This window comes from Streptomyces sp. NRRL S-244 (assembly GCF_000717915.1).
Lineage (GTDB): Bacteria > Actinomycetota > Actinomycetes > Streptomycetales > Streptomycetaceae > Streptomyces.
Genome location: NZ_JOCX01000010.1, coordinates 1 through 112,708 on the forward strand (window position 1 = coordinate 1; position 112,708 = coordinate 112,708).

General features: G+C 73.0%; 98 protein-coding genes and 2 pseudogenes (1 of these 100 cut by a window edge). 43 read left to right on the top strand and 57 right to left on the bottom strand.

Annotation, left to right across the window (positions count from 1 at the left end):
- Positions 1-292: 292 nt before the first annotated feature.
- From IF02_RS0113875 to IF02_RS0113910, 8 genes are all read right to left on the bottom strand, one after another.
- A complete protein-coding gene (locus tag IF02_RS0113875; protein ID WP_030156733.1) occupies positions 293-1,087 on the bottom strand; it encodes a DUF4239 domain-containing protein in 795 nt (264 codons plus the stop codon).
- A gap of 64 nt (positions 1,088-1,151) precedes the next feature.
- Positions 1,152-1,445, bottom strand: a complete 294-nt coding sequence (locus IF02_RS0113880; protein WP_030156735.1) for a hypothetical protein — start codon at positions 1,443-1,445, stop codon at positions 1,152-1,154.
- Between the two features lie 135 nt (positions 1,446-1,580).
- On the bottom strand, positions 1,581-3,164 hold the full coding sequence (locus tag IF02_RS0113885) for an APC family permease (RefSeq protein WP_030156737.1): 1,584 nt from the start codon (positions 3,162-3,164) through the stop codon (positions 1,581-1,583).
- Positions 3,165-3,397: 233 nt separating this feature from the next.
- Positions 3,398-4,870, bottom strand: a complete 1,473-nt coding sequence (locus IF02_RS0113890; protein ID WP_030156738.1) for an aldehyde dehydrogenase family protein — start codon at positions 4,868-4,870, stop codon at positions 3,398-3,400.
- Entirely contained in the window at positions 4,867-6,606 is a 1,740-nt protein-coding gene (locus IF02_RS0113895) for an N-acyl-D-amino-acid deacylase family protein (protein WP_030156740.1), read from the bottom strand. The genes IF02_RS0113890 and IF02_RS0113895 overlap by 4 nt, the downstream gene beginning before the upstream one ends.
- A gap of 170 nt (positions 6,607-6,776) precedes the next feature.
- Complete coding sequence (locus tag IF02_RS0113900; protein WP_030156742.1) at positions 6,777-7,898, bottom strand: LLM class flavin-dependent oxidoreductase; 1,122 nt, start codon at positions 7,896-7,898, stop codon at positions 6,777-6,779.
- A gap of 105 nt (positions 7,899-8,003) precedes the next feature.
- The gene (locus IF02_RS0113905; protein ID WP_030156743.1) at positions 8,004-8,801 is read right to left on the bottom strand and encodes an SDR family NAD(P)-dependent oxidoreductase; all 798 of its coding nucleotides are present in this window, start codon (positions 8,799-8,801) and stop codon (positions 8,004-8,006) included.
- Positions 8,802-8,811: 10 nt separating this feature from the next.
- Positions 8,812-9,759: an LLM class F420-dependent oxidoreductase gene (locus IF02_RS0113910; protein ID WP_030156745.1), complete on the bottom strand. Its 948-nt coding sequence runs from the start codon at positions 9,757-9,759 to the stop codon at positions 8,812-8,814.
- A 188-nt stretch (positions 9,760-9,947) separates the two neighbouring features.
- On the opposite strand from IF02_RS0113910, the gene IF02_RS0113915 reads away from it, so the two are divergent.
- A complete protein-coding gene (locus IF02_RS0113915; RefSeq protein ID WP_030156746.1) occupies positions 9,948-10,598 on the top strand; it encodes a hypothetical protein in 651 nt (216 codons plus the stop codon).
- Positions 10,599-10,617: 19 nt separating this feature from the next.
- On the opposite strand, the gene IF02_RS0113920 is transcribed toward IF02_RS0113915, so the two are convergent.
- The 3 genes from IF02_RS0113920 to IF02_RS0113930 are packed head-to-tail and all read right to left on the bottom strand — an operon-like array spanning position 10,618 to position 13,656.
- Positions 10,618-11,607: a L,D-transpeptidase family protein gene (locus IF02_RS0113920; protein ID WP_078622087.1), complete on the bottom strand. Its 990-nt coding sequence runs from the start codon at positions 11,605-11,607 to the stop codon at positions 10,618-10,620.
- A 25-nt stretch (positions 11,608-11,632) separates the two neighbouring features.
- Positions 11,633-12,922: a sensor histidine kinase gene (locus IF02_RS0113925; RefSeq protein ID WP_030156750.1), complete on the bottom strand. Its 1,290-nt coding sequence runs from the start codon at positions 12,920-12,922 to the stop codon at positions 11,633-11,635.
- Positions 12,919-13,656 (bottom strand): response regulator transcription factor, encoded by a 738-nt coding sequence (locus IF02_RS0113930; protein ID WP_030156751.1) that lies wholly within the window; start codon positions 13,654-13,656, stop codon positions 12,919-12,921. The genes IF02_RS0113925 and IF02_RS0113930 overlap by 4 nt, the downstream gene beginning before the upstream one ends.
- Before the next feature lie 102 nt (positions 13,657-13,758).
- Between IF02_RS0113930 and IF02_RS0113935 the strand changes: the two genes are divergently transcribed.
- From IF02_RS0113935 to IF02_RS0113960, 6 genes are all read left to right on the top strand, one after another.
- Complete coding sequence (locus tag IF02_RS0113935; protein ID WP_051696214.1) at positions 13,759-14,268, top strand: hypothetical protein; 510 nt, start codon at positions 13,759-13,761, stop codon at positions 14,266-14,268.
- Positions 14,265-15,383: a peptidoglycan-binding protein gene (locus IF02_RS0113940; RefSeq protein WP_030156755.1), complete on the top strand. Its 1,119-nt coding sequence runs from the start codon at positions 14,265-14,267 to the stop codon at positions 15,381-15,383. The genes IF02_RS0113935 and IF02_RS0113940 overlap by 4 nt, the downstream gene beginning before the upstream one ends.
- A complete protein-coding gene (locus IF02_RS0113945) occupies positions 15,380-16,117 on the top strand; it encodes an ABC transporter ATP-binding protein (protein ID WP_030156756.1) in 738 nt (245 codons plus the stop codon). Before IF02_RS0113940 ends, IF02_RS0113945 begins: the two co-directional genes overlap by 4 nt.
- Positions 16,118-16,125: 8 nt before the next feature.
- Positions 16,126-17,328 (top strand): ABC transporter permease, encoded by a 1,203-nt coding sequence (locus IF02_RS0113950; RefSeq protein ID WP_030156758.1) that lies wholly within the window; start codon positions 16,126-16,128, stop codon positions 17,326-17,328.
- A 35-nt stretch (positions 17,329-17,363) separates the two neighbouring features.
- Entirely contained in the window at positions 17,364-17,921 is a 558-nt protein-coding gene (locus IF02_RS0113955) for a 2'-5' RNA ligase family protein (RefSeq protein ID WP_030156759.1), read from the top strand.
- A 225-nt stretch (positions 17,922-18,146) separates the two neighbouring features.
- Complete coding sequence (locus IF02_RS0113960; RefSeq protein ID WP_030156761.1) at positions 18,147-18,590, top strand: NUDIX hydrolase; 444 nt, start codon at positions 18,147-18,149, stop codon at positions 18,588-18,590.
- Between the two features lie 15 nt (positions 18,591-18,605).
- Here the strand turns inward: IF02_RS0113960 and IF02_RS33125 are convergent, their stop codons facing one another.
- The 6 genes from IF02_RS33125 to IF02_RS0113990 all read right to left on the bottom strand — a co-directional run bounded on the left by IF02_RS33125 (position 18,606) and on the right by IF02_RS0113990 (position 25,298).
- Positions 18,606-18,986, bottom strand: coding sequence for a hypothetical protein (locus IF02_RS33125; RefSeq protein ID WP_051696215.1), 381 nt, complete (start codon positions 18,984-18,986; stop codon positions 18,606-18,608).
- 112 nt (positions 18,987-19,098) lie between these two features.
- On the bottom strand, positions 19,099-19,359 hold the full coding sequence (locus tag IF02_RS0113970; RefSeq protein WP_030156765.1) for a hypothetical protein: 261 nt from the start codon (positions 19,357-19,359) through the stop codon (positions 19,099-19,101).
- Between the two features lie 439 nt (positions 19,360-19,798).
- Entirely contained in the window at positions 19,799-20,437 is a 639-nt protein-coding gene (locus IF02_RS0113975) for a hypothetical protein (protein WP_234318199.1), read from the bottom strand.
- A 1,252-nt stretch (positions 20,438-21,689) separates the two neighbouring features.
- On the bottom strand, positions 21,690-22,550 hold the full coding sequence (locus IF02_RS0113980; RefSeq protein WP_030156768.1) for a helix-turn-helix domain-containing protein: 861 nt from the start codon (positions 22,548-22,550) through the stop codon (positions 21,690-21,692).
- 608 nt (positions 22,551-23,158) lie between these two features.
- Positions 23,159-23,986: a trypsin-like serine peptidase gene (locus IF02_RS32390; protein WP_234318200.1), complete on the bottom strand. Its 828-nt coding sequence runs from the start codon at positions 23,984-23,986 to the stop codon at positions 23,159-23,161.
- Positions 23,987-24,077: 91 nt separating this feature from the next.
- Complete coding sequence (locus tag IF02_RS0113990) at positions 24,078-25,298, bottom strand: amidohydrolase family protein (protein ID WP_030156771.1); 1,221 nt, start codon at positions 25,296-25,298, stop codon at positions 24,078-24,080.
- A 132-nt stretch (positions 25,299-25,430) separates the two neighbouring features.
- Between IF02_RS0113990 and IF02_RS0113995 the strand changes: the two genes are divergently transcribed.
- From IF02_RS0113995 to IF02_RS0114005, 3 genes are all read left to right on the top strand, one after another.
- A complete protein-coding gene (locus IF02_RS0113995) occupies positions 25,431-28,718 on the top strand; it encodes an AfsR/SARP family transcriptional regulator (protein WP_234318201.1) in 3,288 nt (1,095 codons plus the stop codon).
- 206 nt (positions 28,719-28,924) lie between these two features.
- Complete coding sequence (locus IF02_RS0114000; RefSeq protein WP_078622088.1) at positions 28,925-29,155, top strand: hypothetical protein; 231 nt, start codon at positions 28,925-28,927, stop codon at positions 29,153-29,155.
- A gap of 269 nt (positions 29,156-29,424) precedes the next feature.
- A complete protein-coding gene (locus tag IF02_RS0114005) occupies positions 29,425-30,153 on the top strand; it encodes a class I SAM-dependent methyltransferase (RefSeq protein WP_030156776.1) in 729 nt (242 codons plus the stop codon).
- A gap of 168 nt (positions 30,154-30,321) precedes the next feature.
- On the opposite strand, the gene IF02_RS0114010 is transcribed toward IF02_RS0114005, so the two are convergent.
- On the bottom strand, positions 30,322-31,944 hold the full coding sequence (locus IF02_RS0114010) for a FadD3 family acyl-CoA ligase (protein ID WP_030156777.1): 1,623 nt from the start codon (positions 31,942-31,944) through the stop codon (positions 30,322-30,324).
- 86 nt (positions 31,945-32,030) lie between these two features.
- Here IF02_RS0114010 and IF02_RS0114015 point away from each other — a divergent pair, with 86 nt between their 5' ends.
- From IF02_RS0114015 to IF02_RS0114025, 3 genes are read left to right on the top strand one after another with little or no spacing between them, the layout of a single operon-like run.
- On the top strand, positions 32,031-33,182 hold the full coding sequence (locus IF02_RS0114015) for a lipid-transfer protein (protein ID WP_030156779.1): 1,152 nt from the start codon (positions 32,031-32,033) through the stop codon (positions 33,180-33,182).
- Between the two features lie 13 nt (positions 33,183-33,195).
- On the top strand, positions 33,196-33,693 hold the full coding sequence (locus IF02_RS0114020; RefSeq protein WP_234318202.1) for a Zn-ribbon domain-containing OB-fold protein: 498 nt from the start codon (positions 33,196-33,198) through the stop codon (positions 33,691-33,693).
- A complete protein-coding gene (locus IF02_RS0114025) occupies positions 33,690-34,469 on the top strand; it encodes an enoyl-CoA hydratase/isomerase family protein (protein ID WP_030156781.1) in 780 nt (259 codons plus the stop codon). Before IF02_RS0114020 ends, IF02_RS0114025 begins: the two co-directional genes overlap by 4 nt.
- 13 nt (positions 34,470-34,482) lie before the next feature.
- Here the strand turns inward: IF02_RS0114025 and IF02_RS33130 are convergent, their stop codons facing one another.
- Positions 34,483-34,974, bottom strand: a complete 492-nt coding sequence (locus IF02_RS33130; RefSeq protein WP_158708497.1) for a hypothetical protein — start codon at positions 34,972-34,974, stop codon at positions 34,483-34,485.
- 188 nt (positions 34,975-35,162) lie between these two features.
- Here IF02_RS33130 and IF02_RS0114035 point away from each other — a divergent pair, with 188 nt between their 5' ends.
- The 3 genes from IF02_RS0114035 to IF02_RS0114045 are packed head-to-tail and all read left to right on the top strand — an operon-like array spanning position 35,163 to position 37,575.
- A complete protein-coding gene (locus IF02_RS0114035; protein WP_030156783.1) occupies positions 35,163-36,482 on the top strand; it encodes a hypothetical protein in 1,320 nt (439 codons plus the stop codon).
- A gap of 50 nt (positions 36,483-36,532) precedes the next feature.
- Entirely contained in the window at positions 36,533-37,060 is a 528-nt protein-coding gene (locus tag IF02_RS0114040; RefSeq protein ID WP_037836266.1) for a hypothetical protein, read from the top strand.
- 2 nt (positions 37,061-37,062) lie between these two features.
- Positions 37,063-37,575, top strand: coding sequence for a hypothetical protein (locus IF02_RS0114045; protein WP_030156785.1), 513 nt, complete (start codon positions 37,063-37,065; stop codon positions 37,573-37,575).
- Positions 37,576-37,716: 141 nt separating this feature from the next.
- Here IF02_RS0114045 and IF02_RS0114050 read toward each other — a convergent pair whose 3' ends face one another.
- The 3 genes from IF02_RS0114050 to IF02_RS0114060 form a co-directional block, all read right to left on the bottom strand.
- The gene (locus IF02_RS0114050; protein ID WP_030156787.1) at positions 37,717-38,211 is read right to left on the bottom strand and encodes a peptidylprolyl isomerase; all 495 of its coding nucleotides are present in this window, start codon (positions 38,209-38,211) and stop codon (positions 37,717-37,719) included.
- Positions 38,212-38,267: 56 nt separating this feature from the next.
- Positions 38,268-40,694, bottom strand: coding sequence for a PQQ-binding-like beta-propeller repeat protein (locus tag IF02_RS0114055; protein ID WP_030156788.1), 2,427 nt, complete (start codon positions 40,692-40,694; stop codon positions 38,268-38,270).
- A gap of 202 nt (positions 40,695-40,896) precedes the next feature.
- The gene (locus IF02_RS0114060) at positions 40,897-41,700 is read right to left on the bottom strand and encodes a VOC family protein (protein WP_030156790.1); all 804 of its coding nucleotides are present in this window, start codon (positions 41,698-41,700) and stop codon (positions 40,897-40,899) included.
- Between the two features lie 362 nt (positions 41,701-42,062).
- On the opposite strand from IF02_RS0114060, the gene IF02_RS0114065 reads away from it, so the two are divergent.
- The gene (locus IF02_RS0114065; RefSeq protein ID WP_030156792.1) at positions 42,063-42,710 is read left to right on the top strand and encodes a TetR family transcriptional regulator; all 648 of its coding nucleotides are present in this window, start codon (positions 42,063-42,065) and stop codon (positions 42,708-42,710) included.
- A gap of 146 nt (positions 42,711-42,856) precedes the next feature.
- On the opposite strand, the gene IF02_RS0114070 is transcribed toward IF02_RS0114065, so the two are convergent.
- Both IF02_RS0114070 and IF02_RS0114075 read right to left on the bottom strand, forming a co-directional pair.
- The gene (locus tag IF02_RS0114070) at positions 42,857-43,354 is read right to left on the bottom strand and encodes a nitroreductase family deazaflavin-dependent oxidoreductase (RefSeq protein ID WP_199809221.1); all 498 of its coding nucleotides are present in this window, start codon (positions 43,352-43,354) and stop codon (positions 42,857-42,859) included.
- The gene (locus IF02_RS0114075) at positions 43,354-44,553 is read right to left on the bottom strand and encodes an acyl-CoA dehydrogenase family protein (RefSeq protein WP_030156795.1); all 1,200 of its coding nucleotides are present in this window, start codon (positions 44,551-44,553) and stop codon (positions 43,354-43,356) included. Before IF02_RS0114075 ends, IF02_RS0114070 begins: the two co-directional genes overlap by 1 nt.
- Positions 44,554-44,696: 143 nt before the next feature.
- On the opposite strand from IF02_RS0114075, the gene IF02_RS0114080 reads away from it, so the two are divergent.
- From IF02_RS0114080 to IF02_RS0114090, 3 genes are all read left to right on the top strand, one after another.
- Complete coding sequence (locus tag IF02_RS0114080; RefSeq protein ID WP_030156796.1) at positions 44,697-45,935, top strand: thiolase C-terminal domain-containing protein; 1,239 nt, start codon at positions 44,697-44,699, stop codon at positions 45,933-45,935.
- 297 nt (positions 45,936-46,232) lie between these two features.
- On the top strand, positions 46,233-46,814 hold the full coding sequence (locus tag IF02_RS0114085; protein WP_158708498.1) for a hypothetical protein: 582 nt from the start codon (positions 46,233-46,235) through the stop codon (positions 46,812-46,814).
- Positions 46,815-46,916: 102 nt separating this feature from the next.
- Positions 46,917-47,600: a pyridoxine/pyridoxamine 5'-phosphate oxidase gene (locus IF02_RS0114090; RefSeq protein WP_030156798.1), complete on the top strand. Its 684-nt coding sequence runs from the start codon at positions 46,917-46,919 to the stop codon at positions 47,598-47,600.
- A gap of 12 nt (positions 47,601-47,612) precedes the next feature.
- Here the strand turns inward: IF02_RS0114090 and IF02_RS0114095 are convergent, their stop codons facing one another.
- The gene (locus IF02_RS0114095; RefSeq protein WP_420708148.1) at positions 47,613-48,029 is read right to left on the bottom strand and encodes a Zn-ribbon domain-containing OB-fold protein; all 417 of its coding nucleotides are present in this window, start codon (positions 48,027-48,029) and stop codon (positions 47,613-47,615) included.
- A 14-nt stretch (positions 48,030-48,043) separates the two neighbouring features.
- Complete coding sequence (locus IF02_RS0114100) at positions 48,044-48,496, bottom strand: DoxX family membrane protein (protein ID WP_030156800.1); 453 nt, start codon at positions 48,494-48,496, stop codon at positions 48,044-48,046.
- A 152-nt stretch (positions 48,497-48,648) separates the two neighbouring features.
- On the opposite strand from IF02_RS0114100, the gene IF02_RS0114105 reads away from it, so the two are divergent.
- The 4 genes from IF02_RS0114105 to IF02_RS0114120 all read left to right on the top strand — a co-directional run bounded on the left by IF02_RS0114105 (position 48,649) and on the right by IF02_RS0114120 (position 53,997).
- Positions 48,649-49,182 (top strand): hypothetical protein, encoded by a 534-nt coding sequence (locus tag IF02_RS0114105; RefSeq protein ID WP_030156801.1) that lies wholly within the window; start codon positions 48,649-48,651, stop codon positions 49,180-49,182.
- A 179-nt stretch (positions 49,183-49,361) separates the two neighbouring features.
- Positions 49,362-50,600 (top strand): flavin-containing monooxygenase, encoded by a 1,239-nt coding sequence (locus IF02_RS0114110; RefSeq protein ID WP_051696217.1) that lies wholly within the window; start codon positions 49,362-49,364, stop codon positions 50,598-50,600.
- Positions 50,601-50,869: 269 nt separating this feature from the next.
- Positions 50,870-53,110 (top strand): acetate--CoA ligase family protein, encoded by a 2,241-nt coding sequence (locus IF02_RS0114115; RefSeq protein WP_030156804.1) that lies wholly within the window; start codon positions 50,870-50,872, stop codon positions 53,108-53,110.
- An 83-nt stretch (positions 53,111-53,193) separates the two neighbouring features.
- Positions 53,194-53,997, top strand: coding sequence for an enoyl-CoA hydratase/isomerase family protein (locus tag IF02_RS0114120; protein ID WP_030156805.1), 804 nt, complete (start codon positions 53,194-53,196; stop codon positions 53,995-53,997).
- A gap of 15 nt (positions 53,998-54,012) precedes the next feature.
- Here IF02_RS0114120 and IF02_RS0114125 read toward each other — a convergent pair whose 3' ends face one another.
- Together IF02_RS0114125 and IF02_RS0114130 are read right to left on the bottom strand one after the other, a co-directional pair.
- On the bottom strand, positions 54,013-54,807 hold the full coding sequence (locus IF02_RS0114125; protein WP_030156806.1) for a VOC family protein: 795 nt from the start codon (positions 54,805-54,807) through the stop codon (positions 54,013-54,015).
- A gap of 139 nt (positions 54,808-54,946) precedes the next feature.
- Entirely contained in the window at positions 54,947-55,849 is a 903-nt protein-coding gene (locus tag IF02_RS0114130) for a hypothetical protein (protein WP_158708499.1), read from the bottom strand.
- Between the two features lie 139 nt (positions 55,850-55,988).
- Between IF02_RS0114130 and IF02_RS0114135 the strand changes: the two genes are divergently transcribed.
- Positions 55,989-56,639 carry a flavin reductase family protein gene (locus IF02_RS0114135; RefSeq protein WP_030156809.1) on the top strand — a complete coding sequence of 217 codons (651 nt, stop codon included), beginning with the start codon at positions 55,989-55,991 and terminating at the stop codon, positions 56,637-56,639.
- Between the two features lie 58 nt (positions 56,640-56,697).
- Here the strand turns inward: IF02_RS0114135 and IF02_RS0114140 are convergent, their stop codons facing one another.
- Genes IF02_RS0114140 through IF02_RS0114150 form a run of 3 tightly spaced genes read right to left on the bottom strand, consistent with a single transcriptional unit; the run spans position 56,698 to position 59,923 of the window.
- Positions 56,698-57,765 carry a Zn-dependent alcohol dehydrogenase gene (locus IF02_RS0114140; RefSeq protein ID WP_030156812.1) on the bottom strand — a complete coding sequence of 356 codons (1,068 nt, stop codon included), beginning with the start codon at positions 57,763-57,765 and terminating at the stop codon, positions 56,698-56,700.
- The gene (locus IF02_RS0114145) at positions 57,762-58,988 is read right to left on the bottom strand and encodes an acyl-CoA dehydrogenase family protein (RefSeq protein ID WP_030156814.1); all 1,227 of its coding nucleotides are present in this window, start codon (positions 58,986-58,988) and stop codon (positions 57,762-57,764) included. The genes IF02_RS0114140 and IF02_RS0114145 overlap by 4 nt, the downstream gene beginning before the upstream one ends.
- A gap of 14 nt (positions 58,989-59,002) precedes the next feature.
- The gene (locus IF02_RS0114150; RefSeq protein WP_030156815.1) at positions 59,003-59,923 is read right to left on the bottom strand and encodes an SDR family oxidoreductase; all 921 of its coding nucleotides are present in this window, start codon (positions 59,921-59,923) and stop codon (positions 59,003-59,005) included.
- Positions 59,924-60,042: 119 nt separating this feature from the next.
- On the opposite strand from IF02_RS0114150, the gene IF02_RS0114155 reads away from it, so the two are divergent.
- Both IF02_RS0114155 and IF02_RS0114160 read left to right on the top strand, forming a co-directional pair.
- On the top strand, positions 60,043-60,969 hold the full coding sequence (locus IF02_RS0114155) for a cyclase family protein (RefSeq protein WP_030156817.1): 927 nt from the start codon (positions 60,043-60,045) through the stop codon (positions 60,967-60,969).
- A 98-nt stretch (positions 60,970-61,067) separates the two neighbouring features.
- A complete protein-coding gene (locus IF02_RS0114160; RefSeq protein ID WP_030156819.1) occupies positions 61,068-61,865 on the top strand; it encodes a VOC family protein in 798 nt (265 codons plus the stop codon).
- 37 nt (positions 61,866-61,902) lie between these two features.
- Here IF02_RS0114160 and IF02_RS0114165 read toward each other — a convergent pair whose 3' ends face one another.
- Positions 61,903-62,493: a hypothetical protein gene (locus IF02_RS0114165; protein ID WP_030156820.1), complete on the bottom strand. Its 591-nt coding sequence runs from the start codon at positions 62,491-62,493 to the stop codon at positions 61,903-61,905.
- A gap of 149 nt (positions 62,494-62,642) precedes the next feature.
- Here IF02_RS0114165 and IF02_RS0114170 point away from each other — a divergent pair, with 149 nt between their 5' ends.
- Positions 62,643-63,836 (top strand): histidine kinase, encoded by a 1,194-nt coding sequence (locus IF02_RS0114170; RefSeq protein WP_078622089.1) that lies wholly within the window; start codon positions 62,643-62,645, stop codon positions 63,834-63,836.
- Positions 63,833-64,489, top strand: a complete 657-nt coding sequence (locus IF02_RS0114175; protein ID WP_030156824.1) for a response regulator — start codon at positions 63,833-63,835, stop codon at positions 64,487-64,489. Before IF02_RS0114170 ends, IF02_RS0114175 begins: the two co-directional genes overlap by 4 nt.
- A gap of 178 nt (positions 64,490-64,667) precedes the next feature.
- Here IF02_RS0114175 and IF02_RS0114180 read toward each other — a convergent pair whose 3' ends face one another.
- The 4 genes from IF02_RS0114180 to IF02_RS0114195 all read right to left on the bottom strand — a co-directional run bounded on the left by IF02_RS0114180 (position 64,668) and on the right by IF02_RS0114195 (position 68,739).
- Complete coding sequence (locus IF02_RS0114180) at positions 64,668-65,102, bottom strand: ATP-binding protein (protein WP_030156826.1); 435 nt, start codon at positions 65,100-65,102, stop codon at positions 64,668-64,670.
- A gap of 333 nt (positions 65,103-65,435) precedes the next feature.
- Positions 65,436-66,383, bottom strand: a complete 948-nt coding sequence (locus IF02_RS0114185) for an acyl-CoA dehydrogenase family protein (RefSeq protein WP_030156827.1) — start codon at positions 66,381-66,383, stop codon at positions 65,436-65,438.
- A 5-nt stretch (positions 66,384-66,388) separates the two neighbouring features.
- Positions 66,389-67,552 (bottom strand): acyl-CoA dehydrogenase family protein, encoded by a 1,164-nt coding sequence (locus tag IF02_RS0114190; protein WP_030156829.1) that lies wholly within the window; start codon positions 67,550-67,552, stop codon positions 66,389-66,391.
- Complete coding sequence (locus tag IF02_RS0114195; protein WP_030156830.1) at positions 67,552-68,739, bottom strand: amidohydrolase family protein; 1,188 nt, start codon at positions 68,737-68,739, stop codon at positions 67,552-67,554. The genes IF02_RS0114190 and IF02_RS0114195 overlap by 1 nt, the downstream gene beginning before the upstream one ends.
- 184 nt (positions 68,740-68,923) lie before the next feature.
- Here IF02_RS0114195 and IF02_RS0114200 point away from each other — a divergent pair, with 184 nt between their 5' ends.
- Positions 68,924-70,483 (top strand): class I adenylate-forming enzyme family protein, encoded by a 1,560-nt coding sequence (locus tag IF02_RS0114200; protein ID WP_030156832.1) that lies wholly within the window; start codon positions 68,924-68,926, stop codon positions 70,481-70,483.
- A 104-nt stretch (positions 70,484-70,587) separates the two neighbouring features.
- On the opposite strand, the gene IF02_RS0114205 is transcribed toward IF02_RS0114200, so the two are convergent.
- Positions 70,588-71,106 carry an EF-hand domain-containing protein gene (locus tag IF02_RS0114205; RefSeq protein WP_030156834.1) on the bottom strand — a complete coding sequence of 173 codons (519 nt, stop codon included), beginning with the start codon at positions 71,104-71,106 and terminating at the stop codon, positions 70,588-70,590.
- A gap of 302 nt (positions 71,107-71,408) precedes the next feature.
- Between IF02_RS0114205 and IF02_RS32400 the strand changes: the two are divergent.
- Positions 71,409-71,987 (top strand): annotated as a pseudogene (locus IF02_RS32400) (sigma-70 family RNA polymerase sigma factor).
- Entirely contained in the window at positions 71,984-73,243 is a 1,260-nt protein-coding gene (locus tag IF02_RS0114215) for a maleylpyruvate isomerase N-terminal domain-containing protein (protein ID WP_030156835.1), read from the top strand. The pseudogene IF02_RS32400 and the gene IF02_RS0114215 overlap by 4 nt, the downstream one beginning before the upstream one ends.
- Positions 73,244-73,331: 88 nt before the next feature.
- On the opposite strand, the gene purU is transcribed toward IF02_RS0114215, so the two are convergent.
- Positions 73,332-74,207 carry a formyltetrahydrofolate deformylase gene (gene purU, locus IF02_RS0114220; protein WP_030156837.1) on the bottom strand — a complete coding sequence of 292 codons (876 nt, stop codon included), beginning with the start codon at positions 74,205-74,207 and terminating at the stop codon, positions 73,332-73,334.
- A 28-nt stretch (positions 74,208-74,235) separates the two neighbouring features.
- Positions 74,236-74,682, bottom strand: a complete 447-nt coding sequence (locus IF02_RS0114225; protein ID WP_030156839.1) for an SCO4402 family protein — start codon at positions 74,680-74,682, stop codon at positions 74,236-74,238.
- A gap of 196 nt (positions 74,683-74,878) precedes the next feature.
- On the opposite strand from IF02_RS0114225, the gene IF02_RS0114230 reads away from it, so the two are divergent.
- Positions 74,879-76,156, top strand: coding sequence for an ABC transporter substrate-binding protein (locus tag IF02_RS0114230; RefSeq protein ID WP_030156840.1), 1,278 nt, complete (start codon positions 74,879-74,881; stop codon positions 76,154-76,156).
- A 40-nt stretch (positions 76,157-76,196) separates the two neighbouring features.
- On the opposite strand, the gene IF02_RS0114235 is transcribed toward IF02_RS0114230, so the two are convergent.
- Entirely contained in the window at positions 76,197-77,660 is a 1,464-nt protein-coding gene (locus IF02_RS0114235) for a hypothetical protein (protein ID WP_234318203.1), read from the bottom strand.
- 94 nt (positions 77,661-77,754) lie between these two features.
- A complete protein-coding gene (locus tag IF02_RS0114240; protein ID WP_030156844.1) occupies positions 77,755-79,134 on the bottom strand; it encodes a hypothetical protein in 1,380 nt (459 codons plus the stop codon).
- A gap of 220 nt (positions 79,135-79,354) precedes the next feature.
- Between IF02_RS0114240 and IF02_RS0114245 the strand changes: the two genes are divergently transcribed.
- The 3 genes from IF02_RS0114245 (at position 79,355) to IF02_RS0114255 (ending at position 82,686) form a co-directional block, all read left to right on the top strand.
- Complete coding sequence (locus tag IF02_RS0114245; RefSeq protein WP_030156845.1) at positions 79,355-80,035, top strand: bifunctional DNA primase/polymerase; 681 nt, start codon at positions 79,355-79,357, stop codon at positions 80,033-80,035.
- A 141-nt stretch (positions 80,036-80,176) separates the two neighbouring features.
- Positions 80,177-81,019 (top strand): ABC transporter ATP-binding protein, encoded by an 843-nt coding sequence (locus IF02_RS0114250; RefSeq protein ID WP_030156847.1) that lies wholly within the window; start codon positions 80,177-80,179, stop codon positions 81,017-81,019.
- A complete protein-coding gene (locus tag IF02_RS0114255; RefSeq protein ID WP_234318204.1) occupies positions 81,016-82,686 on the top strand; it encodes a transporter in 1,671 nt (556 codons plus the stop codon). Before IF02_RS0114250 ends, IF02_RS0114255 begins: the two co-directional genes overlap by 4 nt.
- 109 nt (positions 82,687-82,795) lie before the next feature.
- Here the strand turns inward: IF02_RS0114255 and IF02_RS0114260 are convergent, their stop codons facing one another.
- Both IF02_RS0114260 and IF02_RS0114265 read right to left on the bottom strand, forming a co-directional pair.
- A complete protein-coding gene (locus IF02_RS0114260) occupies positions 82,796-83,680 on the bottom strand; it encodes an alpha/beta fold hydrolase (RefSeq protein WP_030156850.1) in 885 nt (294 codons plus the stop codon).
- A 323-nt stretch (positions 83,681-84,003) separates the two neighbouring features.
- Positions 84,004-84,696 carry a metal-dependent transcriptional regulator gene (locus IF02_RS0114265; protein ID WP_030156851.1) on the bottom strand — a complete coding sequence of 231 codons (693 nt, stop codon included), beginning with the start codon at positions 84,694-84,696 and terminating at the stop codon, positions 84,004-84,006.
- A gap of 209 nt (positions 84,697-84,905) precedes the next feature.
- Here IF02_RS0114265 and IF02_RS0114270 point away from each other — a divergent pair, with 209 nt between their 5' ends.
- The gene (locus IF02_RS0114270) at positions 84,906-85,661 is read left to right on the top strand and encodes an SIS domain-containing protein (protein ID WP_030156852.1); all 756 of its coding nucleotides are present in this window, start codon (positions 84,906-84,908) and stop codon (positions 85,659-85,661) included.
- A gap of 10 nt (positions 85,662-85,671) precedes the next feature.
- Here IF02_RS0114270 and IF02_RS0114275 read toward each other — a convergent pair whose 3' ends face one another.
- Both IF02_RS0114275 and pdxH read right to left on the bottom strand, forming a co-directional pair.
- Positions 85,672-87,003: a PAS domain-containing protein gene (locus IF02_RS0114275; RefSeq protein WP_037836269.1), complete on the bottom strand. Its 1,332-nt coding sequence runs from the start codon at positions 87,001-87,003 to the stop codon at positions 85,672-85,674.
- A gap of 393 nt (positions 87,004-87,396) precedes the next feature.
- Positions 87,397-88,059, bottom strand: a complete 663-nt coding sequence (pdxH, locus tag IF02_RS0114280; RefSeq protein ID WP_234318205.1) for a pyridoxamine 5'-phosphate oxidase — start codon at positions 88,057-88,059, stop codon at positions 87,397-87,399.
- 200 nt (positions 88,060-88,259) lie between these two features.
- On the opposite strand from pdxH, the gene IF02_RS0114285 reads away from it, so the two are divergent.
- Positions 88,260-89,366, top strand: coding sequence for a citrate synthase 2 (locus tag IF02_RS0114285; RefSeq protein ID WP_030156855.1), 1,107 nt, complete (start codon positions 88,260-88,262; stop codon positions 89,364-89,366).
- Between the two features lie 116 nt (positions 89,367-89,482).
- On the opposite strand, the gene IF02_RS0114290 is transcribed toward IF02_RS0114285, so the two are convergent.
- The 7 genes from IF02_RS0114290 to IF02_RS0114320 form a co-directional block, all read right to left on the bottom strand.
- A complete protein-coding gene (locus IF02_RS0114290; RefSeq protein ID WP_234318206.1) occupies positions 89,483-90,118 on the bottom strand; it encodes a TetR/AcrR family transcriptional regulator in 636 nt (211 codons plus the stop codon).
- On the bottom strand, positions 90,106-90,843 hold the full coding sequence (locus IF02_RS0114295; RefSeq protein ID WP_030156858.1) for an enoyl-CoA hydratase family protein: 738 nt from the start codon (positions 90,841-90,843) through the stop codon (positions 90,106-90,108). The genes IF02_RS0114290 and IF02_RS0114295 overlap by 13 nt, the downstream gene beginning before the upstream one ends.
- Positions 90,844-91,106: 263 nt before the next feature.
- The gene (locus IF02_RS0114300; RefSeq protein WP_030156860.1) at positions 91,107-92,279 is read right to left on the bottom strand and encodes an acyl-CoA dehydrogenase family protein; all 1,173 of its coding nucleotides are present in this window, start codon (positions 92,277-92,279) and stop codon (positions 91,107-91,109) included.
- The gene (locus IF02_RS0114305) at positions 92,276-94,231 is read right to left on the bottom strand and encodes a biotin carboxylase N-terminal domain-containing protein (protein ID WP_030156862.1); all 1,956 of its coding nucleotides are present in this window, start codon (positions 94,229-94,231) and stop codon (positions 92,276-92,278) included. Before IF02_RS0114305 ends, IF02_RS0114300 begins: the two co-directional genes overlap by 4 nt.
- A gap of 8 nt (positions 94,232-94,239) precedes the next feature.
- Positions 94,240-95,838, bottom strand: coding sequence for an acyl-CoA carboxylase subunit beta (locus tag IF02_RS0114310; protein ID WP_030156863.1), 1,599 nt, complete (start codon positions 95,836-95,838; stop codon positions 94,240-94,242).
- A complete protein-coding gene (locus IF02_RS0114315; RefSeq protein ID WP_078622090.1) occupies positions 95,835-97,685 on the bottom strand; it encodes an acyclic terpene utilization AtuA family protein in 1,851 nt (616 codons plus the stop codon). Before IF02_RS0114315 ends, IF02_RS0114310 begins: the two co-directional genes overlap by 4 nt.
- Positions 97,682-98,482, bottom strand: a complete 801-nt coding sequence (locus tag IF02_RS0114320; protein ID WP_030156866.1) for a TIGR03084 family metal-binding protein — start codon at positions 98,480-98,482, stop codon at positions 97,682-97,684. Before IF02_RS0114320 ends, IF02_RS0114315 begins: the two co-directional genes overlap by 4 nt.
- A 367-nt stretch (positions 98,483-98,849) precedes the next feature.
- On the opposite strand from IF02_RS0114320, the gene IF02_RS0114325 reads away from it, so the two are divergent.
- Positions 98,850-100,463, top strand: a complete 1,614-nt coding sequence (locus tag IF02_RS0114325; protein ID WP_030156868.1) for a CocE/NonD family hydrolase — start codon at positions 98,850-98,852, stop codon at positions 100,461-100,463.
- A 65-nt stretch (positions 100,464-100,528) separates the two neighbouring features.
- On the opposite strand, the gene IF02_RS0114330 is transcribed toward IF02_RS0114325, so the two are convergent.
- Genes IF02_RS0114330 through IF02_RS0114340 form a run of 3 tightly spaced genes read right to left on the bottom strand, consistent with a single transcriptional unit; the run spans position 100,529 to position 104,711 of the window.
- Complete coding sequence (locus IF02_RS0114330; RefSeq protein WP_030156870.1) at positions 100,529-100,900, bottom strand: DUF1801 domain-containing protein; 372 nt, start codon at positions 100,898-100,900, stop codon at positions 100,529-100,531.
- Positions 100,900-101,859 carry an EamA family transporter gene (locus IF02_RS0114335; protein WP_030156872.1) on the bottom strand — a complete coding sequence of 320 codons (960 nt, stop codon included), beginning with the start codon at positions 101,857-101,859 and terminating at the stop codon, positions 100,900-100,902. Before IF02_RS0114335 ends, IF02_RS0114330 begins: the two co-directional genes overlap by 1 nt.
- Positions 101,860-101,906: 47 nt before the next feature.
- Entirely contained in the window at positions 101,907-104,711 is a 2,805-nt protein-coding gene (locus tag IF02_RS0114340) for an FAD-binding and (Fe-S)-binding domain-containing protein (protein ID WP_030156873.1), read from the bottom strand.
- A gap of 84 nt (positions 104,712-104,795) precedes the next feature.
- Between IF02_RS0114340 and serC the strand changes: the two genes are divergently transcribed.
- The 4 genes and pseudogenes from serC to IF02_RS32405 all read left to right on the top strand — a co-directional run bounded on the left by serC (position 104,796) and on the right by IF02_RS32405 (position 110,881).
- The gene (serC, locus tag IF02_RS0114345) at positions 104,796-105,914 is read left to right on the top strand and encodes a phosphoserine transaminase (RefSeq protein ID WP_030156875.1); all 1,119 of its coding nucleotides are present in this window, start codon (positions 104,796-104,798) and stop codon (positions 105,912-105,914) included.
- Between the two features lie 288 nt (positions 105,915-106,202).
- Positions 106,203-107,009 carry a hypothetical protein gene (locus IF02_RS0114350; RefSeq protein WP_030156876.1) on the top strand — a complete coding sequence of 269 codons (807 nt, stop codon included), beginning with the start codon at positions 106,203-106,205 and terminating at the stop codon, positions 107,007-107,009.
- Positions 107,002-107,640, top strand: a complete 639-nt coding sequence (locus IF02_RS0114355) for a class F sortase (protein ID WP_030156878.1) — start codon at positions 107,002-107,004, stop codon at positions 107,638-107,640. Before IF02_RS0114350 ends, IF02_RS0114355 begins: the two co-directional genes overlap by 8 nt.
- 87 nt (positions 107,641-107,727) lie before the next feature.
- Positions 107,728-110,881: pseudogene (locus IF02_RS32405) on the top strand (sacsin N-terminal ATP-binding-like domain-containing protein).
- Between the two features lie 15 nt (positions 110,882-110,896).
- Here the strand turns inward: IF02_RS32405 and IF02_RS0114365 are convergent.
- Together IF02_RS0114365 and IF02_RS0114370 are read right to left on the bottom strand one after the other, a co-directional pair.
- Complete coding sequence (locus tag IF02_RS0114365) at positions 110,897-112,540, bottom strand: VCBS repeat-containing protein (RefSeq protein ID WP_030156880.1); 1,644 nt, start codon at positions 112,538-112,540, stop codon at positions 110,897-110,899.
- A gap of 142 nt (positions 112,541-112,682) precedes the next feature.
- Positions 112,683-112,708, bottom strand: the 3' end of a protein-coding gene (locus tag IF02_RS0114370; protein WP_030156881.1) for a cation-translocating P-type ATPase. Its footprint extends 2,443 nt past the window's final position; only the last 26 of its 2,469 coding nucleotides appear in the window; its start codon lies beyond the right edge, outside the window; it ends in the stop codon at positions 112,683-112,685.

The following is a 112,708-nucleotide window of genomic DNA, read 5'->3' on the forward strand; positions in this document are numbered from 1 at the left end:
ATCGCGAAGCGACGCGACCGCAGGGAGCGCCCTTGACGGACCGGCCCGACACGGAAGGACAGTGGACTGACGGGACGCCCCCGGACCCTTCACCGACCCTGAATCAGGGGGTCCCGACCCCGGCACCCCGGCCGACCTCACCCGACCCCGAGCACACGGACACCCACCCCCGGATCCCGACCTACCTCACCCGACCCCGAGCCGACGGGTCACGCCCCCGGAGTCCCGGCCGACATCCCCGACCCCGCGCCGACGGGTCACGCCCCCGGCACCCCGACCAGCTCGCCCGCCCCTACCCCGCCGGCCAGAACTGGGACAGTGCCGCCTCCTTGTAGGGGGCCGGGGTCACGCTCAGGTCGCCCGCGAACGGGCGGTCCAGGGCCATCACCAGCAGCAGGCTGAAGCCGATCAGCCCCGCCACCGCCGAGACGAACAGCAGCTGCATCTTCAGGCTGCGCAGGCCGAACAGGAAGGTGAGCGGGAGGATCACCAGCGCACCCCCGTACACCAGCACCTGGAGCAGCACCGGCAGGGACGTTTCAGCCATCGTGATGCGGGCCCGGCGCTGCGCCGCGACGTCGTTGAGGCGGCCTGCGGCCTCCTCGTAGAAGGTCTGGCTGCGGGCGCCGGTGGGCTCGTACGCCTGGAGCGCCTGGTACAGCCCGTGCGTCTGCTCGGCGGTCGCTTCGTAGCTGGGCCGGCCGGCCCGCATCATCGGCCACTGGACGTCGACGACGGCGTGTACGTAGTCGCCCACCGCCCGCTCCACGCGGGCGCGTTCGGCCGGTGGGAAGGCCTCGGCGCTGCGGACGACGAGGGCGAGGTCGGTGGCCTCGGTGGCGACGACGGTCTGGGTGTTCTCCAGCTGGGTCCAGAGCGTGACGACGACGAAGGCGAGGATGATGCCGTAGATCGCGCCGAACATGCCGAGGGCGACGCCGACCATCTCGTTGTGCTCACCGCCCGCCAGGTGCGGGAAGCGGCGGCGGGCGGCGAGGCTGCCGGCCACGGCGAGGGCGACGAAGCCGCCGACGAGGAGGACGCCGAGGGTGAACGTGCTGAAGGTGTTGAGCAGCCACAGGATCATGGCCTGCTCAACGACCAACTCCCCCTGAGGGCCCGCCCGCCGACGCGCCGCGCCGTCGGCCGGGTCAGCGCACCGACGGGGCCTTCGGGAGCCCGTCGAGGGCGTTGCCCGCGCCCGCGAGGGAGGTGTCGGTGGCGTGGGTGGCGGAGCCGGCGGCGGAGGTGGTCACGGCCAGGGCCGTCTTCGTGTCGTCCACCGCCTGGCCGGGGTGGTTGGCGATGTCGGTGATGCGCTTGGTGACGGGCTGTCCCTCGATGGTGGGGCCCGTCGTTTCGGCGTGGGCGGCGAGGGGGGTCAGGGCGAGGGCGGCGCCACTGGTGAGGACCAGGGCGGCGAGGCGGCGCTTCATGACGTTCATGCCGTGCAGAACGACCCGCCGCCACCCCGGGTCACCGCCGGGCCCCTCTTTGGGGTGACGCCCGGTGTTGGGTCCGCGGCCCGGATCGGGGGGATCGGTCCGGGCCGCGGGGGACGACCCCAGTGTGGGGCGGGGTCAGTCCTCGACCACCAGGGCCGGAGTGGACTTTGTCAGGATCTCCCCGCGGAAGAAGGCCGGGCTGCGGCGTTCCGTGATCAGCATGATCACCAGGCCGAGGGCCAGGAGGCCGACGCCGATGACGAAGACGCTGCCGACTCCGAGGACGGTGGAGCCGGAGCCGTACGACGGGTTCCACATGTCGATCAGGGTCTTGAGGAAGACGGCGGCGAGGAGGAGGCCGCCGAGGACCGGGAAGACGCCCTTGAAGAACAGGTCCCGGGCGGAGCGGCGCAGCTCGCCGCGGAAGTACCAGGCGCAGGCGAAGGCCGTCAGCGAGTAGTAGAAGCAGATCATCAGGCCGAGCGCGAAGATCGTGTCGGTGAGGACGTTCTCGCTGACCAGGGTCATCACGGTGTAGAACGCGCCGGTCGCGACGCCCGCCATGACGGTGGCGCGGCCCGGGGTCTTGAAGCGCGGGTGGACCTTGGCGTAGGAGGCCGGGAGGGCCTCGTACGTGGACATGGCCAGGACCGTGCGGGCGACCGGGATGAACGTGGTCTGGAGCGAGGCGGTCGCCGAGGCGAGGACGGCGACGAAGAGCAGGATGCCGAGCATCGGGCCCATGACCGGGCCGGCGAGGGCGGCGAAGACGTTGCCGGAGGTCTCCGGGTTGCCGAGGCCGAGGCCGGCGGTGCCGGAGCCGACGGCCATCTGGGCTGCGATTCCGGTGGCCAGGTACGAGCCGACCAGGACGACCATCGCGATGAGCGAGGCGCGGCCCGGGGTCTTGGCGGAGCCGGTGGTCTCCTCGTTGGTGGCCAGGCAGGCGTCCCAGCCCCAGTACATGAAGATCGAGAGGGAGAGTCCGGCGGTGAAGGCGCCCATGGACTCGACCGCGAAGGGGTTCATCCACTGCCAGGAGAAGTCGAGGCCGGTGTCGAAGCTGCCGGCCGAGGCCTTCTGGAAGGCCATCGCGACGAAGATGGCGAGGACCGCGAGCTGGAGTGCGACCAGGGTGTACTGGACGCCCTTGGTGGCGGTCATGCCGCGGTAGCTGATGGCGGTCGCGGCGGCGATCAGGGTGAGGCAGGTGGCGATGTGGACGAGTTTGCTGTCGTCCAGGGCTGCGATCGACGGGTTGTTCGTGATCTCGCCCGCGAGCAGCCAGAAGTAGGACGTGGCGACGCCGGCCAGGTTGGAGAGCACGATGATCGTGGCGATCACGAGGCCCCAGCCGCACATCCAGCCGATCCGCGGGCCGAAGGCCTTGACGGTCCAGGTGAAGGAGGTGCCGCAGTCCGGTACGGCCTTGTTGAGCTCGCGGTACGCGAAGGCGACGAGCAGCATCGGCAGGAAGCCGGCCAGGAAGACCGCCGGCATCTGGACGCCGACCTCACCGGCGGTGGAGCCGAGGGTCGAGGTCAGGCAGTAGACGGGGGCGACGGTGGAGATGCCGATGACGGCGCTGCCCACCAGGCCCACGGAGCCCTTGCCGAGGCCCTTGCCGCGTACGTCGCCCTCGCCGCCCTCGCCGCCCCCGCTGCCGGCGACGCCGTTCACCGTGTCTCCGACCCGAGGCCGAACGTCCAGCTGTGTCATGGGTCAGGACGTTAGAGGCTGCGTTTTCCATATCCGGAGGGATTGAGTCCGACCTGCTAACGGCGGGAACACCTTCGATTGATGAGGTCGCCTCCGTTAATCGGCATGCAATGAAAGGTTCACGCGCGCGCCCGCCCCCCGTACAGCAGGGGGCGGACACCGCGTTCCGGAATGCGGAAACCGCAGCAGTATCCCTTTTGTGCCGCTTTGAACTTTCCCGTGTGACCTGGGTCTCAGGTCGTCCAGACGATCGACTGCATCTCGCTGTACGCGTGCAGCGCGTACGAGCCCACGTCCCTGCCGACCCCCGAACGCTTGAAGCCGCCGAACGGCGCCTCCATGTTCCGGCCGATCGTGTTCACGCCGACCCCGCCCGCCCGCAGCCGCCGCGCCACCCGGAAGGCGCGCGCCGCGTCCCCGGACCACACGTAGCTCAGCAGCCCGAAATCGCTGTCGTTGGCCAGCCGGACCGCCTCATCCTCGTCGCCGTCGAAGGGGACGACCACGACCACCGGGCCGAAGATCTCCTCCCGGACCACCCGCATGTCGTTCGTGCAGTCCACCAGCAGCGTCGGCGCCACGTAGAAACCGCGGCCGTCCCCGACCACCGGCCGTTCGCCGCCGTACGCGATCCGCGCGCCCTCCTTGCGGCCGAGCTCGACGTACGACTCCACCCGGTCCCGGTGCGCCGCCGAGATCACCGGGCCCACCACCGTGCCCACCACCGCCGGGTCGCCGACCTTCATGAAGGCCAGGTAGCCGGTTAGCTTCTCCACCAGCCGCTCGTACACCGACCGGTGCACGATCACCCGGGTCGGAGCCGTGCAGATCTGGCCGGAGTAGAAGGAGAAGGTGGTGCCGATCCCCATCACCGCCGCGTCCAGGTCGGCGTCCTCGAAGACGATCGCCGCGCCCTTGCCGCCGAGCTCCATCAGCTGCCGCTTCATCGAACGGCCGCAGACCTCCGCGATGCGCTGCCCGACGCCCGTGGAGCCGGTGAAGGACACCATGTCCACGTACGGGGAGTCCACCGCGGCCTCGCCGACCTCGACCGAGGCACCGCAGACCACGTTCACCACGCCGGCCGGGGCGCCCGCCTCGTGCAGGGCCTCGGCCATCTTGAACACCGAGAGCGGATCCTGCGGGGCCGGCTTGACCACCACCGTGTTGCCCATGGCCAGCGCCGGGGCCACCTTGCCCGCCGGGTTCGCCCACGGGTTGTTGTACGAGGTGATGCAGGTGACCACGCCGACCGGCTGGCGCACCTCCAGCGCCCCCAGGATGCTCGCCTTCCCCATCGGCCCGGCCTCGGTGACCTGCGGCGCCAGCCCGCGCTCCACCGGCTCGAGGGCGCCCTTCGCGTACCGCCTGAAGCGCGCGACCCCGACCCCGACCTGCATCCCGCGCGCGATCCCGGTCGGCGCGCCCGTCTCGGCCCGGGCGAGGGCCGACCACGGCTCGTACTCGCGCTGCATGATGTCCGCGGCCCGGTCCAGGATGGCCGCCCGCGCCTCGGGGGCCGTACGGGACCAGGTCCCGAAGGCCTCCGCCGCCGCGCGCGCCGCCTCCTCGACCTGGGCGCGCGAGGCCTCGGGCGCGAGCCCGACCACCGTTTCGTCCGCCGGGTTGACCACGTCGTAGTGGCCGCCGGCGGGCTCGACCCACTCCCCGCCGATGTACAGCTTCTGCTGCGCGGGCTCGCTCAACGGGTGCTCACCGTCCTCGTGTCGCGGCCCGAGCGGAGCACGATCCCGGGGATCGCCCCCGTGACCTCGTCGTCGCGGATGGTCTCCACGCCGTTGACGCGTACGGACACGATCCCGATCGCGCGGGCGTCCAGCCGCGGGCTGTCGCCGGGCAGGTCGTGCACGAGCGTCGCCGGCCCGGCCTCGATCCGCTCGGGGTCGAAGAGCACCAGGTCCGCGTGGAACCCCTCGGCGATCCGGCCGCGTTCGCGCAGCCCGAACAGCTGCGCCGGGTCGTCGGTGAGCATCTTCACCGCCTGCTCCAGCGGCACCAGCTTGCGCCCGCGCAGGCAGTCCCCGAGGAAGCGGGTCGTGTACGGGGCCCCGCACATGCGGTCCAGGTGCGCGCCGGCGTCGGAGCCGCCGAGCATGACGTCCTCGTGCTGCCAGGTCTCCGCGCGCAGGGCCCAGCTCGCCGGGTCGTTGTCGGTGGGCATCGGCCAGAGCACCGTACGCAGTTCGTCGTTGGCGCAGATCTCGACCAGGCACTGGAAGGGGTCCTGGCCGCGCTCGGCGGCGATGTCGTTCACGACCCGGCCGGAGAGGCCCTCGTTCTCCTTGCTGTACGTGTCCCCGATGACGTAGCGGCCGAAGTTGGCCAGGCGCCGGAAGACCCCGGCCTCCTTGCTGTCGGCGCGGCGGAGCATTTCCGCCCGTACGCCGGCGTCGCGCAGCTTCGCGATCCGTTCGGGTACGGGCAGGCCGAGGATCTCGCCCCAGCCCGGGATCAGGTTCAGCGCGCAGAAGGTGCCGAGCGACATGTTCATGGGGGTCAGGATCGGCATGGTCAGCGCGACGATGCGGCCGCCGGCCTTGCGGGCGCGCTCGCTCGGTATGAGCTGGCGCGGGACCCGTTCGGGGACGGCGGCGTCGATGGTGAGGACGTTCCAGTTCAGGGGGCGGCCGGCGGCGGCGCTCATCTCGACGAAGAGGTCGATCTCCTCGTCGGCGAACTGGTCGAGGCAGCCCGCGACGATCGCTTCGAGCTGGGTGCCCTCGTGTTCGGCGACGGCCTTCGACAGCGCGAGGAGCTCGGCGGGCTTGGCGTGGCGGGAGGCGACGGGGGCGCCGTCCCCGTCGGAGTGGGTGGCGGACTGGGTGGTGGACAGGCCCCAGGCGCCGGCGTTCATGGCGTCGTGGAAGAGGTCGAGCATCTGCTGCATCTGCTCGGGGGTGGGCTGTCCGCCGACGGCGTCGGCGCCCATGACGTGCCGGCGCAGGGCGCAGTGGCCGACCATGAAGCCGGCGTTGACGGCGATCCGGCCCTCCAGGGCGTCGAGGTACTCGCCGAAGCCGGACCAGGTCCAGTCGACGCCTTCCTCCAGGGCCTTGAGGGCCATGCCCTCGACCTTGCTCATCATGCGGCGGGTGTAGTCGGCGTCCTCGGGGCGGTCGGGGTGCAGCGGGGCGAGGGTGAACCCGCAGTTGCCGCCGGCGACGGTGGTGACGCCGTGGTTCATGGAGGGGGTCGCGTACGGGTCCCAGAAGAGCTGGGCGTCGTAGTGCGTGTGGGGGTCGACGAATCCGGGGCACAGGACGAGCCCGGTGGCTTCCTCGGTGGTCCGGGCCTCCTCCGTGAGCGTGCCCGGCCCGGCGATGACGGCGATCCGCCCGTCGCGCAGGCCGACGTCCGCCACGCGGGCGGGGGCGCCGGTGCCGTCCACGACGGTGGCGCCCTTGATCAGGTGGTCGAGCATGACGTCCCTTCACGCTGTCGGCCCCGCCGGCGGCGGTGCCGCCTGCGGGGCCGGATCTGGTGCCCCGGCCGGGGGCCGCCGGGTCGGCCGCGGCCCGGTTGCCTCCGGCCGGGGCCGGCGTGGGACGGCGGTCCGGGAAGACGCCGTCCCCGTTCGGGTGCCGCCGGAGGTCAGGCGGCTTCGCGGAAGCGCGTCGTGCGGTGGACCGGGTCCGTGTCGATCTTCGGGATCACGTGCTCGCCGATGAGCTTGACGGTGGTCATCGTGTCCTCGTACGAGACCCCGGTCGGCAGGCCGAACGACAGCTGGTCGGCCCCCGCCTGCTCCCACCGCTTGCACTGCGCGAGCACCTCGGAGGGGTCCCCGCAGATCAGCAGCTCCTCGGCGATCAGCAGCTCGATGATCTCCGCGTTGTACTCGGGCAGCGTCTCGGGCCACTGCGGGATCGCCTCGGGCCGCGGGAAGGTGTCGTGGTAGCGGAAGACCAGCGACTGGAAGCGGTTCATGTTCGCGTTGACCGCGATCTCCACCGCCTTGTCGTGCGTCTCGGCGCATATCGCGGTGGAGGTGACCATCACGTTGTCGTTGACGAACGCGCCGATGGCCTTGGCCTCCTGGATGGCCGTCTTGTACTGCTCCAGCACCCACTCCATGTCGGAGACCTTCTGCACGCTGAACCCGAGGACACCGAGGCCCTTCTTCGCGGCCATCGCGTACGAGGAGGGCGAGCCGGCGGCGTACCACATGGCCGGGTGGGCCTTGCCGTACGGCTTGGGGAAGATCTTGCGCGGCGGCAGCGACCAGTGCTTGCCCTGGAACCCCTCGTACTCCTCCTGGAGGAACATCTTGGGGAACTCCGCGATGGTCTCTTCCCAGATCTCCTTGGTGGCGTTCATGTCCGTGATGCCGGGCAGGAACCCGAGGATCTCGTGGCTGCCCGCGCCGCGGCCGGTGCCGAACTCGAAGCGGCCCTTGGAGAGGTGGTCGAGCATCGCGACCTTCTCGGCCACCTTGACGGGGTGGTTGACCTGGGCGAGCGGGTTGAAGATGCCGGAGCCGAGGTGGATGCGCTCGGTGGCGTGGGCGAGGTAGGCGAGGAACACCTCGTTCGCCGACAGGTGCGAGTACTCCTCCAGGAAGTGGTGCTCGGAGGCCCAGGCGTACTTGAAGCCGGACTTGTCGGCCTGGATGACGTACTCGGTCTCCTCGATCAGCGCCTTGTGCTCTGCCTCGGGGTCGACCTTGGACCGCGCCTCAGGCACGTATCCCTGCACGAAGAGCCCGAATTCCAAGGGGGTTCACCGTCCTTTGATTTCTGACGTGTCGTCAGATTTGATGAGTCGACTGTTCCACCGTGGAAGCGGGAGCGTCAATACCTGACGCTTCATCAGATACCGCTAGAGGATGCTGACGCCCGCCATCCAGCCGCCGTCGATGACGAACGGCTGGCCGGTGATGTACGAGGACTCCTCGCTGCTCAGGAACAGGGCCAGCCTGGCGATCTCGTCGGGCCGGCCCACCCGCCCCATCGGCACGACCCGCCCGTAGAGCTCCGCCATCGCGTCCCGCGCCTCGTCGCTCATGTTCGCCGGGTCCAGCAGGCCGGGATTGGCCATCGGGGTGTCCACCGCGCCCGGGCACATCGCGTTGACCCGGATGCCCTTGGCGGCCAGCTCCAGCGCGGCCACCCGGGTCAGGCCGACGATCGCCGCCTTGGTCGCCGCGTACGCGCCCACGTACGCCATGCCCGTCAGTCCGGTGTACGAGGAGGTGTTGACGATGGTGCCGCCGCCGGCCGCCTCGATCTCGGGGGCGAAGGCCTTGATGCCCAGGAAGGTGCCGACCTGGTTGACCTGGATCAGCTGCTGGAACTCCTCCAGCGGGGTCGAGACTAGCTCGTTGAAGCGCAGGATCCCGGCGTTGTTGACCAGGCCGTCCACCGGACCGAAGGCCTCCTTCGCGGTAGCGACGGCGGCGGCCCAGTCCTCCTCCCGGCTCACGTCCAGCCGTGCGTACCGGGCGCGGTCCTCGCCCGCCTCCTCGGCTATCTCCTTGGCGACGGCGGCGCCCTGCTCGTCCAGCACGTCGCAGAGGAGCACCTTGGCGCCCTCGGCGGCGAAGAGCCGGGCCTCCTGCTCGCCCTGGCCGCGCGCCGCGCCCGTGATGACGACGACGCGCCCGTCCAGCTTGCCCATGCCCGTACTCCTAGTCGTTGAGAAGCGGGCCCACGTCGGCCCCGAAAGCGGTGATCTGGTCGGTCAGTTCGGCGCCGTCGCGGCTGCGGAAGCGGACCTGGATCTGGTCCACGCCGAGGGCCTTGTACGCGCGGAGGGACTCGGCGAGCGCCTCCGCCTTGCCGGTGAGGGTGCGGCGGCCTGTGTCCCAGCCGGGCTCGCCGACGTACAGCGCCTCGGTGATCGCGCCGAACTCGATGGGCCCGGCGACCCCGGCCGCCGCGCGGAGCTCCTTGATCCGGGCGATCTGCGCGGGGAGCCTGTCGCGCGGGTCGCCCTGCGGGAGCCAGCCGTCGCCGCGCACGGCGGCCCGGCGGACGGCGGCGGGCGAGGAGCCGCCGACCCAGACGGGGATGCGGGCCTGGGCGGGGCGGGGCAGCTGGCCGAGGTCCTTGAAGGAGAACAGCTCGCCCTCGAACTCCGGGTACTCCTCGGGCCCGAGGGCGGCGCGCAGCGCGTCCAGGGTCTCGTCGAGGACGGCCCCGCGGCCGGCGAAGTCGACGCCGAGGGCCTCGAACTCCTCCTGCACGTGGCCCGCGCCGACGCCGAGGATGAGCCGGCCGCCGCTGAGGTGGTCGACGGTGGCGTACTGCTTGGCGCTGAGGAGGGGGTGGCGCAGGCCGAGGATCGCGACGTGGCTGAGCAGCCGTACGTGCTCGGTGATCCCGGCGAGGAAGGCCAGGGTGGCCACGGGGTCGTACCAGACGGTGCTCATGGGGCCGGCGAGGCGGCGCGGGATGGCCACGTGGTCGCAGGTGGCCAGGTACCCGAAGCCGGCCCGGTCGGCGGCCCGCGCCACCTCGGCGAGGTCGGCGGCGGTCGCCGAGGCCTCCCAGGGCTCGGCGTAGATGGTGCTCTGCGACTGGATCGGGAGCTGCATCCCGTAGACCAGCCGGCCTTCCGCAAACACGCGCGCCATGCCGCCTCCGCTTCGTCTTCCGCCCTCGCCCGCCCACCGGGCCGCGGCCGCCGGCCGTCTCCCGCCGGCGCCGGGGGCCATCGTCGTAGCTGACGGACCGTCAGGCAAGGGGTTCGACCCGCCCGGCGGGCAGCTCGTGCGCACCGGAGGGGATGTGCGGGCGCGGCGGGTTGGCTAGGGTGCCGCGGGTGGATCTCTTTCTGACGCTGGTCAGCGGAGTGGCGTGGACCGTCGTGTACGTCGAGGCGATCCGGGTCGGGCTGCGGGACCGGACGTACGCCATGCCGGTGGCCGCGCTCGCGCTGAACTTCGCGTGGGAGGCGACCTATGCCGTGGGGGAATTCCGCGCCGGGGTCTCGCCCCAGGGCGTGGTCAACGTGGTGTGGGCCCTCGCCGACGTCGTCATCATCTGGACCTATCTGCGCTTCGGGCGCGCCGAGCTGCCCGATTTCGTGACGCGGCCGGTCTTCGCGGCGTGGAGCCTGCTCGTGTTCGGCAGCGGCTTCGCCGTGCAGTGGCTGTTCCTGGCGCAGTTCGGTACGCACGACGCGACCCGGTACGCGGCGTTCCTGCAGAACCTGCTGATGTCCGGGCTGTTCATCGCCCTCTACGCCGACCGGCGCGGGCCGCGCGGGCAGTCCCTCGTCATCGCCGTCGCGAAATGGCTCGGGACGCTCGCCCCGACCCTGCTCTTCGGGGTCGTCGAGGACTCGCCGTTCGTCCTCGGGCTCGGGATCATGTGCAGCGTCTTCGACCTGGCGTACATCGGGCTGCTGGTGTGGGGGCGGCGGGTGGCCGCCGCCCCGGACCGTTCGGAACCGGCCGGCGTGTCCGTCTGACCACCGGCCGGCCTTGCGGTCAGAAGCCCGCCGGGCCCATCACGACGACCGGCTTCGCCGCCGGGTCCAGGGTGGTCAGCAGCTTCTTCATGGCCTCCTTGGAGATGCCGATGCAGCCCTGCGAGGGGCCGTTGTGGTCGACGTGGAGCCAGATGCCGCCGCCCTTGTCCTCGCCCTCCGGCTTGACCAGGTCCAGCGGGGAGTGCCCCTTGCGGCGGTTGTAGTCGACCGCGATGACGTACTCGAAGGCCCCCGCGAGGGACTCCCCGTTCACGCCCCGGCCGGTGGGGACGAAGAGCCGGTTCTGGTCGTACGGGAACTTCGTGCCCGGCGGCTTCGGCAGCAGACCGCCGGCGTCGGACAGCGTGAACACGCCGACGGGGGTGGTGAGGTCCCCGTCCTCGCGCGTGCCGGAGTTCCAGCCGCTGGCGCCGTTGTGCGCGGGCCAGCTCTCGGAGCTGCGGACCCAGTCGGCGCCGGCCGCCGGCCGGCTGTAGAAGGTCGCCGTGGACTCCGCGGAGTCCCTCGTCCGGCCGGAGACGAGGAGGAGCTGGCGGGCGTCGGCCGGGATCAGGGCCCGGGTGTCGTCGCTGAGCTCGGAGAGGCCGTCGTCGGGATCGGCGGTGGCGGGGGCCGCGGGGGCGCCGGGTGCCCCTGGAGCTCCGGGTGCCCCTGGGGCTCCGCGTGCTCCCGAGGGCGCGGGGGCGCCCGGCGCCCCGCGGGCGCCGCGGGTGGCGTGACCGGCCGCGCCGGCGGGGGCCGAGTCGGAGGTGGCGGCATCGGCGGTGCCGCGCGGGGAGGGCGTACGGGCCGCGCCCCCCGGGCGGTCCCCGGTCCGGGCCTGGGCGGTGACGCCGGGGTCGTCGTCCTGGACCGTGTACACCCACCCGGCACCGAAGGCCAGCAGGCCCACGGCGGCGGCGAGCGCCACACGCCGCGGCGAACGGAGGCCGCGGAGCGTACGGAACGAGAGGGGACTGCGGGAGCCGGCGCGGGGATGCTTGCTCATGTGACCGACGTTACACATCCGATCATCAGGATTGCTGAGGCGACGCCGCCCGGTGCGGCGCAGGTGTGCCCGGAAAGCGCACTCGGACCGTCAGACCGCCGCCCGGCCCCCGATTGGCCCGCACCACGAGTCTCGCTCCGTGCGCCCGCGCGATCGAGGCGACGATCGAGAGCCCGAGCCCGGCGCCCTCCCCCGCGGTGTGCTGCCGCTCGGCGCGGCGCCGGAACGGCTCCAGCAGCCGCGGCACGTCGGCGGGCTCGATCACCGGCCCGGTGTTGGACACGGTCAGCGCCCCGTCGGCGGAGGTCTTCACGCTGATCCGCCCGCCCGGCCGGTTGTGCCGTACGGCATTGGCCAGCAGGTTCCGCACCAGATGGCCCAACAGGGCCCGATCGCCGACCACGCCGACCGGCTCGAGGCTCCGTACGACGGTCAGCCCGGCGCCCTCCGCCGGCCCGGACCCCGCCGGCCCGGACCCCGCCGGCCCGGACCCCGCCGCTTCCGTCTCCGCCAGCTCCGCCTCCACGAGGGCCGCGAGGTCCACCGGAGCGGTGGTCTCCAGGCCCTCCTCCGATACCGCGAGCAGCAGCAGCGACTCGACGAGGTGCTCGCTGGACTCGGCGACGCCGATCAGTTTCGACCGGATCCGGGCCACCTTCTCCGGCGGCGGGTCCCCGGCCAGTCCGATCTCGGCGGCCGCCCGCTGCACGGCCAGCGGGGTGCGCAGTTCGTGGGCGGCATTGGCGGCGAACCGGCGCTGCGCGCCCACCAGGCTCTCCATCCGGTCGAGCATGCCGTCGAAGGTGTCGGCCAGCCGCTTGAGTTCGCCGGGCGGGGCCTTGAGGCCGATCCGCTCGTGCAGGTTCTCCCCCGAAAGGCGGCGGGCCGTCTCGGTGATGACGCCGACGGGCCGCAGTACGCGGCCCGCCATCCACCAGGCCAGCCAGATCGACGGTACGGCGAACACGGCGAGGGCGATGAGCGAGACGACCAGCAGCTCGTGGAGGGTGGCGGCCTCGACGGCGGTGGAGAGGTTGCGGGTGGCGGCCCACGTCCGGAGCTGCTCCTGGGTGGGCGTGGCGGCGCCGGGCGGGAGCCGCTGGGCGGGGACCGCCTTGAGGGGCTGGCCTTCGACGGCGGCGCGCTCGAAGGCGGTGCCGGGGACGGCGGTGGTGACGGCTCCGCTGATGCGGGTGTAGAGCCCGCCCCGCAGCAGGACGTTGATCAGGGCGATCAGGCCGCCGCCTGCGAGGACGAGCAGGGAGCCGTAGAGCGCGGTGAGACGGGCGCGCTCGGAATGGAGCACCGCTCTCATCGCGGATCGGTGCTCGGAGCCGTGGTCGGACCGGCAGCCGGACCCGCGGTCCCACCGGCGGCCGGACCGGCACCCGGACCCGCGATCCGGTAGCCGGCCCCCGGCACCGTCTCGATCAGCTGCGGCTCGCCCAGCTTGGCCCGCAGCTTGCTGAGCGTCACCCGTACGGCATTGGTGCTGTACGAGGTGTCCTCCTCCCACACCTGCTCGATCAGGTCGTCGTTGCCGAGCACGGCCCCCTCCGCCCGCAGCAGCGCCTCCAGCACCGCGAACTCCTTGCGCGACAGCGCGAGCCGGTGCCCGTCGCGGCTCGCGCTCCGGCGGGCGGTGTCCACGGCGATCCCGCACCGCTCCAGCACCGGCGGCAGCGCGGGCCGGGTGCGCCGGCCCAGCGCCAGGACGCGGGCGAGGAGCTCGTCGTACGCGAAGGGCTTGGTGAGGTAGTCGTCGGCGCCGAGGCCGAGCCCCTCGACCCGGTCCCGTACGGTCCCGGAGGCGGTCAGCATCAGGACGCGGGTCAGCAGCCGCTCGCGCACCACCTGGCGGCAGACCTCGTCCCCGTGCAGGCCGGGCAGGTCGCGGTCGAGGACGAGGACGTCGTACTCGCCGAGGCGCAGGCGCCGCAGGGCCTCCAGGCCGTCGCCCGCCTCGTCGACGGCCAGCGCGTCGCGGCGCAGCCCGTCGGCGATCATCTCCCTGAGGAATTCCTCGTCCTCCACCACCAGAACTCGCATGCCGCCCTCTCTACCGGAATCTCGTATTTCCTCGTCATAAGCAAGATCGGAGAGAGAAGCGAAACCCGCCCCGGGTGGAGGGTCTGGCGCATGAATCGATCCATGACCATGACCACGGCCGCGGCGCTCACCGGCCTGACCCTCTTCGTCACCGCGTGCACGGGCGGTGCCGGCTCGGACGCCAAGGACGGCAAGGACGGGAAGAAGGACGGGACGTCTTCGAACGCATCGAGCGGCAGCGGTGGCGGGCAGGCCAGCGGCGCCGACGCCGACAAGGCGCTCAAGACGCGCAAGTGCCTGCGCGAGCACGGCATAGACGCGCCCGACCCCGAGCCCGGCCAGGACCCGCGCGGGATGACGCTGGGCTCGGGCAGCGAGGACCCGGAGGCGCTGAAGAAGGCCTTCGAGGCGTGCGGGATGCAGGCCCCCGGGACGGGCCAGCTCTCGCAGGAGGCCAAGGACAAGGCCCTGAAGTGGGCCAAGTGCATGCGGGACAACGGCGTGAACATCCCCGACCCGGAGTTCAACGGGAGCGCGATGAGCGCGACCAAGATCCCCGAGGGCCAGGAGCAGGCCTTCCAGGACGCCCAGAAGAAGTGCGAAGCCGCGTGAGGCGGCGCGGCAAGTGGCTGCTGGGCTCGCTGGCCGTCGTACTCGCCGTCTCGGGCGGCGGGTACGCGGTGACGGCCGCCCAGCCGCGGTCGGACTCCGACGGGTCGAAGGACCGGCGCGCGGACGGGCTGCCGCAGGCGACTGCCCCGGTCACGCGCGGGGACCTCAGCTCGGGCCTCACGGTCGAGGGCACGCTCGGCTACGCGCAGGAGCGCAAGCTGGCCGCGGGCGGCCCCGGGGTGCTGACCTGGGCCGCGGGCGCGGGTACGGCGATCGAGCGGGACGGGAAGCTGTACGAGGTCAACGGCAAGCCGGTGCGCCTGATGTACGGGAGCACGCCCGTGTACCGGCAGATGAAGACCGGGGACAAGGGCGAGGACGTCAAGCAGCTCAAGCGCAACCTCCAGGCCCTCGGGTACGGAACCGGGCTCGACCCGGAGGACGGCACCTTCACGGCGGGTACGGCGACGGCCGTCAAGCGCTGGCAGAAGGCGCACAAGGCGGCGGAGACGGGCGAGGTCGGCAAGGAGGACATCGCCTTCGCGGCCGGGCCGCAGCGGGTGCAGAAGAACGACACGGCGGTCGGCGACGAACCGGCGCCGGGCAAGCCGGTGATGACGCTGACCGGGACCGAGCGGATGGTCCGCTTCCAGCTGGACGTGGCCAAGGCGGGCGCGGCGAAGACGGGCGACAAGGTGACCGTGAACCTGCCGGGCGGCGGCACGGCCACCGGGAAGATCGACTCGGTGGGCAGCACGGCGAACCCGGACGACCCGGGCGGCGGCGGGGGCGGCGGCTCCGGCGGAGGCGGTGGCGGTGGCGGCGGGAAGCCGAAGGTCGAGGTGAACGTGTCCCTGGACAACGCCTCCGAGATCAAGGGCCCGGACCAGTCCCCTGTATCGGTCCGGCTCACCGGCGAGACCCGCAAGGGCGTGCTCTCCGTACCGGTCAACGCACTCCTCGCACTGTCCGGCGGGGGCTTCGGCGTACAGGTCGTCGAGGGCGGCACGGTCCGCGAAGTCCCGGTCGAGCTCGGCATGTTCGGCCAGGGCCGCGTCGAGGTCAAGGGGGAAGCCCTCAAGGAGGGCGCGCAGGTGGGGATCCCGAAGCAATGACGACGGCAGTGGCCACGGCCGAGAACAGGCACGCGCGCGCCGTCGTGGAACTGGCGGGCGTCACCAAGGAGTACCCCGGCGGGGTCAAGGCCCTGCGCGGGGTGGACCTCACCGTCCTGAACGGCGAACTCCTCGCCATCGTCGGCCCGTCCGGTTCCGGGAAGTCCACCCTGCTGCACATCGTCGGCACCCTCGACCGGCCGAGCGCCGGCGCGGTCGCCATCGCCGGGCACGACATCGCGACGCTGTCCGACCGCGCCCTGTCGGCGCTGCGTTCACGCCACGTCGGGTTCGTCTTCCAGTCCTTCCACCTCGTACCGGGCATCAGCGCGCAGGCGAACGTCGCCGAGGGGCTGCTGTACTCCGGCCTCTCGCGGGCCGAGCGCGGCCGGCGGGCGGCGCGGGCCCTGGAGCGGGTCGGCCTCGGCGACCGTACGGAGCACCGGCCGCACGAGCTGTCCGGCGGGCAGAAGCAGCGGGTGGCGATCGCGCGGGCGGTGGCGGGGGAACCGGACCTGCTGCTGGCCGACGAGCCGACGGGCGCGCTGGACTCGGCGTCGGGTCGGTCGGTGATGGAGCTGCTGCACGAACTGAACGCGGACGGGGCCACCATCGCCGTGATCACCCACGACCAGGAGATCGCGGCGAGCCTGCCGCGGCAGGTGCGGATCCGGGACGGGGAGATCGTGGCGGACGTGTGGAACACGGCGGGGGCGGGGGCGAGGGAGCAGTGAGGGCCTCGGTGAGGGCCGCGCGGAAGCTGACCCCGGCCCGGCTCGGCCCGCGGGACGTGCTGCACGTCGGCTCGGCGGGGCTGCGCTCGCGCCCGATGCGGGTGTTCCTGTCCGCGCTCGGGATCGCGATCGGCATCGCGACGATGATCGCGGTGGTCGGGGTGTCCTCGTCCAGCCAGGCCAAGCTGCTGCGCGAGCTCGACGAGCTGGGCACGAACATGCTGGTGGCGACGCCGGGCCAGTCGATGTTCTCGGGGCAGGACACGAAGCTGCCGAAGGAGGCCCCGGGCATGATCTCCCGTATCGAGGGGGTCGAGTCGGTGGGTACGACGGGCGACGTCGCGCAGTCCGTACGGCGATCCGAGAACATCCCGAAGGAGGAGACGGGCGGCATCGGCCTGAAGGCGACGAAGGACGACCTGCTGGAGGTCCTGCGCGCCCGGATGCAGAAGGGGACCTGGCTGAACGGGGCCACCGGACGCTACCCGTCGGTGGTGCTCGGGAACGTCTCGGCGCAGCGGCTGGGCATCACCGAGCCGGGGCAGCAGGTGTTCATCGGCGGCCGGTACTTCACGGTCATCGGCATCCTGGACCCGATCCCGCTGGCCCCGGAGATCGAGCGCTCGGCGCTGATCGGCTGGGAGGCGGCGGAGCAGCTGCTCGGCTTCGACGGCCATCCGACGGCGATCTACGAGCGCTCGGCGGACGACCGCGTCGGGGCGGTCCGCGGCCTGATCGCCCCGACGGCCAACCCGCAGTCGCCGAGCACGGTGTCGGTGACGGACCCGTCGGCGGCGCTGCAGGCGAAGGCGGCCACGGAAGGGGCCTTCAGCACGCTCCTCCTCGGCCTGGGCGGGATCGCCCTGCTGGTGGGCGGGGTCGGGGTCGCGAACACCATGATCATCTCGGTACTGGAACGCCGCCACGAGATCGGCCTGCGCCGTTCGCTGGGCGCGACCAAGGGCCAGGTCCGCGTCCAGTTCGTGACGGAGTCCCTGCTCCTGTCGGGCCTCGGCGGCCTGGCGGGGATCGCCCTCGGCGCGGCGGCCACGGCGGCCTACGCCCGAGCGGGCGACCTCCCCTGGGTGGTCCCCCTCTGGGCGGTGACGGGCGGCTTCGCCTCGACCCTGGCCATAGGCACCCTGGCCGGCCTCTACCCGGCAGTCCGCGCGGCCCGCCTCTCCCCCACCCTGGCCTTGCAGGCGGCGTAGAGCGCGGCGGGCACCGGATGGCACCATCCAGTGTCATGCCACCCGACACCACCAACGCCACAGTCGAGCCCGGCCGGTACGAGGCGGGCCAGACGGGCCTCATCGTGAAGGTCCCCGAGGCCGAACCAGCCGTTCGCGCATGGCGCGAACGGCTGGACCCCTCGGCCATCGCCGGGGTCCCGGCGCACGTGACGGTGCTGTTCCCGTTCCTTCATGAGCGCCTCATCGACGCCACCGTCCAGGCTGCGCTCGCCGAGATCGTGAGCAGCCACCGGGCCTTCGACGTCCGGTTCGCCGAGAGCCGCCGCTTCCCGGAGGTGCTGTACCTGGCCCCCGAGCCGGACACGACACTGCGGCTGCTCACCCGGGCGATCGCCCACCACTGGCCGCAGGCCCAGCCGTACGGGGGCCGGTTCCCGGACGTCATCCCGCATCTGACGGTCGCGCAGCGACAGGAGGCGGACGTCCTGGACGCGATCGAAGCCGACCTGGCGCGCTCGCTCCCCCTCACGACCCGCATCTCGTCGGTCGACCTCATGGTCCACGACGGCGTGGCGTGGCGGGACCGGGCTTCGTTCGCACTGCGGGTGTGAGGGAGGGGACGGCCACTCGGTGACGAAGCAGCGCACCGGAAGCCCGACGGGGCGGTGTCCGTGTGCGCGGGGTCGGGAGAGCCGGTCGGGGTTCCGGGGTCGGGACCCTCTCACTCGGGGTCGGTGGTGTGTCCGGGGGCGTCCGGAACCCTGCCCCCGGACCCCGACCGGCTCTCCCGCACCCGAGGCCCTCGGTCGCCTCGCCTCCCGTCGTACGCTGAGGTGATGAGAACTCCTCGGCAGGCAGCGCGGATTGTCGTCCTCTCCCCCACCGGATCGGTGTTCCTCTTCCGGGAGAACAACATCGAGGTCGGTATCCACTGGCTGCCGCCCGGTGGGGGGATCGATCCCGGGGAGACTCCTGAGCAGTGCGTGCGGCGGGAGTTGCGGGAGGAGACCGGATGGACCGATCTCGTGCCGCAGCGGCTGCTGTGCACCTGGGAGCACGACTTCACCCATCAGGGGATCCCCGTACGGCAGCACGAGCACATCTACGTCACCACCGGCCCGCGCCGCGATCCCGTACCCGAGTCGCCCGACGCGCACTGGCGGTGGCTGTCGCAGCAGGCGCTGGCTTCGCTCGGGGAGCCCCTGTGGCCGCCGCGGCTCGCCGAGCTGCTGGCCGACGCGCCGGCCGAGCCCGTCCACCTCGGCCTGGTCGGCAACTAGGGCCTGGGGGACGGGTCATCGGGCGCAGGCGATCCATCGTCGGACGGCCGCGTTGGTGGGACCGTCCAGTGCGGAGACGGCTTCGATGGCGTGGAGGTCTCCGGCGACGGGTGGGATGCCGGCCGCGGTCAGCGCGGCGTGCAGGCCGAGGCGCCGCTGGTGTACTGCGCTGATTCGGCTGAGCGGCCGCTCCTCCGGGTCCGGGATCGGCACGGAGCTCGGGAGGCGGGTGTCCCCCGTGTCCCCCGCGTCCCCCGTGCCGCCCGCATCCCCCCTGTCGCCCGCATCCCCCGTGCCGCCGCCGTCCTTGTCCTCGAAGTGCCGCACGCCGGGGAACCGGTAGGGGTCGAGCGCCTCCCGTGGTTTCGGCGCGCGCGAGGAATCTCGCCACTTCATGCAAGGGCCTCCTGGAGTCTGCCTGACGGTGGGGAAGTTGCGGTGGGTCTGTACGGGGCGCCGCGGGCGGGCGGCGAAACGGATGCCTCAGGGCGGGGTGCGGGACGGGTGCTCACACCCGCTGCTCCTGCAGGGCGTGGGCGCCCGCCGCGATCACCTCGGCGAGCTGGTTGGCGACGGCGACGCTGCATCCTCCGAGGCGGACGAACCCGCGGGAGCCCACGGGCCCGTCGTTGGCCAGGGAGGGGAGGACCATTCCTGCCAGCGCGAGGGCTGCCTGGAGATTGGTGGCGGCGTCCAGGCCTGCCTGGTAGGCGGCGTCCTGAAGCCGCTTGTACCGGATTCGTTCAGCGTATGAGGGCTCGTACGCCATGGTTGCTGTCCTCTCTCAGTGGGTGGTGCGGGAGTGCTGGGGGGGTGCGGGGCAGGGCTCGGAGGCCGTCGCGACCGGATTGCGGACCGCCCGTGACTTATCGGATTCGGTTGTCGTTCCTCAGGTGAAAACGATCACTCCGACGGCCTCTGGGAAGGACCAAGTTGTCCATGCGGACAGAGACTGTCGCGCCCTCGTCCCCGGCGCCGCACGCGGTGGCGCCGGCTCCGTCCTCGTCGGCGCGGCCGCGCCTGACTCGGCGGACTCGGCGAACCGAGGCCCTGTCCGTCCCGGCGTCCCCGCGCTTCGCCGGGACGTCGTCACGGCCTTCACCGTCCTCGGCCGCACCCGGCGGCCGTCCGCCAGGCGCAGGACTTCGCAGCAGAACTTCGCACGGGCGGCGGACCGGTGTCGGCCAGGGACTTCCCGGACGTGACCGTCATGCCCCGTAGTGGAGTCTGGGGGTGGCGGAGGGCCGGGAGTTGCGGTGGCGCGGCGTCTGCTGGCGGGGCGGTCGGGTGAGCGTGATCTGGCGGACGAGTTGCTGGAAGCAGGCGAGAGCGGCGATGGCGGGCAGGGTCGCCGCGGCTTGGGCGGGGAGCGTCCTCGGCGCCTGGGCCACGCACAGGAGCGTGGCAAGGGTCGAGAACAACAGGACGATGGACCAGGAGTGGACGGCACGGCGCTGGTGAAGGGCCGCTCTGAGGATGGACAGAGAGGCGACCATCCAGGGGCCGTAGATCAGCAGCGGCCACCAGCTGACGACGTCGTGGCCGGTGTGGGGTACGGCGCTGTGCCGTAGGGCGTCGCAGATGGCGAGCCCGCTGAAGATGCTCACGACGGCGGCGATGATCGCGACCAGCACGGACGTGCACAGGCTGCCCGTTCGCATCAGGGCCATGGCCGGCGCCTTCACCCGGACCGTCCGGCGGTGGTGTCTGCCGGACGTTTCCGACTCCGCCTCCGCCAGCCGGATGCCCGGCAGTCCGGCCGCCAGCCCGGTCCCGGTGGTGGTCATCGCGTCGTTTACTTCGTCGAAGACGACCCGGTCGAGGGGCTCCGCCTGGTCGCCGGCCATGCTTCCCTGAAGCAGACAGGCGAGCTCCTCCGCCGGATCCCATGCGCCGTTCTCCGGGACCGGTCCAAGTGGCGGATACCCCACACCGATGTGCTGTTCGGGCTCCGCCCCCGCCCAAAACATGCGGGCATCCGGCTGGATCGGGAAGCCGTTCCAGTCGTGATGGCCATATGGCTCATACAAGGGAGTCCTGCCTAGATCGACCGTCGGTGCACGTCCCGGATACAGTCACTCCGTGCGACCGTCGATTGAACTCGCGGTGGATCGAGCTGATCGCTTCCAGGAAGTCCTCGAAAATCGAGGACGAGTTATTCAACTCGATTTTCAGACCTTCATGATGCAGGGCCGCATTCTCGCCCTGGGCACGGTCCGATGAAGCCGGTGTGAATGTCCACTTACCCATCCGGGCCACCCCGGGGCGAACGGGGAGATCCTCCTCTTCTGAATGTCGATGGAAGATTGCTCCGAGGTTTGCTGTTGTCATAGTCCAACCAACGCTTCCGGCCCCGGGCAGGGTGTGAGCCATGCGGGTGATGATGGCGGAGCGCACGAGTGCGGACCGTTTCCTTCCGTCGCTCGCACAGTCGCGCCGAACCGTCTGGAGCACGCTTCGCCGCAGCTCAGGGCCGTGATGACACGGGTGGGCCGGGGTGATTCAGGCGTGGGGTCGCGCCGGCCGGGCCGCCCTCTCGCGCAGGTTTCGGTATCGCCTGTGTGGGGGGTTGGCGACTGCCGGGCTGCCGGGTCGTCACGCCCCGGACGACCTGACCCGGCACCGGGCCGCCTCATGGAAATAGGAAATTACGGCTACCCGACAGGGTGCTGCACATGGCTTCAATGAGGGCGCTGGGCATAACTCTGCATATGCCGCTGCGTTATGTGGAGATGTCACTGAGGGCTCGACCGCGGGCCCCGTTGCGCGAATCCGTCACCGGAAGGGACCCGCTGTGGCAGACATGTTGGTGAGGCTCGCGCTGATCTGCGCAGTACTAGGTGCGTTCTGGACCGCAATGGCGTCGTCGGGGGTGGGCAGAATGCGACACAAGGACATCGTCGAACTGAGGCGCCAACAGCGCTTCAGGTACGTCTTGGACATGAATGCGAATGCCCCCTGGCTCTTCCAACAGGAAGCCCCGGAAGCCGCTGCGCCGGTACGAGAACCCGTCGGCAGCACGACGTGTGCCGCCTGCGGAGCCCTGGCCGGGTGGGAAGGCGGGGCTCCTGGCTGATGGGCGCCGGCGCTGCCGAGCGCTTACGAAGGTCGTGCGTAGATCCGGATGGTGTCGCGGATGAACTGGCGGCTCTGTTCGGGCCCGAGTGCCTGTGCTTGGAGGTGGTCGTACATGAAGTGGTAGGGCCGGCGGTCCGCGGGCTTCTCCAGGTAGAGATCGCTGGTGAAACGCTCCAGGTACACGACCCCCGCGTCGCTGTCGGGGAACGTGAGGATGGAGAACTGCCCCGAGAGGCCGGGGTGGGCTCCTGCGGCGTGCGGGAGGATCTGCAGGGTGATGTGCGGCTGGGCGCTGATGCAGTGGAGATGTTCGAGCTGTTCGCGCATGACGTCGGCGGTGCCGACGGTGCGATGTAACGCCGATTCGTCCAGGACGACCCATAAACGAAAGGGGCGGGCGGGGTGGTGGGCGCGATGCTGGCGCCGTAGCCGCACCTCAAGGAGGGTGGCGGCCTGGTCGGCGGTGATGTGAGGGTTCGTTTCCCCGATGACCGCCGCGGCGTAGGCGGCGGTCTGTAGCAGGCCGGGCATCACCAGTGGCTCGTACGAGTGAATGGAGGCGGCCTCTGTCTCCATCCCGACGAACACGCCGTAGGGGACGTCGCCGTAGGCGACCCACCAGCCCTGCCGGCCCGACTCCTTCGCCATCCGCATCAGTGAGGCGATGAACGACTGGTCGGTGACGCCGTAGAGTTCGCACAGGTCGCGCACGTCACGGGGGTTGATGGCGCGCCGGCCCGTCTCCAGAAGGCTGATCTTGGACTGGGATACCAGGAGCAGGCTCGCCACTTGCTGGGACGTCATGCCCGAGGCGCGACGCAGCCGTCGAAGTTCCGCGCCCAGGCGGAGCCTTCTGACGGTGGGGCTTCCGTTCGCCGCCATGGGCGGTGTTACCTCCAACTACACGAACTCACACAGAGATGCATGGCCCAGGGCGAGCGGTAAAAGCATTCTGCTTACGCGAACCGACGAGGAGCACACCCGGATGGTGAAGATCACCTATCCGGCCCAACGGGCAGCGCCCGGACCTACTCCCCCGGCGGCAGACCGCCCCGCGCCCGGCGTCGCCGGGTGTCCGGCGCCTTCCGTCCACAGCCTCTGCGACGCCGGTCGTGACCGAAGGGCGGGCGCGTTGCCACCGCCTTGCGGGCGCCGTGCGAGGTGACACCGGTCCAGTCCTTCGAGCGGTCGAGTGGCCGATTGTTTACGGCCATGCGCCATCGTACCCAAACCGAGTCGGCGTTATCGACGCACCGTCAGTTCCGAAGGGGAGAACGGGTCGTGGCCTCGATGGCCCGAATCTCTGCCTTGCCCCAGGTGGCTGGTCTCGGCCGGCATCCGGACGCGGCCGGGCGGCGGCTCGTGCGGCGTTCGACGGGGGAATCGGACGCACACGATGCCGAACGCATCGTGGTCGCCGCAGGGTCAGCGGGTCACGGCAAGGTCAGCGGGTCACGGCAAGGTCAGCGGGTCAGCGGGTCGCCGCGGGGTCAGCGGGTCGCCGCTGTCGCCTTCGCGTACAGCGTCGCCGCGTACTCGCCCAGGATCGTGCTCGTCGAGACGTCGTCCGTGTCGCCGCCCGTCAGGATCCCGATGATCTTGCCGTCCTTCGCGAGCCAGGCGCTGCCGCTCGTACCGCCCGGAAAGTCCGCGCAGTCGAAGCGCTGCTCCGTCGGGGTCTCGCGGATCGCCGACGCCGTGCACGTACGCGGGACCTTGCGGTCCGCCGGGTAGCCGGTGACGGTGATCTCCTCGCCCGAGCGGCCCGTGGTGTCCAGGGTCGCGGCGCCGGTGACGTCCTCGATGTTGCGGCCCGAGGCGTCCGGGGCGAGGCGGGCGAAAGCGAGGTCGTAGTCGTCGTCCGAGTCCTCGGACCAGCGGGTGTCCTCGAAGACCTCCTCGATGGTCCAGGCGCCGTACGGGGCCCCGCCGTTCGCGTACGCGGGTGCGAAGACCGCGCCTCCGCCGCCGGGCTTCCCGGCGAGCAGGCAGTGCCCGGCGGTGACGATCATGTTCTTGCCCGGGCTGTGCACGACGGTGGCGGTGCAGAAGTGGTCACCCTGCACGCCGCCTTCGAACAGGGCGCCGGTGAACGCGGCGGGGCTGCCCGGCCGGGGCGTTCCCGAGGTGTTCAGCTGCGGCTGCTTCGCCGCTTGCGATCGCGAAGGCTCGCTCGGCGAGGGCTTCGCCGGGGCCGCCGCCTTGACGTGCGCCTCCGGCCGGCCCTCCGCAGCCGGCACCACCTTCGTCATGACAGCGGACGCGCCCAGCGCCGCCACCGCGCACAACACCCCGGTCACCACGGTCCGCTTGTCCACCGCCACTGCCCCTCCCACTTTGCTCCGGCGAAGCATGCCTTGATGTTCGCCTTCGCCGCAAGGGGACCCCGGGACGCCCGCAAGGCACCGCCTAGACTCCCGGCCACAGGCCTTCCGGCGTCAGGCCCAGCAGGTCGATCGCGTTGCCGCGGACGATGCGGTCCACCACGGCGGGGTCCAGGTGGGACATCTGGGCTTCTCCCACCTCCCGGGACTTCGGCCACGTCGAGTCCGAGTGCGGGTAGTCGGTCTCGTAGAGGACGTTCGCGACGCCGATCGAGTCCAGGTTCTTCAGGCCGAAGGGGTCGTCGAAGAAGCAGCCGAAGACGTGCTCCGCGAAGAGCTCCGACGGCGGGCGGTGCACCTTGTCCGCGACCCCGCCCCAGGCGCGGTTCTCCTCCCACACCACGTTCGCGCGCTCCAGGATGTACGGGATCCAGCCGATCTGGCCCTCCGCGTACATGATCTTGAGGTTGGGGAAGCGCTCGAACTTGCCGCTCATCAGCCAGTCGACCATCGAGAAGCAGCAGTTGGCGAAGGTGATGGTGGAGCCGACCGCGGGCGGCGCGTCCGCCGACGTGGACGGCATGCGCGAGGAGGACCCGATGTGCATCGCGATGACCGTGCCGGTCTCGTCGCACGCCTGGAGGAAGGGGTCCCACTCGTCCGTGTGGATGGACGGGAGGCCCAAGTGCGGCGGTATCTCGGAGAAGGCGACCGCGCGCACGCCGCGCGCCGCGTTGCGGCGGACCTCGGCGGCGGCCAGCCGGGCGTCCCAGAGGGGGATCAGGGTGAGCGGGATCAGGCGGCCGCGGGCGTCCGGGCCGCACCACTCCTCCACCATCCAGTCGTTGTACGCCCGTACGCCGAGCAGCCCGAGCTCGCGGTCCTTGGCCTCGGTGAAGGTCTGGCCGCAGAAGCGGGGGAAGGTCGGGAAGCAGAGGGCCGACTGGACGTGATTGACGTCCATGTCCGCGAGGCGTTCGGGAACCGAGAAGGAGCCCGGGCGCATCTGCTCGTACGTGATGACTTCGAGCTTGATCTCGTCGCGGTCGTAGCCGACGGCGGTGTCGAGGCGGGTGAGGGGTCGGTGCAGGTCCTCGTACACCCACCAGTCGCCGATCGGACCGTCGTCGCCCTTGGCTCCCATGACGGGGGCGAACTTCCCGCCGAGGAAGGTCATTTCCTTCAGGGGCGCGCGGACGATCCGGGGGCCGGTGTCCCGGTACTTGGACGGGAGCCGGTCCCGCCAGACGTGGGGAGGCTCAACCGTGTGGTCGTCCACCGAGATGATCTTCGGGAAGGTCTCCATGCGGACTACGGTAGCGTCGATCTGACGAACCGTCAGCTAGTTGGGGAGTGATCGGTTCGACACGGGCTGACGGGTAAGCGCAAGACAGGGCAGACTGGCCCTTACACCGACGGAAGGCAGGGGGGACGACAGATGGACGGCATACCGGCCATCCCGCACCAGCGGAACCACCCCGAGGCAGCCCGGCGCCACTCCGCTGCCGCGCCGGACGCCACGACCGGGGCTCGGCCTGACTTCACGACCACCCGCGCCGCGGACGCCCGGGCCGGTACGCATGCCCCGGAGGCCGGGGCCGGCGCGCAGGCCCCGGACGCCCCGATCGGCACGCCCGTCACCGACTCCCCGGCCGACGCACACGCCACTGCCACCACGCCCGCCGCACACGCCGCGGCCGACGCTCGCACCCCGGCCGACGCACACGCCCCGGCCGACGCACACACCACCACCACCGCCGACGCCGGAACCGCCACCACCGCCGACGCCGAGGCCACCACCGCCGACGCCACCACCGCACCCGACCCCTGCCGCTTCGCCGTCCTCGGCCCCATCCGCGCCTGGCGCGACGGCGAGGCCCTGCCCTCCGGCACCCCCCAGCAGCGCGCCCTGCTCGCCGCGCTCCTGCTGCGCGGCGGGCGCACCGCCACCGCGCCCGAGCTGATCGACGCCATCTGGGGCGAGGACCCCCCGCAGCAGGCGCTCGCCACGATCCGTACGTACGCCTCCCGCCTGCGCAAGGTCCTCGCGCCCGGCATGCTCGTCACCGAGTCCGGCGGATACGCCATCCACACCCCCGCCGACGCCCTCGACCTCGGCGTCGCCCGCGGCCTCGCCGCCGACGCCGACCGGGCGCGCGGCGCCGGCGACCGCGGCCTCGCCCGTACGCTGCTCGGCCGCGCCCTCGACCTGTGGGACGGCGAGCCGCTCGCCGGGGTCCCCGGCCCGCACGCCGAGACCGAGCGGACCCGGCTCGCCGAATGGCGCCTCCAGCTGCTGGAGACCCGCCTCGACCTCGACCTGGAGGTCGGCCACCACGCCGAGGCCGTCTCCGAACTCACCGCCCTCACCGCCGCCCACCCGCTGCGCGAACGGCTGCGCGAGCTCCTCATGCTCGCCCTGTACCGCAGCGGCCGGCAGGCCGAGGCACTCGCCGTGTACGCCGACACCCGACGCCTCCTCGCCGACGAACTCGGCGTCGACCCCCGCCCCGAACTCTCCGCGCTCCAGCAGCGCATCCTGCGTGCGGACGCCGAACTCGCGTGCGCCGAGGACCCGGCCCCGGCCGCCGCGCCCGCACTCGTAAGGCCCGCCCAATTGCCCGCCACCGTCGCCGACTTCACCGGCCGCGCCACCTTCGTCAACGAGCTCGGCGAGATCCTCTCCGGCGCCGGGGGCCAGGTCATGGCCGTCTCCGCGCTCGCCGGCATCGGCGGCGTCGGCAAGACCACCCTCGCCGTGCACGTCGCCCACGCCGCCCGCCCGCACTTCCCCGACGGCCAGCTCTACGCCGACCTCCAGGGCACCGAGCCGCGGCCGGCCGAGCCCGTCGCCGTCCTCGGCTCCTTCCTCAGGGCGCTGGGCACCCCCGACACCGCCATCCCGGACTCCGCCGCCGAACGGGCCGCCCTGTACCGGTCCACGCTCGACGGCCGCCGCGTCCTGGTCCTCCTCGACAACGCCCGCGACGCCGCCCAGGTCCGCCCGCTGCTGCCGGGCACCGCCGGCTGCGCCGCGCTCGTCACCAGCCGGGTCCGCATGGCGGGCCTCGCCGGGGCCCATCTCGTCGACCTCGACGTGATGAGCCCCGAGGAGGCCCTCCAGCTGTTCACCCGGATCGTGGGCGCGGAGCGCGTCGGCGCCGAACGCCAGGCCGCCCTCGACGTGGTCGGCGCCTGCGGGTTCCTGCCGCTCGCCATCCGCATCGCCGCCTCCCGGCTCGCCGCCCGCCGCACCTGGACCGTGTCCGTCCTCGCCGCGAAGCTGGCCGACGAACGCCGCCGCCTCGACGAGCTCCAGGCCGGCGACCTCGCCGTCAAGGCCACCTTCGAGCTGGGCTACGGGCAGCTGGAGCCCGAGCAGCAGCGCGCCTTCCGCCTCCTCGGCCTCGCCGACGGGCCCGACATCTCGCTGGCCGCCGCGGCCGCCGTACTCGACCTGCCCGAGTACGACACCGAGGACCTCCTCGAAGCCTTAGTGGACTGCTCGCTGCTCGAATCCGCCGCGCCCGGCCGCTACCGCTTCCACGACCTCGTACGCCTCTACGCGCGTGCCTGCGCCGAACGCGACGAGCAGCCGCCGACCGGCCGGGACGCCGCCCTCGACCGGCTGCTGGACTTCTACCTCGCCACCGCCTCCGCGGTGTACGCGGTGGAGCGGCCCGGCGACCGGCTCCCCGCCCACCTGTCCGCCACCCACTACGCCGGGCTGCGCTTCGCCGAGCCGCGCGCCGCCCTCGACTGGCTGTACGCCGAGGCGGACCCGCTGCTGGCGTGCGTCCGGCAGGCCTCCGTACGCTCGACCGGGCGGGCGGACGTACTGCGCCGGGCCGTCGACCTGCTGTGGGCGGCGAAGGACCTCGCCGAGTCGGGCGCCAACTCCAAGCAGTACGAGTCCGCCGCCGTGGCCCTGCGCGACGCCGCGCACGCCGCGAAGGACCCGCACGCGGAGGGCCGGGCCCGGACCACCCTCACCAACGTCCACCTGGTCGCGGGCCGCTTCGGCGAGGCCGACGAGGAGGCCCGCCAGGCCATGGACCTCGCCCGCGAGGCCGGCGACCCGCTGCCCAGCTGCTGGGCGCCGAACGACCGCGGGATCATCGCCCTCTACCAGGGCCGGCACGCCGACGGCGAGCGGTACCTGCTGGAGGCCATCGAGAACTTCCGCGCCGACGGCAACCACATCGGCGAGGCCAGCGCGCTGTGCAACCTCTCCCGGATCCACGTCGAACTGGGCCGGCTGACCAGCGCCATCGACCTCGCCGAGCAGGGCATCGCCATATACGACCGGATGGGCCTGACCCTGCGCCTGGCCAACGGCCGCTACGCGCTGGGCATCGCCCTCACCGAGGCCGGCCGGCTCGGCGAGGCGCAGGAGCAGCTCACCGAGGCGCTCTCGCTGTTCCACGACAACCGGCAGCCGCTGTGGGAGGGCGTGACGCACTTCCGGCTCGCCGTGGCCCACCTGGCCGCGCACCGGCCCACGCTGGCCGCCGCGCACGCCGAGCAGGCCATCGCGCTGCGCGGGATCGGCGGGGAGTGGCGGCGGGCGACCGTGCTGACGGTGCTGGGCAAGGCGCTGCGCAGGCTGGGGCAGCGGGACCGGGCGCGGGTGTGCTGGCGGGACGCGGAGGTCGTGTTCAAGCAGCTGAAGTCGGCGGAACTGACCGAGGTGCAGGCCCTGTTGGCGGCGGAGATAGCGGCCTGAGCTGCGCCGACGTCCGGCCGATCGCCGGCCGATCGGCCGCTGATCGGCGGATGAACGAGGCATTCATCGTTCGTTTATCGCCGCCCGCCACGATAGGTACATCGACTCACCGCGTCGGGGGGCGCGAGAGTCGGCTGGAGGACCACCCGTTCGGCGGTCCGCGGGGGAATCGCCGAACGGGCCCGACCCATCCATCAGGAGAACCGATGACGACGAACGAGAACATCCTGCCGAACGACGGCGACATGAGGCCGATGGACAATCACGCGTCCGGCATCGAGATCAAGCCGCTCGACGACAGCCTTGCACCGGGCGTCGACATCACGCCGATGGACAACCACGCCTCCGGCATCGAGATCAAGCCGCTGGAGAAGAAGCCGGCTTCGGGCGAGGACATCGTCGCGATGGACAACCACGCGTCCGGTCCGCGTCCGTAAGACGTCCCACGGGGGATAACGGGGGACGGGGGGGGGCCGGTTCCACGGGGGATACGGGGGACCGGTACCAACGGGGGGCCACGGCGGGATTCGGGGGAACCCGCCGTGGTGAACGGGGGAGCACGACCCGCTGGGGTCACGGGGGACCCACGGGAGCAAGACCAACGGGGGAGCACAACAAGGACGGCGGCCGCGGTGGCCCGGAGGGGGAGCCACCGCGGCCGCCGTCGCATGCCCGTGTCCGGGCCTCCGCTCACTAGGCTGGACCCGTGTTCACCTCACAGGGACCCACCGTCCGCGAGCTCGCCGTCCAGGCCCTCTCGTCCGTCGAGCGCGGCTACGACCTGCTCTCGCCGAAGTTCGACCAGACCCCGTTCCGCACCCCCGACCGCATGCTCGACGCCGTCGAGGAGGCGCTCGCCCAGCGGGAGGGGTCCTTCGGGGCGGGGCTCGATGTGTGCTGCGGGACCGGCGCCGGGCTCGGGATGCTGCGGCGGCTGTGCCGGGACCGGGTGACCGGGGTGGACCTGAGCGCGGGCATGCTGGCCGAGGCCGCGCGGGCCCATCCCGACGAGCGCGTCGACCTCGTACGGGCCGACGCGCGGGCGCTGCCCCCCGAGCTGGCGGGCTCGTACGACCTGGCCGTCAGCTTCGGGGCCTTCGGGCACTTCCTGCCGGCCGAGCGGCCCGCCCTCTTCTCCGGCGTCCACACTGCGCTGCGCCCGGGCGGCCTCTTCGCGTTCCCGATCGGGGCGCCGATCCCGCCGACCTCCCCCGCGTGGTGGGCGGTGGCGGGCTTCGACGCCGCGATGCGGGTGCGCAACGCCGTGTGGCGGCCGCCGTTCGTCATGTACTACCGGACCTTCCCGCTGGGCGGCGTCCGCGCCGACCTGCACGCGGCCGGCTTCACGGTGGAGACCGCCCCCCTGGAGCACTTCGGCCGCCGCCCCGACGGCACCCCCCGCTGGCGCCTCCTCCTGGCCCGCAAGCCGGTCTGACAGGGCGGCCGAGCCGAGTGCAGGTACTCAAGCACGTGGTTGAGCAATCTGGCTCAGCACCCTCAGGAGGCCGGTCCATCAAGCCCTTCAAGTACGCCCAGGCCGGGATCCATCGCGATCGGCTCAAGGTGGCGGTCCCGTTTCCCGTGGACATCGACCTCAGCACGCTCAGCCCCTGATCACGCGGGCGCGGAGCTCGCGCTTCAGGACCTTTCCGCTCGCGTTGCGCGGCAGTTCGGCGACGAACTCGACCTCGCGCGGGACCTTGTAGTTGGCCATCTCCCGGCGGGACCAGGCGATCAGGTCGTCGGCGGTGAGGGTGGCGCCCGGGCGGCGCACCGCGTACGCCTTGCCGACCTCGCCGAGGCGCGGGTCGGGGACGCCGACGACGGCGATGTCGGCGATGTCCGGGTGCAGGCCGAGGAGTTGCTCTATCTCGGCGGGGTAGGCGTTGAACCCGCCGACGATGAACATGTCCTTGATCCGGTCGGTGATGCGCAGGTTGCCCTCGGCGTCGAGGACCCCGACGTCGCCGGTGCGCAGCCAGCCGTCGGGGGTGACGGCCGCGGCGGTCTCGGCCGGGTCCTCGAAGTAGCCCTGCATGACGTGGTGACCGCGGACCCACACCTCCCCCGCGGCGCCGGCGGGCGAGGCCTGCCCGTGCTGGTCGGCGACCCTCACCTCGGTGTCGGGGATGGCCCGTCCCGAGGTCGAGGCGATGACCTCGGCCGGGTCGCCGCGGCGGCACATGGTGACGATGCCGCTGGCCTCGGAGAGCCCGTACGCGGTGAGCACGGTGGAGATGTGCAGCTCGCCGCGGAGCCGTTCCACGAGCCGGAGCGGGACGACGGCGGCGCCGGTGACCACCAGGCGCAGCGCCGACAGGTCGTGGTGGTCGCGCTGCGGGTGGTCGAGGAGGGACTGGTGGAGGGTGGGCGGGCCGGGGAGTACGGAGATCCGCTCGGCGGCGATGTTGGCGAGGACGGTGTCCACGTTGAAGACCGGCTGCGGGACCATCGTGGCCCCGCGCATCAGGCAGGCGATGATGCCGGCCTTGTAGCCGAAGGTGTGGAAGAAGGGGTTCACGATCAGGTAGCGGTCGCCTTCGCGCAGGCCGGCGAGCTCGCTCCACACGTCGTAGCAGCGCAGTGACTGGCCGTGGGTGATGACGGCGCCCTTGGGGCTGCCCGTGGTGCCCGAGGTGAAGATGATGTCGGAGGGGGCGCCGGGGCGGATCGACTCGGCGCGCTCGCGCACCGTCTCCGTGCCGACCCCGTCCCCGCCGGCCAGGAACTCCTTCCAGGTGCGGAAGTCGTCCGGGGCGTCCTCGGCGAGTACGACGACCTGTTCGAGGTGCGGCAGCCCGGGCAGCGGCCCGCGGCCCTCCCCTTCGGCGGCGGCGCGGCGCAGGGAGGCGACGTACGAGGTGCCGAGGAAGGTGCCGGTGACGAACAGGAGTCTGGCCCGGCTGCGCCGCAGGACGTACGCGGCTTCGGAGCCTTTGAAACGGGTGTTGAGGGGGACGAGGACGGCGCCCGCCGAGACCGCGCCGAGCGCGGAGACGATCCACTCCAGGGTGTTGGGGGCCCAGACGGCGACGCGGTCCCCCGCCTCGATCCCGGCGCCGATCGCGGCGGCCGCGGCCCGCTCCACGCGCTCGCCGAGCTGCGCGTAGCTGATGCGCACGCGCCCGTCGACGACGGCCTCGCGGTCGGCGTACCGTGCGGCCGCCGCGCGCACCAGTCCCGCGATGCTGCCCCAGCGCAGATCCCCCCGCGCGTCTTCGGTCATCGCACACCCCTCCCGGTAGCTGACTATCCGTCAGATTAGCTGTAGCCTTCGCGGCTGTCAGTACTGGTGCGGCTCCGGAGGTGGCGATGGCGGCAACACTCAAGGACGCTACGGCGATAGTCGGGATCGGCCAGACCGCCTTTGCCAAACGACTCCCCGAGTCCGAGAAGGAATTGGCCTGCCGCGCCATCCTCGCGGCCCTCGCGGACGCCGGAATAGCGCCCTCCGAGGTCGACGCCTTCTCCTCGTACACGATGGAGGAGACCGACGAGGTCGAGGTCGCCAAGGCCATCGGCGCCGGCGACGTCACCTTCTTCTCCAAGATCGGCTACGGCGGCGGCGGTTCCTGCGCCACCGTCGGCCACCTCGCGGCCGCCGTCGCCACCGGGCAGGCGAGCGTGGGCGTCGCCTGGCGCTCGCGCAAACGCGGCTCCGGCCCGCGCCCCTGGAAGAACACCGCGGTCCAGCTTCCCACCCCCGGCCAGTGGACCCGCCCCTTCGGACTGCTGCGCCCCGCCGACGAGATCGGGATGCTGGCGCGGCGCTACATGCACGAGTACGGGGCCACCCGCGACCACCTCTTCAACGTCGCGATGGCCTGCCGCAACCGGGCCAACGAGAACCCGGCCGCGATGATGTACGAGCGCCCGCTGACCCGCGAGATGTACATGACCTCGCGCATGATCAGCGATCCGCTCTGCCTCTTCGACAACTGCCTGGAGACCGACGGGGCTCTGGCCTGCGTGATCGTCTCCGCCGAGCGGGCCCGCGACTGCCGCCAGAGGCCCGTGTACGTCCACTCCGTCGCCCAGGGCCTGCCCGCCCAGCACCACGGCATGGTCAACTACTGGAACGACGACCCGCTGTCCGGGCCCGCCTGGACCGCCGCCCGGCACCTGTGGAAGCAGGCCGACTTCGGGCCGCAGGACGTGGACGTGGCCCAGATCTACGACGCCTTCACCCCGCTCATCCCACTGTCCCTGGAGGGCTACGGCTTCTGCGGGCGCGGCGAGGGAGCAGCGTTCACCGAGGGCGGGGCCCTGGAAATGGGCGGCCTGCTCCCGATCAACACGGGGGGCGGCGGGCTCAGCGAGGCCTACGTGCACGGCTTCAACCTGATCAACGAGGGCGTCAAGCAGCTCCGGGGCATCTCCACCGCCCAGGTGCCGGACGCCGCGACCTGCCTGGTGACGGCGGGCGAGGGTGTCCCGACGTCCGCGATCCTGCTGCGAGCCTGAGGAGCGAGCGACGATGACGACGACCCCGGACACGGCACCGGCACCAGCACCGGAACCGGCACCCGCACCGGCCTCCGCCGATGACCTGCTCCTGCCCGTCCCCGACGAGGACGGCGCCCCCTTCTGGGAGTACGCCGCCCGCGGCGAACTGCGCGTCCAGGCCTGCACCGCCTGCGGCCGGCTCCGCTTCCCGCCCCGCCCGTGCTGCCCGCACTGCCAGTCGTTCGACTCCGAGTGGCGGCTGATGAGCGGCCGGGGCCGGATCTGGTCGTACGTCCTGCCGCACCCGCCGCTGCTGCCCGCGTACGCCGCGCAGGCCCCGTACAACGTGATCCTCGTGGAGCTCGCCGACGCCCCGCACATCCGCCTCGCCGGGAACCTGGTCACCTCGGCCGACGCCCCGCTGGACTCGGTGGACCCGGCGCGGCTGCGCATCGGCGCGCGCGTACAGGTCGCGTTCACCGGGGCCGGCGGGATGGCCGTACCGCGCTGGATCCTGGAGAAGCCGTGACCCTGCGGGTGGAGCGGGACAAGACGAGCGGGGTCGCGGTCGTCACCCTGGACCGGGAGCGCAAGCACAACGCGATCGACCTGGCGACGGCCGCCGAACTGGGGGCGGTGTGGCGGGAGATCCGGTACGAGGACGACGTACGGGCGGTGGTGCTGACCGGGGCCGGGCAGGCGGCCTTCTGCACCGGCATCGACCGCGGGGTGGAGGTCCCGCAGCCGTCCTCCCCGTACTCGGTGGACGACCCGCTGGTGGCCATCGGCCCGAAGGCGAACGACCTGTGGAAGCCGGTGGTCGCCGCCGTCAACGGCATGGCGTGCGGCGGGGCGTTCTACCTGCTGGGCGAGTCGGAGTTCATCGTCTCCTCCTCGGCCGCGACGTACTTCGACCCGCACACGACGTACGGGATGGTCAGCGCGTACGAGGCCGTGTACATGGCGCAGCGGATGCCGTTCGGGGAGGCCGCCCGGATGTCCCTGATGGGGACGGCGGAACGGCTCTCCGCGCGGAGGGCGTACGAGATCGGGCTGGTCTCGGAGCTGACCGAGCCCGGGGAACTGCTCCCGGCGGCGCTGCGGGCGGCGCAGACGCTGGCCGGCTATCCGACGGAGGCCGTGCAGGGCACCGTACGGGCCCTGTGGTCGGCGAAGCAGGCCGCGCTGGCGCAGGCGCTGGCGCAGGCCCCGGCGCTGATCTCGCTGGGCAACCTCTCCCCGGAGCGGCAGGCGGACCTGTTCACGGGGCGCCGGGCGGCGGCATCGGAGCCGCGGGTGCGCTAGGGAGTGTGGCCGGTCAGTTGATCGTGCCGAGGACGCAGCTGGTGACCTCGGCCGCCTTGTCCTTCTGGACCATCGCGGCGGTGACCGTCTGGGTTTCGCGGGCCTTGAGCGAGACCCGGACGGAGGTCCGCTCCACGACGCCGGACGCGCCCTGGAAGACGACGGGGACGTCGATGAGGCGCGAGGTGTCGACGTCCGAGGTCACCTTGAGGACGGCCTTCGGGCTGCCGGGGCCGGCGCAGGTGACGACCAGGGCGTGCGCGGGCGGGCCGGCGCTCTTGCTGGGCGACGGCGTCGACTTCCCGCTGCCGTTGCTGTTGTTGCCGTTACTGCTGTTGTTGCTGTTGTAGCTGCTCCGCTTCTTGGAGCTGGAGCATCCGCCTCCGCTACCGCTGCTCTTGCTCTTCCCGCCGTGCCCACTGTGCCCGCCGGACGAGAATCCGGTGAGCGCGAAGACGACGGCGACCAGCACCGCGGTGAACCTGATCCGACGTCCAGCCACCATGGCCCGAAACCCCTCCCGTGGACAACGGCGGGCCACGCTATCACCGCTTGTCGCGTTCACAGTTGCCATGCATATGATCAAACCCGGCCAACGGGGAGGCGCACCATGTCCGGTTCCTTGCGGCGCAGTCGATGGTGTGGACGCTGTGAAATCTGTGAGGGGATCCGGTGCTGACCTACTACGAAGTCATGACCACGGACCTGGGCCTGCTGACGACGGCAGCCGGCAAATGGGACGAAATGGCGGGTGAGCTGAAGAAGGTCGAGACCCGCTACGGCGACACCGTGCAGAAGGTCGCCGTGGGCGGTGAGACCTGGAACGGCGTCAGCCAGCAGACCGCCCGGACGAACTTCACGGCGACCCGGTACGAGTACACGGCCGCGCAGACCCAGGCCAAGGCGATCGCGAGCCTGCTGCGGGACGCGCACACCCAGTTCGCCGACCTGAAGAAGAAGCTGGAGAGCGCGCGCGACGATGCGATAGCCGCCGGCATGACGGTCTCCGAACAGGGCCACGTCGCCTTCGACTGGGGCAAGCTCACGCCCTCCGAACGCAGCGCCTACCACCACGACCCCGACGGCCAGAAGACGATCAGCGATGCCGTCACCAAGTGGCAGAAGCACATCGACGACCGCGTGAAGGCGGTCGACGAGCTCGACCAGAACGTCAAACTCGCGCTCAGCGCCGAAGTCGTCGACAGCAACAAGGACGCCCTCGGCAAGGGGGCCGACGAGACGCTCAACGGCTTCAACGCCGGCGCCGAGGGCAGCCTGGACAAGGCCGTGAAGGAGGCGAAGGCGGCCAAGGCCGACGAAGCGGACGTCAAGACGAAGGAAGACTCCGTCAAGGTGACCGGACCGGATGCCGGCGTCACCGTCACCGGCGTCAAGAACGGCAAGGAAGGCCAGGTCAAGGCCTACGCCGACCTCTTCCACGCGACCGCGAAGGGCGAGACGACGGTCAACGGGGTCAAGCTCTCCGGCGTCGACGACTTCGTCATCGGAGCCCGGGGCTCCGCGAGCTACGGCTTCACCGACAAGGGCCTCAACGGCAAGGCGGAGGTGTCCGCGGGCGTCCGTACGCTGACGAGCGTCAACGCCGAGTACGGGTACCTCGGCGCCAACGGGCGCGTCGAGGGCTTCGCCGGCGGCGAGGCCCAGGTCAGCGCGGGCGTCGGCAAGGACGGCTTCAACGCCGGTGCGAAGGCGTTCGCCGGCGGCAAGGCCACCGCCGCCGGTGGCGGGGAGCTCGCCGGGATCGGCGCCGGCGGCACCGCGGAGGGCTGGGTCGGTGCGGGCGCCGAGGCCAAGGCGACCTTCGGCAAGGGCGAAGACGGCAAGTGGCACATCGGCGGCAAGGTGGGCCTCGCCGTCGGCGTCGGCGGCTCCGTGGGCGGCGAGTTCACGGTCGACCCCGACAAGGTCGGCGAGGCCTTCGGCGATGCGGCCGACGCGGTCGGGGACTTCGCGGGCGGGGTCAAGGACACCGTGGGCGGTTGGTTCGACTGATGTACGTTTCCGAGGAACCCGAGTAACCCGAGGAAGGAGGGCCCGAGAAGATGCCCACGACACTGCCCGTACCCATCGAGTTCAGCCTGCCGGAGGGCTGGCGAGCCGCTCCTCCGGACGAGGTCGGAGCCCCGGAGGCGGCGTTCATCGCGCTGCACCCGCACCCGGATTCCGGGTTCACCGCCAACATCACCGTCGACGGCGACTTCCTGCCGGACGGGACGACGCTGGAAGAGCTCGCCGACGCGTCGGTGGTGCGGGTCCGCGCGATGGCGGAGACCACGGAAGTCGTCGGCCGCCGCGCGATCGACTCCCCCACCGCACCGGGGCTGACGCAGCGGCTGACCCTGTCGGCCGTCGTCGCCGGGGTCCACCGCGACCTCGTCCAGACGCAGGTCTACACGACCGTCCAGGACGCCGGGGACCCGGACAAGCGCGCGATGATCCGGACGGTCCTGACCGCCACCGCCGCACAGCACGACAGCGTCCTGCCGGACTTCCAGGCGTTCCTGCGCACGGTGCGCCCGGACACGGACACCGGCACGGACACGGGCACCGACACGGCGACGGAAGGCTGACGATGGGTCTCTTCAACAAGCTCACCGGCACCCGGCGCCCTGACGCCTCGGTCGCGCCGCGCAACGCCCGGGAGGTCCGGGAGGCGCTGCTCGCGGTCAACGCTCCGGACAAGGCGTACGTCGTGCGCAACGCCCGCCCCGAGGAGAAGGCCGACCTGGTGGCCGAGTGGCGGATCCTGGATCCTGCGTGGCACACCTTCTTCTTCCGGTCCCAGCTGGAGCGCACCCTCAAGATCAGGATGCGCCTGGTCGGCGACAAGCGGGAGGTGCGGGCCCTCGACGAGCAGCTGGAGGTCAGCTGGGTCGGCGGCACGCCGAGGCTGGCCACCGGAGCCGAGTACAGCCGCGGCCAGGTGACCACGGTGTCCAAGCGGTGGACGATCGAGAAGGGACCCGACGGGAAGCGGAGCCTGACCGAGGACTTCAGCTTCGACACGGGGCAGCTGAAGGATCCCCTGCGGCAGGCGGTCCTCGACGCCGGATGGACCTGGCGCGGGGTGCTCCTCAAGCTCTGACGCGCCACGAGCCGTGACGCTGCACGAACCGTGACGCTCCGCAGCCCGTGACGCTCCACGAGCCGTGACCACATGGCGGCGGCCCCGACCCCCGTGAGGGGGCGGGGCCGACCAGCCGGTACGGCGGTGGTGCGGGGTGGATCAGGCCTCGACGACGCCCGAGTCGGCGATCTCGATCTTGCCGCGGGTGGAGCCCGAGGGGGTGCCGAGCTTCTCGATCGCGTCGACGAGCTCGGAGCCCTCGACGACCTCGCCGAAGACGACGTGCTTGCCGTCCAGCCACGGGGTGACGACGGTGGTGATGAAGAACTGCGAGCCGTTGGTGTTGCGGCCGGCGTTCGCCATCGACAGCAGGTACGGGCGGTCGTGCTTCAGCGTGAAGTTCTCGTCGGCGAACTTCTCGCCGTAGATGCTCTTGCCGCCGGTGCCGTTCTGGTTGGTGAAGTCACCGCCCTGCAGCATGAACTGGGGGATGACGCGGTGGAACGGCGAGCCCTTGTAGCCGAACCCGTGCTGGCCGGTGGCCAGCTCGCGGAAGTTCTTCGCGGTCTGCGGGACGACCTCGTCGAAGAGGTTGAAGACGATGCGGCCGGCGGGCTTGCCGTCGATGTTGATGTCGAAGTAAACGTTGCTCATGGGGTCCATCCTGTCACTCCCGGTGCCGCACGCGACTCGGAGGGGCCCGAAAACCCTCACCCGGCCGTACGGGTGCCCGTGCCCTTGGCCGCGTCCAGGGCGTACACGCAGCGGTCCTTGCTGCATGCGTAGACCACGCCCGCCTCGGCCACGGGGGCGCCCGTGATCTCCCCGCCCGTGGCCAGCTTCCAGCGCAGCTGGCCGCCCGCCGCGTCCAGGGTGTACAGGCAGTGGTCGGCCGAGCCGAAGTGCACCCGGCCGTCCGCGACCGCCGGCAGGCCGGTGATCTCGCCGCCCGCGGCGAAGCGCCACTTCGGGGTGCCGGTGACCGCGTCGAGCGTGTAGAGGGCGCTTCCGGCTCCCAGGTGGACGTTGCCGTTCGCGACCACCACCGGGTCCGAGGACTGCCGTGCCTCCGTCGCGATCCGCCAGCGGTCCTGGCCGGTGGCCGCGTCGAGGGCGTACACGGTGCCCAGGTAGTCGGCGAGGTAGACCCCGCCGCCCGTGACCGCCGCGCCGGGCGCGAACGCCGGGGCGGCCAGGAAGACCGCCGGGGCCTCGAAGTGCCAGCGGACCCGGCCCGAGGCCCGGTCCACGGACAGCACGCGGGTGCCGGCCGCGATGTAGACGTTGCCGTCCGGGGCCGGGGTGACCCGTACCGGGACGTTGCCGCAGGAGGCGGCGTCGCCGACCGGGTACGACCAGGCCTCCCGGCCGCTGCGGGCGTCCAGGGCGCGCAGCCGCGCGTCCTGCCACACGTACACCGTGCCCTCGTGGAGGACGGGAGCGGCCTCCGGGGTCTCGAAGTCGCTCTGGGCGCCGGTCAGCTCCCACAGCTTCTGGCCGTTGGAGGCCTCCCGGCCCTGTACGCCGCCCCCGCGCGTGGCGGTGACGACGGTGCCCCGGTCGGCGCGCAGCGCGTACACCCAGGCGTCGGTGTTCAGCCTCCAGCGCTCGGAGCCGTCGCCGGCGTCGAGGGCGTAGAGCGAGGGCCCGTCGGAGGCGTGGATGCGGCCGTCCGAGACGGCCATGGACCAGGCGACGTCGCGGGTCTTGAACTGGCGCCGGCCGCTGGCCACGTCCAGCGCGTGCACCTCGAAGGAGGTCACGTACAGCAGGTCTCCGGCGACGGTCGGGGTGCCCCAGACCTCGTTCGACATGCGGAAGCGCCAGGGCCGCCAGCGGCCGCTGTCGGGGCCCGCGCCCGGCGAGGGCACCACGGCCGACGCGGGGGAGGACGCCGGAGCGTGGGCCTGGGAGGCGGCCGCGCCACCGCCCGGCGGGCGGACCCAGCCGGTCGCCGAGTCGGCGGCGGCCGCGTGCGCGGCGGGCGCCGCGGCGGCCGCGCGCGGCCCGGGCCCGATCGGCACCGGGGAGCCGCCGATCCGGACCGGCTCGCCGGACGGCGCCGGGGACGCCGGCCGCGGCGGGTGCTGCGGACGCTGGGGCAGGGCCTGGCCGGTGCGCGGGTCGACCCACGGGTCGGCGGTCGGACCGGCGCCGCCGCGCGGCTCGCGGCGGTGCGTCGCCGCGTCGGAGCCGCGGCCCGCGGGACGGCCGGGCGCCGGGACCGGCGCGACCGCCGTACGCTGCCCGGCGCGCCGGGCCTCGATCATCGCGACGGCCCGGCCCGGCAGCCACGCCGAGGCGGTACCGCTGTCGTCGCCGCCGTCGAAGAGGTGCGGGGCGAGCTGCGCCTGGAGGTCGGCCGGGGTCGGGCGCTGGGTCGCGTCCATCTGCATGCAGGAGTCGATCAGCGGCCGCAGCTCGTCCGGGAGCCCCTCCAGGTTGGGCTCGTCGCGCAGCAGCATGAAGACCGTCTCCACCGGGTTGGCCCCGTGGTAGGGCGGATGGCCGGTCGCGGCGAAGACGAGGGTGGAGCCGAGCGAGAAGACGTCGCTGGCGCCCTTGACGCTGCGCGAGTCCTTCGCCTGCTCGGGCGACATGTACGCGGGGGTGCCGACGGCGACGTTCGTCATGGTCAGGCGGGTGTTGGAGACGCCGCTGGCGATGCCGAAGTCGATCACGCGCGGGCCGTCCTCGACGACGAGCACGTTGGACGGCTTCAGGTCGCGGTGGACCAGGCCCGCCCCGTGGATGGACTGCAGGGCCTCGGCGATGCCGGCGGCGAGCCACCGTACGGCCTGGGCGGGCATCGGCCCGCACTCGTTGACGATCTCCTCCAGGGAGGGCGCCGGGACGTACGCGGTCGCCAGCCACGGCACGGCGGCCCGCGGGTCGGCGTCGACCACGGCCGCGGTGTAGAAGCCGGACACGGCGCGCGCCGCCTCCACCTCACGGGTGAAGCGCACCCGGAACAGCTGGTCCTCGGCGAGCTCGGTCCGCACCGTCTTGATCGCCACCCGGCGTCCGGATGCCGACCGTGCGAGATAGACCAGCCCCATGCCGCCGGCGCCGAGCCGTCCCAGCACCTCGAAGGGGCCGATCCGTCTCGGGTCGTGCTGCGTCAGCTGCTCCACCACTCGCCTCACAATCCCCGTACGGGCCTTCGCCGGGCCCGTTCCCACCTGCACGCGCGCCGCACGGCGGTCGGCCCCGTGCAGCGTCTCACCCCGGGCGCCGCCCGGAGTCGCGCAACCCCGATTCTGTCAGGCCCGCGCGCAGGGCGCGTCGTCACAGTGCGGGGAGGGACCCGGAGGGACCCGGGAGGGACCCGGGAGGGCGTCACTGGCCGAGCGGACCCGTACCGGGCTCCGAGAGCAGGGCGAACACCGCGCCCTGGTTGTCGGCGACGACCGCGATCCGCCCGTGCGGCGTGTCGAAGGGGTCGGCGGTGACCCGGCCGCCGAGCCGCTTCACCGTCGCGACGGACTGGTCGACGTCCGGGACGGCGAAGTACACGAGGAAGTGCGCCGGCATGATCTCCGGGAACGCGTCGGTGATCAGGCTGCGCCCCAGCACGGCGGTCTCGGCCCCGGGCCGGCTGCCGGGCGGGGACCACAGGCGGTACTCGACGCCGCTGCCCGCGTCGTCCTGGTCCTCGGGGACGTAGCCGAAGACGTTGGCGTAGAAGACGTCGACCGCGTCGCGGGCGCGGGTGTAGAGCTCGCTCCAGCAGTACGTGTACGGCTCCTGCTGGGCCTCGAAGCCGTGGTGGGTGCCGGGCTGCCACAGGCCGAAGACGGCCCCTCCCGGGTCGGCGGCCAGCGCGGCGCCGCCGTACGGGCCCACCGGCTGGGGCTCCATGACCATCTGGCCGCCGGAGGCGCGGATGCGGGAGGCGCACGCGTAGGCGTCGGACGTGTAGAGGTAGATCCCCCAGACGGTGGGCATGCGGCCGTCGGGTTTGGGGGCGAGGGCGGCGACGTTGCGGCCGCGGCTGTAGGCCTGGGTGTAGCCGCCGTACTCGGGGCCGGCTCCGGCGGCGAAGGTCCACCCGAAGAGCTCACCGTAGAAGCGCTTGCCGGCCTCGACGTCCGGCAGCGAGGCGTCCACCCAGCAGGGCGTTCCCTCCGCGAATGCGGCCATGGCCCGGTTCCTTCCGTTGTGCCCCTCTGTGTCCCTCAGCCATGATCTGCCCGAAAACTTGTCCACAGCCTGTTGATAAGACTAATCGGGGGATTTCAAGAGGAAGCGGGCGGGGTGGGTGCGGGCGCGTGCGGGGCTTCGCCCGCGCGGATTTCGCACCGGATCTGTGCGGAATGCGCCCGGAACCGGCACGTCCACCGCCCGGAACCGGCACGTCCACCACCTGCGATCGGGGCGCCCACCGCCCGGAAACCGCCGCCCCGAGCGGCCCGGGGCGCGGTCTTCACCCAGGCCAGGCGTCAGGTAACCCCATTTGCAGGCGGCCGAATCGCGCGCAGATCACCCCTCGGTAAGCTGACGGCATGACAGGACAAGTACGCACCGTCGACGGCCGCGTGGCCGGCCGGCGCGGCCAGGCGACGCGGCAGAAGCTGCTCGACTGCCTCAGCGAGATGCTCAGCTCCTCGCCGTACCGCGACGTCAAGGTGATCGACGTCGCCCGCAAGGCCGGCACCTCCCCCGCGACCTTCTACCAGTACTTCCCGGACGTCGAGGGCGCCGTCCTGGAGATCGCCGAGCAAATGGCCACGGAGGGCGCGCAGTTGACGGCGCTCGTCGAGGGCCGCAACTGGGTCGGCAAGGCCGGCTGGCAGGCCGCCGAGGAACTCGTCGAGGGATTCCTCGACTTCTGGCGGCGCAACGACGCGATCCTGCGGGTCGTCGACCTCGGCGCGGCCGAGGGCGACAAGCGCTTCTACAAGATCCGCATGAAGATCCTGAACTCCGTCACCAACTCCCTCACGGAGTCGATGAAGGAGCTCCAGGCCAAGGGCAAGGTCGACAAGGACGTCAGCCCGGCGGCGATGGCGGGTTCGCTGGTCGCGATGCTGGCCGCGGTCGCCTCGCACCAGAAGGGCTTCCAGACCTGGGGCGTCAAGCAGGCCGAGCTCAAGCCGAACCTGGCGCTGCTCGTCCACCTGGGCATCACCGGGAAGAAGCCGACCAAGTAACGGCGGACCCTCCCCGGGTCCGCCACCCTCCCGCCCCTCACCGTCCCCGCCCCACCCCTGCCCGCGCTTCCCCGTCCGCGCTGCCCCGTCCCGCGCCGCCCCTCCCCAGCACTCCTTTCCGCTCCCTTACCGGCCGCCCGCCGCGATCAGCGACGCTCCAGGCGGAACAGCCGGATCTCGCGCTCGATGCGCGCCTGGTACGTCGCGTACGGCGGCCAGAACCCCAGCACGGCCTGCCACGCCGCCGCGCGTTCCGCCCCCTCCAGCAGCCGGGCCCGTACGGCGATGTCCTGACCCTTCCAACTCACGTCCGCGTCGGGGTGCTTGAGCAGGTTCGCGGTCCACGCCGGGTGTCCGGGGCGGCCGAAGTTGGAGCCGATCAGGAGCCAGCTGACGCCCCCCTCCTCCGGCATGCAGGCGAGCGGCGTGATGCGCGGCTCGCCCGTCTTGGCGCCCTTGGCGGTCAGGATCACGCCGGGGAGCATCCGGGCGCTGAGCATGACCTTGCCGCGGGTCACCTTGTGCACCGCCTTGTCCATGGCGGGGATGAAGTGCGGGGCGATCTTGGCGAACAGCATGGTCGAGGAGACCTTCTGCATCAGCTTGACGCCGGCTGCCCTTGCCGTTGCCCTTGCCACTGCCATCAGACGGCCACCTTCTCTTGTGGGGTGGTGAACAGGCCCGCGCGGTGGGCGGCGTGCGCCCGCAGCCGGTGGACGGGGCCGAACAGCAGCTCGTCGGCCGCCGCCCGCTTGAAGTACAGGTGCGCGTCGTGCTCCCAGGTGAAGCCGATGCCGCCGTGCAGCTGGATCGCCTCGCCCGCCGTGATCCGCAGGGCCTCCAGGGCCTGGGCGAGGGCGAGGCCGCCCTGCCGCGGGTCCCAGGCGGCGTAGTAGGCCGCCGAGCGGGCCGCCTGGACCTGTACGTAGAGGTCGGCGAGCCGGTGTTTGACCGCCTGGAACGAGCCGATGGGCCGTCCGAACTGCTCGCGCTGGCGTACGTACTCCACCGTGCGGGCCAGCGCCTGCCCGGCCGCGCCGACCGCCTCGGCGGCGAGGACGGCGGAGGCGGTGCGCCCGGTGGCGGCGAGCGCGGCGAGGACCGCTTCGCCGGTGGCGTTGTCGGCTTCGGCTCCGAGCAATTCGGCGGGGGTGTCGCGGAGTTGGACGCGCCCTTGGGGCCGGGTCTCGTCCAGGGTGGTCTGCCGGGACCGGGCCAGTCCGGCCGCGTCCTCCCGTACGAGGAACAGCAGGGTCCGGCTCCGGGCGAACCCTCCGGTGTGCGCGGCGACCAGCAGCAGGGAGGCGCTGTGCCCGTCGAGCACCTGGGCGGCCTCCCCGTACAGCCGCCAGCCGCCGTCTTCGCCGGGCCGGGCCTGGACCCCGCCGGCGCGCCCCCCGCCGGCCCACTCCCCGGGGGTGTTCTCGCCGGTCAGCGCGAGGGCGGTGGACAGCGCCGGGCCGGGGACGGCGAGGGCGGCGGTGAGCCCGCCGGCGGCGAGCGCCGGGAGCAGCGCGGAGCGCTGGCCGGGGGTGCCGAGGGCGGTGATCAGCGGTACGGCGAGCGCGGCGGTGGCCAGCAGCGGCGAGGGCAGCAGCGCCCGGCCGGTCTCCTCGCAGGCCAGCGCCAGGTCGGCGGGGGTGCAGCCGACGCCCCCGTACTCCTCGGCGACGGCGATGCCGGGCAGACCGAGCTGCCGCGCGAGCTGCTGCCAGAGCTCGCGGTCGTGTCCGGCGGCGGTGCGGACGGCGGCCTTGACCTCGTCCGGGCCGCAGCGTTTGCCCAGGATCTCGCGCAGGGTGCGGCGCATCTCGTCCTGCTCCGCGGTGAAGGCGGCATCCATCGTCGGGCTCCTCCCCGTATCTGACGGGCCGTCATGTTAGGGCGGGCGGCGGCAGATGCACAGGGGGCGGGGCGCGCAGGTATCGCGAGGACCGCGCGGCGCGGCCTAGAAACTGACGCTACGTCAGATGTACGGTCTGGGGCATGCCTGGACCCACGCCTGGACCCACGACCGAACCGCGCACCGGACGCAGGGCCGGACCCGGCACCGGACGCAGCACCGGACGCCGCCGGGTCGCCGTCGTCGGCGTCGCCCTCTCCGACTGCGGCCGGGTGGACGGCCCCACCCCGTACGCCCTGCACGCGCAGGCCGCACGCCGCGCCCTGGCCGACTCCGGCCTGGACCGCTCCGTCATCGACGGCTTCGCCTCGGCCGGCCTCGGCATCCTCGCGCCGGTCGAGGTGGCCGAGTACCTGGGGCTGCGCCCCACCTGGGTCGACTCCACCTCGGTGGGCGGCTCGACCTGGGAGGTCATGGCGGCGCACGCGGCGGACGCGATAGCGGCGGGACACGCCAACGCCGTGCTGCTCGTGTACGGATCCACGGCGCGCGCCGACATCAAGGCGCGCCGGCGCACCTCGAACCTGTCGTTCGGGGCCCGGGGGCCGCTGCAGTTCGAGGTGCCGTACGGGCACACGCTGGTCTCGAAGTACGCGATGGCCGCGCGGCGCCACATGCACGAGTACGGGACGACGCTGGAACAGCTCGCCTCGGTGGCGGTCCAGGCGCGGGCGAACGCGGCGACCAACCCGGACGCGATGTTCCGCGACCCGATCACGGTGGAGGACGTCCTGTCCGGCGAGATGATCGCGGACCCGTTCACGAAGCTGCACTGCTGCATCCGCTCGGACGGCGGCTGCGCGGTGCTGCTGGCGGCGGAGGACTACGTACCGGACACGGCGAAGGAGCCGGTCTGGATCCTGGGTTCGGGCACGTCGGTCTCGCACACCACGATGTCGGAGTGGGAGGACTTCACGGTGTCCCCGGCGGCGGTCTCGGGCCGCACGGCGTTCGCCCGCGCCGGCCTCACCCCGGCGGACGTGGACCTCGCCCAAATCTACGACGCCTTCACGTACATGACCCTGGTCACGCTGGAGGACCTCGGCTTCTGCGCCAAGGGCGAGGGCGGGGCCTTCGTGGAGAAGGGCCGCCTCCTGCGGGACGGGGAACTGCCGGTCAACACCGACGGCGGCGGCCTCTCGGCCTGCCACCCGGGCATGCGCGGCCTGTTCCTGCTGGTCGAGGCGGTCCGCCAGCTGCGCGGTGAGGCGGGCCCGGACCGCCAGGTCGTCAAACCGGGGGGCCGGCGCCCGGAGGTGGCCCTGGCGTCGGGCACGGGGGGCTGGTTCTGCTCGTCGGGGACGCTGATCCTGGGGCGGTGAAATCGGGGGGATTCCGGGGACGGTGATTCCGGGACGGTGGCTCCGAGGGCGGTGGTTCGGGAGCCGCGGGGCCCCCGGTCGACAGGTCCGCGGGGGCGGGGGACGATGGAAGGGACGGACTCCTTCCGGGGTCGATCGGGACGTGCGCGCGGAGCGCACCCGCTCCCGGGCACTGTGCAGGCATCGTGGGCACGAGTCCGTGCGCCCACCGCGTGCGCCCACTCGCAGTGTCGGCCTCGTGATTCCTCCACCTTCCCGCACCACAGGCGAGGAACGACGATGAACCAACGGATCCGCATGACTCTGTTCACCCCCCTCATGGCCTGTTCGCTCGCCATCGGGGCGGCCGCCACGGGATGGGCCGCGACCCCGAAGACCGCACCGGCCGCCGCACCCGCCGCGGCCGCGTGCTTCGTCGAAGCGAAAGCCGGCGACGCCACGAAGGCGATCGTCAGCGGCGAGGGGTTCGACAAGGCCAAGGGCAAGGTCTTCCTCGACCAGACCGACGGCGCGGGCGGCGGCACCGCCACGGTCGGCGACGACGGCAAGTTCACCTCCGGTGACGTAGCGGCCGGCAAGTACAAGGCCTTCCAGAACGGCGGCGCCACCGCCAACTGCCTGGGCGGCCAGGAGGCCCAGGACGCCATCAACCAGAAGCTGATCACCGCCGAACGCCAGCGCGGCGCCAAGGAGGGCTTCACCGACGGAAAGGCCCTGGCCCAGGCCGGTAACTGCGACGCCGAGCCCAAGCTGAACAACCAGCAGAACCTCCAGGGCCTGGTCCCCGACGCAGCGGGGAAGAAGCAGGCCAAGGAGGCCCACGACCAGGCCTACACCGCCGCGTTCGACTCGGCGCTCAAGAGGTACTGCACCGACTAGCCATCAGCTCCATCGATTCCCTCCGCTCCTGCGCGGACCCGGCGGTCGACACCGCCGGGTCCGCGTCGGCCCGTCCGGCGGCGATGGTGTTCCATGGGCGGTATGACCCGTGAGACGACGAGCAGCGACGAGTTCCACGCCACCCTGCACTCGCTGCGGGTGTGGGACGGCCCGCTGCCCGGCTTCGATCCGGACGCCGCGCCCGCCGAGCCGCTGGCGCTGTTCCGGGAGTGGTTCCTGCACGCCGCCGCGGCGGGGCAGCCGGAGCCGCACACGATGAGCCTGGCCACCGTCGACGCCGACGGGCGGCCCGACGTACGCACCCTGATGCTGCACGACGCCGACGGGCACGGCTGGCACTTCGCCTCGCACGCCACCAGCGCCAAGGGCCGGCAGCTCGCCGGGCACCCGGACGCCGCGCTCGGGTTCTACTGGCCGGCCGTGGCCCGGCAGATCCGGATCCGCGGCCGGGTCACCGCCCGCGGGCCGCAGGAGAGCCGGGCGGACCTGGCGGTCCGCTCGCGGGGTGCGCTCGCGGCGGCGCTGACCGGCCGGCAGAGCGAGGTGCTCGACAGCGTGGACGAGCTGCGGCGCGTCTCCGAGGCCGCCTGGGAGCGGGCCGGGGCGGAGCCGGACGCTCCGGCCCCGACCTGGACGCGGTACGTCCTCGACCCTGCCGAAGTCGAGTTCTTCCAGGGCGACCCGGCCCGCCGCCACATCCGTCTGCGCTACCGCCGCGCCGCCCCCTCCGGCACCGCCTGGACCCGCGAGCTGCTCTGGCCCTGAGGGCGCCTTGCGCTAGGGGGTGTCCGGGCGGAACACGGCCACCCACACGCCCTCCGCCGCCTCGCGGAAGGCGAGTTCGAGCCGCATGCCGATCCGCAGGTCCGCCGGGGCGCACTCGACGACCTCCGTCATCATGCGCGGGCCCTCGGCCAGGTCGACCACGGCCGCCGTGTACGGGACGCGCGTCCCGAACGGCGGGAGGTCGTTGCGGTGGATCACCGACCAGGTGTAGAGGGTGGCGCGGCCGCTCGCGCTCTCCCAGGCCACCCGCTCCTCGCCGGCCCAGCAGAACGGGCAGAACTCGCGCGGGTAGTGGTGGGCCCGCCCGCAGTCCGCACAGCGGCGCAGCAGGAGCCGGCCCTCGGCGGCCGCGTCCCAGTAGGGGCGGGTGAAGTCGTCGGTCTCGGGGAGGTCGTAACGCGCGCTCACAGAACTCGCAGAACTCACAGGAACAGTCCCATCGCCGAGTCCAGGGACCAGGTCTGCCAGGCCATCGCGAAGAGCGCGACGAGCGAGATCAGGGCCATCATCGCGTTCTGGCCCTGCTCGGCCCAGTCGTGGATCATCAGGACCAGGTAGAGCAGGTTCAGGAGCAGGCCGCCGACGAGCGCGACCGGGGTCAGGAACCCGAGTACGAGGCCCAGCCCGAGGGCGAGTTCCGCGTAGACGACGACGTACGCCATCAGGCGCGGGCGCGGCTGGACGACCTTCTCGAAGCCGCCCTTCACGAACGGCCAGCGGTGCTTGCCGGCGACGTCCGCGGCCCAGGCGATGCCCGTACCGCGTTCGAACCAGCCCTTCTTGTCCTTGTGCCGCCAGCTCTCCAGCCACCACAGGCCGAGCCCTATCCGGAGCACGGCGAGCCACTCGGCCCCACTGAGCCAGATGGTCTGCATCGGCCCTCCCCTTCCTCGATCTGACGGTACGTCAGTTCACCGGATCCCCGCCGATCCCGCAAGGCCCCGAACCGGAACCCCCGGGAACCGCCCACCCCTCGAAGGCGTCCCAACTGTTGAACACGTTCGAAATTCCGAGGAGAGCAAACGCAATGAGCCACGACGCCCGGCATACCGCGGGGCAGCAGCCCGCCTGGGGCGCCCACGTACCGCCGTCACCCCCGATGCGGCGGAGCACGAAGCGGCTGATCGGCCTCGCCCTGCTCTCGGGCCTCGGGCCCCCGCTCGTCTGGTTCGGGGTGTTCCTGTGGGCGTTCGCAGGCGGCGGCACCTGGGGAACTCAACCCGCCGCCTGCTCCAAGGCGGTGTCGCAGTTCGGCGCCGCCCTGCCGTCCGGGACGGCCGGGGAGGCCTGCATCGAGGTACTCGAAGGCGGCTACATCAGTCAGTGGGGAGGTTCGTTCGACATGCCGCGGAGCGAGGCCCGGGCCTGGCTGGCCTCCCTCCCCGGAGACCGGTGCAACCCCGCCTGCCGAACCAGCCCCGACGGCGTGACGGAGGATCAGTACGGGCTCGATCTCAAGACCTCCCGCCCCGACCGGCGCGGGCACGACGTCCTGGACGTGCGCGTCCTGTGGACGGACGAGCAGCACGCCAAGGTCACGTTCCGGACGTACCCCATGTGAGGCGCACCGTCCGCAACGCCGGCAGCCGCCGGCCGCCGCCCAGGGCCCCGGACCCCGGGCCCCGGACCCGGCCGCCCTCTCCCCTCGACCCGCCGCCCAAGCGCCCCGTGATCGATCCGCAATCGATTCCCTCCTTGTCCGAGACCCATCAACGCTGTGTGTCGATACGATCACTCCTCATGCCCGGAGTCCCCGCACCCCCCGACATGTCCACCCAGCCCCGCCCGGTCTACGTGATCGGCGCCGGGCCCGGCGGCCTCGCCGCGGCCGCCGCGCTGCGCGCCCGCGGGGTGCGCGCGGTGGTCGTCGAGAAGTCCGATGACGTCGCCGCCTCCTGGCGGGGGCACTACGACCGGCTCCACCTGCACACCACCCGCCGGCTCTCCGCCCTCCCCGGGCTGGCCATGCCGCGCCGGTTCGGGCGGTGGGTGTCGCGGGACAACGTGGTGCGGTACCTGGAGAAGTACGCCGAGTTCCACGGGCTGGAGATCGTCACCGGCGTCGAGGTGACCCGGATCGACCCCGCCCCCGGCGGGGACGGCTGGCTGCTGCACGCCACCGGCGGGCGGGTGCTCGACGCCCGGGCCGTCGTCGTCGCCACCGGGTTCAACCACACCCCCGCGCTCCCCGACTGGCCGGGCCGCGACACGTACACCGGGCAGCTGCTGCACGCCCGCGAGTACCGCAACGCCACGCCGTACGAGGGCCGGGACGTGCTCGTCGTCGGCACCGGCAACACCGGCGCCGAGATAGCCGTCGACCTGGCCGAGGGCGGGGCCGTGCGGGTGCGGCTCGCCGTGCGCACCGCCCCGCACATCGTGCGCCGCTCCACCGCGGGCTGGCCCGCGCAGCGCAGCGGGATCCTGGTGCGGCGGCTGCCGGTACGGCTCGTGGACCGGCTCTGCGCGCTCATCGCCAAGGCCTCCGTCCCCGACCTGGCGGCGTACGGACTCCCCCGTCCCGACACCGGCCTGTACAGCAGGGTCAAGGAGGGCGCGGTCCCGGTCCAGGACGTCGGCCTGATCGACGCCGTGCGTGCGGGCCGGGTCGAACCGGTGGCCGCCGTGGCCTCCTTCGACGGTGCGGACGTGGTTCTCGCCGACGGCTCCCGCATCGCCCCGGACGCGGTGGTCGCGGCCACCGGGTACCGCCGCGGCCTGGAGGGCCTGGTCGGGCATCTGGACGTACTCGACGGGCGCGGCCGCCCCCGTACGCACGGCACCCGCTCCCCCGCGCAGGCCCCGGGCCTGTACTTCACCGGCTTCACCAACCCCATCAGCGGCATGTTCCGCGAGATGGCCCTGGACGCGGAGAAGATCGCCAAGGCGGCCTCCCGCCGCCTCGGCCCCCGAACCGGCCTGCCGCCGGCCACGCCCCTCCCGGACACGGGCCTGCGCCCGGTCGACCCCCTCGCCTGACCGCCCGGGGCCACTCGGGCCCAAGCTCGGTCCCCGACCCCGGGCTTGAGCCCGGGCCCGGGGACCCGTACTTCACCGGCTTCACCGGTTCCACCGACCCCGTCAGCGGCCGAAAACGCGCCCTGGACCCGTCCCGGCGGGATCTGTCACCGTTCCACACACCACCTCCACCAGCTTTCCTGCGCAGCACTGTTCCTGACGGCACGTCAGTTCAGTAATCTGACTACGCGTCAGTTATTGAGGTTCATCGAGCAGGAGCGGGCGGAACGATGCTTGGATCTACTCACGGCACCCTCACCACCGACTTCCGCGCACGTGTCGAGGCCTGCGGGGAGACCCCCAGGACGGCCGTCCACTCCACGGCGGCGCCGTCCGCCGCGGACGCGGTCGCGGTCGCGGTGGACGTCAGCGGACGGCCCCTGCACGCCGATGTCCCCGACCTCGACCGGTTCTTCCGGCCCGAGTCCGTGGCCGTCATCGGCGCCTCCGACGCCGAAGGCAGACCGAACACCGGAATCACCCGCCAGCTCATCGCCTGGGCGGAGCGCGTCGGCGCCCGGATCCACCCCGTGCACCCCACCCGCCCCAGCGTCTTCGGGCTGGCCTGCCACGCGTCCGTGGCCGACCTGCCCGAGCAGGTGGACCTCGCCGTCCTCCTCGTCGGCGATCCGCTGCCGGTGATCGAGGAACTGGCCGAGGCCAAGGTGAAGTTCGCCGTCGCCTTCGCCTCCGGCTTCGCCGAGACCGGCGACGCGGGCGCCGCCGCCCAGGAGCGGCTCGCCGCCGCCGTCCGGCGGTCGGGCCTGCGCCTGCTCGGCCCCAACACCAATCTCAACGCCTTCGAGGAGTTCCGCGAGGACCTCGACGGCCCGGCGATCGCGCTGATCACCCAGTCCGGCCACCAGGGCCGACCCGTCTACACCCTCCAGGAGCTGGGCATCCGGCTCTCCCACTGGGCCCCCACGGGCAACGAGGCCGACCTCGAGACCTCCGACTTCATCTCCTACTTCGCCGAGCGGCCCGAGGTCGGCGCCATCGCCTGCTACGTCGAGGGCCTCAAGGACGGCCGCCAGTTCCTCCTGGCAGCCGACCGGGCCGCCCGCAACGGCGTCCCCGTCGTCGCCGTCAAGGTCGGCCGCACCGAGACCGGCGCCCGCATGGCCGCCTCCCACACCGGGAAGCTGACCGGGGCCGACACCGTCGTCGACGCCGCGATGCGCCAGTTCGGCGTCATCCGCGTCGACGGGCTGGACGAGCTCCAGGACACCGCCGCCCTCCTCGCCCGGGCCCGCAAACCGCTGGCCGACGGGGTCGTCGTGTACTCCATCTCCGGCGGCACCGGGGCCCACTTCTCCGACCTGGCGACCGAGGCCGGGCTCAGCCTGCCCACCCTCTCCCGGGCCAAGCAGGACGAGCTCCACCAGTGGATACCGCCGTACCTGAACGTCGCCAACCCCGTCGACAACGGCGGCCACCCGGTCGGCGACTGGCGCGGCCGCAAGATCATCGACGCGATCCTCGCCGACCCGTCGGTGGGCGTGCTGATCTGCCCGATCACCGGCCCCTTCCCCCCGATGAGCGACAGGCTCGCCCAGGACCTGGTGGACGCGGCGGAGCAGAGCGACAAGCTGATCTGCGTGATCTGGGGCTCCCCGGTCGGCACCGAGGAGGCCTACCGCACCACCCTGCTCGGCTCCTCCCGCGTGGCCACGTTCCGTACGTTCGGCAACTGCATCACCGCCGTCCGCGCCTACCTCGGCCACCACCGGTTCACGGCCGCGTACCGCTCCCCCTTCGAGGACGCGCCGCGGACCCCGTCCCCCTCGTACCGCAAGGCGCAGGCGCTCATGCGCCCGGGCCAGCAGCTCAGCGAGCACGCGGCGAAGCAGCTGCTGAGGGCGTACGGGATACGGGTCCCCCGCGAGCAGCTCGTGACCAGCGCGGCGGCCGCGGTACGGGCGGCGGGGCTGGTCGGCTACCCGGTGGTGATGAAGGCCTCGGGACCGCAGCTCGCGCACAAGACGGAGCTGGGCCTGGTCAAGATCGGCCTGACCTCGGCCAGCCAGATCCGGGACGCGTACCGGGAGCTGACGGACATCGCCCGCTACGAGAACGTCCCGCTCGACGGCATCCTCGTCTGCCAGATGGTGGAGCGGGGGGTCGAGATGGTCGTCGGCGTCACCCAGGACGACCTCTTCGGCCCGACGGTGACGGTGGGCCTGGGCGGGGTGCTGGTGGAGGTCCTGCACGACGCGGCGGTCCGCGTCCCGCCGTTCGGCGAGGACCAGGCCCGGGCGATGCTGGCCGAACTGCGCGGGCACGCCCTGCTGGAGGGCGTACGGGGCGCCCCGCCGGCGGACGTGGACGCGCTGGTGGAGGTCGTGCTGCGGGTCCAGCGGATGGCGCTGGAACTGGGCGGCGTCCTGTCGGAACTGGACGTCAACCCGTTGATGGTCCTTCCGCGGGGGCAGGGGGCGGTGGCGCTGGACGCGCTCGCCATCTGCCGCTGAGCTCCCGCTGCACGGGGCTCCCCTCTCCCCGCAGCGGCCACCCGCACCCGCCCACCACCCCACCCCGAAGGGGAGTCCGGCCCATGACCGAAGAAGTCCTGCACCGCATCGAGAGCGGCGTCTCCTGGATCACCCTCAACCGGCCGGAGGCCATGAACGCGGTCACCTGGGACCAGCGCGAGCGCGTCATCGGGCTGCTCGGCGAGGCCTCCGCCGACCCCGGCGTGCGGGCCGTCGTCGTCACCGCCACCGGCAAGGGCTTCTGCGCGGGCGCCGACCTGCGCGGCTCACCCTCTACGGGCGGCGGCGCCGGCGGCGAGCGCATCGCCGGCGACGTCGCCCGCATGATCCGGCTCGGCGCGCAGCGCCTGATCACCGCGGTGCTCGACTGCGAGAAGCCGGTCCTCGCCGCCGTCAACGGCACGGCCGCCGGCATCGGCGCCCACCTCGCCCTCGCCTGCGACCTCGTCATCGCCGCCGAATCGGCCCGCTTCATCGAGGTGTTCGTACGCCGCGGCCTGGTCCCCGACGGCGGCGGCGCGTACCTGCTCCCGCGCCTCGTCGGCCCGCAGAAGGCCAAGGAGCTGATGTTCTTCGGCGACGCCGTCCCGGCGGCCGAGGCCGAGCGGCTCGGCCTGGTCAACCGGGTGGTCCCGGGCGAGGAGTTGGAGGCCACCGCCCGGGAGTGGGCGGAGCGCCTCGCGCAGGGCCCGACCCGCGCCCTCGCCCTGACCAAGCAGCTGGTCAACGCCTCCCTGGACGGCGGCCGGGCGGCCGCGCTGGCCGCCGAGGCCACCGCACAGGAGATCAACATGACCACCGCCGACGCGAACGAGGGCGTGGCGAGCTTCGTGGAACGCCGCTCGCCCAAGTACCTCGGGCGGTAGCCGCCAACCGGCGGCTCACATCATGGGGTTCGGCTTCAGCAGGGCGAACACGGCGCCGGACGGGTCGGCCGCCCACGCGATCCGGCCGACGTCGGGCACGTCCGCCGCCTGCATGAGCACCGACCCGCCGTTCCCGCTCGCGGCGGCGACGGTGGCGTCGACGTCCGCGACGTTGAAGTACGGCACCCAGCGCGGCTTCTCGACCCCGTCGCCGCCCGCGCCGTCGCCCATCGGCGCGATCCCGCCGAACGAGGTCTGCTGCTGGTCGCCGTCCTTCAGGCTCAGCACGCGGTAGGTCATCCCGGGCGCCTCCATGTCCTGGCTGCGCCAGCCGAAGACGCCGTTGTAGAAGGTGATGGCCGCGGCCGGGTCGGGTACGTGCAGCTCCGCCCACACCAGGGCGTTCTCCTCGGAGACCAGCCCCAGCCCGGCGGTCTTCCCGGGCTGCCAGAGCGCGAACTCGGCGCCCTGCGGGTCGGTGGCCTGCGCGAGCCAGCCCTCGCCCATGACGTCCATGGGCTCCGTGCGGATCTCCCCGCCGCCGGCCTTCACGGCCGAGACGGTGTCCTGGATGTCGTCGGCCTTGAAGTGGATCATCCAGGCGGAACGCGCGCCCTCCTCGGTGAGCGGCCCGAGCGCGGCGACGGTCTTCCCGTCCACCTGGAAGAACCCGTACCCGCCGGCGTCGGGCCCGGCCGAGATGAACTGCCAGCCGAAGACGGCGCTGTAGAACGCGGCGGCGCCGTCGGTGTCGGGGCTGCCGAGGTCGAGCCAGACGGGCGATCCGAGACGGAAGTCGGTGCCGAGCATGGGAGTCCTCCTGGGGGACGGGTGGATCGGGCCGGGGGCCACGATGCCCACCTCCCGCGGGGCTGTCCGCCGTACGGGTCCCGGCGGGGCGATGGATTCACCCGTACGGGCGAAAGGGCGCAGCTCCGCCCGGCCCGCGCTACACGCGGTGCAGGGTGACGGCGTACCGCGGGTGGAGGTCGTCCGGATCCCCGAGGACGCAGAACAGCTCGGGCCGTTCGGCCGTGCCGGCCACCTGCAAGGCGTCCAGGCGGCCACAGCCCTCGATCGTGAGCGTGACCCGGTCCCGCACCCCGCCGGACCCCGGCCGGCCGCGCTCGGGCCGCGGCTCGTACGTCCACGTCCCGGTCCCCGAGCACGCGTCCCACACCGCGGCGTTCGGATCGGCCAGCCGCATGCCATCGGCCACCGCCTCGCCGTTCGCCCCCAGCCGCAGCCGTCGCGCGCCCCCGTCGCCGATCCACTGCCCGACGTACTGCTCCCGCTCCAGCCGGGGCGGCTCGTACGCCCCGAAGCCGGTCCGCTCCTGGAGGAACGCGCCGACCGCGCAGAGGAGCAGGGCGATCCCGGTGACGGCGCCGACCTTGGCCGCCATCCCGGTCCACCCCAGCGACCGGTGGTGCGCGTACGAGGCGGCCACCACCGGGAGCACCCCAGGGCCCGCGATCCACAGCGCCGTCCAGCCGTACGGCAGGTCCCAGCCCGCACTGGCCCACCCGGCGTAGGCCGCGGCGATCGCGGCGGCCCAGAGCGCCGCCCACCACCGGCTTCCCAGGGCCCGCGTCAGCGCCATCACCGGCAGCACGAACAGCACCCGGTGCAGGTACGCCGCCAGGACCACCGCGACGAGCAGCGCGGGAATCGCGCCGAAGACACCGGGGTCGATGCCGATGCCGTGGTCGTCGCGCATGCCGGAGGTGGCGAGGAAGACCGCTCCGGCCACGACGCACTGCGCCATGAAGGCCAGCTCCGACCCGGTCGCCAGGCGCGACCACCTCCCGCCCCGCACGGCCGGCCCCGCGTGCACCTCTGGCAACGCCATGACCCCCACCCCCACAACAATTGAACATGTTCAATCGATGAGGACGATACACCCTCCCCTTTTCCGAGTCACCCGCCCGCACCCCTTCCTATCTGACGATCCGTCAGCTTCAATCGGCGGTGTGATGGGACACGCAGGGATGGCGGCCACCGTCGTCCGATACCTCAGGTCAGTCGGCTCCCCCACCTCCGCCCCGTCGGAGCAGGACCCGGACGCCGGCCACGTCGACGCGCTGCCGCGCCCCGATCTGCGGGCCGTCGGCGACGACGAGCGTGCACCCGTCAGCCCCGCCGAGTTCCGGGCCGTGCTCGGGAACTTCGCCAGCGGGGTCACCGTCATCACCTCCCCGGCCGGGGAGGGCGAGGACGGCCCGGCCGGATTCGCCTGCCAGTCCTTCGCTTCGCTGTCGCTCGACCCGCCGCTGGTCACGTTCATGGTGGCCCGTACGTCGACCACCTGGCCGCGGATCGCCCGCGCCGGGGTGTTCTGCGTCAACATCCTGGGCGCCGAGCAGGGCGGGCTGTGCCGGGCCTTCGCCGTCAGCGGCGCCGACAAGTTCGCCGGGGTCGCGCACACCCCCGCCCCCGTGACCGGGTCACCGCAGCTCGACGCCGTGCCCGCCTGGATCGACTGCCGCATCCACGCCGTGCACACCGGCGGGGACCACCTGATCGTGGTCGGCCGGGTCGAGGCCATGGGCGCCGCCGGGGAGGACGGCCCGCTCCTCTTCCACAAGGGCCGCTTCGGCCGCCTGGCCGACCCCGCCGACCCCGCCGGCCTCGCCGACTGAACCGGCCCCACGGCCGCAGGCCGCACGGCCGGTTCAGCCGCCAAGGCGGCCGGACCGGTCAGAACGTGAGCACGCCCCGCGCCACCCGCCCGTGCCGGGCGTCGTCCACGGCCTTCGCGAAGTCCTCGATCGGGTAAGTCTCCGTGACGAGTTCGTCGAGCAGCAGCCTGCCCTGCCGGTAGAGCTCCGCGTACAGGGCGATGTCCCGCTGGGGGCGGGAGGAGCCGTACCGGCAGCCCATGATGGTCTTGTCCAGGTACATGGACGAGACCGTGAACGACGCCTCCTCCTTGAACCCCGGGACCCCGAGCAGGATCGCCTGCCCGTGCCGGTCCAGCAGGTCGACGGCCTGGCGGATCAGCTTGACGTTGCCCACGCACTCGAAGGCGTGGTCCGCGCCCGTCGGGAGGATCTCGCGGACCGCCGCCGAGGAGTCGGGGACGGCCGACGCGTCGATGAAGTGCGTGGCCCCGAACTGCCGGGCCACGGCCTCCTTCGCCGGGTTCGCATCCACCGCCACGATGGCGCCCGCGCCCGCGATCCGCGCGCCCTGGATCACGTTCAGCCCGATGCCGCCCGTGCCGATGACGACCACCGACTCGCCGTGGTCGACCCGGGCCCGGTTCAGTACGGCCCCCACGCCGGTCAGGACGCCGCAGCCGATGAGCGCCGCCGACGTCAGCGGGATGTCGTCCGGGATCTTCACCGCCTGGACGGCCTTGACGATGGTCCGCTCGGCGAAGGCCGAGTTGGACGCGAACTGGAACAGCGGCTTCCCGCCCCGCGAGAACGGCTGCCCCGGCATCCCGATCGCCTTGCGGCACATGGTCGGCCGGCCCCGGTCGCAGTCCGCGCAGGCCCCGCAGTTCGCGAGGGTGGACAGGGAGACGTGATCGCCCGGCGCCACGTGCGTCACACCCGACCCGACCAACTCCACCACCCCCGCGCCCTCGTGCCCCAGGACCACCGGCGGCGGGAACGGTATCGTCCCGTCGATCACCGACAGGTCGCTGTGGCACAGCCCGGCCGCCGCGATCGCGACCAGCACCTCCCCCGGCCCCGGATCGCGGATCTCCAGATCCTCGACCACCTGGACCTGCTTGCCGTCGAACACGACGCCTCTCACCTGGACTCCTTAGGCAGGCCGAGCACGCGCTCGGCGATGATGTTCCGCTGGATCTCGTCCGAGCCGCCGTAGATCGTGTCGGCGCGGGTGAACAGGAACAGGCGCTGCTCCTCGTCGAGTCCGAGTTCGTACGGGGTCCCCGGCGCCCAGTGGGCCGGCCCGGCCGAGGCCCCGGCTCCGCGGACCGCCACCGCCAGCTCGCCGAGCCTCCGGTGCCAGCCTCCCCACAGCAGCTTGGCCACGCTCGGCGCGCCCGGGTCGTCGGTGGAGCCGAGGGTCCGCAGGGCGTTCCAGCGCATCGTGCGCAGCTCCGCCCACTGCCGTACGAGGCGTTCGCGCAGCACGGGATCCCCGGCGCCCGAGCCCCCCGAGGACCCCGAGGCCACGTACGCCGCCACCACCCGCTCCAGCTCCGCCGCGAACCCGATCTGCTGGACGAGCGTCGAGACCCCGCGTTCCAGGGCGAGCAGCCCCATGGCCACGGTCCAGCCGTTGCCCTCCCCGCCGACGACCTCCTCCGCCACCGCCCCGTCGAAGAACACCTCGTTGAACTCGCTCGTCCCCGACATCTGGCGGATCGGCCGGACCTCGACCCGCCCCGGCTGGTCCATCCGTACGAGCAGGAACGACAGCCCGCGGTGGCGCCGCGAGCCGGGCTCGGTCCGGGCCAGGACGAAGCACCAGTCGGCGTCCCGGGCCAGCGAGGTCCAGATCTTCTGCCCGGTGACCCGCAGCGGCCCGCCGGTTCCGGGACGGGGTTCCCGTACCGCCGTCGTACGGATCCCCGCGAGGTCCGAGCCGGCTCCCGGCTCGCTGTACCCCTGGCACCACAGCTCCTCGCCGCGCGCGATGCCGGGCAGGAAGCGGTCCCGCTGCTCCCGGGACCCGTACGCGATCAGGGTCGGCGCGAGGAGGTTCTCGCCGATGTGGCCGACCCGGCCGGGGGCGCGCAGCGCCGCGTACTCCTCGGCCCAGACGACCTGGCCGGTCAGCGAGAGCCGCTGCTGCCCGTACGCCCCGGACGGCAGCTCCCAGCCCTGGCCGATCCAGCCGCCCCGGCCCAGCTCGCGCTCCCACGCGCGCCGGGCTTCGACCCCCTCGTGCTCGCTGCCGGGCCCGCCGAGGCCGAGGGCGTCCGCGTAGGGGCCCACCAGGTGCCCGGTGAGCCATGCGCGGGCGCGGGCGCGCAGCTCCTCGTCCCCGGCCCCGAAGCTGAAGTCCATGTCGTCCGGGCTCCCTACGCGTTGGGGCGGTCCTTGGCGGCCGCCGCCTTGGCCATGGCCTCCAGCTGCGCGAGCATCGGCATCGGGTCGGTGCCCACCGTCCCGGGCAGGAAGTCGGCGATCTTCTCGGGGGTCCAGGAGCCCTCGGCGTAGCCGGCGCGCAGCTCGCGCGGCTGCGCCCAGACGGCGATCTTCGGGCCGGCGATCGTGTAGACCTGCCCGGTGATCTTCTCGCCGCCGACGGCGACGGCCTTGTCGGAGAGCAGGTACGTCACGAGCGCCGCGACGTCCTCGGGTTCGCCGATCTCCTTGAGCTCCATGGGCACGTTGGCCGACATCCGGGTACGGGCGACGGGCGCCACGGCGTTGGCGGTGACCCCGTACTTGGCCAGCCCGAGCGCGGCGGAGCGGACGAGGGAGATGATCCCGCCCTTGGCGGCGCTGTAGTTGGCCTGGGCGACGGAGCCCTGGTGGTTGCCGCTGGTGAAGCCGATGAGGGTGCCGGAGCCCTGGCGGCGCATGACGGCGGAGGCGGCGCGGAAGACGGTGAAGGTGCCCTTGAGGTGGGTGGCGACGACCGGGTCCCACTCCTCCTCGGACATGTTGAACAGCATCCGCTCGCGCAGGATGCCGGCGACGCACACGACGCCGTCGATCCGGCCGAACTGCGCGAGGGCGGTGTCGACGATGCGCTGGCCGCCCGCCATGGTCGAGATGTCGTCGGCGACGGCGACGGCCTCGCCGCCGGCGGCCTGGATCTCCTTCACCACGCCGTCGGCGATCTCGCTCGTCGGCTCCCCGCCCTCGATGCCGACGCCGTAGTCGTTGACGACGACCTTGGCGCCCTCGGCGGCCGCCGCGAGCGCCACGGCCCGCCCGATGCCCCGGCCCGCGCCGGTGACGGCCACGACCTTGCCGGCCAAGAAGTTCCCCACGCCCGACCCCTTCCCGCGATTTCTGACGGTCCGTTAGATTCTATGACCAGTCAGATGCCCAGGCACAAGCCCCAGTTGCCCTTAGTTGCCCAAGCGCACCCCAGGAGCTGATGGAAGCCATGACCCTGCCCGCCGAGTTCCACGACATCGCCAAGCGCATCAACAACTGGGGCCGCTGGGGCGCCGAGGACGAGATCGGCACCCTGAACCTGATCACGGCGGAGGTGGTGCGGGCGGCTGCCGCCGAGGTCCGCAGCGGTCTGCGGATCCCCCTGGCGCTCCCCCTGAAGGAGGACGGGGTGCAGGCGGGGCTGATCCCCGGGCGGGTCAACCCGCTGCACACGATGGTGCAGATCAACCAGGAGCTCTTCGGGCCGGGCACGGTGGCGTGCAGCGACGACGCCGTGACGATGGGACTCCAGTCGGCCACCCACTGGGACGCCCTGACGCACGTCTCGCACTCGGGCCGCATCTACAACGGCCGCCCCGCGTCCACGATCACCGCTCACGCGCGCGCCGAGTTCAGCGGCATCGACAAGGCCACCCCCATCCTCTCGCGGGGCGTCCTGCTGGACGTGGCGCGCGCGAAGGGCGTGGACCGGCTGCCGGGGGGCCACGCGGTGGCCCCCGAGGACCTGGCGGAGGCGGAGGAGTTCGGCGGGGTCACCGTCCGGGCGGGCGACGTCGTCCTGGTCCGCACCGGCCAGATCCAGGTCTACCTGGCGGGCGACAAGCACGGCTACGGCTTCCCCTCGCCCGGGCTGTCCGTCCGTACCCCGGAGTGGTTCCACGCGCGGGACGTGGCGGCCGTCGCCAACGACACCCTGACCTTCGAGATCTTCCCGCCGGAGATCGAGAACCTGTGGCTGCCGGTGCACGCGCTGGACCTGGTCGAGATGGGCATGCACCAGGGCCAGAACTGGAACCTCGAAAGGTTGTCCACAGCCTGTGCAGAAGAGAACCGGTACGGCTTCCTGCTGTCGGCCATGCCGGAGCCCTTCGTCGGCGGCGTGGGCACACCGGTCGCCCCGGTGGCCGTCCTCTGAGCGCATTCAGCCGGACGGCCCGATTCCGCCGCCGGGGGCGGGGTAGGGAGGGGCCGTCCAACCCCTCACCGCCAGCCCCGGAGGCATCCGTGCCCGAAATGAACGGCCCCTACATGTCCGGCACCCCCTGCTGGATCGACCTGATGGTCCCCGACCAGCAGGCCGCCCTCGACTTCTACCGCGACCTCTTCGGCTGGCAGGGCGAGGTCGGCCCGGCGGAGACCGGCGGCTACTCCGTCTGCACCCTCAAGGGCAAGCCGGTGGCCGGGATCATGCGCGCCTCCAACCCGGACGGGACGGTGCCGGACCCGATGCCGCCGACCGTGTGGACCACGTACCTGGCCACCGACGGCATCGACTCCACCCTCAAGTCGGTCACCGACGCGGGCGGCAGCGTGATGGCGGGCCCGATGGACGTCATGGACCTCGGGCGGATGGCCGTCATCACCGACCCGACCGGCGCCGTCGTCGGCCTCTGGCAGTACGGCACCTTCGCCGGCGCGGGCATCGTCAACGAGCACGGCGCGCTGATCTGGAACGAGCTGAGCACCGGAGACACCGAGGCGGCCGCCGCCTTCTACTCCTCCGTGCTGCCGATCAGCACGGAGAAGTCGCAGATGCCGGGCGCCGAGGGGTACACGGAGTTCAAGGTCGGCGGCCGCGCGGTCGGCGGGATGATGGACCTCGCCGCGCTGCCGGCCGAGGTCCCGCCGCACTGGCTGCCGTACTTCCACGTCGACGGCGTGGACGACATCCAGGCGGCCGTGGTCCGGTCCGGCGGCACCGTCAAGGCCCCGGCGTTCGACATGGCGGCCGGCCGGATGGCGATCCTCGCCGACCCCCAGGGCGGCACCTTCGCGGTGATCACCGCGACGGCACCGGAACCCACCGCCTAAGCCCCCCACCGATTGCCCCGGCCCCCGCGGCCGGGGCTCAGCGGTAGCGGGCGGCGGCCGCCGCGAAGCCGGGGGCCTCGACGGGGGTCTGGGCCACCACGGCGACCCAGGAGAGGTCGGCGAACTCGATGTCCATACGGCCCTTCTGGTGCAGGCCCGTCGCGTTCGCGCGGACGACGGTGACCGCCGACCGCGGCACCTCCCAGAACTGCTTCATCGCGGGCGTCGACTGCCACAGCGGCGAGACGTCCGTCAGGCCGAACCAGCGCCGGTCCGTCACGACGAGGACGTCCGTCGCCGAACCCCGCGCGTTGGCCCGGCCGATCAGGAACCGGCCGGCCGCGCTCTGCCAGCCGCCCTCCATGCCCTTGCCGTCCGCCGGATCCGGGCGCCGGTCGGCCGCCGGGTCGTCCCGCCGTTCGTCGTGCGCGCGGGACTTGAAGAACTGCTGGAGGGGGCGCGGGAGCTTCTCCTCGATCCGCCGGCCGAGCGCCGCCGGCTCCGGCGGCGCGAGCAGGTCCTCCGGCGGGCTCGGCACGCCCGGACCCGGTTCGCAGGCACATACGGCGATCAACTGCTCGTCGGGCTGGAGGAATTCCTCGGCCTGGCGACGCCTGTCCTGGTTCAACGCGCTTGCTCCTACCGCTGAGTAACGTCGAGTGCGTCCCCAATTGTCCTCGAAGCGGAATGCCGCGTTACCACCGGCCCCGACACCCCCCTGCGGGATGCATCCCGCAGGCCGATGTCCGTACCCGGAGCGGCCGTTAAGGTCGCGCCATGGACACCTCATCAGGGCAGGCGGGCGGGGGTCGGCCGGCCGTGCGATGGCGGGTCGCGGCCCTCTGGACGGGCGCCGCGCTCGGCACCCTCGTACTGTCGAACCTCGCGTTCCGCGTCCCCCTCGGCATCGGGGACCGGATCTTCGACGTGGGGCCGCTCCTCGCGATCACCGGCATGCTGACCGGCGCCCTCCTGGTGCGGCGGGCGCCGCTCACCACCCTCGCCCTGATGCTCCTCGGCACGTACCTGGTGCTCTTCCTCGGCCGCGCCCCCGCGCTCACCCTCGCCACGGTGCTGCCCGCAGCGGTGGCGCTCGGCGCGGTCGCGGCCACCCGCGCGCGCCGGGTGACCCTGCCGGCCGTGGGCATCACCGTCCTGCTGCTGCTCACCGCCCAGTTCGCGCTGCCCGCGACCGGCTCCGCCCTCGTCCTCACCCAGAGCCAGCTGCCGATCGTCGTCCTCGCCTGGCTGATGGGCGACTCCGTACGGCGCGGCCGCGAGGCCGCCGCGCAGGCGCAGGCCCGGGCCACCGAGCAGGCCCTGACCGACGAGCGGCTGCGCATCGCCCGCGAGTTGCACGACATGGTCGCCCACAGCATCGGCGTCATCGCCATCCAGGCCGGGGTCGGCAGCCGGGTCATCGAGACGCAGCCCGCGCAGGCCCGCGAGGCGCTCCGGGCCATCGAGGCCACCAGCCGCGAGACCCTCGCGGGGCTGCGCCGCACGCTGGTCACCCTGCGCCGCAGCGAACCCGCGTCACCGGAGCCCGCGCCGCTGGCGCCCGCGCCGGGCCTGGACGGCATCGACCGGCTCGCCGCGGCCACCGCGGGGGATACGGGCGTACGGATGGACGTGGCGTGGTCGGGGGAGCGGCGGCCGCTGCCCTCCGACATCGAGCTGGCCGCGTTCCGCATCGTGCAGGAGGCGCTGACCAACGTGGTCCGGCACGCGCGCGCCGACCGCTGCCGGGTGGAGATCGCGTACGGGCGGGACGAACTGGCCCTGGAGGTCACCGACGACGGGCGCGGCCTCCCGGAAGGCGCCTCGCCCGGCGCCGGTTTCGGCCTCACCGGCATGCGGGAGCGCACCGCCCTGCTGAACGGCCGCTTCGAGGCCGGGCCGCAACCCGGGGGCGGCTTCCGCGTGGCGGCGGCCCTGCCGGTCGGACAACAACCCGAGGAGAAGCGATGAGCGGCATCCGCGTCCTGCTCGCCGACGACCAGCCCCTGGTCCGCTCGGGGCTGCGCGTCCTGATGGCCGACACCCCGGACCTGGAGGTGGTGGGCGAGGCCGCGAACGGCGCCGAGGCGGTCCGCATGAGCGCCGAGCTCGCCCCCGACGTGGTGGTGATGGACATCCGGATGCCGGAGATGGACGGCATCGAGGCCACCCGCCGGCTCACGTCCGCCGGCCCCGACGGCGCCCGCGTGCTGATCCTGACCACCTTCGACGAGGACGAGCACGTGTACGGTGCGCTGCGCGCCGGTGCCAGCGGTTTCGCCGTGAAGGACATGGCGCTGGACGACATCCTCGCCGCCGTCCGCGTGGTCGCGGCGGGCGACGCCCTCATCGCGCCGGGCGTCACGCGCCGCCTGATAGCCGACTTCGTCGCGGGCCCGGCGCCCGCCCCCGAGCGCGTCCCGGCGATCACGGGCAGGGAGCAGGAGGTGCTGACCCTGGTGGGGCGGGGCCGGTCGAACGGCGAGATCGCGCAGGACCTGTTCATCACGGTGGCGACGACGAAATCGCACGTGGCCCGGCTGCTGACGAAACTGGACGCCCGGGACCGGGTGCAACTGGTGATCAAGGCCTATGAAATGGGCCTGGTCTCGCCGCCCCGGTAGGGCGGCACGAGAACCACGAGAACCAGCGGGTGGCGGCGTCCGGTCGTGCGCGCCCCGAGCGCGGCACGGCAGCCGCCACCCCACGACCCGCACTCGTCAAGGTCTGCCCTTGGCGTCCCCTCGCGACGAATCGCTCAGTACAAGGGTGATCAACAGTTGACGAACCGTCAACACCTCGTTAGAGGTACACGCGCGGTTCCCACGTCGACCGACAGTCCGCGGGCTTGTCGGCGCGGTCGATCTCGCACCAGATCTGTTTGCCCGCGCCCTCGCGCTGCCAGCCCCAGCGGTCGGCCAGTCCGTCCACCAGTTCCAGCCCGCGCCCGCCCGTGTCGTCCCCGGCGGCCTGCCGGCGGGCCGGGCCGCGGGCGCTGGCGTCGGCGACCTCGACCCGTACGCCCGGCTCACCGAAGAGCATCCGCAGGACGGCCGGACAGCCGGTGTGCACGACCGCGTTGGTGACCAGCTCGGAGATCAGCAGGATCAGCGTCTCGGCGAGCGGTTCGTCGTCCCCTATGCCCGACCCCGCCAGCCGGGACCGCGCCCAGCGGCGGGCCCTGCCGACCTCGGCGGGGTCCGGTCCTACCTCCAGCTGTACCTGAAGCACCTGCACCGCTCACACCATCCGAACCGGCGGACACTTCGCCTCGCGACAGGATGGGATCACCGAGCGTGATCCCCTTACGGAGCAGCATGGTTGACATACAGTCACGACAACAAGCGCTTCGGGCATATTCCAGCGCGAAGGAGTAGGCGTGGTGCATACTGCGCGTCGCTCGCGCTGCTGGGCCGCTCGCATTCCCGGGAGCGTACCGGAGCAGGCCTCGGAGTCCGGGCCGCAATGAGCCGGGCCAAGGACACAAACCGATATCAACTCTCCGTAATCGGACATGCGTCCCGGGCCGTCCCGACCGTGCCCCGCACCGCCGCCCTTCGTGACAGGGAGCTACCCCGAAGCGGCCGCCGCGGCAGCCGCCGACTCGGCTGTCGGCTCAGCCGCCAGCTCCGCAGCCAACAGCTCCTCCGCCTCCCCCGCCGTCCGCCACTGCTCGGCGCGCACCCAGGCCCGCTTGAGGTGCAGGTGCACGTCCGCCTCCCACGTGAACCCCATCCCGCCGTGCACCTGGAGGCAGTCGCGGGCATTGCGTACGGCGGCCTCGTCGGCCAGCAGCTTGGCCCCGGCCACCTCCGCCGCCTCCGCCGTCACGGCCGCCGCGTAGACCGCCGTACGGGCCACCTCCGCCCGCACCAGCATCTGCGCGCACAGGTGCTTGACCGCCTGGAACGCCCCGATCGGCTGCCCGAACTGCTCGCGCTCGCGCCCGTACCCCACCGCCAGCTCCACCGTGCGCAGTGCGCTGCCGACCTGGAGGGCGGCCGTCAGCAGCGCGCCCTCGTCGCGGTACGCCTCCCCACCGGCCGCCCGCGAAGCCGACCGCGAAGCCACCCGGTGCAGCGGGGTGAGCGGGTCCGCCGAGGGCACCGGCTCACCCGAAGGGAGCAACGGCGCGCCCAGCACCGCGTCGGCCTCCCCTAGGTGGGCCACCAGCAGCCCGCCCAGGTCGAACGCCGTGACCACCGCCCTTCCCTCCGCCGCCCCCTCGACCGTCCCCGCCGCCAGGTGCGTGGCGACCAGCGGCCCCGGCAGCAGCGCCCGGCCCGCCTCCTCGAAGACGAGGACCGCCTCGGGCAGCCCCAGCCCGACCCCGCCCGCCGCCTCCGGGAGCCGCAGCGCGAAGAACCCGGCCTCGCCGAGCTCCCGCCACAGCCCCCGGTCCAGGGCCCCGGCCGCGTCCACCGAGGCCCGCAGCGCCTCGCGCCCGTACCGGCCCGCCAGCAGGTCCCGTACGCCGGCCCGCAGGGCGCGCTGCTCGTCCGTCAACCGGAAGTCCACGGCCCTCACCGGCCCTTCGGGAGGCCGAGGATCCGCTCGGCGACGATGTTCCGCTGGATCTGCGAGGTGCCGGCCGCGATCGTGTACGAGAGGGACGAGAGCCGGTCCAGGGTCCATTCCCCGTCCAGCGCGAGGGAGTCCGCGCCCAGCACCTCGGCGGCGGTGTCGTACAGCTCCTGGCGCGCGTGCGAGTAGGCGAGCTTGAAGACGGAGCCGCCGACGCCCGGCACCCCGCCCGAGGCCTCGGACTCGCTGACGTTCCACTGGGTGAGCCGCCACAGCGCGCCGAACTCCCCGTACAGCCGCCCGAGCCGGCGCCGCAGCACCGGATCGTCCCAGCGGCCGTTCGCCTGCGCGGTGCGCGCGAGCTCGCCCAGGGTGCGGCGGCAGGCCACGACCTCGCCGACGAAGGCCGTCCCCCGCTCGAAGGACAGGGTGACCATGGTGACGCGCCAGCCGTCGTTCTCGTCCCCGACCCGGTTGGCGACGGGCACCCGGACCTCGTCGAGGAACACCTCCGCGAACTCGGTCGATCCGGCGAGGGTGCGCAGCGGCCGGACGGTGACCCCGGGCGCGTCCATGGGCAGGGCCAGCCAGGAGATCCCGCGGTGCTTGGGGGCCGCCGCGCTGACGGGTTCCGTCCGTACGAGCAGCTCGCACCAGTCGGCGACCTCCGCGTGCGAGGTCCAGATCTTCGAGCCGGTGATCACGTAGTCCTCGCCGTCGCGCACGGCGCGCGTGCGCAGCGCGGCCAGGTCGGAGCCCGCGCCGGGCTCGCTGAACCCCTGGCACCACACCTCGTCCCCGCGCAGTACGGGCGGCAGCCAGCGCGCCCGCTGCGCGGCCGTGCCCTCGGCGGCGATGGTCGGGCCGGCGTGCAGGAGTCCGACGAAGTTGGCGCCTACGTACGGGGCGCCGGCGCGCTCGGTCTCCTCCAGGAAGATCAGGTGCTGGGTGGGGGTGGCGCCGCGCCCGCCCGCGTCCACGGGCCAGTGCAGGCCGGCGTACCCGGCGTCGTACAGCCTGCGCTGCCAGCCGCAGTCGTACGCGCGCCGGCCGGGCCAGTCGTCGGGGGAGGGCTTGGCGGCCAGCTCGGGCAGGGTCTTGCCGAGCCACTCGCGCAGCCGGGTCCGGAAGTCCCGCTCCTCCTCGGTGTACGTCAGATCCATCAGACGAGGTCCAGGCCGAGCATCCGGATGGCGTTGCCGCGCATCAGCTTGTGGACGGTCTCCTCGTCGAGGCCCTTGACGTGGTCGAGGGCGACCTCCTTGGTGTGCGGGAAGGTCGAGTCCACGTGCGGGTAGTCGGTCTCGAAGGTGGCGTTGTCGCGGCCGACGACGTCGAGCGAGGCGATGCCGTGCTTGTCGCGGAAGAAGCAGCAGAACATCTGCCGGTAGTAGTACGTGGACGGCGGCTCGGGGATCAGGTCGCGGACCCCGCCCCAGGCGCGGTGCTCCTGCCAGACGTCGTCGGCGCGTTCGAGGGCGTACGGGATCCAGCCCATCTGGCCCTCGCTGTACGCCAGCTTCAGCGTCGGGAACTTCACCAGCACCCCGCTGAACAGGAAGTCCATCATCGAGGCCATCGCGTTGTTGAAGCTGAGCGAGGCCTGGACGGCGGGCGGCGCGTCGGGCGAGGCGGCGGGCATCTGGGAACTGGACCCGATGTGCATGTTGACGACCGTGCCCGTCTCCTGGCAGACGGCGAAGAAGGGGTCCCAGTAGCCGGAGTGGATGGAGGGCAGCCCCAGGTACGTCGGGATCTCGGAGAAGGTCACGGCGCGCACCCCGCGGGCGGCGTTGCGCCGGATCTCGGCGACGGCGAGGTCGATGTCCCAGAGCGGGATGATGCAGAGCGGGATGAGCCGGCCGCCGCTGTCGCCGCACCACTCCTCGACCATCCAGTCGTTGTACGCGCGCACGCAGGCGAGGGCGACCTCCTTGTCGTGGGCCTCGGCGAAGGTCTGGCCGCAGAAGCGGGGGAAGGTCGGGAAGCAGAGCGAGGCCTCGACGTGGTTGAGGTCCATGTCGGCGAGGCGCGCCTTCGGATCCCAGCAGCCGCGCCGCATCTCCTCGCGCGTGATCCCCTCCAGGGTCATGTCGTCGCGGTCGAAGCCGACGGCGGCGATGTTGCGCTTGTACGGGAACTTCAGGTCCTCGTAGATCCACCAGTCGGTCGGCGGGCCGTCGGGGTCCATGGAGATCACGTACTTGCCGCCGGTGTACTGGAGCTCGCCGATCCCGGCGGTGAGCGCCTTGGGCCCGCGGTCGCGGTACTTGGCCGGCAGCCAGACGTCGAAGAGGTGCGCGGGTTCGATGACGTGGTCGTCGACGCTGATGATCCGAGGCAGTTCCATGGTTTCCCCTCGCCGCAAGCCGGATGAGTGCCTGAGTGGATCCTGAGTGAATCCGAGCGCGAATCTGATGGATCGTCAGAAATGATTTCGCCTCCAAGCTAGCCCCGCCACCCCTGGACCGACAAGCGCCGGAGCCCTACGCTCTGCGCTGGATCTGACGACACGTCAGTTACGGAGGCTGGGGATGGCGGACACCAAGGACACGGCGATACGGCTGGGCCACTCCCCCACCCTGTGGGAGCTGGTCGCGGCGCGGGCCGCGCTGAGCCCCGGCGCCACCGTGCTGATCGAGGCGGCCGACGACCCGGCCGACGACCGGAAGCTCACCTTCGCCGAGCTCCGCGACCGCTCCGAGCAGGTCGCGGCGGGGCTGTACGGGATGGGCGTACGACCCGGCACCGTCGTCGCCTGGCAGCTGCCCACCCGGATCGAGACGGTGCTGCTCTCCCTCGCCCTGGCCCGGATCGGGGCCGTCCAGACCCCCGTGATCCCCTTCTACCGGGACCGCGAGGTGGGCTTCGCGCTGCGCGAGTCCAAGGCGGAGTTCTTCGCCGTCCCGGGCGTCTGGCGGGGCTTCGACCACACCGCGATGGCCGAGCGCCTCGGCGCGCGCGGCGTCTTCGAGGCCTACGGCTCCCTCCCGGCCGCGGACCCCGCCGTACTCCCCCCGCCCCCGTCCGAAGGCACGTCCGTCCGCTGGATCTACTGGACCTCCGGGACCACCTCCGACCCCAAGGGCGTCCTGCACACCGACCGCTCACTGATCGCGGGCGGCTCCTGCCTGGCCCACGCCCTGCACCTGGGTCCGGCGGACGTCGGCTCGATGGCCTTCCCGTACGCGCACATAGGCGGCCCGGACTACCTGGTGATGCTGCTCCTGTACGGCTTCCCCGCGGTCCTCTTCGAGAAGTTCGCGATGCCGGACGCGCTGCCCGGCTACCGGCGCCACGGGGTCACGGTGGCCGGCGGCTCGACGGCCTTCTACTCGATGTTCCTGACGGAGCAGCGCAAGGACCCGGGGTCCAGGCTCATCCCGACCCTGCGCCTGCTCGCGGGCGGGGGCGCCCCGAAGCCCCCGGAGGTCTACCACGCGGTCGTCCGCGAACTGGGCTGCCAGCTGACCCACGGCTACGGCATGACCGAGGTCCCGATGATCACCATGGGCGCGCCGGACGACACCCCGGAGCACCTCGCCACGACGGAGGGCCGCCCCCCGGCCGGCATGTCGATCCGCATCACGACGCCCGACGGCGAGCCCCTGCCCCCGGACACGGACGGCGAGGTCCGGCTGCGCGGCGAGGCGGTCTGCCGGGGCTACCTGAACCGGGAGGACCGCCCGGCGGAGGTCTTCGACGCCGACGGCTACCTGATCACCGGCGACCTCGGCCACCTGACGCGGGACGGCTACCTCGTCCTCACGGGCCGCAGCAAGGACGTGATCATCCGCAAGGGCGAGAACATCTCCGCGAAGGAGATCGAGGACCTCCTGCACCTGCTCCCGGGCATCGGCGACGTGGCCGTGATCGGCCTCCCGGACCCGGAGCGCGGCGAACGCGTCTGCGCGGTCGTGGAACAGCCACCGGGCGCGGCCCCCCTGACCCTCCCGCACCTGACGGCCCACCTCCGCGCCCAGGGCCTGTCCCCCCACAAGCTCCCGGAACAACTGGAACTGGTCGAAGCCCTCCCCCGCAACGAAGCCCTCCGCAAGGTCCTGAAGTACAAACTCCGCGAGCGCTTCGCCTAGGGGGGTCTGGGGGGTCGGGGGCTCCTGGCGGCCCGCAGCGCCGGCGGGGCCGCGGGCCAGGGCTGCGGATCCGGCTCTCCCTCCGGCTCCGGATCCGGCTTCGGCTACGCGTCCGGGGCTTCCACGCCGCAGTACGCGGCGAAGGCCGTCAGGATCTCGTCCTCCGTGATGCGGCCGTCGGCGTCGGCGTCCAGGGTCGTCGCGATCTGCGCGGCCAGTTCGGGCGGGGTGCCCAGGACGCGCAGGACCCGGGCCGCCGCCGTCGGGGTGGTGCCGCGGCCGTCCTCGTCCGCCACCGCGATCACCCCGTGCAGGAACGGCCGCGCGATCTCCGCGAACCGCTGCGGGTTGTCCCGCAGCCGCTTCGCCGCCCCCGTGATGAACTCCTCGCGGGTCACCCGCTGGTCCCCGTCGACGTCCGCGATCCCGGCCATCCCCTGCCAGAAGGCCTCGGCCCCCGCGAAGAGGTCCTGGCCCCGGTCCGACCGCGCGGCGGTGCCGAATTCGGCCAGCACCGCCTTCGCGGCCGCGCTGAAGTCCTCGCGGTCGATGTATCCGTTCCCGTCCTGGTCGAACGTGGCAAACCGGGCGGCGATCTTGCGCTCGTATTCTGCGCTGTCCATATGCGGCGTTCCGCCTTCACATGTGCGGTGGAGTTCAGTTCAAGACAAGGCAGGAGCGTAAGGCCTACGTGGCCTGCTCGTTAAGCGAAGTCGGCAAGCAGGTGGCCGCATCGAACCCGCGCACGGGAAGCGTGGCGGGGCGCGCACACCTGTGCCCATGTGCCGCACCCGGCCCCACCGTTCACACCCCGCACCGCGCCTATCACGCAGAGCGCTCGTCCAGGGTCGCGTTCTCCCAAAACGGGCGCGAACCCGCCTCTGGCGACTACATTCGAGGCGTCGACACACGGCTGGGGGCAGTTATGCCGAAGGACGTACCACCTCGCTGGGACCGCCGCATGCAGCAGCGCCTCGCCCGCGGCGAGGCCGCCGCGCTCGGAGAGCTGTACGACCGCTTCGCCTCGCTCGTGCACAGCCTGGCGCACCGGGTCCTCGGCGACGAGACGGCGGCGGACCGGATCACCCGCGAAGTGTTCGGCTACATCTGGGAGAACCCCGACGCGTACGACCCCAAGTAGGGCTCCATGCGCTCCTGGGTCGCCCGGATCACCCAAAGCCAGGCCGTGGCCCGGCTCCGCCAGGCCGAAGTCGGCCGCGGCTCGCGCGAGGAGCTCGAACAGAAGGTGCGCAGTGCCACCGCCGCCGCCCGCGCGGACTACATCGTCACGTCCATGCCCGCGCCGCTGCGCGCCGCGCTGGAGCTCGCGTACTTCAAGCGCCGCGACTACCGGCAGGCCGCCGCCGACCTCCGCATCAGCGAGGACGAGGCCCGGCGCCGGCTGCGCCTGGGCCTCCAACTGCTCTCGACCGCCAACGTCCTCCCGCAGGAGGATGCCGCTCCGCCCGGATACGGCCCGCCAGGATATGGAACACCCCGATGAACGGCCCCGCAGACCCGCCCGACGAGGGATACGAGGAGCAGCGCCGCGGCGGTCCGGCGCGCATACCGGGTCCGCGCGGGGCCGCTGACGACCTCGATCCGCGGCACGCACCGGAGCCACTGCCCGAGCCGCCCGCCGTACCGGGACCGCCGCAGCCGCCGCGCACCCACGCCGTACTGAAGTCCCTGCTCGGCGCGTGGGCCCTCGCGGCCTGCTCCGCCGAGGAGACCCAGGCGGTCGAGGACCACCTCACCGAGTGCGCGCAGTGCGCCGAGGAGGCGCTGCGGCTGCGCGACGCCGTGGGCCTGCTGCACCCCGAGGACAGCCTCGACCTCAAGCCGCTGCTGCGCTCGCGGGTGCTGGAGGACTGCCTCGGCAAGCGGCCAGCCCGCATCCCGGTGCCGGCGTGGGCGAACCCGTACGACACGGAGACCGCGCGGCTCGACGCGCTGCTGCGGGACTTCGGCGACTCGGAGTGGCAGACCCCCGTACGGCTGAAGTGGTTCGAGGAGGAGCGGCGGCAGTCGCGCCGGACGACGGTGGCCGGGGTCATCGGGCACCTGCTGACGGTGGACGGGCTCGTCGCGACGGCGCTGGGCCTGGACGACCCGCTGGGCCCGGAGGCGCCGGCGGACGCGACGGGCCGCACCGAGCACTACTGGAGCTCCGCCGAGCAGCCCATCACCCGGCAGATCCGCGAGCCGTGGCGGGAGCAGGGCCACACGCTCTTGCGGACGGTGTCGTTCGCGGGCCGGGGCGTCGGGGAACTGTCGGTGGACTACGGACCGTTCGCGCTGCCGCTCGGGGACGCGTTCCTGGAGCGGGCCTTCGAGTGCTGGGTGCACGCGTGGGACATCGCGGAGGCGGTGGACTACCCGTACGACCCGCCGTCCGGGCCCCACCTGAACCGGATGATCGACCTGGCGGCGCGGCTGCTGCCGAGCGCGCTGGCCCACCGGCGCCGGGCGGGCCTGGCGGCCCCGGCCCGCGGCCTGGTCGCGGCGGGCGCACCGGGGCGGACCCTGCACCTGGAGATCGAGGGGGCGGGCGGCGGCAGCTGGGACATCGCCCTGGACTCCCCGGCGGCGAAGCCGTCGCCGGAGCACACGGTGGCGCAGATCGCGCTGGACGGCGCCGAGTTCTGCCAGCTGGCCGCCGGGCACATCTCCCCGGAGGAGGCGGCCGTGGGCCAGCACGGCGACCGCGAGGCCATCCGCGACGTCCTCTTCGCGGCGGCCTCCCTCAGTCGCCTCTAGGAGTGTCCGCACGGCTCCGCCGGTTCGCCCCGGCGGAGCCGCCGGGCCTACGCCGGCGGAGCCCCGGGGCCTGGAGGGAGGGACACCCCTACGCGAAGACGACCGTGCGGGTGCCGTTCAGGAGCACGCGGTGCTCGCTGTGCCACTTCACTGCCCGCGCCAGCGCCTGGCACTCCACGTCGCGCCCGATCGCCACCAGCTGGTCCGGCGTCACCTCGTGGCCCACCCGCTCGACCTCCTGCTCGATGATCGGGCCCTCGTCCAGGTCGGCCGTCACGTAGTGCGCGGTGGCACCGATCAGCTTCACACCGCGCGCGTGCGCCTGGTGGTACGGCTTCGCGCCCTTGAAGCTCGGCAGGAAGGAGTGGTGGATGTTGATGATCCGCCCGCTCAGCTCCTTGCACAGGGTGTCCGACAGCACCTGCATGTACCGGGCCAGCACCACGAGCTCGACGTTCTCGGCCCGGACCAGCGCCAGCAGCTGCGCCTCCGCGTCCGCCTTCGTCTCCTTCGTCACCGCGATGTGGTGGAAGGGGACGCCGTACGAGCGCACCAGCTCGGCGAAGTCGGTGTGGTTCGAGACCACCGCCGCGATCTCGACCGGGAGCGCGCCGATGCTGGAACGGAACAGCAGGTCGTTCAGGCAGTGCCCGAACTTCGACACCATCAGCACGATCCGCATGCGCTCGTCGGAGCGGTGCAGCTGCCAGTCCATCCGGAAGGAGTCGCCGATCGCGGCGAAGCTGGCCCGCAGCTTGTCGAGCGTCACCGGAGCGTCGGCGGAGAAGTGGACCCGCATGAAGAAGAGGCCGGTGTCGTGGTCGCCGAACTGCCGGCTGTCCTCGATGTTGCATCCGGTCATGAACAGGTAACTGGACACGGCGTGCACGATGCCCTGCTTGTCCGGGCATGACAGGGTCAATACGTACTGCTGGGGGGCCTGGGCCTGCGGGTCGTCGCTCATGACCCCACAGCCTTTCACACCCCGCGGCTCACGCCGCGCGGGTCAGGATCCGCAGCACTTCCAGCGACCGCGGCGGCTCGTCCGGTTCGTCCCCGTCCGCCGTCGCCAGCCGTACGTGCGCCTCGCGCGCGGCACGTACCGCCTCGGGCCAGGCGTGGTGCTCCAGGTAGGCGGAGACGGGGGCGTCGGGCCCGACCTGGTGCAGGATCCGCAGCACCCGCAGCACCGCGAGGTCCACGAGCGTGGCCTCCTGGGCGTCGCGGAATATCGTGCCGACGTATTTGTCGGCCGACCAGCTGTCGAGCCACGTGTCCTCGACGAGGCGGTACACGGCGTCGGTGACGTCCCCGTACCCCTCGACACCGGCGAGCCAGGTCTCCTCGTGGAAGACCGGGTCGGAAAGCATGTGGAGCGCCGAGCGCACGTTGCTGCGCCAGCGCCACCACGGCATGTCGTTCAGGGGCATGCCGCCCATGGTGGAGGAGCGACCACCGCGGCGGGAAGGGTTCTTCGAACCTTGGGCGAATGTCACGCTTGCGATGTTACGTTCACGACTTGCGCGATCTTGAAGCACCTGTGCGCAATCCACCCCCGGCAATTCACCTTTGCGTCACCCCGCGTTGTGTCCATCTCACTCTCCAGTTACCCCTGGGGAGGAAGTGTGCGTGTACATGACCGAATGGCGACGCACCTCTTCCCTGACCCGCACCTTGGTGGCAACGGCGATGGGCACCTGTCTCGTCGCCGGATGCGGGGTGCTCCCCGGGGGCTCGGGGGGCTCCGGGGACACCATCACGGTCATGACCTTCGCGCCGCAGGGCACCAAGGCGACCAACATGCCCGGAATGCCGGGTATGGCCAAGGCCTATGAGGCCTGGGTCAATTCCAAGGGCGGTATCAACGGGCACAAACTGCGCGTACTGACCTGCAACGAGAAGAACACCCCGAACGGCGCCGCCGACTGCGCCCGCAAGGCCATCAACGAGAAGGCCGTCGCGGTCGTCGGCTCGTACAGCCAGCACGGACGCGCCTTCATGGCCCCGCTGGAGGCGGAGGGCATCCCCTTCATAGGCGGGTACGGAGTCTCCTCCGAGGAGTTCCAGAGCACCCTCTCCTACCCGGTCAACGGCGGCCAGCCCGTCCTCCTCGCCGGCGCCGGACACCAGCTGGGCAAGGCGTGCAGCCAGGTGGCCATCGTCCGCCCGGACACCCTCGCGGGCGACTCCATGCCGATCCTGCTCAACGCCGGCCTGAAGCTCAACAAGGCGCCCGAGGCCAACGACATCCGGGCCGCCGAGGACTCCGCGGACTACATCGCGCAGGCCCGCGAGGCCCTGGCCGACTCCTCCGGCGGCAAGGACCGGGGCTGCGTGACCGCCGTGCTCGGCGAGCGCACGGAGACGTTCTTCGACGCGTTCCGGCGCGAGGACAGCAAGCACAAGAACCCGCAGATCTCCTCGGTCCTCGGCAGCGTCAGCCAGGCCGTGGTCGACCGCACCGGCGGCAGGGAGAGCCCCTTCGAGGGCGCGTACGTCGCGAGCTGGTACCCGGTGTCGACGGACGCGCTGTGGGAGCCGATGCGGAAGGTGATCTCCGACCACGCCTTCGGCAACGACGCCGTGGACCCGGACGACAGCGGGACGCAGACCACCTGGATCGCGTACACCGTGCTCAGCGAGACCCTGAAGCGGTTCAAGTCCGACGAGGACGTCACGGCGCGCAAGGTGGCGCGCATGCTGAACCAGGGGGATCCGGTCAAGACCGGCGGGCTGACCCCGGACCTGAGCTGGCGCTACAAGGACATGCGCGCCGTCGCCGGCTTCCCGCGCATGGTGAACGGGCGCGTCAACTTCCAGGTCGTCCAGTCGGGCCGGCTGGTCGCCCAGCAGGGCGGCGAGCAGTCGATGGACATGACGGAGACCCTGGAGCAGGCGCCCCGCGCGGCGTGACGCCGCGGCGTTCCGCCGCGGCGCAGCGCCCTGCGTGCGACTACAGCTGGGACTTGTCCCGCTTGGTGAGGCCGTACTTGGCCGCGACCGCGTTCCACAGGGTCGCGGCCGATTCCTTCGCCTTGGTCGCCTCGCCGCTCGCCTTGTTGCCCTCGCTGGCGTTGCCGGTGCCCTTGGCCTGCCCGTCCTTGCAGCCCTTCTTGTCGCCGGCGGTGTCGTCCGCCCAGGCCGCGTAGCTGTTGTCGGCGGCCGCGGAGGACTGCCAGGCCTTGGTGAGCGAGGCGGCCAGCTTCACGTTGTCGGGGAGCTGGTCCATCTTCAGGTCCTGGAGGCGGGTGACGAGCTCCTCGCGCTGGCGGGCGGCGTCGCGCAGGTCGGACGCCGCCTGGCCGAGGTTGCGGCAGCCCTTGATGTCGTCCACGGAGCGGATCACGGCGGCGCGGCTGTCGTTGCTGTCCGCGAGGAGCTTGTCCAGCTGGACGGCCTGGGAGCGGGCCGGGTCCACGGGCGCCTCGGCGGCCGCCGCGGCCGAGCTTCCGGCGCCGGGGGTCGCGGCCGCGGCCGCGGGGTCGTTGTTCTGCTTCTTGCCGTCGCTGAGCAGCGCGCCGACGCCGAGCCCGACGACGGCCAGGCCGATGACGAGGGCGGCGACCACCCAGGCCGGCACCCGCCGGGTCGCCTCCGGCTGGGGCTGGGGCTGGGGCTGGGCGTACTGCGGCTGCTGCTGCATCTGCTGCGGCTGGCGGGCCTGGGGCGGTGGCGGTACGGGCCGCTGCCCGCGCGGCGGATACCCCCGCGGCGGCGGCTGGCGCAGCACCGGCTCCTGCACGGGCGGCAACTGCCGCGTGTGCCCGGCGTCGGCGCCGCCCCCCTCACGGAACAGCGCGTCGAACCCGTCGGTGACGGGCGGGATGTACTGCGTGGCGGCCTCATGGTGCGCGGCCCCGCCCGGTACGGGCGGAATGTACTGGGTCGCGCCCTCGTCCGGCCCGGTTCCACCCGGTACGGGCGGAATGTACTGAGTGGCGGCTTCGCCATGCGCGGGCGCAGCCGGGACCGGCGGGATGTACTGGGTCGCGCCTTCATCGGGCGCGGGCGCAGCCGGGACCGGCGGGATGTACTGGGTCGCGCCCTCGTCATGCGCGGGCGCAGCCGGGACCGGCGGGATGTACTGGGTCGCGCCTTCATCGGGCGCGGGCCCGGCCGGGACCGGCGGGATGTACTGGGTGACCGCCTCGGGCAGCGGCGGGTAGCCGTACCCGTGAGGATCCCCCGGCCCCTCGTAGCCGGGTCCCACCACGTGCCCGGGCGCCGCCTGGCCCTGCGCGGGCGGATACCCGTACGCGGGCCGGCCCGGCTGGGCCTGGTCCGGCTGGGCCTGGGCCGGATACGGCTGCCCCTGCCCCGGCGCCGGCGGGTAGCCGTCCGCGGGCTGCGGGTACGTCGGGTCGGGGCCCCAAGGCGCACCCGCCTGCGGGCCGCCGCCCTGTCCGCTCTCCGTCACCGGGACTCCTTCGCCGACTACTCGGGTATTCCGAATCGTCGGCTCACGCTACCCGGTCACCCCCCGCCACAGGAGCCCACCCAGGGGATCTCCCCTACGCGACCACCTCCAGCCGGGCCGTGAATTCGCGGGCCGCCGGCTCGTCGCGGTACGGGGCGAGCCGGGTCCGGAAGTCGTCCAGGTACTCCGCGCCGCGGTTCGAGCGGAGCCCCGACAGCAGGTCGGCCGCCTTCGCGGCCGTCTGGCACGCCTGCTCCACCTCGCGCTGCTGCACCTGCGCCGCCGCCAGCAGCAGCAGCCCGATCGCCCGGCGCCGCGCCTTGCCCGCCGGGAGCCCCCGCAGGGCCTCCTCCGCCTGCCGGGCCGCCGCGTCCGCCTGCCCCAGGTCCCGGTGGCAGTGCGCGAGCTCGTCCGCGAGGTACGCCGCGTCGAAGTGCCGGATCCACACCGGGTCGTCGCCCGACTCCGGCTCCGCCCGCTCCAGCGCGGTCACCGCCCGCGAGGACAGCACCGCCGTGGCCCGGGTGTCGCCCAGCAGTGCGTGCCCGCGCGCCTCGGCGGCGTAGAACATCGCCTCCACCCGCGGCGTGACCTGCCCGCGGGTCCCCTCCTGCGCGGCCCGCGCGAGCTGCGCGATCTCCCGCGGATTGCCCAGTTCCGCCGCGAGGTGACTCATGGACGCCGCGAGCACGTAGCCCCCGTACGCCCGGTCCCCGGCCGCCTGCGCCAGCCGTAGCGCCTGGATGTAGTAGCGCTGCGCCAGACCCGGCTGGCCGGTGTCCACCGCCATGTAGCCGGCCAGCTCCGTGAGTCTGGCCACCGCCGCGAACAGCGCCCGCCCGACCGGCTCCCGGTACGAGCCGCCGATCAGCCCGGACACCACGGAGTTGAGGTAGTGCACGACGACGGGCCGCACGTGCCCGCTGCCGAAGCGGTGGTCGAGGTCCTTGAGGGCGTCGGTGGTCGCCCGTACCGCCTCCACGTCCGGCATCCCGACGCGCGAGCCGCCGCTGCGCGCCACCTGCGCGTCGGCGCCGGTGATCAGCCAGTCGCGGCTCGGCTCGACGAGAGCCGAGGCGGCCACGCTGGACCCGGACAGGAAGTCGCGGCGGCCGACGTCGCTCCGCCACAACTCGCTGACCTGCTCGATGGCGCCGATGACGGTCGGGGAGAACTGCAGGCCGATGCCGGAGGCGAGGTTCTTGCCGTTGGCCATGCCGATCTCGTCGATGGTGACGGTCCGGCCGAGTTTTCGCCCCAGCGCCTCGGCGATGATGCCGGGCGCCCGGCCGCGCGGCTGCTGGCCGCGCAGCCACCGGGCCACGGACGTCTTGTCGTAGCGGAGATCGAGGCCGTGTTCGGCCCCGCACATGTTGACGCGCCGGGCGAGCCCGGCGTTCGAGCACCCGGCTTCCTGGATGAGCGCCTGAAGCCGTTCATTCGGCTGGCGCGCGACGAGAGGCCTGGCTGCCATGAAAACCCCCAGTAGCCGCGGGTGATCGTTGGAATGATCACTTCCCGCCTGAGTTGCGGAGAATCATCCGCTCTGCGTCGTGTCGCTACCCAACTCCGGCGCCCCGACCTCCTACGCGCCCCCACGCGTGCTCCAGTGCGCCCCGTATGCAGGATCGATGCTCCGCCCACCGGCCGGTTTACGCCCGTAACCCCGAGTGACCCCGGGAGTTGTGATGGGCGTGGAAGAGACCATCGGAGTCACGGAGACCGCACCCATCCCCAAGCAGCGCGGCGAGCAGCTGCTGGACCATGCCGTGCGGTACGCGGAAGAACGGCACTGGGACGTCTTCGCCGGCACCTGGCTGGAGTCCGCGGACGGTCGGGAGGTGTGCTCCTGCGGGGCCCAGGACTGCCCGGCGCCCGGCGCGCACCCCACGGTGAAGGACTGGGCGGCGCTGGCCACGGGCAGCGCGGTCCAGGTGCGGCGGATCTGGGCGAAGCGGCCCGAGGCCTCGATCCTGCTGCCGACGGGCCGGACGTTCGACGCGCTGGACGTGCCGGACTCGGCCGGGTTCCTGGCTCTGGCGCGCCTGGAGCGGATGGAGCGCACCCTCGGGCCGGTCGCCCTGACGCCCGACCACCGGATGCTGTTCTTCGTCCTGCCGGGCGCCGGGGCGAAGGTGCCGGACCTGGTGCGCAAGCTCGGCTGGTCGCCGGCCTCGATCGATCTGGCCGCGCGGGGCGAGGGCGAGTACGTGGCCGCCCCGCCCACCCGCTTCGGCGGCCGGGGCGCGGTCCAGTGGGCGCGCCGGCCCACCCCGGCCAACCGGTGGCTGCCGGACACGGAGGAGCTGATCGCGGCGCTGGCGTACGCCTGCGGGCGCGAGGCGGCGGCGGACCGGGACCGGCGGGGCGCCTGACCCGCGTCCCCGGGATCGCAGGTCGGGGCCGGGATGTTCGTGCCCGGAAACTCATGACATAAGTAACTGCCCAGCTTCTCCCCGTCCTCCTATCGTGAGGAACGCAGGACCACGGGGAACGAATGCGAGAGGCAGGCGCACATGCCGGACCAGGCAGTTGCGACGGGTGGGACGGACGGACCGGGCGGCGCGCGATCCGCGCCGTCCGCCGGACGGGCGGCGGTACGGGTCGAGGGCCTGTGGAAGCGCTTCGGCGACCAGGTCGCGGTCGCGGGGATCGATCTGGAGCTGCCCTCGGGCCAGTTCATCGGCCTGGTCGGGCCGAACGGCGCGGGCAAGACGACGACGCTGTCGATGGTGACCGGGCTGCTGCGCCCCGACATGGGGCGGGTCTTCGTCGCCGGGCACGACGTGTGGAGCGACCCCGCCGAGGTGAAGTCGCGGATCGGCGTGCTGCCGGAGGGCCTGCGGCTGTTCGAGCGGCTGTCGGGCCGCGAGCTGCTCGGTTACATGGGCCGGCTGCGGGGGCTGCCGGGCGAGGAGACGGACAAGCGGGCCACGCAGCTGCTGGACGTCCTGGACCTCGCGGGCTCGCAGCACAAGCTGGTCGTGGACTACTCGACGGGCATGCGGAAGAAGATCGGCCTGGCCGCCGCCCTGCTGCACAACCCCGAAGTCCTGTTCCTGGACGAGCCGTTCGAGGGCGTGGACCCGGTGTCGGCGCAGACCATCCGCGGGGTGCTGGAGCGGTACACCTCGTCCGGCGCCACGGTCGTCTTCTCCTCCCACGTGATGGAGCTGGTCGAGTCGCTGTGCGACTGGGTGGCCGTCATGGCCGCCGGCCGGATCCGCGCCGCGGGCCCGCTGGCCGACGTACGGGGCGACGCGCCCTCGCTCCAGGCCGCGTTCCTGGAGCTGGTCGGTGCGGGCGGGCGCGCCGCGGGCGACTCCCTGGACTGGCTCGGCGGGCAGGCGGCCCGATGAGCGCCGCATCCGCCTCCGCTCCCGCCCCGGCGTCCGGGCGCGCCTCGGCCGCGGCCGAGGCCGCCGCCCCCGCGGTCAACCTGACCTCAATCTTCGTCCGCCTCAAGCTCTCGCTGATCCGCAACGGGCTCAAGGGCTCGTCGAAGCGCAAGGCCGCGTACTTCACCTCGCTGGCGCTGTCGCTGGCGGTGGCCTGCCTCGCGATGATCGGTCTGGCCGTGCTGCACGGGAACGCGCACGCGGGCACGGTCGTCGTACTGCTCGCGGCGATCCTGGCGCTGGGCTGGACGTTCATGCCGCTGTTCTTCCCGACCGGGGACGAGACGCTCGACCCGACCCGGCTGGTCATGCTGCCGCTGCGGCCGCGGCCGCTCGTACGGGCCCTGCTGGCCTCCTCGCTGGTCGGCATCGGCCCGCTGTTCACGGTCTGCCTGGCGGTGGGCTCGGTGGTGGCCGTCGCGCACGGCGCTGCGGGCATCGTGGCGGCCGTGGTGGCCGTGCCGCTGCTGGTGCTGGGCTGCGTCGTGCTGGCCCGCGCGGTGGCCACGGCCAACGTCCGGCTGCTGACCAGCCGCAAGGGGCGCGACCTCGCACTGCTCAGCGGTCTGCTGATCGCGATCGGCGCGCAGCTGGCGAACTTCGCCAGCCAGCGCCTGTTCCAGTCGGGCGGGCTGGCGCAGCTGGAGCCGGTCGAGGCCGTGGTGCGGTGGCTGCCGCCCGCGACGGCCGTCGGCATGGTGGACTCGGCGAGCGAGGGGGCGTACGGGGTGGCCGCGGGCCAGCTGGCCGTGACGGTCCTCGCGCTGGTCCTGCTGCTGCGGTTCTGGGAGCGGAGCCTGACCACGCTGATGGTCACCCCGGACGGGTCGACGATCGCGGCGGCGAAGCCGTCGGGGAAGCGGGAGTCCGCGGGAGGCGCCGGCCTCTGGGCGTTCCTGCCGGGCGGGCGGACGGGCGCGGTCATGCAGCGCACGCTGCGGTACGTGGTGCGCGACCCGAAGACGAAGGCGGCGTGGGTGACGGCCCTGGCGGTCGGCGTGATCATCCCGGTCTTCAACGCCCTCCAGGGCACGGGCTCGCTGTACCTGGCCTGCTTCGGCGCGGGCATGCTCGGCATGCAGATGTACAACCAGTTCGGGCAGGACACCTCGGCGTTCTGGATGGTCGCGCAGACCATCTCGACCCCGCGGGAGGCGTTCGAGGAGCTGCGCGCCCGCGCGTACGCCCTGGCCCTGGTGACGGTCCCGTACACGGTCGTGCTCACGGTGGTCACGGCGGCGTTCATGCACGACTGGTCCGCCTTCCCCGCGGCTCTCGGGGTGGCCCTGGGGCTGCTCGGCTCGATGCTGTGCACGGGCGCGCTGGCCTCGGTCCGGTTCCCGTACTCGATCCCGACGGACGGCGCGTTCAAGAACGTGGTGCCGGGTCAGGCCGGGCTCGCATGGGCGGGCATCTTCGGCGGCATGCTGGCGTCGGCGGTGATCTGCTCGCCGGTGATCGCGCTGACGGTCTTCCTCAACGTGACGGACCAGCAGTCCCTGACCTGGATCCTGCTCCCGCTCGGCGCCGCCTGGGGCACGTTCGCGGCCTGGGCGGGCCTGCGGCTGGCGGCGCCGACGGTGGCCAGGACCCTTCCGGAGATCCTGCTGGCGGTCAGCAAGGGCTGAGCGGTCAGGGCCGGGCCGAGCGGCCAGGGCTGGGCCGGGCGGCGGGCGTATGTGATCCGCGTACGGGAGGGGGTGACGGGCTGCTGCCCGCCACCCCCTCCCGCGTTGCTCAGCGGGCGGCGCTTCCGATCCGGTCCAGGAAGGGTTCCAGGGCGGCGCGCCAGGCGGCCGGCTGGTCGTAGTGGAGGTAGTGGCCGGCGTCGGGGATCTCGGCGTACTGGCCCGCCGGGAGGACGCGGACCATCTCCTGGGCCTCGGCGCGGCCCAGTTCACCGTCGAGGCCGCGGACGACCAGGGTCGGGCAGCGGACCTGGGCCAGCTCCTCCCAGTGCGCGTCGTGGACCCAGGTCTCGCGGGCGGTGAGCATCTGGCGGCGGGAGAACAGGGGGCGCCAGCCGTCGGGGGCCCGGTGCATCACCTCGGCGAAGAAGGAGCCGCGGCCGGGGTCGGGGCGTTCCACCCGGGGGTCGTCCTCGCCGAACCAGCGGCGGGCGGCGTCCTGGGTGGGGAAGGGGAGGGGCCAGCGGCGGAACCATTCCTCCCATTCCTGCTGGGAGGCCTCGCCGAGGGCGGAGGCGCGCATGTCGCAGATGACCAGGGCCTCCACCAGGTCGGGGCGGCGGGCGGCGAGCTGCCAGCCGGTGAGCGCGCCCATGGAGTGGCCGATCAGCGTCACGGGGCCCAGGCCGAGCTGCTCGATGACGGCCTCGGCATCGGCCACGAACGCGTCGCGCCCCAGGGGGGTCGAGGCGCCCGGGCCGGCGGCGGGGCGCTCGCTCTGTCCGTGGCCGCGCTGGTCGAGGGCGACGACGCGGCGGTGCTCGGAGAGCCAGCGGGCGGTGCCCGCCCAGTGGAAGGCGCGGCCCATCAGACCGTGGAGTAACAGCACCCGGGGCGTGTCGGGATCCGGGGGCGCGGTGAGGGGTGATTCCCGGAACTCCCAGGCGGCCAGGCGCACACCGTCGGCCCCTGTCACATCGATGCGCTGTACCACGGCAGATGCACCCCCTTCGCTCGCGGCCAGACTATCGAACCCGTATTCGAAAACGGGGTTCTCGTCTTCAACACCGCTCTTTCGAGTGACCTTGCTCAAGGATTGGCCGCCCCTGCCGATGGAGATCCTTTCAACAGGGAGGCGGGCCGCTCGGGGAAGACGGTCCGAGGGGATGACCTTGAGAGCTCGGGGCTCCAGGTCAGCAAAGGGGAGGACCGGTCCCGGCGCCGCAAGGCGCCGGGACCGCCCACATCCACCCCGTCCACCACGGTCCACCACCGTCTGTCACCGACAGTGCCGCGTGCCGGGCTGCGTGGAGGACGTCAGCGCTTGGCCACGAACACGTGCGAGGCGATCTCCGCATCCAGCTCGGCGGCCTCGCCACCGCTGCCGACCAGCACCCCGCCCGGCGACTCGGTCACGCTGACCACCGAGCCGGGCTGCACGCCCGCCCGCCGCAGCGTGTACATCAACTGGGCGTCCGTCTGGATCGGCTCCCCGATCCGGCGCACGACCACCGTCTTGCCGTCCGCACCCGGGTCCAGCTCCGACAGGCTGACCATGCCGTCCTCCAGGAACGGGTCCGCCTCGGCCTTCTCGCCCAGCTCCTCCAGCCCCGGGATCGGGTTCCCGTACGGCGACTCCGTCGGGTGGCGCAGCAGCTCCAGAACCCGCCGCTCCACCGCCTCGCTCATCACGTGCTCCCAGCGACAGGCCTCGGCGTGCACCTGCTCCCACTCCAGGCCGATGACGTCGACGAGGAGGCATTCCGCGAGCCGGTGCTTGCGCATCACGCGCGTCGCCAGCCGCCGCCCCTCCTCCGTCAGCTCCAGGTGGCGGTCGCTCGCCACGGCCACCAGGCCGTCGCGCTCCATGCGCGCCACGGTCTGGCTCACCGTCGGGCCGCTCTGGTCGAGCCGCTCGGCGATGCGGGCGCGCATGGGGACCACGCCTTCCTCTTCCAGCTCGAGGATGGTGCGGAGATACATCTCCGTGGTATCGATCAGTCCGGACATTCGTGCCCCTCGGATATCGTGCGCTGGCCCTGCACCCAATTCTGACGCATCGCGCCGACAACCGTCCCGTGCCGGACGTCAAGCCCCGCCCAGGACATCCCGGGCGGCCGGGCCACGGGATTGACGTTCGTATTGACACGCCCTTGGTCCAGACCGCACGGTGAGCGGCGGACACGGACGAACCCCACCTCTGGAAGGGCCATCGGCGTATGAGCGAGAGCAAGCTGGCCGGTCAGTTCCTCGACGCCGCGATCGGACTCCTGGAGCGGGTGCGGGACGAGGAGGCCGCGCCGATCGCCGAGGCCGGCGCCGTCATCGCCGGCGCCGTCGCCGCCGGGAACCGGCTCTTCGCCTTCGGCGCCGGACACTCCTCGCTCCCCGCGCAGGACGTGGTCTACCGGGCGGGCGGGCTCGCGCTGGTGAACTTCCTCGCCGTCCCCGGCACCGTCGGGATCGACGTCATGCCGGCCACCCTGGGCAGCGCCCTGGAGCGCGTCGACGGCCTGGCCGGGGCCGTCCTCGACAGCAGCCCGGCCACCGACGGCGACGTCCTCGTGGTCATCTCCCTCTCCGGGCGCAACGCGCTGTCGGTCGAGATGGCCATGAACGCCCGCGCCATCGGCCTCAAGGTGATCGGCGTGACCTCCGTGGCGTACGCGACGGGGACCAAGTCGCGGCACGTCTCCGGCACGTTCCTCAAGGACCACTGCGACATCGTCCTCGACAGCAAGATCGCCGTCGGCGACGCCGAGCTGAGCCTCGAGGGCATCGACGCGCCGTTCGCGCCCGCCTCCACCGTCGTGACCTGCGCGATCATGCAGGCCGTGATGGCGGCGGCGGCCGGCGAGCTCGCCGCCCGCGGCATGGAGCCCCCGCTGCTGCGCTCGGGCAACGTGGACGGCGGCCACGAATGGAACGGCCGCGTCCTCAAGGAGTACGGCGACCGGATCTTCTTCCGCCACTGAGCGACACCTCCTACGGCATGTCCTCGTCCCGGGGCGGCCGCGGGCGGGCCGCCAGGTCGAGGTCGGCCGCCACCCGGGCCGCCACCTCCTCCGCGTACGCCGCGTCCGCCTGCTCGAAGGCCGCCCGCGAGGCGGCCCGTACGAAGGTCAGCGCCCCCACGGTCCGTCCGCGGCTGCGCAGCACCGTGCACAGCACGTGCGCCGCGTCCTGCGGCCACTGCCGCTCCCGCGCCCAGCTCCCGGCCGCCTCCCCGCGCGGAGCGCTCGTACGGACCGAGCCGATCCGGTCCAGCGCCTGGAGCGCCGGGTGCCCGGGCGCGTACCGGGCGGGGATCGCCTCCGCCCCCGGCAGCAGCGGCGGCGACGCCGCCATCCGTACGAGCCTGCGCCGGTCGGGGTCGCCCGACTGCTCCAGTACGTCGAGCAGCGCGTGCTCGGCGAAGCCGGCGAGCGCGAAGTCCAGCCGTACGGCCGCCGCCTCGGCCGGGTCCTCGCACTCGGCGGCCGCCCGGCCCGAGCGGTGCAGCTGGCCGGCGCGGAACCGCAGCTGCGCCGTGTCCAGCGCGGCCTGCCGGGCCTCGGTGATGTCCTGGAACAGCCAGCCGACCCCGAGCGGCACCGGCTCCTCGGCCAGCGGGGAGCCCAGCCGCAGGAACCCGGACCGCCAGCACCGCCGCCGCACCCCCTCCGGCGTGCGGACCGACACCCACAGCTCCATGGGCGCCGGCGGCGACCCCTCGGCGAGCACGTGCTGCAGCGCCCCCTCCAGCTCCTCGACGCCCTGGGCCAGCAGCTCCCCCAGGGGCCGGCCGAGCAGCGCGGTACGCCCCGAGCCGAAGGCCCGGGCGGCGTGCGCGTTGACCACGGCGGGCCGCAGGTCCACGTCGACGAGGACGACACCCCAGGAGGCGTCGTCCATCAGCGCCTCGCTCAGCGCGATGGACCGCTCCAGGTCGATCTGGGCGTGCACCTCGCTGAAGGCGCAGTACACCCCTGCGGGCTTCCCGTCCGCCCCCGGCACCCCGGCGGACTGGGTCCGTACGAGGACCCGCCCGCCCTCCTTGGTCAGCAGCGCGAACTCGTGCACCTGCCGCCCGGGCACGTCCTGGGCGGCCATGAGCCGCTCCTCCACGTCCTGCGCGTCGGCGGCGCGCACGGCCCACCCGGCGAAGCCCTTGCGCCCGACCGCCTCGGCGGCGCTCCAGCCGAGGATCCGCTCGGCCTCGCGGTTCCAGTGCGTGATCACGCCGTCGGAGTCGAACGCGCACAAGGCGGCGTCCATCCCGTCGAGCAGCGCTGCGAGCAGATCGTCGGTGGTCTCACCACGTCCGGAAGCACTCACCTGGCACCCCCTGCAGGTGTTCGCGTGTGCGGCACGTCAGATCATTCAACTGGAACGTGACGCAGCCCACACCGCATTCCCCGAATCGCCCCGAAATAAATCACTTGAGGACCTCGGGGAGCGGTTCTAGGCTCTGCCGTACACGAGAAGGGAGGTGGTTCCCGAAATGTACGGAAACCGGACGCGTGAGGTGGCTGCGGGCTAAGGGCCCGTCGTCGCACGCACCCAGTGCGGTGCCCGGCGGGTAGCCAGGCGCCAATCCCAAGCAGTCACCCGACCCGCGAGCTCGCCGGTACGTCCGGCCGGCTTCTCTCACTGCAGGAGAGAAACCCGAGCTCGCGGGTCGTCTGCGTTCCTGCGCGTCTCTGCGCGGGTGACGGGCGGCCCCGGCCGCTACGGGCAGAGACGCTCCAGGCGCCACTTCCCGTCCTCCAGGACGTAGTGCAGCCGGTCGTGGAGGCGGTTCTCGTGGCCCTGCCAGAACTCCATCCCGTCGGGGACGACCCGGATGCCGCCCCACTCCGGCGGGACCGGCACCTGCTCGCCCTCGGGGTAGCGCTCCGCCAGCTCGGCGTAGCGGCGGTCGAGCTCGGCACGGGAGCCGATCACCCGGGACTGCTCGCTCGCCCAGGCACCCAGCTGCGAGCCGTGCGGGCGGGAGCGGAAGTACGCCGCCGTCTCGTCGCGGCCGATCCGCGAGGCCGTGCCGGTGACGATGACCTGGCGGGCGATGGGGTGCCAGGGGAAGAGCAGCGCGACGTGCGGGTTCGCGTCGATCTCGCGGCCCTTGCGCGAGCCGTAGTTGGTGTAGAAGACGAATCCCCGCTCGTCGAACTGCTTCAGCAGCACCGTGCGGGAACTGGGGCGGCCGTCGGGGGTCGCGGTCGAGACGACCATCGCGTTGGGTTCGAAGAGGTGCGAGTCGGCGGCCTGCTGGAACCACTCGGCGAACTGCCGCATGGGGTCCTCGGCGAGGCCGTCCTCGTGGACGATCTCCGAGCGGTACTGCTTGCGCATCGTGGCGGGGTCAATGTCCTGGTCGGTCACGCGTGCCATCCTGCCGCAGGAGGGCTCGCGGCAGTGTGCCGTATGTCACGCTTCCGCCTGCCATCCGGAACAGCCAAAATCTTGGGGCCGGTCCGCAGGTCCCCACGCGGGTGACCGACGGCCGTGCCGGGCATCAACGGGGATGACCGCGCCGGACCGCGAGTCACGCCGGGAGCCGCGCGTGTTCGCACTATCTGAGGAGCCGCCTGATGTCCGACTTCGTACCCGGGCTCGAAGGGGTCGTCGCGTTCGAGACCGAGATCGCCGAACCGGACAAGGAAGGCGGATCGCTCCGCTACCGCGGGGTCGACATCGAGGATCTCGTCGGGCACGTCTCGTTCGGCAATGTCTGGGGCCTGCTGGTCGACGGGGCGTTCAACCCCGGCCTGCCCGCCGCCGAGCCCTTCCCGATCCCCGTGCACTCCGGTGACATCCGCGTCGACGTGCAGTCCGCCCTCGCCATGCTCGCCCCCGTGTGGGGTCTGAAACCGCTGCTCGACATCGACGAGCGGACCGCCCGCGACAACCTCGCGCGCGCCGCCGTGATGGCCCTGTCGTACGTCGCCCAGTCCGCGCGCGGGCAGGGCCGGCCGATGGTGCCGCAGAGCGAGATCGACAAGGCCGAGTCCGTGGTCGAGCGGTTCATGATCCGCTGGCGTGGCGAGCCCGACCCGAAGCACGTCAAGGCCGTCGACGCGTACTGGACCTCGGCCGCCGAACACGGCATGAACGCCTCGACGTTCACCGCGCGCGTGATCGCCTCGACCGGTGCGGACGTGGCCGCCGCGCTGTCCGGCGCCGTCGGCGCCATGTCCGGGCCGTTGCACGGCGGCGCGCCGTCCCGCGTCCTCGGCATGATCGAGGAGATCGAGCGCACCGGCGACGCCGTGGCGTACGTGAAGAAGGCGCTGGACAAGGGCGAGCGGCTGATGGGCTTCGGGCACCGCGTGTACCGGGCCGAGGACCCGCGCGCCCGCGTGCTGCGGCGTACCGCCAAGGAGCTGGACGCGCCGCGCTACGAGGTGGCCGCCGCGCTGGAGAAGGCCGCGCTGGAGGAGCTGCACGCGCGCCGCCCCGACCGGGTGCTCGCGACGAACGTGGAGTTCTGGGCCGCGATCATGCTGGACTTCGCGGAGGTCCCGGCGCACATGTTCACCTCGATGTTCACCTGCGCCCGGACCGCCGGCTGGTCGGCGCACATCCTGGAGCAGAAGCGCACGGGCCGCCTGGTGCGGCCGTCGGCGCGCTACATCGGCCCGGGGCGGCGCGACCCGCGCGAGATCGAGGGGTACGCCGACATCGCCGACACGGCCTGAGCCCTCCTCGTACGCCCGGAACGTCTCGTACACCTCGTACGCCTCGTACGCCGGTCAGGGCGTCGCCTCCCGTATGCGCGGGTGGCGACGCCCTCGGTGTTTGCGGGTTCCCGGACTCAGCCGAGGGCGGCGTCCAGGATCCGGGACCACTGGGCGACCACGCGGGCGCGGCGGGCCGTGTCGTCGGTGAGGACGTTGGCCAGTCCGAGGCCCCGGGCCATGTCGAGGAGGCCCTGCACGGTCTCGCGCACACCGGGGACGGACTCGTCCGCGCCGAGGAGTTCCACGGCGATGCGGTGGGTCTCGCGGCCCACGCGGGCCTCCAGTTCGGTGACCTGGGGGCGCAGCTGTTCCTCGTTGGAGGCGGCGACCCACAGCTGGAGGGCGGCCCGGAAGAGGGCTCCGGTGTAGAGGTCGACGATCGCCTCGACCACGGCGGGGCGGGCGGCGGGGCCGGCCTGGAAGAGGTCGCGCAGGGCGGCGGAGCGCTCCTCGGAGACGTACGCGACGGCGGCGGTGAACAGGTCCTCGCGCGTCGGGAAGTGGTACTGGGCGGCGCCCCGGGAGACCCCGGCGCGTTCGGCGACGACGGCGACGGTGGAGCCGGCCCAGCCCTGTTCGGCGAGGCAGGCGACGGCCGCCTCCAGGAGGTGGCGGCGGGTGACGCGGCTGCGGGCCTGCTTGGGGCCGGCCTGGGTCTCGGCCGCGGGCCGGTCTTCCTCGGTGGGCCGCGTGCCGGTCACAGGGCCCATGACGGGTCCCGGCGTTCGAAGCGGGCGGTGATGCCCTCGCGGGCCTCGGCGGAGCCGAAGTGGTGTGCGGACAGCTCGGTGAGCGCGGCGCCGTCGGCCGCCAGGACGGCCCGTACCGGGGCGGTGAGCAGTTCCTTGGTGGCGGCGAGGGCCTCCGGGCCCGCCTTGCGCAGGCCCGTGAGCACGGGGGCGAGGACCTGGTCCACGTCCTCGCCGTGCAGGGTGAGCAGGCCGATCCGGGCGGCTTCGGCGGCGTCGAAGGCCTCGGCGGTCAGGAAGTACCGGGCCGCGGCGCGCGGGTCCAGGCGCGGGAGCAGCGGCGCGGAGATCACGGCCGGGACCACGCCCAGGTGGGTCTCGGTGAAGGCGTACGTGGAGGCGGGCCCGGCGGCGGCGATGTCGCAGACGCCGAGGAGGCCGAGGCCGCCGGCCCGGACGTGTCCGGTGACGCGGGCCACGACCGGCTTGGGGAGCTCGGCGATCTCGCGGAGCAGGGCGAGGAAGTCGGCCGGGTCGCAGGGGGACTTCAGGTCGGCGCCGGCGCAGAAGGTGTTGCCGGTGTGGGTGAGGACGACGGCCCGGGCCCCGGGGTCGGCCGCCGCCGCGGCGAGGGCCGCGCGCAGCTCGCCGACGAGGTCCGCGGAGAGCGCGTTGCGGTTGGCCGGGGAGTCGAGCGTGAGGGTGGTGATGCCGAGCGCTCGCGCGGCGCCGACGGGGCGGGTCATGCCATGTCCTCCGGAGGTTGTGCGGATCGTGGGGGCTCCTGCGGCCGTGCGGCTCTGCGCCCCGCAGGGCGCGGGTGCAGACGGGGTCGGGTGCGGCCGGGGGCGGTGCCGGGGTGGGGTGGTGCCCGGGGCGGGCTTCGATGTTCGGCGCCCGAGGGCGTCCGGTTGCAGGACGGGACCTTGCGCCGAAGTCATCTCGTTTTGGCCCCGGACACCACCCCACCCCGTCCCCACCCCCGGCCGGGGAGCTCCAGCCGCCCAGGTTAGTAAGACTTGGGCAGGCCCAGGGTCTGGTGGGAGACGAAGTTCAGGATCATCTCGCGGCTGACCGGGGCGATGCGGGAGACCCGGGAGGCGGTGATGAGGGCGGCCAGCCCGTATTCGCGGGTGAGGCCGTTGCCGCCCAGGGTGTGGACGGACTGGTCCACGGCCTTCACGCAGGCCTCGGCGGCTGCGTACTTGGCCATGTTCGCCGCCTCGCCGGCGCCCATGTCGTCGCCCGCGTCGTACAGGTGGGCGGCCTTCTGCATCATCAGGCGGGCGAGTTCGAGGTCGATGTGGGCCGCCGCGAGGGGGTGGGCGATGGCCTGGTGGGCGCCGATCGCCTCCTTCCAGACCTGGCGGGTCTTCGCGTAGTCCACCGCCTTGGCGAGGGCGTAACGGCCCATCCCGATGGCGAAGGCGGCCGTCATGATGCGTTCGGGGTTGAGGCCCGCGAAGAGCTGGAGCAGGCCCGCGTCCTCGTCGCCCACCAGGGCGTCGGCCGGCAGCCGGACCTCGTCCAGGGTCAGCTCGAACTGCTTTTCTGCGGCCTGGAGTTCCATGTCTATCACGGAGCGGGAGAAGCCCTGAGTGTCGCGCGGGACGATGAACAGGCAGGGCTTCAGGCTCCCCGTACGTGCGTCTTCGGTGCGACCCACGATGAGCGTGGCGTCGGCGATGTCCACGCCGGAGATGAAGACCTTGCGCCCGGTCAGCACCCACTCGTCACCGTCGCGGCGGGCGGTGGTGGTGATGCGGTGGGAGTTGGAGCCGGCGTCGGGTTCGGTGATGCCGAAGGCCATGGTGCGGCTGCCGTCGGCGAGGCCGGGGAGCCAGGCCTGCTTCTGGGCCTCGGTGCCGAAGCGGGAGATGACCGTGCCGCAGATGGCGGGCGAGACGACCATCATCAGCAGGGGGCAGCCCGCGGCGCCCAGCTCCTCCAGGACGATGGAGAGTTCGGCGATGCCGCCGCCTCCGCCGCCGTACTCCTCGGGGAGGCTGACCCCGAGGTAGCCGAGCTTGGCGGCGTCGGCCCACAGCTCGTCGGGGTGGCCGCCCTCGCGGGCGACGCGGGAAAGGTACTCGCGTCCGTACCGCTGCCCGAGTGCCGCGACGGCGGCGCGCAGGGCCCTGTGTTCCTCGGTCTCGACGACGGTGCTGGTGGCGGGGCTCATGCTGGCGTTTCCTCCTGGACTACGGCGAGCAGGGCGCCGAACTCGACCTGGTGGCCGAGGGCGGCGTGGAGCGCGGTGAGCGTGCCGGAGGCGGGCGAGACGATGCGGTGCTCCATCTTCATGGCCTCCAGCCAGAGCAGGGGCTGCCCGGCGGTGACGGCGGCGCCGGGGGCGAGGCCCTCGGCGACGCGGACGACGGTGCCGGGCATGGGGGCGAGCAGGGAGCCGGGTTCGGTGCGGTCCTGGGGATCGGCGAACCGGGGGACGGGGATGAGGGTGTGCGCGCCGAGCGGAGAGTCGACGTAGGTCTCGGCCGCTCCGGCCCCCGCGCCCACGGTGTTCGATTTGCGTTTCACGTGGAACATCCGGCGGACGCCCTCGACTTCGAGGGTGACGCGGCCGGGTTCGGCGGCCAGGACTCGAACGCCGGGGTGGTCCACGAGCTCCGGGGGTCCGCTGCGGGTGGGCCGGTAGCGGACCTCGTAGGCGGTGCCGGCCGCGGTGTAGCGGCGGATCTGCGGCTGGGAGCGGAGGTTGCGCCAGCCGCCGAGGCGGGTGGCGAGCGGGGCGTCCGGGGCCGGCGCGGCGTCCGCGAGGGCGGCTGCGGCCGCGGCCAGTGCGGCGTCGGGGGCGCCTTCGGTGAGGGCCTCGAGGTGGCGCTCGTAGAACCCGGTGTCGATCCGCGCCCCGGCGAACTCCGGGTGCCGCAGGGAGCGTACGAGGAGATCGCGGTTGGTCGTGAGCCCGTGGATGCGGGCTCCGGCCAGGGCGCGGGCGAGGGCGCGGACGGCCTCGGCCCGGGTGGGGGCGTGGGCGACGACCTTGGCGAGCATCGGGTCGTAGTGGACGCCGACGGTGTCCCCGTCGGCGAAGCCGGTGTCCACGCGGACCCCACCGGAAACGGCGAGGGTGTGCAGGACGCCGGTCTGGGGGCGCCAGTCCTGGGCGGGGTCCTCGGCGTACAGGCGGGCCTCGACGGCGTGCCCGGTGGGCTCGGGGGGCGTCAGCGGCAGGGCCGCGCCCTCGGCGATGCGCAGTTGCAGGGCGACGAGGTCGAGGCCGAAGACGGCCTCGGTGACGGGGTGTTCCACCTGGAGGCGGGTGTTCATCTCCAGGAAGTACGGGCGTCCGTCGGCGGCGACGAGGAACTCGACGGTGCCAGCGCCCTCGTAGGAGACCGCGCGGGCGGCGGCCACCGCCGCCGCATGGAGGTTCTCGCGCAGGCTGTCCGGCAGGGCGGGTGCCGGGGCCTCCTCGATGACCTTCTGGTGGCGCCGCTGGAGGGAGCAGTCGCGGGTGCCGAGCGCCCACACGGTGCCGTGGGAGTCGGCGAGGATCTGGACCTCGACGTGGCGGCCGCGCTCGACGTAGGGCTCGGCGAAGACCTCGCCGTCGCCGAAGGCGGAGGCCGCCTCGGCGCACGCGCCGTCGAGGGACTCCTTGAGGGTGTCGAGGTCGCGTACGACGCGCATGCCGCGCCCGCCGCCGCCCGCGGCGGCCTTGAGCAGGAGGGGCAGGTCGGCGGCGGTGGCGGTCGCGGGGTCGACGGGGTCGAGGAGCGGGACCCCGGCGGCGCGCATCAGCTCCTTGGCCCGGGTCTTGGAGGCCATGGCCTCGATGGCCTCGGGCGGCGGGCCGATCCAGGCGAGTCCGGCAGCGGCGACCTCGCGGGCGAAGCCGGCGTTCTCGGAGAGGAACCCGTAGCCGGGGTGGACGGCGTCCGCGCCGGCGGCGAGGGCGGCCTTGATGACGAGGTCGCCGCGCAGGTAGGTGTCGGCGGGGGCGGCGCCGGGGAGGCGCACGGCCGCGTCGGCCTCTCGTACGTGCAGGGCATCGGCGTCGGGGTCGGAGTGGACGGCGACGGTGGTGAGGCCGAGGGCGCGGGCGGTACGGAAGATCCGTACGGCGATCTCGCCGCGGTTGGCGACCAGGAGGGAAGTCAGGTTCGTCATGTGCGGGCTCACATCCGGAAGACGCCGAAGCCGCCGCGGGCGCCCTCGACGGGGGCGTTGTGGACGGCCGACAGGCACAGGCCGAGGACGGTACGGGTGTCGCGCGGGTCGATGACGCCGTCGTCGTACAGCCGCCCGGACAGGAACATCGGCAGGGACTCCGACTCGATCTGCGCCTCCACGAAGGCGCGCATCCCGGCGTCGGCCTCGTGGTCGTACGGCTGCCCCTTCGCGGCGGCGGACTGCCGGGCCACGATGGAGAGCACCCCGGCGAGCTGGGCCGGGCCCATGACGGCGGATTTGGCGCTGGGCCAGGCGAAGAGGAAGCGGGGCTCGTAGGCGCGGCCGCACATGCCGTAGTGGCCGGCTCCGTAGCTGGCGCCGATGAGGACGGAGAGGTGGGGGACGCGGGAGTTGGAGACCGCGTTGATCATCATCGAGCCGTGCTTGATGATGCCGCCCTGCTCGTACTCCTTGCCGACCATGTAGCCGGTGGTGTTGTGGAGGAAGAGGAGCGGGATGTCGCGCTGGTTGGCGAGCTGGATGAACTGGGCGGCCTTCTGCGACTCGGCGCTGAACAGCACGCCTTGGGCGTTGGCGAGGATGCCGACCGGGTAGCCGTGGAGGGAGGCCCAGCCGGTGACCAGGCTGGTGCCGTAGAGGGGCTTGAACTCGTCGAAGTCGGAGCCGTCGACGATGCGGGCGATGACCTCGCGGGGGTCGAAGGGGGTCTTGAGGTCGGCGGGGACGATCCCGAGGAGTTCCTCCGGGTCGCACTTCGGCTCCTCGGCGGGCTGCGGATCGGGCTGCGGCTTGCGGTGGTTCAGGCGCGCGACGACGCGGCGGGCCTGGCGGATCGCGTCGTGCTCGTCGAGGGCGTAGTAGTCGGCGAGTCCCGAGGTGCGGGCGTGCATGTCGGCTCCGCCGAGGGACTCGTCGTCGCTCTCCTCGCCGGTGGCCATCTTGACGAGCGGCGGACCGCCGAGGAAGACCTTGGAGCGGTCCTTGATCATGATGGTGTGGTCGGACATCCCCGGGATGTACGCGCCCCCGGCGGTGGAGTTGCCGAAGACGACGGCGACGGTGGGGATGCCGGCGGCCGAGAGCCGGGTCAGGTCGCGGAAGATCGCTCCGCCCGGGATGAAGATCTCTTTCTGGGAGGGGAGATCGGCGCCGCCGGACTCGACGAGGCTGATGCAGGGCAGGTGGTTCTGCCGGGCGATCTCGTTGGCCCGCAGGGCCTTCTTGAGGGTCCAGGGGTTGGAGGCGCCGCCGCGGACGGTGGGGTCGTTGGCGGTGACCAGGCACTCGACGCCCTCGACCGTGCCGATGCCGGTGACCATGGAGGCGCCGACGGGGTAGTCGCTGCCCCAGGCGGCGAGCGGGGACAGCTCCAGGAACGGGGTGTCCGGGTCGAGGAGCAGCTCGATGCGCTCGCGGGCGAGGAGCTTGCCGCGGTCCTTGTGGCGGGCCGTGTACTTCTCGCCGCCGCCGAGGAGGGCCTTGGCGTGCTCGGCGTCCAGTTCGGCGAGGCGGGCGGTGGCGGCCGCGTGGTGGGCGAGGTAGTCGGGGGCCTGGGGGTCGACGGTGGTGGTGAGGCGGGTCATGGGGCGGTCCCCTCCGGGGTGAGCGGGAGGTGGGTCGGTGGGAGGTCGGTCGGCAGGAGGTGGGTCGGCAGGAGGTGGGCGGGAATGTCGACGTGCCGGGCGCGCAGCCACTCGCCGAGGGCCTTGGCCTGGGGGTCGAAGCGGTGGGCCGAGGCGACGCCGGCGCCGAGGATTCCGGCGATGGTGAAGTTGAGCGCGCGGAGGTTGGGGAGTGCGTGCCGGGTGACGCGGAGACCGGCGGTCTCGGGGAGGAGGGCCTGAAGGGTCTCGACGGTGAGGGTGGCGTGGAGCCACTCCCAGGCCTCGTCGGATTCCACCCACACCCCGATGTTGGCGTCGCCGCCCTTGTCGCCGCTGCGCGCGCCGACCAGCGTGCCGAGGGGGACCCGGCGGGTGGCCCGCCCTGCCGGTGCCTCCGGCGGTGCGGTGCGCGTGAGCGCGGCCTCCGCCCCGAGGTCCCCGTCCCGGGCCTCCGCCCCGGACCCTGCCGGGGCCCCGCCCCCGAGCCCCCGCGCATCGGACGCCGGCGGGGCCGACGGGACCGGGGGGACCGGTTGGCGGGTGCCGTTGGGGAGGACCGCCACATGGGGGACCGCCGTCGACGGGATGGCCGAGGAGGTGAAGACCCCGTACGGCTGGGCCGGGCCCGGCGGGGACGTCACGTGGAAGCCCGGATAGCTGGCCAGGGCCAGTTCGATGGCCTCCGAGGTGAGGGTGCGGCCCACCCGGTCCGGCGACGGGTCGCGGACCACCAGGCGCAGCAGGGCGCTCGCCGTCTCCTGCGTCCCGGCGTCCTCGTGGTCCGTGCGGGCCAGCGTCCAGTCCGCCGTGGCCACTTGGGAGAGGGCGTCCGCCAACTGCGCCTGGACCAGCGCCGCCTTCTCCTCGATGTCCAGGCCCGTCAGGACGAAGACCACCTCGTTGCGCCAGCCGCCGATGCGGGTCACCCCCACCTTGAGGGTGGGCGGCGGGGGCTCCCCCACCACGCCCGTGATCGCCACCCGGTCGGCGCCGAGGTCCGAGAGCCGGACCGTGTCCAGACGGGCCGTGACGTCCGGGCCGAGGTAGCGGGGGCCCTGGGTCTCGTAGAGGAGTTGGGCCGTCACCGTGCCCGCCGAGACGACCCCGCCCGTGCCCGGGTGCTTCGTGATCACCGAAGAGCCGTCCTCCGCGATCTCCGCCAGCGGGAACCCGGGACGGCGGACGTCGTGCGCCGTGAAGAAGGCGTAGTTGCCTCCGGTGGCCTGGGTCCCGCACTCCAGGACGTGCCCTGCGACCACCGCCCCCGCCAGCCGGTCGTGGTCGTCCGGCGCCCAGTCGAACCACCAGGCCGCCGACCCGCTGACCAGGGCCGCGTCGGTGACCCGGCCGGTGACGACCACGTCCGCGCCCGCCCGCAGGCAGGCCGTGATGCCGGCGCCGCCCAGGTAGGCGTTCGCGGTCAGCGCGCCCTCCGCGAACGGCATCAGGTCGTCGCCCTCGACATGGGCGACCGACACCGCCACCCCGGTCTTGGCGGCGAGCAGGCGGATCGCGTCGGCCAGTCCCGCCGGGTTCAGGCCGCCCGCGTTGGCGACGATCCGTACGCCCCGCTCGCGCGCGAGGCCCAGGCCCTCCTCCAGCTGCCGCAGGAAGGTCTTGGCGTAGCCGAGGTCCGGGGTCTTCAGCCGGTCGCGGCCCAGGATCAGCATGGTCAGCTCGGCGAGGTAGTCGCCGGTCAGCACGTCCAGCGGCCCGCCGGTCAGCATCTCCTCGAAGGCGCTGAACCGGTCCCCGTAGAACCCCGAGGCGTTGCCGATGCGCAGGGGCCGCCGGGGGCCCGAGCCCGCGCCGCGGCCGCCGCTCATCGGGCCGCTCCCGGTGCGCGGCCGGGGCCCGCCGGGCCCGCGAAGGCCTGGGCGATGTCCAGCCAGCGGTCGGCATCGGGGCCGGTCGCGGTCAGGGCCAGGTCGGCTCGGTGGGCCCGCTGGGTCACCAGCAGGCAGAAGTCGAGCGCGGGGCCGGTGATCCGGTCCGCCGCGCCCTGCGGCCCGTAGGTCCAGGGCTCCCCGCCGTCCGACGGTACGAGTTCCACCCTGAACTCCCCGGCGGGCGCGGGCAGTCCCCGTACCGCGAAGGCGTAGTCGCGGGCCCGTACGCCGATCCGCGCCACGTGCCGCAGCCGCGCGGTCGGGATCCGGCGTACGCCGAGGGTGTCGGCGACGTCCTGGCCGTGCGCCCAGGTCTCCATGAGGCGGGCGCTGGCCATGGAGGCGGCCTTCATCGGCGGTCCGTACCAGGGGAAGCGGGCGTCGGGCGAGGCGGCGGCGAGCGCCTCGTCGAGGGCGGTGCGCCCGGCCCGCCAGCGGGCCAGCAGCTCGGCGGGCGGCAGCGCGGCGCCCTCCGCCGCGCCCTCGTCCACGAAGGATTCGGGGGCCTTGACCGCCTCCTCGACCAGGGCGGCGAAGCCCTCGGGGTCGGTGAGGGAGACCAGTGCGGCCCGGTCGGTCCAGTGCAGGTGGGCGATCTGGTGGGCGACGGTCCAGCCGGGTGCGGGGGTGGGCTCGGCCCAGCCGGCGCCGGGCAGGTCCCGTACCAGGGTTTCGAGCGCGAGGCCTTCCTCGCGCAGATCGGCGAAGACGGCGACAGCTGACGGATCGAGCACGGCGGGCTCCCCTTTCGGCGTGAGGGGAAGACTGGCAGCCGCGCGCAAAACAATCAAGCATGCTTGCATGATTTGGCCCGCGAGCGTCCCCTTCGCGCCACCGCCGCCAACCGGCGCGGAGCGAAGGCGATTTGACGTTCGACGCCGGCCCGGCGCTGGTCGGCGGGTACGACCGCCGCGGGCCCGCAGGGGGCGATTCAGGCCGTATGCCGGAAAGCGGCGGAACCCGGCCGATGTCGCCTCGATACTGAACGCTTCGTCCCCCGCGAAGTCCCCCCGCGCCGAAGGCACTCGCGAAGCAGGCACTCGAAGCAGGATTCGAAGAAGTCACTCGCCGAACGTCACTCGACGAAGAGGATGAACCGACGTGATCTCAGCCGCTTTCTCGCTCTATCCCGAACTCGACGCGACCACCCTCACCGCATTCGTCGCCGCCCTGGAGACCGGCGACGTCACCGGCCTCGCCCCCGCCCGCGCCGCAGAGGTCGCCGACGCCCGCTCCGTCGCCGTCTTCAGCCGGGTCAAGGTCGCCGGCTCCGACGGGGACCTGCTCGACGCCGCGCTGTGGCGGCACAACGGGGTCCAGCCGCGGCCGGTGATCGTGATGCCGTCGCCGTGGACGAACCACGGCTGGCTCCCCTACGCCGTCCAGGCCGCCGTCTTCGCGGCCCGCGGCTACAACGTCCTCGCCTACAGCACCCGCGGTTTCGCCGGCTCCGAGGGGCAGGTCGACGTGGCCGGCCCGCTCGACGTCGCCGACGGCAGCCGGGCCCTGGACCACCTCATCGAGCGCACCGCCGGCCCGGTCACGAAGATCGGCTTCCTGGGGGACTCGTACGGCTCCGGCATCGGCCAGCTCGTCGCCGCGCACGACACGCGCGTGGACGCGGTCGTCGCGCTCAGCACCTGGGGCGACCTCGGCGAGGCCTTCTACGAGAACCGGACCCGGCACGTCGCCGCCGTCGAGGCGCTGCTCAAGGCGGCCTCCAAGGCCCGGCTGAGCCCGCAGACCCAGAGCGTGTTCGAGAACGTCCTCGCGGGCCGCGACATCCAGGGCACCCTGCGCTGGGCGGAGCAGCGCTCTCCGTTCACCCACGTCAAGGAGCTCAACCGGCGCCAGGTTCCCGTCTACTTCTCGCACGCCTGGCACGAGACGCTCTTCCCGGGCAACCAGACGCTGAAGCTGTTCAACGAGCTCACCGGCCCCAAGCGCCTCGACCTCTCCATCGGCGACCACTCCGGACCCGAGATGACGGGCATGATCGGCCTGCCCAACCGGATCTGGACGAACGCCCACCGCTGGTTCGACCACCACCTGAGAGGGATCGACAACGGCATCGCCGACGAGGGCCAGGTGCTCAGCGAGGTCATGTGGGGCCAGACCCTGGAACCCCGCCCCACCTGGGAGTCCGTCACCGAACAGGTGCGCCGGCTGCACCTGGTGAGCGGCGGGGAGCTCACCGAGCGGCCCGAGGCCGGCTGGAGCGCGGGCGTGTTGTGCGGGGTGGACACCCCGGCGACCGTCGCCGACGCGATCGTGCGCTCCGGGTACGACGAGATCGCGGGCCGCCCGAAGGCGTACCGGACCGGCGACATCGACCGCACCGTCGCCGCGGTCTGGACGGCGGAGCCGGAGGCGGAGACCGCCCGGCTGCGCGGCACGCCGCGGCTGCGCGTCACGTACCGGTCCGCGAACCCCGACTCGTCGTTCGTCGCGTACCTGCTCGCGGTGGCGCCCGACGGTACGGCGCACATCGTCACGCACGCCCCGTACGCGAACCTCGACTCGGCGCCCGACAGTCTGGTCAGCGCCGACATCGAGCTCCAGGCGACGGCGTACGACGTCCCGCGCGGGCACCGGCTGATGCTGGTGATCGACGCCCGCGACCCCTTCTACGGGGACGCCAACCTGCCGCGCTCGACGCTGGCCTTCACCTCCCCGGAGGCCACGCCGTCCTACCTGGACCTGCCGCTGGGCTGAGCGCCGGGCGCGCGCGGCCTCAGGCTGGACGCGGTGTCGGCCCGGTACGGGCCGGGGACTTCCCGCTAGGAGCAGACGGGGCCCGGGGGTGCTGATGCCGTGCCGCGCAGGATGTCGCGGAGCAGGGTGAAGTCCACCCCTTCCGGGCGGCGGAAGCGCAGGCAGGCCTTGCCCATGTCGTGTCCGGCCAGGCGGTCCGCGAAGGCGTCCCGTACGTCCGTGCGCATCAGGTAGATCGAGATGTACTGCTTCTGGTTCGCCCAGGCGATCTCCGCCGCGTCCGCCCCGGCCCGTACGTACGCCGGCATGCCGTACGCCATGACCTCCTCGAAGCCCGTCAGCTCGGCCAGGCACAGCTCGCGCAGCCGCGTCAGCGCCGGGCGGCGGGTCTCCGGGGCCCCCTCGATGTACGCGCCGACCTCGTCCGCCGCCGGCATCAGGCGGCGGCCCGTCGGGTCTGGGAGCGGACCGCGCCCATGCTCGCCGCGATGACCAGCGCGATCGCCAGCGCGTCGATCGCCGACATCGCCTGGTTCAGGATCAAGAATCCGGCGGTGGCCGCGATCGCCGGTTCCAGGCTCATCAGGATCGCGAACGTCGGGGCGGGGAGGCGGCGCAGCGCCAGGAGCTCCAGGGTGTACGGGAGGACGGAGGACAGGACGGCGACACCGAGGCCCAGCGCCAGCGTGCTCGGCACCAGGAGCGCGGAGCCGGCCTCGATCACGCCCAGCGGGAGCGAGAGCACCGCCGCCACCGCCATGGCCAGGGCCAGCCCGTCCGCCTGCGGGAAGCGGCGGCCCGTGCGAGCGCTGAACACGATGTACGCCGCCCACATCGCGCCCGCTCCGAGCGCGAAGGCCGCGCCGAGGAGGTCGAGGCCGCCGAAGCCGCTGCCGCCGCCGTGGCCGGCGAGCAGGACGACACCGCCGAGGGCCAGGCCGGCCCACAGCAGGCTGACCAGACGGCGCGAGACGACGACCGACAGGACGAGGGGGCCGAGCACTTCGAGGGTGACGGCCGGGCCGAGCGGGATCCGGTCGATGGACTGGTAGAAGAGCCCGTTCATACCGGCCATGGCGACGCCGAAGGCGACGACCGTGCCCCAGTCGGCGCGCGAGTACCCGCGGACCTTCGGGCGGCACAGGAGCAGCAGCACCAGCGCGGCGGCCGCGAGGCGCAGCGTGACCACGCCCGCGGCGCCCGCGCCCGGCATGATCATGACGGCGAGGGCCGCGCCGAACTGCACCGAGATGCCCGCGGCGATGACCAGTGCGACGGGGCCGAAGCGGGAGGAGCCCAGACGGGACGAGCCGGCGGTCGTCGGGAGTGCCGGGGTCGCCGTGGGGTCGGCGGCCGTCGGGGCGGCGCGGTCGGACTTGGGCGAAGTTGCGGGCATTAATCCAGACTAAGGGGTGCGTAAGGGCCATGAGGCCGTGTGTTGGCTTACATGCCGTCCGCACGGCCCTCGACCAGGCCTTCCGCGAGCAGCTCGGCGAGGTGGCGGGCCCGGCTCCCGTCGGGGAGCCCGGCGAGCTGGGCGATCTGCGTACGGCACGAGAACCCGTCCGCCAGGATCGCGGCACCGGACGGGGCCGCGCGCAGGGCGGGGAGCAGCTGTTCCTCTGCGCAGGCCTCGGACACCTCCTGGTGGCCCGGCTCGAAGCCGAAGTTCCCGGCGAGGCCGCAGCAGCCGCCGCTGAGCTCGCCGCCGAGGCCGGCCCGCTCGCGGAGCCGGCGGTCGGCGGCGTCGCCGAGGACGGCGTGCTGGTGGCAGTGCGTCTGGCCGACGGCGGGGCGGTCCAGGCGGGGCGGCCGCCAGTGCGGCGCGTACTCCTCCAGGGTCTCGGCGAAGGTCCGCACGGCGCGGGCGAGGCGCTCCGCGCGGGGGTCGTCCGGGAGGAGGGCGGGGAGGTCGGTACGCAGGGCGGCGGCGCAGCTGGGTTCGAGGACCGTCACGGGTCCTCGTACGTCTCCCACGGCGTCGAGGGTGCGGCGCAGGACGGTACGGGCGCGGTCGAGGCGGCCGGTGGAGATGTGGGTGAGCCCGCAGCAGACCCCCTTCGGGGGGAGGGACACCGTGAGGCCTGCGTCCCGCAGGACCCGGACGGCCGCCCTGCCGGTCTGCGGGGACAGGTAATCGGTGAACGTGTCCGGCCAGAGCGTGACGCCGGCCGGGATCGGGCCCGGGTGCAGGGGCCCCGCCGGGGTCGGGCCCGGGTACAGGGGCCCCGGCGGGATCGCGGCCGCCCCGGCCGTGCGCCGCCACCAGCGGGTGAAGGGCTCGGCGGCCAGCGGCGGGAGGGCGCGGGACCGGGTCAGGCCCGGGATCGGGAGGTGGCGGGCGGCCGCGTTCGCGACGGGTGCCAGTCGCAGCGCGGCGATCAGGCGGAGCCACGTGGGCAGGCCGCCCAGGGTGTAGTGGGCCAGGGGGCGGATGCGGCCCGCCCAGTGGCGGTGCAGGAACTCCGCCTTGTACGACGCCATGTCCACGCCCACCGGGCAGTCGCTGCGACAGCCCTTGCAGGCCAGGCAGAGGTCGAGCGCCTCCGCGACCTCCCGCGAGCGCCAGCCGTCCGTCACGATCTCCCCGGCCAGCATCTCGTGCAGCAGCCTCGCCCGGCCGCGCGTGGAGTGCCGCTCCTCCCCCGTGACCCGGTAGGAGGGGCACATCACCTCCGGACCGGCCGCGGTGGTCGACCGGCATTTCGCCACGCCCACGCAGCGGGCCACCTCCCCCGCGAAGGGCGTCGCCGGCAGCACCGCGAAGCGGAGGTTCTCGTCCGCCCGGGCCGGGCGCACCAGCATCCCGGGGTTCATCCCGCCCGCCGGGTCCCACAGGTCCTTGTACGCGCCGAAGAGCCGGATGACCTCCGCCCCGTACATCCTCGGCAGGAACTCCGCCCGCGCCTGCCCGTCCCCGTGCTCCCCGGAGAGCGAGCCGCCGTGGGAGACCACCAGGTCCGCCAGGTCCGAGGAGAACTCCCGGAACCGGGCGATCCCCGCCCCCGACGCCAGGTCGAAGTCGATCCGTACGTGGACGCAGCCCTCGCCGAAGTGCCCGTACGGGGTCCCCCGCAGCCCGTGCTCGGCCAGCAGCGCCCGGAACTCCCGCAGGTACGCCCCCAGCCGGGCCGGCGGCACCGCGCAGTCCTCCCACCCGGGCCACGCCATCCCCCCGTCCGGCATCCGCGTGGCCGTGCCCGCCGCGTCCTCGCGGATCCGCCACAGCGCCCGCTGCCCCGCCGGGTCCGTGACCACGACCGAGTCCACCGCGTCGGCGGCCCGTACGAGCGAGCGCGCCGCCCCCTCGTCCCGCATCTCGACGAACAGCCACCCCCCGCCCCGGGGAAGTCCCGGAGCCTGAGCCGAGCCCACCAGGTCGGCCGCCATGCCCTCCACCGTCAGCGGCCCGAACGCCAGCAGCCCGGCCGCCGCGTCCGCCGCCGCGCTCTCGTCCGCGTACCCGAGGACCGCGAGCGCCGGCGCGCGCGGCGCCTCCACCAGGCGTACGACGGCCTCGGTCACCACCCCGAGCGTGCCCTCGCTCCCGCAGAAGGCCCGGGCCACCTCCACGCCCCGCTCGGGCAGCAGCGCGTCCAGCCCGCCGTATCCGGAGATCCGCCGCGAGAACCCGCCGGCCAGGCCCGTGCGCAGCACCGCCAGATTCCCCGACACCAGCTCCCGCAGCCCCGCCGGGGCTCCCGCCCAGCCCGTCCCGAGCCGGTACGCCGCGCCCCCGTACGCCGTGACCGCCAGCTCCGCCACGTTGTCCGCGGTGGTCCCCCAGGCCACCGAGTGGGCCCCGCAGGCGTTGTTGCCGATCATCCCGCCCAGCGTGCAGCGGGAGTGCGTGGAGGGGTCCGGGCCGAAGGTCAGCCCGTACGGGCGGGCCGCCTCGCGCAGCCGGTCGAGCACCAGCCCCGGCTGGACCACGGCGGTCCTGGCGGCCGGGTCCAGCGACAGCAGGGCGTTCATGTGCCGGGTCAGGTCCAGCACCACGCCGATGCCCGTGGCCTGTCCGGCGATCGAGGTCCCGCCGCCCCGCGGGACGACCGGTACGCCGGCCTCCGCGCAGATCCGCAGCGCGGTCGCCACGTCCTCGGCGTCGCGGGGCGCCACCACCCCCACCGGCACCCGCCGGTAGTTCGAGGCGTCCATCGTCGCGAGGGCGCGGGCCGCGGCCCCGAAGTCCACCTCCCCGCGCAGGTTCTCCCGCAATGTCCGTTCGAGTTCCCCGGTTGACGTCACGGCCCCACCCTGCCACCGGCCGGACTCGTCTCATCGGGTGGACGCGCCTCCGAGGCGTGGACCGGGACCGGATACGCTCCGCTCGTGGCCGAGATCCAGATTCCCGCTGACATCAAGCCCGCCGACGGACGCTTCGGCGCGGGCCCCTCCAAGGTGCGGACCGAGGCGCTGGACGCCCTCGCCGCCACCGGTACCTCCCTGCTCGGAACCTCCCACCGCCAGGCCCCGGTCAAGAACCTGGTCGGCTCGGTGCGGGACGGCATCCGGGACCTCTTCTCCCTCCCCGAGGGCTACGAGGTGATCCTGGGCAACGGCGGCTCCACCGCCTTCTGGGACATCGCGACCGCCGGGCTCATCGAGAACAAGTCCCAGCACCTCACGTTCGGCGAGTTCTCCTCCAAGTTCGCCAAGGCCGCGAAGCTCGCGCCGTGGCTGGCCGAGCCGACCGTGATCTCCTCCGAGCCGGGCACGCACCCCGAGCCGGCGGCCGAAGCGGGCGTCGACGTGTACGCGTACACGCACAACGAGACCTCGACGGGTGTGGCGGCGCCGGTCAAGCGCGTCGCGGGCGCCGACGCCGGTTCACTCGTCCTGGTGGATGCGACCTCGGGCGCCGGCGGTCTGCCGGTGGACATCACCGAGAGCGACGTCTACTACTTCGCCCCGCAGAAGTCCTTCGCCTCCGACGGCGGCCTGTGGCTGGCGGCGTTCTCCCCGGCGGCCCTGGAGCGCGCGGCGCGGATCCACGCGTCCGGGCGTCACATCCCCGAGTTCTTCTCGCTGCCGACGGCGATCGACAACTCGCTGAAGAACCAGACGTACAACACCCCGGCCCTGTCCACCCTCTTCCTGCTGGACCAGCAGCTGGAGTGGATGAACTCCCAGGGCGGCCTGGAGTTCACGACCGGCCGTACGGCGGCCAGCGCGCGCCACCTGTACGGCTGGGCCGAGGCGTCGAAGTACGCCACCCCGTTCGTGAAGGACGCCGACAAGCGCTCCGCCGTCATCGGCACGATCGACTTCTCGGACGACATCGACGCGGCCGCCGTCGCCAAGGTGCTGCGCGCCAACGGCATCGTGGACACCGAGCCGTACCGCAAGCTCGGCCGCAACCAGCTCCGTATCGCGATGTTCCCGGCGATCGACCCGGCGGACGTGCAGGCGCTGACCGCGTGCATCGACTACGTGATCGAGCAGCTCTGACCACGGCCTGAGCGGCACCGTTCGAGCCCCTGGCGACCGACTGTCGCCAGGGGCTCCGTCGTTGCGCGCCGGCGACAGCCCAGCCCCGGGACTTTGGTCCCAAAAATCGGGGCAAAGAGCCTGTAAACGGCGCCCCCTTGGTGGGTGCGCGGCCTGCGGCTTTATGTCGAAGGACCTTCGGCAGGTGCCCCGCGAGGGCCCGCGCGGGGCCGCAACCAAGCGCCCGGAATGCACCTCATGTCAGGTGTGCCGGGAAAGAACCCCGGCCTCCCGTTCAGGAGGAATCCCATGCGCAAGGCAGTCACCCTCGCGGCCATAGCCCTCACCTCGACGCTGGCCCTCGGCGCCGCCGCCCCCGTGTTCGCCGCCGATGCGAGTCCGTCCCCCTCGGGCAGCCACGGCGCCGGCAGCAGCGACGGCTCCGCGTCCCTTCAGCTGTCCGTCCCGTCCGGCAAGCCGGGCGACGAGGTCAAGGTCACCGTGAAGGCCCCCAAGGGCTCCACGGCCCTGTCGGTCTCCTCCAAGGCGCTGGAGGACGTACGGCTGAGCCCGGCCGGCGACGGCACCTGGACCGGCACCGCGAGGATCGCCAAGGTCGCGGACGGCAACTACGGCGTGAGCCTGACGGGCACGGGCCCGGACGGCGGCAAGCTCCAGGCCACCGCCCAGCTGACCGTCAAGGCCGATGCCCCGAAGCCCACCCCGACGGCCTCCCTGAAGCTGTCGGCGGACTCCGGCCGCCCCGGCGACAAGGTCGGGGTCACGATCAAGACGGCGGCCGACGTGAAGAACGCGTACGTCACCTCCGACGCGTTCGGCGGCCAGGTCAACCTGAAGAGCGACGGCCACGGCACCTGGACCGGGACCGCGGTCGTCGCCAAGGACGTCAAGACGGGCTACTACGGCGTGCACGCCTTCGCGGGCGGCAAGGAGTTCGACACCGTCAAGTTCTCCACCGAGGCGGGCGGCGGCAAGCCCGACGTCAAGCCGGTGACGCCGCTGAAGCCGAGCGAGCACAAGAAGCCCAAGGGCTCCGTCAACACCGGCCAGGCCCCGGCCGGCCCCCTCCCCGGAGCCACGGCCGGCCATGCCTGAGCAGCAGCCCACCCCTCCCCGCCGGGGCGGCCGCGCACGCCGTGCGGCCGCCCTGGCGGGCGCCGCGGCCCTCGCCGCCGTCCTCGCCTCCGGCTGCTCGGCGTCGGCGGACGGCGCCGCCGGGGCCGCCGGGGCCTCCCCCGCGAACGCCAAGGCGGCCTCCGCGCTGCCCCCGTCCGTCCCGGACCGCATCGAGATCCCGGACATCAAGGTCGACGCACGGCTCGACACGGTCGGCCTCGACGCCCAAGGCGTGATGCAGGAGCCGGACTTCGCCAAACCGGACGACGCCGCCTGGTACAAGGACGGCCCGACCCCGGGTGAGCCGGGAGCCGCGGCCATCGTCGGCCACATGGACACACCGCAGGCCCCGAAGGCCGTCTTCTTCAACCTCAAGACCCTGAAGAAGGACGAGAAGATCGAGGTCCGCCGGGCCGACGGCACCACCGCCGTCTTCGCCGTCGACGCGGTCGACACGTACAAGAAGGACGGCTTCCCCACGGACAAGGTCTACGGGGACACCCACGGCTCGGCCCAACTCCGCCTGATCACCTGCGGCGGCAGCCTCACCGCCGACCGCCACTGGGACTCCAACGTCGTCGTCTTCGCACACCTCACCGGACGCCGCTGAGCCGGCGGTCCGCCGTGGGCCCGGCCGCCCCGACCACCGGGACCCGTACGCGATACCTTCAGGACCTCGGCATTCGGCACTCGGTGAATGCAGTGCGGTGCAGGACAGCATGGAGGCAGCGGCGTGAGCGTGCGAGTGACGGCGGCCCAGGGCGGCGCGGACCCCTTCGGCACGGCCCGGCTGCGGCGCGGGGTGCTCGACTCCTGGGGCGCGGGCCCGGCCCGCTTCCGCGAGGACGCCAACGCCGAGGAGGACCTGGCCCTCGGCGGCTACCGCGACCGGCTCGTCGTCGAGCTGGCGCAGAACGCCGCCGACGCCGCGGCCCGGGCCGCGGTGCCCGGCCGGCTGCGGCTCACCCTGCACTCCGGCGAGGGCGGGCACGGCGTGCTGGCCGTCGCCAACACCGGTGCCCCGCTGGACGCGACGGGCGTGGAATCGCTGAGCACCCTGCGGGCCTCCGCGAAGCGGGAGCCCGCAGGGGCGAGCGGGTCCGGCGGGTCGACCGGCACGAGCGGCTCCGCCGACACCGTGGGCCGCTTCGGCGTCGGCTTCGCGGCCGTCCTCGCGGTGTCCGACGAGCCCGCCGTGCTCGGCCGCCACGGCGGTGTCCGCTGGTCCCTGGCCGAGGCCCGCGAGCTGGCCCGCGACGCCGCCAACGGCAGCCCCGGCCTCGGCGACGAACTGCGCCGCCGCGACGGGCACGTCCCCCTGCTGCGGCTGCCGCTGCCCGCCGAGGGCACCGCCCCCGACGGCTACGACACCGTGGTCGTCCTCCCGCTGCGCGACGCCGCCGCCGGGGACCTGGTGCAGCGGCTGCTGGCCGGCATCGACGACGCGCTGCTGCTGACCCTGCCGGGGCTCGCCGAGATCGTCGTGGAGACCCCGCAGGAGGGCACCCGTACGCTCCGCCGCCGCGACGAGGGCCCGTACACCGTCATCGAGGACGCGGCGGGAGGCGCCGGAGCGGCGGGCGCCACGGGCGAGACCCGCCGCTGGCGCTCCGTCCGCCACGGTGTCCTGGGCCGTGCCCGTGGACACCGACGGCGCTCCCGTACGCCCGGCCACCGCACCCGTGGTGCACGCGCCGACCCCGACCGACGAGCCGCTGGGCATCCCGGCCCTGCTCATCGCGACGCTGCCGCTGGACACCGCCCGCCGGCACCCCGCGCCGGGGCCGCTGACCGACTTCCTGGTGGAGCGCGCGGCCGATGCGTACGCCGAACTGCTGGGCGCCTGGGACCCGGTGACTACCGCGCTGGTGGACCTCGTACCCGGGCCGCTCGGCCAGGGCCCGCTGGACGGGGCGCTGCGCGCCGCCGTACTCCGGCGGCTGCCGCGTACGGCGTTCCTCGCCCCGGCGGCCCCCGCCGAGCACGCCGAGGAGCGCTCCGCCCTGCGCCCCTTCGAGGCCGAGGTGGTGGAGGGCGCGGGAGCCGACACCGTACGGGTCCTCGCCGAGGTGCTGCCGACCCTGCTGCCCGCCGGGCTGGAGCGCCGCCCCGAGCTGCGCACGCTGGGCGTGGGCCGGCTGCCGCTGGGCGACGCCATCGAGCGGATCGCGGGCATCGAGCGCACCCCCGAGTGGTGGCACCGGCTGTACGACACCCTGGCGGGGGTGGATCCGGACCGGCTCTCGGGCCTGCCGGTGCCGCTGGCCGACGGGCGGACCACGATCGGCCCCCGGCACGTACTGCTGCCCGACGCGGACACCCCGAAGGACCTGGCCCGGATGGGGCTGAAGGTGGCCCACCCGGACGCGGCGCACCCGCTGCTGGAGCGCCTCGGAGCGCTCCCGGCGACGCCGCGCGCCGTGCTGACGACCCCGCAGGTGCGGGCCGCGGTGGCCGCCTCCCTCGACGCCGGGGAGATCTGGGACGAGGACGCCCTCGACGCCGACGAGCTGGCGGAGGTGGTCCTGGGCCTGGTCCGGGACGCCGACCTGGCGCCGGGCGACGAGCCGTGGCTGGGCGCGCTGGCCCTGCCGGACGAGGACGGGGAGCTCACGCCCGCGGGCGAGCTGCTGCTGCCGGGCTCGCCGCTGGCCTCGGTGATCCGCGAGGACGAAGTCCCGTACGTGGACGGCGAACTGGCCGACAAGTGGGGCGCGCAGCCGCTGACCGCCTGCGGGGTGCTGGCCGCCTTCCAGCTGGTCCGCGCCACCGACGTGGTCCTCGACCCGGACGAACTGGAGCCGCGCGACGGGGACTTCGCCGAGCCGGACGACGCGGGGCTGCTGGACGCGGTGGACGTGTGGTGCGAGGACGTGCTGGACCAGCTCCCGGACACCCCGCTGCCGCCCGTGGCCACGGAACTCGTCGCGGTCCGCGACCTCGACCTGGTCGACGACGACTGCTGGCCCCAGGCCCTGGCCATGCTCGCGCAGCCGCCGCTGCGCGACGCGCTGACCCAGCCCGTACGGGTGCTGCTGCCGGACGGCACCACGCAGTCGGTGCGCCCGTACACCGCCTGGTGGCTGCGCGACCACCCGGTGCTCGACGGCCGCCGCCCGGCGGGGCTGCGGGCGGCGGGCGGCGACCCGCTGCTGGCGGGCCTCTACACCCCGGCGGACGCGACGGGCTTCGAGGACGAGCAGGTCCTGCGGGCGCTCGGCGTACGCACGACCGTGCCGGCCCTGCTGGACGAACCCGGCGGCGCCGCCGAGCTCCTGGGCCGGCTCGCCGACCCGGACCGCGAGGTGTCGGACCGCCAGCTGCACGCCCTCTACGGCGCCCTGGCCGAGCTGGACCCCGAGCAGGTCACGCTCCCGGACGAGCTGCGCGCGGTGGTGGACGGCGAGGTCGTCGTGGTCGACGCGGCGGAGGCCGTGATCGCGGACGCCCCGGACCTGCTGCCCCTGGCCGAGGGGCTCCCCCTCCTCCCGGTGGCCCCGGCCCGCGCGGCCGACCTGGCGGAGCTGCTCCAGGTCCGCCGCCTCTCGGAGACGGTCCCGGCGGAGGTCACGACGCCGGGCGAGGAGCACGGGGTCCCGGAGTCGGTCCGGATCCTCCTGGGCCCCTCGACCCCGGCGACCTACCTGGAGCACGAGGAGCTGATCGCGGGCGGCGTGGAACTCGACTGGCGCCGCACCCCGGACGGCACCCTGCACGCCGCCACCCTGGAGGGCGTGGCCGCGGGCCTCGCCTGGTCGGCGGCCCAATGGCCCCGCCGCTTCGAGGTGGCCGCCCTCCTGGAAGACCCCTCCCGCACCCCGGAACTGGCCCGCGACCGCTGGTTCGACTGACGGCCGGCCCCTCCGTCAGACGGCCGGGCCGAAGCCCGTGACCGTCGGGTGCGGAGTCGTCGTGCCCGTACCGGGGAAGACGGTGACCTTCCCGGAGGCGTCCGCGGACCAGAGGTCCGGCAGGCCGTCACCGGTGAGGTCGCCGTCGGAGCCGACGCGCGGGTGCGCGCCAGGCGCCAGGGTGGCCAGGGCCGGCCCGGCGGCCGGGTCGGCGAAGGCGGAGAAGTCCGGGGCGTCCGGGGTGCCGGCGATGGAGAAGGCGCGGATCGTGCCGTTCGTCTGAGAACGGGCCCACAGGGTGGGGAAGTCGGTGCCCTGGGCTCGGCCCGGGGTGAGCAGCTCGTAGCCGTCCCAGCGGGTGTCGTCACCCGAGACGAGGACTGCCTCGTCGTTCAGCCCGTTCGCGAATCCGCGCTCCACCAGCCACAGACGGCCGTTCTCGACGAACAGCACCGAGGTGTCCGGGAGGACGCCCTCGAACGGGCTGTCGCCTCGAGGTGATCCGAACACCGCGAACTGCGTTGCCTTCGACCAGTCGGAGCCGATACCGTGCTCCGCGCAGTCGATGACGCGGCGGTCCGCGCTCCGGCAGATGTCGGGCTTGTAGGCGAGGGTCGGTCCCTGCTCCGTGAACAGACCGCTGCCGCCGTTGTGGAAGACGTACAGGGCAGAGCCCCCGGGCACGTGGGCGACCAGATCGTCGACCTGCTGGTAGCTCAGGGTCCCGCGGTGGCCGTACTGGACCCCCGCCCAGCTCCCGCTGCCGCCCGGGGCGGCGAGGGCGCGCGCGTTGGCGGTGTCCAGCGGGTTCGAACCCCACTTGCGGAGGTTGCCGGACGCGTCCGGGACGAGGACGTCCGGCTTGCCGTCGGCGTCGATGTCGCCGAAGGCGGCGGGGGCGGTGCTCTGCTGGGCGTAGTAGTAGGCGCTCGCGTCCTGGGAGACGTTGCCCGCGTTGTCCATCGTCTGGAGGTAGACCGCCTGGCTGCCCCAGGTCTCGGGCTTGACCTTGATGTCCAGGGAGCCGTCCGTCAGGCGGACGATGTGGGAGTCCTTCGCCTCGTCCGAGCAGCGCCAGCCGACGCTGGGCGTCGAGGTGGTGCGCCAGCGGGCGCAGGCGATCTCCGAGCCGGTGTCCGTGCCCTTCAGCGTGAAGGTCGCCTCCTCGCCGACCTTCTTGGGAGTCGCGTCCGTGGTGATCTCGGCGGAAGGCGGTGTGTGGTCCACCCGGAAGTAGCACCAGGGCGTGTAAGGGCTGGTCAGCTTCCCGTCGGTGGCGCGTGCCCGCCACGCGTACTGGCCGCCGTCCACGAACTGGTCGCGGCCGAAGGACGTGCTGGCCTCGGGCCACGTGGTCCAGATGGACGCCTGGTCGGTGCGCTTGCCCCCGTACGCGGTGTCCCAGAGCTGGAACGTCGTCTGGACCTGCGCACCCGCCGGCGAGGTGGCCCTGGCGCGGAACGTGAGGTCACCCAGGCCGACCCAGCCCGCGCCGGATCCGGAGTACGGGTTGGTGTCGCAGTCGGAGTAGCGGTCCTCACCGGCGAAGCCGGGAGTGGGGCTGGTCCGGGGCGCGGTGACCGCGGGCGCCGCCGGGTCGCCGGCCGCAGCCGCCGGCACCGCGGCCGCAACGCCGAGCGCCAGGGCCACAGCGGCCATGGGTAGTGCGCGGGCAAGTGTCATCTGGTCGTCCCCCCTGGGAATTTCGGACTGCCGAGCAGCCGTAATCTCCCACAAGGACCACCGGGTCGCACTGACATTTGATCGGCCGCGCCACGGGCCGGCGTGCCCCGATCGGAGCTCAGGCCGGGAACCTGCGGTTGACCC

What these genes read in the sequence shown, in the direction of transcription:
- IF02_RS0113875 (WP_030156733.1), bottom strand. Translation starts at nt 1,087, where the DNA reads ATGATCCTGTGGCTGCTCAACACCTTCAGCACGTTCACCCTCGGCGTC.
- IF02_RS0113880 (WP_030156735.1), bottom strand. Translation starts at nt 1,445, where the DNA reads ATGAACGTCATGAAGCGCCGCCTCGCCGCCCTGGTCCTCACCAGTGGC.
- IF02_RS0113885 (WP_030156737.1), bottom strand. Translation starts at nt 3,164, where the DNA reads ATGACACAGCTGGACGTTCGGCCTCGGGTCGGAGACACGGTGAACGGC.
- IF02_RS0113895 (WP_030156740.1), bottom strand. Translation starts at nt 6,606, where the DNA reads ATGCTCGACCACCTGATCAAGGGCGCCACCGTCGTGGACGGCACCGGC.
- IF02_RS0113905 (WP_030156743.1), bottom strand. Translation starts at nt 8,801, where the DNA reads ATGGGCAAGCTGGACGGGCGCGTCGTCGTCATCACGGGCGCGGCGCGC.
- IF02_RS0113910 (WP_030156745.1), bottom strand. Translation starts at nt 9,759, where the DNA reads ATGGCGCGCGTGTTTGCGGAAGGCCGGCTGGTCTACGGGATGCAGCTC.
- IF02_RS0113920 (WP_078622087.1), bottom strand. Translation starts at nt 11,607, where the DNA reads ATGAGCAAGCATCCCCGCGCCGGCTCCCGCAGTCCCCTCTCGTTCCGT.
- IF02_RS0113925 (WP_030156750.1), bottom strand. Translation starts at nt 12,922, where the DNA reads ATGAGAGCGGTGCTCCATTCCGAGCGCGCCCGTCTCACCGCGCTCTAC.
- IF02_RS0113930 (WP_030156751.1), bottom strand. Translation starts at nt 13,656, where the DNA reads ATGCGAGTTCTGGTGGTGGAGGACGAGGAATTCCTCAGGGAGATGATC.
- IF02_RS0113935 (WP_051696214.1), top strand. Translation starts at nt 13,759, where the DNA reads ATGACCATGACCACGGCCGCGGCGCTCACCGGCCTGACCCTCTTCGTC.
- IF02_RS0113945 (WP_030156756.1), top strand. Translation starts at nt 15,380, where the DNA reads ATGACGACGGCAGTGGCCACGGCCGAGAACAGGCACGCGCGCGCCGTC.
- IF02_RS0113955 (WP_030156759.1), top strand. Translation starts at nt 17,364, where the DNA reads ATGCCACCCGACACCACCAACGCCACAGTCGAGCCCGGCCGGTACGAG.
- IF02_RS0113960 (WP_030156761.1), top strand. Translation starts at nt 18,147, where the DNA reads ATGAGAACTCCTCGGCAGGCAGCGCGGATTGTCGTCCTCTCCCCCACC.
- IF02_RS33125 (WP_051696215.1), bottom strand. Translation starts at nt 18,986, where the DNA reads ATGAAGTGGCGAGATTCCTCGCGCGCGCCGAAACCACGGGAGGCGCTC.
- IF02_RS0113970 (WP_030156765.1), bottom strand. Translation starts at nt 19,359, where the DNA reads ATGGCGTACGAGCCCTCATACGCTGAACGAATCCGGTACAAGCGGCTT.
- IF02_RS0113975 (WP_234318199.1), bottom strand. Translation starts at nt 20,437, where the DNA reads ATGGCCGGCGACCAGGCGGAGCCCCTCGACCGGGTCGTCTTCGACGAA.
- IF02_RS0113980 (WP_030156768.1), bottom strand. Translation starts at nt 22,550, where the DNA reads ATGGCGGCGAACGGAAGCCCCACCGTCAGAAGGCTCCGCCTGGGCGCG.
- IF02_RS0113990 (WP_030156771.1), bottom strand. Translation starts at nt 25,298, where the DNA reads ATGGAGACCTTCCCGAAGATCATCTCGGTGGACGACCACACGGTTGAG.
- IF02_RS0113995 (WP_234318201.1), top strand. Translation starts at nt 25,431, where the DNA reads ATGGACGGCATACCGGCCATCCCGCACCAGCGGAACCACCCCGAGGCA.
- IF02_RS0114000 (WP_078622088.1), top strand. Translation starts at nt 28,925, where the DNA reads ATGACGACGAACGAGAACATCCTGCCGAACGACGGCGACATGAGGCCG.
- IF02_RS0114010 (WP_030156777.1), bottom strand. Translation starts at nt 31,944, where the DNA reads ATGACCGAAGACGCGCGGGGGGATCTGCGCTGGGGCAGCATCGCGGGA.
- IF02_RS0114015 (WP_030156779.1), top strand. Translation starts at nt 32,031, where the DNA reads ATGGCGGCAACACTCAAGGACGCTACGGCGATAGTCGGGATCGGCCAG.
- IF02_RS0114020 (WP_234318202.1), top strand. Translation starts at nt 33,196, where the DNA reads ATGACGACGACCCCGGACACGGCACCGGCACCAGCACCGGAACCGGCA.
- IF02_RS33130 (WP_158708497.1), bottom strand. Translation starts at nt 34,974, where the DNA reads ATGGTGGCTGGACGTCGGATCAGGTTCACCGCGGTGCTGGTCGCCGTC.
- IF02_RS0114035 (WP_030156783.1), top strand. Translation starts at nt 35,163, where the DNA reads ATGACCACGGACCTGGGCCTGCTGACGACGGCAGCCGGCAAATGGGAC.
- IF02_RS0114040 (WP_037836266.1), top strand. Translation starts at nt 36,533, where the DNA reads ATGCCCACGACACTGCCCGTACCCATCGAGTTCAGCCTGCCGGAGGGC.
- IF02_RS0114045 (WP_030156785.1), top strand. Translation starts at nt 37,063, where the DNA reads ATGGGTCTCTTCAACAAGCTCACCGGCACCCGGCGCCCTGACGCCTCG.
- IF02_RS0114050 (WP_030156787.1), bottom strand. Translation starts at nt 38,211, where the DNA reads ATGAGCAACGTTTACTTCGACATCAACATCGACGGCAAGCCCGCCGGC.
- IF02_RS0114060 (WP_030156790.1), bottom strand. Translation starts at nt 41,700, where the DNA reads ATGGCCGCATTCGCGGAGGGAACGCCCTGCTGGGTGGACGCCTCGCTG.
- IF02_RS0114065 (WP_030156792.1), top strand. Translation starts at nt 42,063, where the DNA reads ATGACAGGACAAGTACGCACCGTCGACGGCCGCGTGGCCGGCCGGCGC.
- IF02_RS0114070 (WP_199809221.1), bottom strand. Translation starts at nt 43,354, where the DNA reads ATGGCAGTGGCAAGGGCAACGGCAAGGGCAGCCGGCGTCAAGCTGATG.
- IF02_RS0114075 (WP_030156795.1), bottom strand. Translation starts at nt 44,553, where the DNA reads ATGGATGCCGCCTTCACCGCGGAGCAGGACGAGATGCGCCGCACCCTG.
- IF02_RS0114080 (WP_030156796.1), top strand. Translation starts at nt 44,697, where the DNA reads ATGCCTGGACCCACGCCTGGACCCACGACCGAACCGCGCACCGGACGC.
- IF02_RS0114085 (WP_158708498.1), top strand. Translation starts at nt 46,233, where the DNA reads ATGACTCTGTTCACCCCCCTCATGGCCTGTTCGCTCGCCATCGGGGCG.
- IF02_RS0114090 (WP_030156798.1), top strand. Translation starts at nt 46,917, where the DNA reads ATGACCCGTGAGACGACGAGCAGCGACGAGTTCCACGCCACCCTGCAC.
- IF02_RS0114100 (WP_030156800.1), bottom strand. Translation starts at nt 48,496, where the DNA reads ATGCAGACCATCTGGCTCAGTGGGGCCGAGTGGCTCGCCGTGCTCCGG.
- IF02_RS0114105 (WP_030156801.1), top strand. Translation starts at nt 48,649, where the DNA reads ATGAGCCACGACGCCCGGCATACCGCGGGGCAGCAGCCCGCCTGGGGC.
- IF02_RS0114110 (WP_051696217.1), top strand. Translation starts at nt 49,362, where the DNA reads ATGCCCGGAGTCCCCGCACCCCCCGACATGTCCACCCAGCCCCGCCCG.
- IF02_RS0114115 (WP_030156804.1), top strand. Translation starts at nt 50,870, where the DNA reads ATGCTTGGATCTACTCACGGCACCCTCACCACCGACTTCCGCGCACGT.
- IF02_RS0114120 (WP_030156805.1), top strand. Translation starts at nt 53,194, where the DNA reads ATGACCGAAGAAGTCCTGCACCGCATCGAGAGCGGCGTCTCCTGGATC.
- IF02_RS0114125 (WP_030156806.1), bottom strand. Translation starts at nt 54,807, where the DNA reads ATGCTCGGCACCGACTTCCGTCTCGGATCGCCCGTCTGGCTCGACCTC.
- IF02_RS0114130 (WP_158708499.1), bottom strand. Translation starts at nt 55,849, where the DNA reads ATGGCGTTGCCAGAGGTGCACGCGGGGCCGGCCGTGCGGGGCGGGAGG.
- IF02_RS0114135 (WP_030156809.1), top strand. Translation starts at nt 55,989, where the DNA reads ATGGCGGCCACCGTCGTCCGATACCTCAGGTCAGTCGGCTCCCCCACC.
- IF02_RS0114145 (WP_030156814.1), bottom strand. Translation starts at nt 58,988, where the DNA reads ATGGACTTCAGCTTCGGGGCCGGGGACGAGGAGCTGCGCGCCCGCGCC.
- IF02_RS0114155 (WP_030156817.1), top strand. Translation starts at nt 60,043, where the DNA reads ATGACCCTGCCCGCCGAGTTCCACGACATCGCCAAGCGCATCAACAAC.
- IF02_RS0114160 (WP_030156819.1), top strand. Translation starts at nt 61,068, where the DNA reads ATGAACGGCCCCTACATGTCCGGCACCCCCTGCTGGATCGACCTGATG.
- IF02_RS0114170 (WP_078622089.1), top strand. Translation starts at nt 62,643, where the DNA reads ATGGACACCTCATCAGGGCAGGCGGGCGGGGGTCGGCCGGCCGTGCGA.
- IF02_RS0114175 (WP_030156824.1), top strand. Translation starts at nt 63,833, where the DNA reads ATGAGCGGCATCCGCGTCCTGCTCGCCGACGACCAGCCCCTGGTCCGC.
- IF02_RS0114190 (WP_030156829.1), bottom strand. Translation starts at nt 67,552, where the DNA reads ATGGATCTGACGTACACCGAGGAGGAGCGGGACTTCCGGACCCGGCTG.
- IF02_RS0114195 (WP_030156830.1), bottom strand. Translation starts at nt 68,739, where the DNA reads ATGGAACTGCCTCGGATCATCAGCGTCGACGACCACGTCATCGAACCC.
- IF02_RS0114200 (WP_030156832.1), top strand. Translation starts at nt 68,924, where the DNA reads ATGGCGGACACCAAGGACACGGCGATACGGCTGGGCCACTCCCCCACC.
- IF02_RS0114205 (WP_030156834.1), bottom strand. Translation starts at nt 71,106, where the DNA reads ATGGACAGCGCAGAATACGAGCGCAAGATCGCCGCCCGGTTTGCCACG.
- IF02_RS0114215 (WP_030156835.1), top strand. Translation starts at nt 71,984, where the DNA reads ATGAACGGCCCCGCAGACCCGCCCGACGAGGGATACGAGGAGCAGCGC.
- purU (WP_030156837.1), bottom strand. Translation starts at nt 74,207, where the DNA reads ATGAGCGACGACCCGCAGGCCCAGGCCCCCCAGCAGTACGTATTGACC.
- IF02_RS0114225 (WP_030156839.1), bottom strand. Translation starts at nt 74,682, where the DNA reads ATGGGCGGCATGCCCCTGAACGACATGCCGTGGTGGCGCTGGCGCAGC.
- IF02_RS0114230 (WP_030156840.1), top strand. Translation starts at nt 74,879, where the DNA reads ATGACCGAATGGCGACGCACCTCTTCCCTGACCCGCACCTTGGTGGCA.
- IF02_RS0114240 (WP_030156844.1), bottom strand. Translation starts at nt 79,134, where the DNA reads ATGGCAGCCAGGCCTCTCGTCGCGCGCCAGCCGAATGAACGGCTTCAG.
- IF02_RS0114250 (WP_030156847.1), top strand. Translation starts at nt 80,177, where the DNA reads ATGCCGGACCAGGCAGTTGCGACGGGTGGGACGGACGGACCGGGCGGC.
- IF02_RS0114255 (WP_234318204.1), top strand. Translation starts at nt 81,016, where the DNA reads ATGAGCGCCGCATCCGCCTCCGCTCCCGCCCCGGCGTCCGGGCGCGCC.
- IF02_RS0114265 (WP_030156851.1), bottom strand. Translation starts at nt 84,696, where the DNA reads ATGTCCGGACTGATCGATACCACGGAGATGTATCTCCGCACCATCCTC.
- IF02_RS0114270 (WP_030156852.1), top strand. Translation starts at nt 84,906, where the DNA reads ATGAGCGAGAGCAAGCTGGCCGGTCAGTTCCTCGACGCCGCGATCGGA.
- pdxH (WP_234318205.1), bottom strand. Translation starts at nt 88,059, where the DNA reads ATGGCACGCGTGACCGACCAGGACATTGACCCCGCCACGATGCGCAAG.
- IF02_RS0114285 (WP_030156855.1), top strand. Translation starts at nt 88,260, where the DNA reads ATGTCCGACTTCGTACCCGGGCTCGAAGGGGTCGTCGCGTTCGAGACC.
- IF02_RS0114290 (WP_234318206.1), bottom strand. Translation starts at nt 90,118, where the DNA reads ATGGGCCCTGTGACCGGCACGCGGCCCACCGAGGAAGACCGGCCCGCG.
- IF02_RS0114295 (WP_030156858.1), bottom strand. Translation starts at nt 90,843, where the DNA reads ATGACCCGCCCCGTCGGCGCCGCGCGAGCGCTCGGCATCACCACCCTC.
- IF02_RS0114300 (WP_030156860.1), bottom strand. Translation starts at nt 92,279, where the DNA reads ATGAGCCCCGCCACCAGCACCGTCGTCGAGACCGAGGAACACAGGGCC.
- IF02_RS0114305 (WP_030156862.1), bottom strand. Translation starts at nt 94,231, where the DNA reads ATGACGAACCTGACTTCCCTCCTGGTCGCCAACCGCGGCGAGATCGCC.
- IF02_RS0114310 (WP_030156863.1), bottom strand. Translation starts at nt 95,838, where the DNA reads ATGACCCGCCTCACCACCACCGTCGACCCCCAGGCCCCCGACTACCTC.
- IF02_RS0114315 (WP_078622090.1), bottom strand. Translation starts at nt 97,685, where the DNA reads ATGAGCGGCGGCCGCGGCGCGGGCTCGGGCCCCCGGCGGCCCCTGCGC.
- IF02_RS0114330 (WP_030156870.1), bottom strand. Translation starts at nt 100,900, where the DNA reads ATGCCGGCGGCGGACGAGGTCGGCGCGTACATCGAGGGGGCCCCGGAG.
- IF02_RS0114335 (WP_030156872.1), bottom strand. Translation starts at nt 101,859, where the DNA reads ATGCCCGCAACTTCGCCCAAGTCCGACCGCGCCGCCCCGACGGCCGCC.
- IF02_RS0114350 (WP_030156876.1), top strand. Translation starts at nt 106,203, where the DNA reads ATGCGCAAGGCAGTCACCCTCGCGGCCATAGCCCTCACCTCGACGCTG.
- IF02_RS0114355 (WP_030156878.1), top strand. Translation starts at nt 107,002, where the DNA reads ATGCCTGAGCAGCAGCCCACCCCTCCCCGCCGGGGCGGCCGCGCACGC.
- IF02_RS0114365 (WP_030156880.1), bottom strand. Translation starts at nt 112,540, where the DNA reads ATGGCCGCTGTGGCCCTGGCGCTCGGCGTTGCGGCCGCGGTGCCGGCG.